This is a genomic window from Agromyces tropicus (genome assembly GCF_039531345.1).
In the GTDB taxonomy this organism is placed as follows: Bacteria; Actinomycetota; Actinomycetes; order Actinomycetales; family Microbacteriaceae; genus Agromyces; species Agromyces tropicus.
Map to the genome: position 1 here is coordinate 57,672 of NZ_BAAAPW010000001.1, position 114,171 is coordinate 171,842.

General features: G+C 72.4%; 113 protein-coding genes (2 of these 113 running past the window's edge). 81 read left to right on the plus strand and 32 right to left on the minus strand.

Features of this window, described 5'->3' with window-relative positions:
• The 4 genes from ABD230_RS00275 to ABD230_RS00290 form a co-directional block, all read left to right on the plus strand.
• Positions 1-303, plus strand: partial view of a mismatch-specific DNA-glycosylase gene (locus ABD230_RS00275; protein ID WP_344368638.1) — the 3' portion only. It extends 276 nt beyond the left edge of the window; 303 of the gene's 579 nt are visible here — the last part of the coding sequence; its start codon lies off the left edge, out of view; its stop codon occupies positions 301-303.
• Between the two features lie 88 nt (positions 304-391).
• Positions 392-1,594: a Fic family protein gene (locus tag ABD230_RS00280; protein ID WP_344368639.1), complete on the plus strand. Its 1,203-nt coding sequence runs from the start codon at positions 392-394 to the stop codon at positions 1,592-1,594.
• Positions 1,595-1,654: 60 nt separating this feature from the next.
• Complete coding sequence (locus ABD230_RS00285) at positions 1,655-1,957, plus strand: hypothetical protein (RefSeq protein ID WP_344368640.1); 303 nt, start codon at positions 1,655-1,657, stop codon at positions 1,955-1,957.
• 193 nt (positions 1,958-2,150) lie between these two features.
• The gene (locus tag ABD230_RS00290; protein WP_344368641.1) at positions 2,151-3,077 is read left to right on the plus strand and encodes an aggregation-promoting factor C-terminal-like domain-containing protein; all 927 of its coding nucleotides are present in this window, start codon (positions 2,151-2,153) and stop codon (positions 3,075-3,077) included.
• 30 nt (positions 3,078-3,107) lie between these two features.
• On the opposite strand, the gene ABD230_RS00295 is transcribed toward ABD230_RS00290, so the two are convergent.
• Positions 3,108-3,626 (minus strand): MarR family winged helix-turn-helix transcriptional regulator, encoded by a 519-nt coding sequence (locus ABD230_RS00295; protein WP_344368643.1) that lies wholly within the window; start codon positions 3,624-3,626, stop codon positions 3,108-3,110.
• Positions 3,627-3,666: 40 nt separating this feature from the next.
• Between ABD230_RS00295 and ABD230_RS00300 the strand changes: the two genes are divergently transcribed.
• From ABD230_RS00300 to ABD230_RS00310, 3 genes are all read left to right on the plus strand, one after another.
• Positions 3,667-4,635: a DMT family transporter gene (locus ABD230_RS00300; protein WP_344368645.1), complete on the plus strand. Its 969-nt coding sequence runs from the start codon at positions 3,667-3,669 to the stop codon at positions 4,633-4,635.
• A 127-nt stretch (positions 4,636-4,762) separates the two neighbouring features.
• Positions 4,763-5,935, plus strand: coding sequence for an AI-2E family transporter (locus ABD230_RS00305; RefSeq protein WP_344368646.1), 1,173 nt, complete (start codon positions 4,763-4,765; stop codon positions 5,933-5,935).
• Between the two features lie 31 nt (positions 5,936-5,966).
• Positions 5,967-7,034, plus strand: coding sequence for a YihY/virulence factor BrkB family protein (locus ABD230_RS00310; protein WP_344368647.1), 1,068 nt, complete (start codon positions 5,967-5,969; stop codon positions 7,032-7,034).
• An 87-nt stretch (positions 7,035-7,121) separates the two neighbouring features.
• Here ABD230_RS00310 and ABD230_RS00315 read toward each other — a convergent pair whose 3' ends face one another.
• Complete coding sequence (locus tag ABD230_RS00315) at positions 7,122-7,316, minus strand: hypothetical protein (RefSeq protein ID WP_344368648.1); 195 nt, start codon at positions 7,314-7,316, stop codon at positions 7,122-7,124.
• 140 nt (positions 7,317-7,456) lie between these two features.
• On the opposite strand from ABD230_RS00315, the gene ABD230_RS00320 reads away from it, so the two are divergent.
• From ABD230_RS00320 to ligD, 3 genes are read left to right on the plus strand one after another with little or no spacing between them, the layout of a single operon-like run.
• Positions 7,457-8,014 (plus strand): nitroreductase family deazaflavin-dependent oxidoreductase, encoded by a 558-nt coding sequence (locus tag ABD230_RS00320; RefSeq protein ID WP_344368649.1) that lies wholly within the window; start codon positions 7,457-7,459, stop codon positions 8,012-8,014.
• Between the two features lie 10 nt (positions 8,015-8,024).
• Complete coding sequence (locus ABD230_RS00325) at positions 8,025-8,303, plus strand: DUF2277 domain-containing protein (protein ID WP_344368650.1); 279 nt, start codon at positions 8,025-8,027, stop codon at positions 8,301-8,303.
• 36 nt (positions 8,304-8,339) lie between these two features.
• Positions 8,340-9,368: a non-homologous end-joining DNA ligase gene (gene ligD, locus ABD230_RS00330; RefSeq protein WP_344368651.1), complete on the plus strand. Its 1,029-nt coding sequence runs from the start codon at positions 8,340-8,342 to the stop codon at positions 9,366-9,368.
• A gap of 4 nt (positions 9,369-9,372) precedes the next feature.
• Here the strand turns inward: ligD and ABD230_RS00335 are convergent, their stop codons facing one another.
• Together ABD230_RS00335 and ABD230_RS00340 are read right to left on the minus strand one after the other, a co-directional pair.
• Positions 9,373-10,017: a GTP pyrophosphokinase gene (locus tag ABD230_RS00335; RefSeq protein ID WP_425546186.1), complete on the minus strand. Its 645-nt coding sequence runs from the start codon at positions 10,015-10,017 to the stop codon at positions 9,373-9,375.
• 219 nt (positions 10,018-10,236) lie between these two features.
• On the minus strand, positions 10,237-10,641 hold the full coding sequence (locus tag ABD230_RS00340) for a YchJ family protein (RefSeq protein ID WP_344368653.1): 405 nt from the start codon (positions 10,639-10,641) through the stop codon (positions 10,237-10,239).
• 171 nt (positions 10,642-10,812) lie between these two features.
• On the opposite strand from ABD230_RS00340, the gene ABD230_RS00345 reads away from it, so the two are divergent.
• Complete coding sequence (locus tag ABD230_RS00345) at positions 10,813-11,661, plus strand: aggregation-promoting factor C-terminal-like domain-containing protein (RefSeq protein WP_344368654.1); 849 nt, start codon at positions 10,813-10,815, stop codon at positions 11,659-11,661.
• 43 nt (positions 11,662-11,704) lie between these two features.
• Here ABD230_RS00345 and ABD230_RS00350 read toward each other — a convergent pair whose 3' ends face one another.
• From ABD230_RS00350 to idi, 10 genes are all read right to left on the minus strand, one after another.
• Positions 11,705-12,169, minus strand: coding sequence for a hypothetical protein (locus ABD230_RS00350; protein ID WP_344368656.1), 465 nt, complete (start codon positions 12,167-12,169; stop codon positions 11,705-11,707).
• Positions 12,170-12,408: 239 nt separating this feature from the next.
• Positions 12,409-12,702 (minus strand): GNAT family N-acetyltransferase, encoded by a 294-nt coding sequence (locus tag ABD230_RS00355; RefSeq protein WP_344368657.1) that lies wholly within the window; start codon positions 12,700-12,702, stop codon positions 12,409-12,411.
• A 36-nt stretch (positions 12,703-12,738) separates the two neighbouring features.
• Positions 12,739-13,110, minus strand: a complete 372-nt coding sequence (locus ABD230_RS00360; protein WP_344368658.1) for an RNA-binding S4 domain-containing protein — start codon at positions 13,108-13,110, stop codon at positions 12,739-12,741.
• 34 nt (positions 13,111-13,144) lie between these two features.
• On the minus strand, positions 13,145-14,047 hold the full coding sequence (locus tag ABD230_RS00365; RefSeq protein ID WP_344368659.1) for a prenyltransferase: 903 nt from the start codon (positions 14,045-14,047) through the stop codon (positions 13,145-13,147).
• On the minus strand, positions 14,044-14,394 hold the full coding sequence (locus ABD230_RS00370) for a lycopene cyclase domain-containing protein (protein WP_344368660.1): 351 nt from the start codon (positions 14,392-14,394) through the stop codon (positions 14,044-14,046). The genes ABD230_RS00365 and ABD230_RS00370 overlap by 4 nt, the downstream gene beginning before the upstream one ends.
• Entirely contained in the window at positions 14,391-14,744 is a 354-nt protein-coding gene (locus tag ABD230_RS00375) for a lycopene cyclase domain-containing protein (protein ID WP_344368661.1), read from the minus strand. Before ABD230_RS00375 ends, ABD230_RS00370 begins: the two co-directional genes overlap by 4 nt.
• Positions 14,741-16,357: a phytoene desaturase family protein gene (crtI, locus tag ABD230_RS00380; protein ID WP_344368662.1), complete on the minus strand. Its 1,617-nt coding sequence runs from the start codon at positions 16,355-16,357 to the stop codon at positions 14,741-14,743. The genes ABD230_RS00375 and crtI overlap by 4 nt, the downstream gene beginning before the upstream one ends.
• Positions 16,354-17,241: a phytoene/squalene synthase family protein gene (locus tag ABD230_RS00385; RefSeq protein WP_344368664.1), complete on the minus strand. Its 888-nt coding sequence runs from the start codon at positions 17,239-17,241 to the stop codon at positions 16,354-16,356. The genes crtI and ABD230_RS00385 overlap by 4 nt, the downstream gene beginning before the upstream one ends.
• Entirely contained in the window at positions 17,238-18,284 is a 1,047-nt protein-coding gene (locus ABD230_RS00390) for a polyprenyl synthetase family protein (protein ID WP_344368666.1), read from the minus strand. Before ABD230_RS00390 ends, ABD230_RS00385 begins: the two co-directional genes overlap by 4 nt.
• Positions 18,277-18,819, minus strand: coding sequence for an isopentenyl-diphosphate Delta-isomerase (idi, locus tag ABD230_RS00395; RefSeq protein ID WP_344368667.1), 543 nt, complete (start codon positions 18,817-18,819; stop codon positions 18,277-18,279). The genes ABD230_RS00390 and idi overlap by 8 nt, the downstream gene beginning before the upstream one ends.
• A 158-nt stretch (positions 18,820-18,977) precedes the next feature.
• On the opposite strand from idi, the gene ABD230_RS00400 reads away from it, so the two are divergent.
• The 5 genes from ABD230_RS00400 (at position 18,978) to ABD230_RS00420 (ending at position 21,944) form a co-directional block, all read left to right on the plus strand.
• A complete protein-coding gene (locus ABD230_RS00400) occupies positions 18,978-19,445 on the plus strand; it encodes an NUDIX domain-containing protein (RefSeq protein WP_344368668.1) in 468 nt (155 codons plus the stop codon).
• A gap of 9 nt (positions 19,446-19,454) precedes the next feature.
• Positions 19,455-20,072, plus strand: coding sequence for a CDP-alcohol phosphatidyltransferase family protein (locus ABD230_RS00405; protein WP_344368669.1), 618 nt, complete (start codon positions 19,455-19,457; stop codon positions 20,070-20,072).
• Positions 20,073-20,089: 17 nt separating this feature from the next.
• Positions 20,090-20,590: an FHA domain-containing protein gene (locus tag ABD230_RS00410; protein ID WP_425546176.1), complete on the plus strand. Its 501-nt coding sequence runs from the start codon at positions 20,090-20,092 to the stop codon at positions 20,588-20,590.
• A complete protein-coding gene (gene ftsR / locus ABD230_RS00415; protein WP_344368670.1) occupies positions 20,587-21,279 on the plus strand; it encodes a transcriptional regulator FtsR in 693 nt (230 codons plus the stop codon). Before ABD230_RS00410 ends, ftsR begins: the two co-directional genes overlap by 4 nt.
• A 110-nt stretch (positions 21,280-21,389) precedes the next feature.
• Entirely contained in the window at positions 21,390-21,944 is a 555-nt protein-coding gene (locus ABD230_RS00420; protein WP_344368671.1) for a MerR family transcriptional regulator, read from the plus strand.
• Positions 21,945-22,031: 87 nt separating this feature from the next.
• On the opposite strand, the gene ABD230_RS00425 is transcribed toward ABD230_RS00420, so the two are convergent.
• Positions 22,032-22,868 (minus strand): ParA family protein, encoded by an 837-nt coding sequence (locus ABD230_RS00425; protein ID WP_344368672.1) that lies wholly within the window; start codon positions 22,866-22,868, stop codon positions 22,032-22,034.
• Positions 22,869-22,945: 77 nt separating this feature from the next.
• Between ABD230_RS00425 and ABD230_RS00430 the strand changes: the two genes are divergently transcribed.
• The 3 genes from ABD230_RS00430 (at position 22,946) to def (ending at position 28,249) form a co-directional block, all read left to right on the plus strand.
• On the plus strand, positions 22,946-26,350 hold the full coding sequence (locus ABD230_RS00430; protein ID WP_344368673.1) for a pyruvate carboxylase: 3,405 nt from the start codon (positions 22,946-22,948) through the stop codon (positions 26,348-26,350).
• A gap of 137 nt (positions 26,351-26,487) precedes the next feature.
• Positions 26,488-27,744: a MinD/ParA family ATP-binding protein gene (locus tag ABD230_RS00435; protein WP_344368675.1), complete on the plus strand. Its 1,257-nt coding sequence runs from the start codon at positions 26,488-26,490 to the stop codon at positions 27,742-27,744.
• Between the two features lie 13 nt (positions 27,745-27,757).
• Entirely contained in the window at positions 27,758-28,249 is a 492-nt protein-coding gene (def, locus tag ABD230_RS00440) for a peptide deformylase (RefSeq protein ID WP_344368676.1), read from the plus strand.
• Positions 28,250-28,330: 81 nt separating this feature from the next.
• On the opposite strand, the gene ABD230_RS00445 is transcribed toward def, so the two are convergent.
• The gene (locus ABD230_RS00445; RefSeq protein WP_344368678.1) at positions 28,331-30,166 is read right to left on the minus strand and encodes an AMP-dependent synthetase/ligase; all 1,836 of its coding nucleotides are present in this window, start codon (positions 30,164-30,166) and stop codon (positions 28,331-28,333) included.
• 147 nt (positions 30,167-30,313) lie between these two features.
• Between ABD230_RS00445 and ABD230_RS00450 the strand changes: the two genes are divergently transcribed.
• The 3 genes from ABD230_RS00450 to ABD230_RS00460 all read left to right on the plus strand — a co-directional run bounded on the left by ABD230_RS00450 (position 30,314) and on the right by ABD230_RS00460 (position 33,477).
• Positions 30,314-31,261, plus strand: coding sequence for an ROK family glucokinase (locus ABD230_RS00450; RefSeq protein ID WP_344368679.1), 948 nt, complete (start codon positions 30,314-30,316; stop codon positions 31,259-31,261).
• A gap of 48 nt (positions 31,262-31,309) precedes the next feature.
• The gene (locus ABD230_RS00455; protein ID WP_344368680.1) at positions 31,310-32,005 is read left to right on the plus strand and encodes a lysophospholipid acyltransferase family protein; all 696 of its coding nucleotides are present in this window, start codon (positions 31,310-31,312) and stop codon (positions 32,003-32,005) included.
• 101 nt (positions 32,006-32,106) lie between these two features.
• Positions 32,107-33,477 (plus strand): class II 3-deoxy-7-phosphoheptulonate synthase, encoded by a 1,371-nt coding sequence (locus ABD230_RS00460; RefSeq protein WP_425546177.1) that lies wholly within the window; start codon positions 32,107-32,109, stop codon positions 33,475-33,477.
• A gap of 128 nt (positions 33,478-33,605) precedes the next feature.
• On the opposite strand, the gene pknB is transcribed toward ABD230_RS00460, so the two are convergent.
• Both pknB and ABD230_RS00470 read right to left on the minus strand, forming a co-directional pair.
• Complete coding sequence (gene pknB / locus ABD230_RS00465) at positions 33,606-35,495, minus strand: Stk1 family PASTA domain-containing Ser/Thr kinase (protein WP_344370087.1); 1,890 nt, start codon at positions 35,493-35,495, stop codon at positions 33,606-33,608.
• A gap of 117 nt (positions 35,496-35,612) precedes the next feature.
• On the minus strand, positions 35,613-36,836 hold the full coding sequence (locus ABD230_RS00470) for a LysM peptidoglycan-binding domain-containing protein (RefSeq protein WP_344368681.1): 1,224 nt from the start codon (positions 36,834-36,836) through the stop codon (positions 35,613-35,615).
• Positions 36,837-36,969: 133 nt separating this feature from the next.
• Here ABD230_RS00470 and ABD230_RS00475 point away from each other — a divergent pair, with 133 nt between their 5' ends.
• A complete protein-coding gene (locus ABD230_RS00475) occupies positions 36,970-37,308 on the plus strand; it encodes an Rv2175c family DNA-binding protein (protein ID WP_344368682.1) in 339 nt (112 codons plus the stop codon).
• Positions 37,309-37,333: 25 nt separating this feature from the next.
• Here the strand turns inward: ABD230_RS00475 and ABD230_RS00480 are convergent, their stop codons facing one another.
• Complete coding sequence (locus ABD230_RS00480) at positions 37,334-38,440, minus strand: polyprenyl synthetase family protein (RefSeq protein WP_344368683.1); 1,107 nt, start codon at positions 38,438-38,440, stop codon at positions 37,334-37,336.
• 76 nt (positions 38,441-38,516) lie between these two features.
• Here ABD230_RS00480 and ABD230_RS00485 point away from each other — a divergent pair, with 76 nt between their 5' ends.
• The 24 genes from ABD230_RS00485 to ABD230_RS00600 all read left to right on the plus strand — a co-directional run bounded on the left by ABD230_RS00485 (position 38,517) and on the right by ABD230_RS00600 (position 65,495).
• Positions 38,517-38,900, plus strand: a complete 384-nt coding sequence (locus tag ABD230_RS00485) for a DUF3040 domain-containing protein (RefSeq protein WP_344368684.1) — start codon at positions 38,517-38,519, stop codon at positions 38,898-38,900.
• A gap of 422 nt (positions 38,901-39,322) precedes the next feature.
• A complete protein-coding gene (gene mraZ / locus ABD230_RS00490) occupies positions 39,323-39,754 on the plus strand; it encodes a division/cell wall cluster transcriptional repressor MraZ (protein ID WP_344370088.1) in 432 nt (143 codons plus the stop codon).
• Positions 39,755-39,861: 107 nt separating this feature from the next.
• Positions 39,862-40,815 carry a 16S rRNA (cytosine(1402)-N(4))-methyltransferase RsmH gene (gene rsmH, locus ABD230_RS00495; protein ID WP_344368686.1) on the plus strand — a complete coding sequence of 318 codons (954 nt, stop codon included), beginning with the start codon at positions 39,862-39,864 and terminating at the stop codon, positions 40,813-40,815.
• Positions 40,812-41,390, plus strand: coding sequence for a cell division protein FtsL (gene ftsL / locus ABD230_RS00500; protein WP_344368688.1), 579 nt, complete (start codon positions 40,812-40,814; stop codon positions 41,388-41,390). Before rsmH ends, ftsL begins: the two co-directional genes overlap by 4 nt.
• A 92-nt stretch (positions 41,391-41,482) precedes the next feature.
• The gene (locus tag ABD230_RS00505; protein ID WP_344368689.1) at positions 41,483-43,252 is read left to right on the plus strand and encodes a peptidoglycan D,D-transpeptidase FtsI family protein; all 1,770 of its coding nucleotides are present in this window, start codon (positions 41,483-41,485) and stop codon (positions 43,250-43,252) included.
• 13 nt (positions 43,253-43,265) lie between these two features.
• The gene (locus ABD230_RS00510; RefSeq protein ID WP_344368690.1) at positions 43,266-44,810 is read left to right on the plus strand and encodes a Mur ligase family protein; all 1,545 of its coding nucleotides are present in this window, start codon (positions 43,266-43,268) and stop codon (positions 44,808-44,810) included.
• Entirely contained in the window at positions 44,807-46,219 is a 1,413-nt protein-coding gene (locus ABD230_RS00515; RefSeq protein ID WP_344370089.1) for a UDP-N-acetylmuramoyl-tripeptide--D-alanyl-D-alanine ligase, read from the plus strand. The genes ABD230_RS00510 and ABD230_RS00515 overlap by 4 nt, the downstream gene beginning before the upstream one ends.
• Entirely contained in the window at positions 46,216-47,310 is a 1,095-nt protein-coding gene (gene mraY / locus ABD230_RS00520) for a phospho-N-acetylmuramoyl-pentapeptide-transferase (protein WP_344368691.1), read from the plus strand. Before ABD230_RS00515 ends, mraY begins: the two co-directional genes overlap by 4 nt.
• Positions 47,295-48,851, plus strand: a complete 1,557-nt coding sequence (gene murD / locus ABD230_RS00525) for a UDP-N-acetylmuramoyl-L-alanine--D-glutamate ligase (RefSeq protein WP_344368693.1) — start codon at positions 47,295-47,297, stop codon at positions 48,849-48,851. The genes mraY and murD overlap by 16 nt, the downstream gene beginning before the upstream one ends.
• Positions 48,808-50,064, plus strand: a complete 1,257-nt coding sequence (gene ftsW / locus ABD230_RS00530) for a putative lipid II flippase FtsW (RefSeq protein ID WP_344368694.1) — start codon at positions 48,808-48,810, stop codon at positions 50,062-50,064. The genes murD and ftsW overlap by 44 nt, the downstream gene beginning before the upstream one ends.
• Positions 50,061-51,161 (plus strand): undecaprenyldiphospho-muramoylpentapeptide beta-N-acetylglucosaminyltransferase, encoded by a 1,101-nt coding sequence (gene murG, locus ABD230_RS00535; RefSeq protein ID WP_344368695.1) that lies wholly within the window; start codon positions 50,061-50,063, stop codon positions 51,159-51,161. Before ftsW ends, murG begins: the two co-directional genes overlap by 4 nt.
• Positions 51,162-51,204: 43 nt before the next feature.
• Positions 51,205-52,611 (plus strand): UDP-N-acetylmuramate--L-alanine ligase, encoded by a 1,407-nt coding sequence (gene murC, locus ABD230_RS00540; RefSeq protein WP_344368696.1) that lies wholly within the window; start codon positions 51,205-51,207, stop codon positions 52,609-52,611.
• A 133-nt stretch (positions 52,612-52,744) separates the two neighbouring features.
• On the plus strand, positions 52,745-53,707 hold the full coding sequence (locus ABD230_RS00545; RefSeq protein WP_344368697.1) for an FtsQ-type POTRA domain-containing protein: 963 nt from the start codon (positions 52,745-52,747) through the stop codon (positions 53,705-53,707).
• A 147-nt stretch (positions 53,708-53,854) separates the two neighbouring features.
• On the plus strand, positions 53,855-55,051 hold the full coding sequence (gene ftsZ, locus ABD230_RS00550) for a cell division protein FtsZ (protein WP_344368699.1): 1,197 nt from the start codon (positions 53,855-53,857) through the stop codon (positions 55,049-55,051).
• A gap of 46 nt (positions 55,052-55,097) precedes the next feature.
• Positions 55,098-55,769, plus strand: coding sequence for a YggS family pyridoxal phosphate-dependent enzyme (locus tag ABD230_RS00555; protein ID WP_344368700.1), 672 nt, complete (start codon positions 55,098-55,100; stop codon positions 55,767-55,769).
• 36 nt (positions 55,770-55,805) lie between these two features.
• Positions 55,806-56,285 carry a cell division protein SepF gene (locus ABD230_RS00560; RefSeq protein WP_344368701.1) on the plus strand — a complete coding sequence of 160 codons (480 nt, stop codon included), beginning with the start codon at positions 55,806-55,808 and terminating at the stop codon, positions 56,283-56,285.
• Positions 56,286-56,295: 10 nt separating this feature from the next.
• Positions 56,296-56,613 (plus strand): YggT family protein, encoded by a 318-nt coding sequence (locus ABD230_RS00565; protein WP_344368702.1) that lies wholly within the window; start codon positions 56,296-56,298, stop codon positions 56,611-56,613.
• Between the two features lie 118 nt (positions 56,614-56,731).
• Positions 56,732-57,403 (plus strand): DivIVA domain-containing protein, encoded by a 672-nt coding sequence (locus ABD230_RS00570; RefSeq protein WP_344368703.1) that lies wholly within the window; start codon positions 56,732-56,734, stop codon positions 57,401-57,403.
• Complete coding sequence (lspA, locus tag ABD230_RS00575; protein ID WP_344368704.1) at positions 57,393-58,001, plus strand: signal peptidase II; 609 nt, start codon at positions 57,393-57,395, stop codon at positions 57,999-58,001. The genes ABD230_RS00570 and lspA overlap by 11 nt, the downstream gene beginning before the upstream one ends.
• Position 58,002: 1 nt before the next feature.
• Positions 58,003-58,923: an RluA family pseudouridine synthase gene (locus ABD230_RS00580; RefSeq protein ID WP_344368705.1), complete on the plus strand. Its 921-nt coding sequence runs from the start codon at positions 58,003-58,005 to the stop codon at positions 58,921-58,923.
• 139 nt (positions 58,924-59,062) lie between these two features.
• Entirely contained in the window at positions 59,063-62,533 is a 3,471-nt protein-coding gene (dnaE, locus tag ABD230_RS00585) for a DNA polymerase III subunit alpha (RefSeq protein ID WP_425546187.1), read from the plus strand.
• Between the two features lie 48 nt (positions 62,534-62,581).
• On the plus strand, positions 62,582-63,895 hold the full coding sequence (gene hisD, locus ABD230_RS00590) for a histidinol dehydrogenase (RefSeq protein WP_344368708.1): 1,314 nt from the start codon (positions 62,582-62,584) through the stop codon (positions 63,893-63,895).
• A gap of 24 nt (positions 63,896-63,919) precedes the next feature.
• A complete protein-coding gene (gene nrdR / locus ABD230_RS00595; RefSeq protein WP_129233566.1) occupies positions 63,920-64,393 on the plus strand; it encodes a transcriptional regulator NrdR in 474 nt (157 codons plus the stop codon).
• Positions 64,394-64,439: 46 nt separating this feature from the next.
• Positions 64,440-65,495 carry a quinone-dependent dihydroorotate dehydrogenase gene (locus ABD230_RS00600; protein ID WP_344368709.1) on the plus strand — a complete coding sequence of 352 codons (1,056 nt, stop codon included), beginning with the start codon at positions 64,440-64,442 and terminating at the stop codon, positions 65,493-65,495.
• Between the two features lie 46 nt (positions 65,496-65,541).
• Here the strand turns inward: ABD230_RS00600 and ABD230_RS00605 are convergent, their stop codons facing one another.
• Complete coding sequence (locus tag ABD230_RS00605; protein ID WP_344368710.1) at positions 65,542-66,600, minus strand: App1 family protein phosphatidate phosphatase; 1,059 nt, start codon at positions 66,598-66,600, stop codon at positions 65,542-65,544.
• A gap of 105 nt (positions 66,601-66,705) precedes the next feature.
• On the opposite strand from ABD230_RS00605, the gene ABD230_RS00610 reads away from it, so the two are divergent.
• The 5 genes from ABD230_RS00610 to ABD230_RS00630 all read left to right on the plus strand — a co-directional run bounded on the left by ABD230_RS00610 (position 66,706) and on the right by ABD230_RS00630 (position 70,658).
• The gene (locus ABD230_RS00610) at positions 66,706-67,365 is read left to right on the plus strand and encodes a TetR/AcrR family transcriptional regulator (protein WP_344368711.1); all 660 of its coding nucleotides are present in this window, start codon (positions 66,706-66,708) and stop codon (positions 67,363-67,365) included.
• A gap of 110 nt (positions 67,366-67,475) precedes the next feature.
• A complete protein-coding gene (locus tag ABD230_RS00615; protein WP_344368713.1) occupies positions 67,476-68,288 on the plus strand; it encodes an ABC transporter ATP-binding protein in 813 nt (270 codons plus the stop codon).
• Positions 68,285-68,977, plus strand: coding sequence for an ABC transporter permease (locus tag ABD230_RS00620; protein WP_344368715.1), 693 nt, complete (start codon positions 68,285-68,287; stop codon positions 68,975-68,977). Before ABD230_RS00615 ends, ABD230_RS00620 begins: the two co-directional genes overlap by 4 nt.
• The gene (locus tag ABD230_RS00625) at positions 68,974-69,693 is read left to right on the plus strand and encodes an ABC transporter permease (protein WP_344368716.1); all 720 of its coding nucleotides are present in this window, start codon (positions 68,974-68,976) and stop codon (positions 69,691-69,693) included. Before ABD230_RS00620 ends, ABD230_RS00625 begins: the two co-directional genes overlap by 4 nt.
• Before the next feature lie 35 nt (positions 69,694-69,728).
• Positions 69,729-70,658 (plus strand): ABC transporter substrate-binding protein, encoded by a 930-nt coding sequence (locus tag ABD230_RS00630; protein WP_344368718.1) that lies wholly within the window; start codon positions 69,729-69,731, stop codon positions 70,656-70,658.
• Here the strand turns inward: ABD230_RS00630 and ABD230_RS00635 are convergent.
• The 3 genes from ABD230_RS00635 to ABD230_RS00645 are packed head-to-tail and all read right to left on the minus strand — an operon-like array spanning position 70,655 to position 72,754.
• A complete protein-coding gene (locus tag ABD230_RS00635; RefSeq protein ID WP_344368720.1) occupies positions 70,655-71,419 on the minus strand; it encodes a DedA family protein in 765 nt (254 codons plus the stop codon). The two genes, ABD230_RS00630 and ABD230_RS00635, sit on opposite strands and share 4 nt — an antisense overlap.
• A gap of 35 nt (positions 71,420-71,454) precedes the next feature.
• A complete protein-coding gene (locus ABD230_RS00640; protein WP_344368722.1) occupies positions 71,455-72,381 on the minus strand; it encodes a M56 family metallopeptidase in 927 nt (308 codons plus the stop codon).
• Between the two features lies 1 nt (position 72,382).
• The gene (locus ABD230_RS00645) at positions 72,383-72,754 is read right to left on the minus strand and encodes a BlaI/MecI/CopY family transcriptional regulator (RefSeq protein ID WP_344368725.1); all 372 of its coding nucleotides are present in this window, start codon (positions 72,752-72,754) and stop codon (positions 72,383-72,385) included.
• 111 nt (positions 72,755-72,865) lie between these two features.
• Here ABD230_RS00645 and ABD230_RS00650 point away from each other — a divergent pair, with 111 nt between their 5' ends.
• From ABD230_RS00650 to holA, 9 genes are all read left to right on the plus strand, one after another.
• Positions 72,866-74,278 (plus strand): cytochrome ubiquinol oxidase subunit I, encoded by a 1,413-nt coding sequence (locus tag ABD230_RS00650; RefSeq protein ID WP_344368726.1) that lies wholly within the window; start codon positions 72,866-72,868, stop codon positions 74,276-74,278.
• Positions 74,279-74,290: 12 nt separating this feature from the next.
• Complete coding sequence (gene cydB, locus ABD230_RS00655) at positions 74,291-75,298, plus strand: cytochrome d ubiquinol oxidase subunit II (protein ID WP_344368727.1); 1,008 nt, start codon at positions 74,291-74,293, stop codon at positions 75,296-75,298.
• Between the two features lies 1 nt (position 75,299).
• The gene (gene cydD / locus ABD230_RS00660; protein ID WP_344368729.1) at positions 75,300-76,997 is read left to right on the plus strand and encodes a thiol reductant ABC exporter subunit CydD; all 1,698 of its coding nucleotides are present in this window, start codon (positions 75,300-75,302) and stop codon (positions 76,995-76,997) included.
• The gene (cydC, locus tag ABD230_RS00665; RefSeq protein ID WP_344368730.1) at positions 76,990-78,762 is read left to right on the plus strand and encodes a thiol reductant ABC exporter subunit CydC; all 1,773 of its coding nucleotides are present in this window, start codon (positions 76,990-76,992) and stop codon (positions 78,760-78,762) included. Before cydD ends, cydC begins: the two co-directional genes overlap by 8 nt.
• A 43-nt stretch (positions 78,763-78,805) precedes the next feature.
• Entirely contained in the window at positions 78,806-80,266 is a 1,461-nt protein-coding gene (gene pabB / locus ABD230_RS00670; RefSeq protein ID WP_344368731.1) for an aminodeoxychorismate synthase component I, read from the plus strand.
• Positions 80,267-80,345: 79 nt separating this feature from the next.
• Entirely contained in the window at positions 80,346-82,919 is a 2,574-nt protein-coding gene (leuS, locus tag ABD230_RS00675) for a leucine--tRNA ligase (RefSeq protein ID WP_344368732.1), read from the plus strand.
• A gap of 131 nt (positions 82,920-83,050) precedes the next feature.
• Entirely contained in the window at positions 83,051-83,734 is a 684-nt protein-coding gene (locus ABD230_RS00680) for a ComEA family DNA-binding protein (protein WP_344368733.1), read from the plus strand.
• The gene (locus ABD230_RS00685) at positions 83,735-86,119 is read left to right on the plus strand and encodes a ComEC/Rec2 family competence protein (protein WP_344368734.1); all 2,385 of its coding nucleotides are present in this window, start codon (positions 83,735-83,737) and stop codon (positions 86,117-86,119) included.
• Positions 86,120-86,147: 28 nt separating this feature from the next.
• The gene (gene holA, locus ABD230_RS00690; protein ID WP_344368735.1) at positions 86,148-87,164 is read left to right on the plus strand and encodes a DNA polymerase III subunit delta; all 1,017 of its coding nucleotides are present in this window, start codon (positions 86,148-86,150) and stop codon (positions 87,162-87,164) included.
• A gap of 149 nt (positions 87,165-87,313) precedes the next feature.
• Here the strand turns inward: holA and rpsT are convergent, their stop codons facing one another.
• From rpsT to ABD230_RS00710, 4 genes are all read right to left on the minus strand, one after another.
• Positions 87,314-87,574: a 30S ribosomal protein S20 gene (rpsT, locus tag ABD230_RS00695; protein ID WP_189086488.1), complete on the minus strand. Its 261-nt coding sequence runs from the start codon at positions 87,572-87,574 to the stop codon at positions 87,314-87,316.
• A gap of 148 nt (positions 87,575-87,722) precedes the next feature.
• Positions 87,723-88,508, minus strand: a complete 786-nt coding sequence (locus ABD230_RS00700) for an alpha/beta fold hydrolase (RefSeq protein WP_344368737.1) — start codon at positions 88,506-88,508, stop codon at positions 87,723-87,725.
• Positions 88,509-88,511: 3 nt separating this feature from the next.
• Complete coding sequence (locus tag ABD230_RS00705; protein WP_344368738.1) at positions 88,512-89,138, minus strand: response regulator; 627 nt, start codon at positions 89,136-89,138, stop codon at positions 88,512-88,514.
• The gene (locus tag ABD230_RS00710; protein ID WP_344368739.1) at positions 89,135-90,361 is read right to left on the minus strand and encodes a sensor histidine kinase; all 1,227 of its coding nucleotides are present in this window, start codon (positions 90,359-90,361) and stop codon (positions 89,135-89,137) included. The genes ABD230_RS00705 and ABD230_RS00710 overlap by 4 nt, the downstream gene beginning before the upstream one ends.
• A gap of 79 nt (positions 90,362-90,440) precedes the next feature.
• Here ABD230_RS00710 and lepA point away from each other — a divergent pair, with 79 nt between their 5' ends.
• From lepA to hemW, 3 genes are read left to right on the plus strand one after another with little or no spacing between them, the layout of a single operon-like run.
• A complete protein-coding gene (lepA, locus tag ABD230_RS00715) occupies positions 90,441-92,297 on the plus strand; it encodes a translation elongation factor 4 (protein ID WP_344368740.1) in 1,857 nt (618 codons plus the stop codon).
• An 8-nt stretch (positions 92,298-92,305) separates the two neighbouring features.
• On the plus strand, positions 92,306-92,956 hold the full coding sequence (locus ABD230_RS00720) for a DUF1990 domain-containing protein (RefSeq protein WP_344368741.1): 651 nt from the start codon (positions 92,306-92,308) through the stop codon (positions 92,954-92,956).
• Complete coding sequence (gene hemW, locus ABD230_RS00725) at positions 92,956-94,182, plus strand: radical SAM family heme chaperone HemW (RefSeq protein WP_344368742.1); 1,227 nt, start codon at positions 92,956-92,958, stop codon at positions 94,180-94,182. The genes ABD230_RS00720 and hemW overlap by 1 nt, the downstream gene beginning before the upstream one ends.
• On the opposite strand, the gene ABD230_RS00730 is transcribed toward hemW, so the two are convergent.
• Positions 94,179-94,619, minus strand: a complete 441-nt coding sequence (locus ABD230_RS00730) for a DUF4870 domain-containing protein (RefSeq protein ID WP_344368744.1) — start codon at positions 94,617-94,619, stop codon at positions 94,179-94,181. The genes hemW and ABD230_RS00730 overlap by 4 nt on opposite strands.
• Positions 94,620-94,731: 112 nt before the next feature.
• The gene (locus ABD230_RS00735; RefSeq protein ID WP_344368745.1) at positions 94,732-95,163 is read right to left on the minus strand and encodes a DUF4870 domain-containing protein; all 432 of its coding nucleotides are present in this window, start codon (positions 95,161-95,163) and stop codon (positions 94,732-94,734) included.
• 207 nt (positions 95,164-95,370) lie between these two features.
• Here ABD230_RS00735 and hrcA point away from each other — a divergent pair, with 207 nt between their 5' ends.
• The 14 genes from hrcA to leuA all read left to right on the plus strand — a co-directional run bounded on the left by hrcA (position 95,371) and on the right by leuA (position 109,180).
• The gene (hrcA, locus tag ABD230_RS00740) at positions 95,371-96,390 is read left to right on the plus strand and encodes a heat-inducible transcriptional repressor HrcA (RefSeq protein ID WP_344368747.1); all 1,020 of its coding nucleotides are present in this window, start codon (positions 95,371-95,373) and stop codon (positions 96,388-96,390) included.
• A 58-nt stretch (positions 96,391-96,448) separates the two neighbouring features.
• Positions 96,449-97,552, plus strand: a complete 1,104-nt coding sequence (gene dnaJ / locus ABD230_RS00745; protein WP_344368749.1) for a molecular chaperone DnaJ — start codon at positions 96,449-96,451, stop codon at positions 97,550-97,552.
• A 13-nt stretch (positions 97,553-97,565) separates the two neighbouring features.
• Positions 97,566-98,300, plus strand: coding sequence for a 16S rRNA (uracil(1498)-N(3))-methyltransferase (locus ABD230_RS00750; protein ID WP_344368751.1), 735 nt, complete (start codon positions 97,566-97,568; stop codon positions 98,298-98,300).
• A gap of 24 nt (positions 98,301-98,324) precedes the next feature.
• The gene (locus tag ABD230_RS00755) at positions 98,325-98,681 is read left to right on the plus strand and encodes a histidine triad nucleotide-binding protein (RefSeq protein WP_344368752.1); all 357 of its coding nucleotides are present in this window, start codon (positions 98,325-98,327) and stop codon (positions 98,679-98,681) included.
• 76 nt (positions 98,682-98,757) lie between these two features.
• Positions 98,758-99,804, plus strand: a complete 1,047-nt coding sequence (locus ABD230_RS00760) for a PhoH family protein (protein ID WP_344370090.1) — start codon at positions 98,758-98,760, stop codon at positions 99,802-99,804.
• Positions 99,801-100,262: an rRNA maturation RNase YbeY gene (ybeY, locus tag ABD230_RS00765; RefSeq protein WP_344368753.1), complete on the plus strand. Its 462-nt coding sequence runs from the start codon at positions 99,801-99,803 to the stop codon at positions 100,260-100,262. The genes ABD230_RS00760 and ybeY overlap by 4 nt, the downstream gene beginning before the upstream one ends.
• Before the next feature lie 2 nt (positions 100,263-100,264).
• Positions 100,265-101,584 carry a hemolysin family protein gene (locus ABD230_RS00770; RefSeq protein ID WP_344368754.1) on the plus strand — a complete coding sequence of 440 codons (1,320 nt, stop codon included), beginning with the start codon at positions 100,265-100,267 and terminating at the stop codon, positions 101,582-101,584.
• A complete protein-coding gene (gene era, locus ABD230_RS00775) occupies positions 101,581-102,474 on the plus strand; it encodes a GTPase Era (protein ID WP_344368756.1) in 894 nt (297 codons plus the stop codon). The genes ABD230_RS00770 and era overlap by 4 nt, the downstream gene beginning before the upstream one ends.
• An 82-nt stretch (positions 102,475-102,556) precedes the next feature.
• A complete protein-coding gene (locus ABD230_RS00780) occupies positions 102,557-103,747 on the plus strand; it encodes a sensor histidine kinase (RefSeq protein WP_344368758.1) in 1,191 nt (396 codons plus the stop codon).
• Positions 103,744-104,412 (plus strand): response regulator, encoded by a 669-nt coding sequence (locus ABD230_RS00785; RefSeq protein WP_344368760.1) that lies wholly within the window; start codon positions 103,744-103,746, stop codon positions 104,410-104,412. Before ABD230_RS00780 ends, ABD230_RS00785 begins: the two co-directional genes overlap by 4 nt.
• A gap of 89 nt (positions 104,413-104,501) precedes the next feature.
• Positions 104,502-105,263: an ABC transporter ATP-binding protein gene (locus ABD230_RS00790; RefSeq protein WP_344368761.1), complete on the plus strand. Its 762-nt coding sequence runs from the start codon at positions 104,502-104,504 to the stop codon at positions 105,261-105,263.
• A complete protein-coding gene (locus tag ABD230_RS00795; protein WP_344368762.1) occupies positions 105,260-106,660 on the plus strand; it encodes an ABC transporter permease in 1,401 nt (466 codons plus the stop codon). Before ABD230_RS00790 ends, ABD230_RS00795 begins: the two co-directional genes overlap by 4 nt.
• Positions 106,661-106,689: 29 nt before the next feature.
• Positions 106,690-107,337 (plus strand): HAD family hydrolase, encoded by a 648-nt coding sequence (locus ABD230_RS00800; RefSeq protein ID WP_344368763.1) that lies wholly within the window; start codon positions 106,690-106,692, stop codon positions 107,335-107,337.
• A gap of 67 nt (positions 107,338-107,404) precedes the next feature.
• Positions 107,405-109,180, plus strand: a complete 1,776-nt coding sequence (gene leuA / locus ABD230_RS00805) for a 2-isopropylmalate synthase (RefSeq protein WP_344368766.1) — start codon at positions 107,405-107,407, stop codon at positions 109,178-109,180.
• Positions 109,181-109,275: 95 nt separating this feature from the next.
• Here leuA and ABD230_RS00810 read toward each other — a convergent pair whose 3' ends face one another.
• Entirely contained in the window at positions 109,276-109,935 is a 660-nt protein-coding gene (locus ABD230_RS00810; RefSeq protein WP_344368768.1) for a trimeric intracellular cation channel family protein, read from the minus strand.
• A 36-nt stretch (positions 109,936-109,971) separates the two neighbouring features.
• Positions 109,972-110,718, minus strand: coding sequence for an SDR family oxidoreductase (locus tag ABD230_RS00815; RefSeq protein WP_344368770.1), 747 nt, complete (start codon positions 110,716-110,718; stop codon positions 109,972-109,974).
• A gap of 69 nt (positions 110,719-110,787) precedes the next feature.
• On the opposite strand from ABD230_RS00815, the gene recO reads away from it, so the two are divergent.
• The gene (gene recO, locus ABD230_RS00820; RefSeq protein WP_344368771.1) at positions 110,788-111,525 is read left to right on the plus strand and encodes a DNA repair protein RecO; all 738 of its coding nucleotides are present in this window, start codon (positions 110,788-110,790) and stop codon (positions 111,523-111,525) included.
• On the plus strand, positions 111,522-112,340 hold the full coding sequence (locus ABD230_RS00825; protein ID WP_344368772.1) for an isoprenyl transferase: 819 nt from the start codon (positions 111,522-111,524) through the stop codon (positions 112,338-112,340). Before recO ends, ABD230_RS00825 begins: the two co-directional genes overlap by 4 nt.
• Before the next feature lie 4 nt (positions 112,341-112,344).
• Here ABD230_RS00825 and ABD230_RS00830 read toward each other — a convergent pair whose 3' ends face one another.
• Positions 112,345-112,923, minus strand: coding sequence for a P-loop NTPase family protein (locus tag ABD230_RS00830; protein WP_344368773.1), 579 nt, complete (start codon positions 112,921-112,923; stop codon positions 112,345-112,347).
• 294 nt (positions 112,924-113,217) lie between these two features.
• Between ABD230_RS00830 and ABD230_RS00835 the strand changes: the two genes are divergently transcribed.
• A protein-coding gene (locus ABD230_RS00835; protein ID WP_344368774.1) for an ATP-dependent nuclease crosses the window boundary here: on the plus strand, positions 113,218-114,171 show its 5' portion. Its footprint extends 849 nt past the window's final position; the window shows 954 of its 1,803 coding nt (coding positions 1-954); the start codon lies at positions 113,218-113,220; its stop codon lies off the right edge, out of view.

A 114,171-nucleotide genomic window follows, 5' to 3' on the forward strand; every position in this document is an offset into this window, starting at 1 on the left:
GCCACGGCCCGCGCGGACGAGCTCGACCGGGTCGAGCTCCGCGAGGGCGCCGAACGGCTCGCGCACGACGTCGCGGGCTGGCATCCACGGGTGGTCGCCATCGTGGGCCTGACCGCGTACCGGCAGGGGTTCGACCGGCCCAAGGCCGTCGCCGGCCGGCAGGAATCCCCGCTCGGCGGCGCCGAGCTGTGGGTGGTGCCCAACCCGAGCGGCCTCAACGCGCACGCGACCGTCGCCGACCTCGCGCGCGCCTATGCGGGCCCCGCTCGCGCGGCCGGCATCGTCGGGCCCGAGGGCCGCTGACCCGCGAACTCGGAATGCGGGCCGAATTATTCCGAGTTATGATGTGAAACCGGAACAAGGGTTCCGGAATTCCGAGTCGGAGGCTCCCATGACGACGGATGCCTGGCCCGCGCACACCACGCGCGTCGTGCCGTGGCGCCAGTCCGGCCGCCACGGCACCCGGGCCGATCGGATGCTCCGCGAGATCACGGTCTCGCTGCCCCCGCTGATCGCCGATCTTCCGTACCGGCCGGAGCCGGAGCTCGCGGGCGCGCTCACTGCCGCCGCACGGGAGGTCATCGCGGTCGATGCCGACCCCCGCGGGCACCTCGGCGCGCTCGGCGGCCTGCTGCTGCGCACCGAGTCGGTGTCGTCGTCGCGGATCGAGCAGGTCGACGCGACCATGGACGACTACGCGCGCGCCGTGGCCGGCATCCGCGCGAACGAGTCGGCCTCGTCCATGGTGGCCGCCACCCGCGCGCTCGGGCAGATGATCGAGCGCGCCGGCGGCACGGGGCGCATCCGCCTCGAGGACCTCCTCGACGCGCATCGCACGCTCATGGCGGACGACCCGGTCGACGCCCGCTACGCGGGGCGGATCCGCGACGTCCAGAACTGGATCAGCGGTTCGGACCACTCGCCGATCGGCGCCGTGCACGTTCCGCCGCCGGCCGAGTCCGTCCCCGCGTACCTCGAGGACCTCCTCGCCTTCAGCAACCGGGACGACCTGGACCCGGTCGCGCAGGCCGCCATCGCCCACGCGCAGTTCGAGTCCGTGCACCCGTTCACGGACGGCAACGGCCGGATCGGCCGGGCGCTCATCAACGCCGTCCTGCGGCGGCGAGGGCTCACGACGCGGACGGTCGTGCCCGTGGCATCCGCCATGCTCGCCGAACGCGACCGCTACTTCGCGCTGGTGAACGGCTACCGCGACGGCGCGGTCGACGCCTTCGTGGCCGACCTGGCGCGGGGGACCCGGATCGCGGCCGCCGCCTCGCGCGAGTCCGCCGACCGGCTGGCGGAACTGCCCGCCTACTGGCGGGAACTGTCGCGTCCGCGTGCCGGGAGCGCCGCCGCGAAGCTGCTGGACGTGCTCGCGGAGCACCCGATCCTCGGCGCCGAGGAGGCGCAGGAGTTGACGGGCGCTCCGCTCTCGAGCGTGTACACCGCACTCGATCGGCTCGAGGCCGACGGGGTCATCCGGCAGGTCACGGCGCGGCAGCGCAACCGCGTCTGGGGCGTCATCGACCTGCTCGGCGAGCTCGACGACCTCGCCGCGCGCATCGGTGCGGCCGTCCGCGCCGGCGGCTGATCCGCACGGCGGAGCGCGTTCTCCCGGACGGGCCGCCGAGGCGTCGGCGCGTACCATGGAGTGCACGCCGGCCGGGGCGCTCTGGAGGGAGCAGCACTGGTCACCTGGCATCCGATCCTCGCCGCCGATGAACCCGAACCGGGCCGGTGGCGACTCGTCGACACGCTCGGGCACGAGTACGGGCGGGTGAGCATCGTGCGCGTCGACGGCGAGGTCCGGTATCGCGCCGAGTTCGAGGGCCGCCTGCTCGGCTGGGGCACGACGCTGCGCGGCGCGTGCGAGCGCGTGCACCACGCATTCGTGCGGTCGCACGGGCCGGGGGAGTGGCAGGGATACCCGGACTTCTCCCACGCCGGATCGTGAGGATCCCTATACACAGACATGAGCATCCGTCAGATGTTCGCATGACTTTCACAGGGAACGGGCACGACTCGTGGAGGAAGGGTGTGCAGACTGGCGACTTCGCCGCGGCGACCCCCCTTTTTGTTCTGTGAAGCACCGAGACGAGCACCGCGACGCGCGAGGACAGCACCCCGCGCGGCCGCCCATGAGATCTATGCGCAACGACACCAGTTCCCCCAAGACCAACCCGACCACCGACGAGACCGTCGACGCCACTCGCGCCCGAGTCCGCCGCGTCCGCCGCAACCGGCGCGCGGCCTGGCTCGGCTCGGGCGCCGTCGTGGCCATCGGCGCGATCGTCGGCTCCGGCTTCGCCCTGCAGTCCGCAGCGGCCGACCAGGAGCTCCGCATCGCCGAGACCACGGCCCTCGCCGAGTCCACCGACCGCGGCATCGACCAGCTGACCGCCGCCGGCGGGCTGCTCGAGGCCCACGCCGTCAAGAAGGCCGAGGACACGCTGAAGGCGGCCGACGACACCATCGCGAAGGCCAAGGGCAAGGCGGATGCCACCGAGCTCGCCTCGTCCGTCGCCTCGCTCGAGGACTACACCTACCTCGCCCCGGAGCGCGTGTTCGAGCTCGCCGACCAGGCCACGAAGCAGGTCGACGACGTCACCGCGAAGGTGAAGGAGTTCGACCGCAAGGCCGCCGAGAAGGCCGCCGCCGAGAAGGCCGCCGCGGAGAAGGCCGCGGCCGAGAAGGCCGCCGCCGAGGCCGCCGCCGCCGAGGAGGCCTCCGCCTCCGCCGCGCCGTCGTACCCGAGCGGCCCGGCCAACCCGAGCGGCGCACAGGCGACCGCGCGCGACCTGATGGCGTCCATGTACGGCTGGGGCTCCGACCAGTTCGGCTGCCTCGTCGACCTCTGGAACAAGGAGTCGGGCTGGAACGTCTACGCCCAGAACCCCTACAGCGGCGCGTACGGCATCCCGCAGGCGCTCCCCGGCGACAAGATGGCGACCGCCGGCGCCGACTGGGCCACCAACGCCGCCACGCAGATCAAGTGGGGCCTCGGCTACATCGCCGGCCGCTACGGCACCCCGTGCGGCGCCTGGTCGCACTCGGTGTCGGTCGGCTGGTACTGATCCCAGCGCTCCGGGCCGGACGGTCCGCGCTCACGCGGTGGCGGGCGGCGTCTCGAACGCCGAGAGCCACCGGGTGAGCACTCGCTCGAGCACCGCCTGCTCGTCGGCGTCGATCGCCGCGAGCAGGCGGTGCTCGTTCGCCATGTGCGCGGTCATGACCTCGTCGATGAGCGAGCGTCCCGACGGGGTCAGCGCGATGACGCGCCCCCGGCCGTCGACGTCGCTCGCGCGACGCGTCACGAGTCCGCGCTCGACGAGCCGGTCCACGCGCTTGGTCACCGCGCCGCTCGTCACCATCGTGGAGGCGGCGAGGTCGCCGGGCGTCCGCTCGAACGGGTCGCCGGCGCGACGCAGCGTGGCGAGCACGTCGAACTCGCCCTCCGAGAGCCCGAATCGCTCGTAGACGGCCACGAGTTCGTCGGTGAGCGCGTTCGCGAGCCGGTGGAGACGGCCGATGACGCCCTGCGGCGTCACGTCGAGGTCGGGTCGCTCGCGGCGCCATTCGCGCATGATGCCGGCGACGCGGTCGTCGGAGCCATCCGTCGTCATGTGCGCCAGTATATCTTCCATGGAAGCTATACTGTCTTCCATGGAAACTACTTGGCGTTGGGTGCTCGTGACGGCGATCGCGCCGATCGCCTGGGGGAGCACGTACTGGGTCACCCGGGAGTTCCTCCCGGCCGATGCGCCGCTGTGGGGCGCCGTCATCCGCGCGCTTCCGGCGGGGCTCCTGCTGTTCGTCCTCCGGAGGCGACGTCCTCACGGGGCGTGGTGGTGGCGCTCCGCCGTCCTCGGCACGCTCAACGTCGGCGTGTTCTTCGCGCTCATCTACCTCGTCGCGCAACTGCTCCCGACGAGTCTCGCGTCGACGATCATGGCGACCTCGCCTGCCGCGATGATGGTGCTCGCCTGGCTGTTCGCCGGTGAGCGGCTCCGGCTCGTTCCGCTCATCGGCGCCGGCCTCGGCATCGGCGGTGTCGCACTCCTGCTCGCGGGCGACGGCGTCGCAGCGGCGCCCCTGGGCATCGCCGCGTCAGTGCTCGCGATGCTGCTGTCCTCGCTCGGGTACATCCTCGCCAAGCGCTGGCGCGACGGCACGGACGTGCTCTCGGTCACCTCGTGGCAGCTGCTCGCCGGCGGCCTGCTCCTGCTGCCCGTCGCCCTCGTGGTGGAGGGGGCGCCGCCGGCAGCTGACGGCGCCGGGATCGTCGCCTTCGCCTACGTGAGCGTGATCGCCACCGCCGTGGCCTTCGCGGCGTGGTTCGCCGGGCTCGCTCGCCTCCCCGCAGGCACGGTCGGGCTGGTCGGGCTGCTCAACCCGGTCGCCGGCGTGCTGCTCGGGGTCCTGCTGGCGGGGGAGCGCCTCGGTCCCTGGCAGTTCGCGGGGCTCGGGATCGTGCTCCTCGGGATCGTCATGGGGCAGCCCTCGGCGCAACGGGCACTCGCCCGTGCGCGCCGGGGCCTCGGGCGCCGCCCCCGGTCCGCCCCGGGTGCGCGCACGCCGGCCGCACGCGTGCACCGGACCGAAGTCCCGACACCGGTCCCCGCCGACTGCTAGCGTGCGCCGCAGATGCCGCGGCCGATGCGCCCGCGGTGGCGGATCGGGGGGGATCATGGCTCGCGGTTGGTGGCGTCGGACGAAGGAATCCCCGGTCGCTGCGGGTGGCGCCGCGACGCCGGCGACGGTGCCCGGCACGGACGACGCGGCAGGGCCGCCACGCGCTGCGGGCGCGCTGCCGCGTGCGAGCATCCTCCTCCTCGGCGTCGCCGGCGCGGTCGTCGTCGCCTTCGGGCTCGCCGCCGCCAGTTCGGTCGTGGCCCCGGCGTTCCTCGCACTCGTGCTCACGATCTGCGTGCACCCGGTGCGGATCGCGCTCATCCGCGGCGGCGTGCCCGTCGGGCTCGCCACGGGCGGCGCCATCGTCGCCGTCTTCGGCCTGCTCGCGGGGTTCGTGGCGACGCTCGTCTTCGCACTCGCGCAGTTCACGACCCTGCTGCCGCAGTACACGCCGGAGATCCAGGCGGCGGCGGCCAACATCGGCGATGCGCTCGAAGGAATCGGCATCGGCGCCACGCAGGCGCAGGCGATCGTCGACGGCCTCGAGCCCTCGCGCGTGATCGAGCTCGTGGCGTCGCTGCTCGGCGGCGTCGCCGGCATCACCTTCTCGCTCGTGGTCATCCTGACCCTGCTCATCCTCATGGCCATGGACGGCACGTACGCGCCGGCGATCCTCTCGCAGCTCCGGCTGCGCCGCGCGGCGCTGGTCGACTCCCTCGTCGTCTACACCCGCAACGTCCGCCGCTACATGGTCGTCACCACCGGGCTCGGGGCCGCTCAGGGCGTGCTGAACTGGCTCGCACTGCTGATCCTGCAGGTGCCCGGCGCACTGCTCTGGGGCGTCCTGTCGTTCATCTGCAGCTTCATCCCGAACATCGGCTACTTCATCGCCATCGTGCCGCCGCTCGTGTTCGGGTTCCTCTCCGGCGGGTGGCCCACCCTGATCGCCGTCCTCGTCGTCTACGGCATCGTGAACGCCGTGGTGCAGTCGATCGTGCAGCCCAAGGTGGTCGGCGGCGCGGTCCGGCTGAGCGAGACGATCACCTTCGTGTCGGTGCTGTTCTGGGCGCTCGTGATCGGCCCGGTCGGGGCGGTGCTGGCCGTGCCGCTCACGCTCCTCGTCCGAGCGGTCCTGCTCGACGCCGATCCGGCCCTCTCGTGGTGGCGGCCGGCGACCGGCGACGTCGAGGAGACGAAGGGCATCGCGGCGGAGTTGTCCGCACAGGCCCGCGCACAGGCGAAGGCCGATCGCGCGGCGCGCCCGGAGCGACGACGGGCGGCGCGCGCGTCAAGGGCGTGATCGTCGTCCCGGTGCTCGTTAGCCTGACCAGATGAGCGAGCACACGGGGGAGACGACCGCCGCCGGCGGGATCCGCGCGCGGATCACGCGCGTGGTGCAGTGGGTGCTCAGCACCAAGCCGGCGCGCGCGTTCCTCCGCTACCAGGAGGAGCACGGGCCGATGCTGGCCGACAGCGTCACCTACCGCACCCTGTTCTCCGTGTTCGCGGGCGCCTTCCTCGGCTTCGCGATCGCGGGCATCTGGCTCGCCGGCAATCCCGGTGCCATCGACGCCATCGTCGCGACCGTGAGCGACGTGATCCCCGGCCTGATCGGCGAGGGCGCCGCGATCGACCCGGCGACCCTCATCCAGCCGATCTCGCTGAGCATCGCCGGTGCCGTCGCACTCGTCGGCCTCGTCGGCGCGGCGATCGGCGCGATCCGGTCGCTGCGGATCGCCGTCCGGCAGCTGGCCGGCGTGCCCGACGACCGGACGTTCTTCCTCCTGCAGTTCCTCCGCGACCTCGCGATCGCGATCGGGTTCGGCCTGCTCCTCGTGGGCGGCTCGATCGTCACCGTGCTCGGCACGGGCGCGCTCGACCAGGTCGTGGCGTGGCTCGGACGCCCGTTCGGCGGCGTGCTGTTCGACACGGGGTCGCGCACGCTGTCGATCGTCGTCGTGTTCGCGATCGACAGCGTCGTGGTCGCCGGGCTCTTCCGGGTGCTGTCGGGAGTGCGACCGGGTGCCCGGTCGCTCTGGTCGGGGGCGCTGATCGGCGGGGCCGGGCTGACGGTCCTGCAGGTGCTCTCCGGGCTGTTCGTCGGCGGGGCGACGAGCAACCCGCTGCTCGCCGGCTTCGGGTCGATCATCGCGCTGCTGATCTGGCTGAACCTCTCGAGCCAGGTCGTGCTCATCGCGAGCGCGTACATCGTCACGGGCGTCGAGGAGGAGCGAGACCGCGTCGCCGAGCGGTACGGGGCGACGTCGATGGCGCTCCGACGGCTCAAGCGCGCGGAGCGACGTGCAGCGGATGCCGCGGCCGAGGTGGCCGCGGCCCGGGACGCCGTCACCGGCGCCGCGGCGGCCGGTGGAGGCGGCTCGAGTCGCTCGGGCGACTGAGGGCGGCGTCGGACCGCTTCCCTCGCCCCCGTCCCCGGACACGCGATCGCCCGCGCCGTGGCGCGGGCGATCGTGCGGCGTCCGGGCTCAGCGCGGGGCCGCGGGATCGTCGGTCTCGACGACCTCGACGACCTCGACCTCCTCGACCACGACGCCGTCGGCCTCCCGTTCGTCGTCCACGGCGACCGCGTCGCCGTCCTTCGGCACCTCGGCGTCGAGGGGGAGCTCCGAGTCCGTGTACTCGCCCTCCAACGGGTCGTTCGGCTGCATGTCTTCCGTCATCTCGCCCTCCGTTCGTCGGCCGCCGCCCGCGGCGCGCGGCGCGACCCACGCTAGGACGCCCGGCGACCAGGCGTGAGGGGATTGACGGCGACCCGACGCGCAGGTAGCCGGGGCCGGGAGCGGTAGGACATGCTGGTCGCGTGCCGACCGTCCTGCAGCTCGTCCGCAACCTCGTCGCGCCCCTGACCCGGACGAGGTTCTTCCGGATCGTCGCTCCGGTCGCGCTCCCGCCGATCGAGGCCGCGCTCGGGGCGGTGAGCGGCGGCCGGCTCCAGCTCGCATCGCTGCTCGTGCCATCGCTCGTGCTGCACACGATCGGCGCGCGGACCGGCGCGCGGCGCGACGTGCACCTCATGTACACGCCGGACCGCCAGGGGCGGGCGATCGTCGCGGGGACGAGCTTCGCGCGTGAGCGGCATCCGGGCTGGACCTACAACCTCGACGCGAACCCGGAGGCGTGGATCACGGTCCGCGACCGCACGCTGCGCGTCAGCGCCGCCCGGGTCCCGGCGGCCGAGCGGGATGCGGCATGGCACCGCATCGAGCGGCAGTGGCCGGGGTACCGCGGCTACGAGCGCGACTCCGGTCGGACCGTCCGGCTCTTCCTGCTGCAGCCGGTCGCGGAGGAGCCGGTGCCATCGGCCGGCGCGCCCCGGCCTGCTCCGACCGCCCTCGACGCCATCGGCGGTCGGGGTTAGGCTGCACCGCATGTGCAGGAACATCCGCACCCTCCACAACTTCGAACCCGCCGCCACGACCGACGAGGTCCGGGCCGCCGCGCTGCAGTACGTGCGCAAGGTGAGCGGGTCCACGCAGCCGTCCCAGGCGAACCGCGAGGCGTTCGACGAGGCGGTCGAGGCGATCGCGCACGTGACGCAGCACCTGCTCGATCACCTCGTGACGAACGCGCCGCCGAAGGACCGCGACGTCGAGGCCGCCAAGGCCCGCGCTCGCGCGGCCAAGCGGTACGCCACCCTGAGCGCCTGACCGGGCCCGTCGGGGGAGCACGGTAGCGTCGGCGCCATGGCCCGCGACGCGACGACGATCGACATCGACGGCCCGGACGGCACGCGCACCGTCCGGATCTCCAGCCCTGACCGCGTGGTGTGGCCGGTGCCCGGCATCACGAAGCTCGAGCTCGCCGAGTACCTCGTGGCGGTCGGTCCCGCCTTCGTCGCCGCGAACGGCGATCGACCGGTGTCGCTCGAGCGGTTCCGCGACGGGATCGGCGGCGAGTCGTTCTTCTCGAAGAACCCCCCGAAGGGCGCACCCGAGTGGGTGCGAGACGTGATGGTCACCTACCCGAGCGGCCGCCGGCATCCGCAGCTGGTCATCGACGAGCCCGCCGGCGCCGTGTGGGCGGCCCAGATGAACACCATCGTCTTCCACCCGTGGGCGTCGCGCGCCGGCGCGCCCGACCTGCCCGACCAGCTGCGCGTCGACCTCGATCCGCAGCCCGGCACCGACTTCGCCGACGCCGTCCCCGCGGCCGTCGCGCTGCGCGAGCTCATGGTCGAGGCCGGCCTCACCGCGTACGTGAAGACGTCCGGCAACCGCGGCATCCACGTGTTCGCGCCGATCGGGCCCGAGCACGAGTTCCTGGACGTGCGGCACGCCGTCATCGCCCTGGGACGAGAGCTGGAGCGGCGGATGCCCGAGCGGGTGACCACGGCGTGGTGGAAGGAGGAACGCGGCGAGCGCGTGTTCGTCGACTTCAACCAGGCGAACCGCGACCGGACGATGGCGGGCGCGTACAGCCCGCGTGCCCTCCCGTCGGCGGCGGTCTCGTGCCCGCTCGAGTGGGACGAGCTCGAGGGCGCCGACCCCGCCGCCTTCACCGTCCGGACCGTGCCGCAGCGGCTCGCCGAGCTCGGCGACCCGTGGGCGCACATGCACGAGGCCTCCGGCCGGATCGACGTGCTGCTCGAGTGGTGGCAGCGCGACCTCGACGACGGCCTCGGCGAGCTGCCGTTCCCGCCGGACTTCCCGAAGATGCCGGGCGAACCCACTCGCGTCCAGCCCAGCCGCGCCCGCAAGCCCGAGGGCGACTGACGCGTCAGACCTCGGTGCGCGCGCCGTCCCTGGCGTGCGGCGGCAGCCCGTGCACCTCGCGGTGCAGCCGCTCCATGCGCGCGTCGAGCTCGGCGGCGGTGCGGGCGGCGTCGGTCAGCTGGTCGAGCAGCTCGTCCGGCACGCGGCGGTCGAACTTGTAGTAGATCTTGTGCTCGAGGCTCGCCCAGAAGTCCATCGCGATCGTCCGGATCTGCACCTCCACGGCCACGGGGTGCGCGCCCGTCGAGAGGAACACGGGCACCTCGACGATCAGGTGCAGGCTCTGGTACCCGTTCGCCTTCGGCTCGGCGATGTAGTCCTTCACGCGGATGACGCGCACGTCCTCCTGCGCCGTGAGCAGGTCGGCGATCCGGTAGGCGTCGGAGACGAAGCTGCAGGTCACGCGGACGCCGGCGATGTCGGTGATCGTCGCGCGGATGGACTCGAAGGTCGGCTCGACGCCCTTGCGGCGCATCTTGTCGATCACGCTGTCGAGGCTCTTCACGCGGCTCGAGATGTGCTCGATCGGGTTGTACGCGTGCGCCTGGCTGAACTCCTCGCGGAGGATGGAGAGCTTGGTGATCACCTCGTCCATGCCGAACTTGTAGCGCTGCATGAACCGCTCGGTCTCGTCGCGCAGTGCGCGCATCTCGTCGAGGGTCCGACCGTCGATGGTGTCGAGGGTTCGCTGCGCCCGGTCGGTCAGCATCGGCGGCGGGGCGAAGCGGGCTGGCGGGGTTCCGTCGAGCGGCGTCACGCACCCCACGCTACGGGTCGAACCTCGGCGTCAGCCGTGCGGCGCCGATGCATCGCCCATGAGCCGGCCATGGCCGCGGCTCGGACGGGCGGCGCGCCGGCTCCGCCGCGCTCAGTCGACGGCGTCGACGTAGCGCCAGCGGTCCTCGCGGAGGAAGCGGCTGGTCTCGCGCTGCACGCCCCGCTCGCCATCGGCGGCGTAGCGGGCCGCGAACTCGACGAGGCCCTCGCGATCCAGCGGGCCGCCGCGCTCCGTGCGCACGATCTCGAGCGACCGCCATCGGATGCTCGGATCGAGGTCGAGCCGGTCGGGCCGGGTCGACGGATGCCACGTCGCCAGCAGGTACGGCGCAGCGCCGACCACGAACGCCGTGTACCGCGAGCGCATGAGCTGCACGGCGGTGGGGGCGGGCGCCCCCGACAGGATCGGGCCGCAGCATTCGGCGAACGTCGAGCCGCTCGTGCACGGGCAGCGGTCGTCCGCCGCGGGCGACGGGAACGGGCGATCGGCGTGCATGACATCCAGTCTCCCGCACCTTGCGGTCATGGTCTGCCCAGCTGAAGCCGAGGATTCGTCCAGAAACACGGTGCAGAGTGGGGGACTCGTGCGCCCGGGCCGTCGGTCCGGGCCCGTCCATGCCCCGCTCGGAGGGCCCCCGACTGATCGAATCCGAGCCCCCCAACGCCTATGCAGCCCACCACTTCGCCCACGTCTGCCCCCACGTCCGACCACGAGACCACCCCGTTCCGCACCGAGGCCGCCTCGCGCCGCCTCGCGAAGCGCGACCGCCGCTCGCGGCGCCGTCGCCTCGTCGCAGCCGGCGCGCTCGTCGCGGTCGGCGCCATCGCCGGCACGGGACTCACCGTGAACTCGTCGCTCGCGGCCCAGCGGGTGGCCGACACCGCCGTCCTCGCCGAGTCGACCGGCCTCGCCAAGGACCAGCTCGGCGCCTACGCCGGCATCGCCGAGGCCAAGGTGCACGCCGAGGCCCAGGACACCCTGACGCTCGCCGAGGACACCCTCTCGGACGTCGAGGGCAAGATCGATGCCGGTGCGCTGGCTTCGTCGGTCGCCTCGCTCGGGGACTACGAGGTGCTCCCAATCGACGAGGTCCGCGATCTCACGTCCTCGACACGGGCCGAGATCCACAAGGCCGAGGACGCCGCGAAGGCGCACGACCGCGAGGTCGCCGAGCGCGAGGCGGCCGAGGCGCTCGCCCGCGCGAACACCCCGGAGGGAGCGAAGGCGACCGCGCGCGACATGGCCGCGTCGCAGTACGGCTGGGGCGAGGGCGAGTTCCAGTGCCTCGTGTCGCTGTGGACCAAGGAGTCCGGCTGGAACTACCAGGCCGAGAACGCGTCGAGCGGCGCGTTCGGTATCGTGCAGGCGCTGCCCGCCGAGAAGCTCGCGACCGCCGGCGCCGATTGGCGGACGAACGCGGCGACGCAGGTCAAGTGGGGCCTCGACTACATCCAGCGCTCGTACGGCTCGCCGTGCGCCGCCTGGGGGCACTCGCAGGCCATGAACTGGTATTGATCCGCCCGGTCACGTGAGCCGTGGGTCCCCCCGGGCCGGCGGCTCACGTCGTCCGCGACCGCCGGTCGACGGCATCGCGACCGGCCAGCAGGAGCCCGACCGCCGCGACGACGCCGAGCGAGAGCACGCCGAGGCTCAGTTCCACGCGCTCGCCGGCGGCGAGGAAGGTCCATGCGATGGCCGCGTACGCCAGCACCACGACCCACCCCGTCGCCCACGCCCAGCGGGTGCCGTGCCGGAACCCCTCCGCGGCCACGAGCAACGCCATGAGTCCGGTGCACGCGAAGCCCGCACCGTACCCGCGCGCGATCAGCGTGATGATGCCGTACGCGGGCATGAGGGCCTCGGGTGTCGTCCCCGCGAACTCCGCGATGTTGTCCAGCGCCGTCCCCGGCAGTATGACCGTCCACATGATGCCGGCCAGGGTGAGCAGCGCGCTCATGACCAGCAGCAGCCCCCAACCGATCCTCGCCGTCCTCGTCCGGGCGTCGCGCGTCTGCGTGCGCATGGTCGACCTCCTCGCGCTCCCGGGCGTGAGCGCCAAGGGAGGAAGGGCCGAGGGCCGCTCACGCATCCTCAGCGGCACCGCCACGGCGCTTGGACGGACGTGATCTCGACGGAGTCCCGCGAACGACCACGCCGTCCGCGCGCGGTGACGATCGACCGGGTCACCGCTCATCTCCGAGGATGTCCCTCCGACCGACCCGCGTCAAGCGCGCCGTCGTGCCGAGCTGCCGCCCCCGCGGATCAGGCCGTCCGCGGGTCCAGCAGACCCCGCCGCGAGGGATGCCGGTCGAACCACTGCTCGACGTACCAGCAGCTGGGCACGATCCGTCGCGTGGACCCGGCCTCCACGTCGTCCACGGCGAAGCGCACGAGTTCGGCCGCGAGGCCGCAGCCGCGGTAGGGCGGATTCGTGAAGGTGCGGACGAACGCGACGGTGTCGCCGAGTTCCCGGTAGTCGAGGACGCTCGCGATCTGGCCGTCGACGCGCAGGGCGTACCGGCGGAGTTCGGGCTCGTGGACCAGTTCCTTCGTCACCCGCCCAAGGCTACGCCGCGACCGGCCGCGCGCGGCTCAGCGGCCGCGCAGTCGGTCGAGGTCGCGCCGCTCGCGTTTCGTCGGGCGGCCCGCACCGCGTTCGCGGACGGGCACGGCGGGCACCGCCTCGCGCGGCGGAGGAGCGGGCGTCCGGTCGTCTGCCGCGGCGGCGGCGAGCTCGGCCGACACCCGCTTCACGATCGGGCGCCGCACGATGAGGATCCGGTCGAACCCGTGGAGGCGCACCCGCACCTCGTCGCCGGGCCGGACCGGCTGCGCGGCCTTCGCACGCTCGCCGTTCACCCGGACGTGACCGGCCCGGCAGGCCGCGGTCGCGGCCGAGCGCGTCTTGCACACCCGGACCGCCCACAGCCACGCATCGACGCGCGCCGAGTCGAGGTCCGCCATCCCATCAGCCTACGGCCCGGTGCGCGGGGTGACGTCAGCGGATGAGCGCCCACCAGATCATGAGCATGGTGACGAGGAACCCGACGACGTAGTTGATGCGGATGAAGTGGCGCCAGCCCCGATTCGACTCGCCCGACGCGGCGTCGCTCACCGAACGGAACGGCCAGGCCGCCCAGAGGTAGGGGATCACGAGCAGTCCCGCGAGCGGTCCGGGCCACTGCGTCGCCAGCATGAGCAGTCCGGCCGTCGCCCAGAGCGCGAGGGCGATCCGCACGGTCACGGCGGCGCCGAACGCGGTCGCGATCGAGGCGATGCCGCCCTCGCGATCGGGGACGACGTCCTGCACCGCGCCGAACGCGTGGCTGGCCATGCCCCAGCAGAAGAACGCGAGGAGCAGGGCGACGAGCGGCCAGGTGAACGTCGCGCCGGCGACGGCCAGGCCGTACACGGCCGGGCTCGTGAAGTGCGTGCTCGAGGTGATCGAGTCGAGCACCGGCCGCTCCTTGAAGCGCAGTCCGGGAACGGAGTACGCGAACACCGCGAACAGGCTCACGGCGAGCACGAGCCACGACCAGGGCTCCTCGGTGCCGCCCAACCAGAGCATGGCGACGACGAGCGGCACCGCCGAGACGATGCCCGCCCACACCACGGTGCGATGCAGGCTCGGATCGAGCAGCGCGCCCTCGGCCCCGCCCTTGCGGGGGTTCCGGAGGTCGGACTCGTAGTCGAACACGTCGTTCACGCCGTACATGAGGAGGTTGTACGGGATCAGGAAGAAGAGGGTGCCGACGACGAGCAGCGCGTCGACGCGCCCGGTCGTGAGCACGTAGGCGGCGGCGAAGGGGAACGCCGTGTTGATCCAGCTCACCGGCCGCGACGAGAGCAGGACCTGCCCGGCGCGATGCGCGAGCCCGTCGCGCGCGTCGTGGGTGCTCACCGCTGCGCCGTCCGGTCGGCTCGGGCGGGATCGGCGGCCCCGGCGCGGCGCCGTGCCGCGAGGGTGAAGACGGCGGGCACCAGGAGGACGCCGGCCAGGGGGTAGAGGAAGTCCTCGACCGGTGCGAGCCCGACGGCCCAGCCGCTCCGCTGCGCATCGTCGTACGCGACGATGCCCGTGCCCACGATGAGCGAGTCGAACACCGCGGTGAGGGTGAGGAGCACCAGCGTCGCGATCGCCGTCGCGACCGCCCGCCGTCGCCGGTCGCCGCGACGCCGCGGCCACGCCACCACGGCCAGGACGATCGCGACCGCGAGGAACGGCAGGCTGATCAGCAGGTAGGTCATCGAGGTCCTTCCCGGTCCGCGCCGCGGCGCGTCGCGCGGGCGGCGAGCAGCCGTTCGGCGCCGAGCACGAGCACGAGCGTGAGGTAGCAGAGGAAGACGAGGAACACGGGCTCCTCGAGCGGCAGCTCGGGTGCGAGCTCGATGCCGGTCACGATCGACGACTCCCCGCGGAAGAAGACGCCGGTGAGGATCCCGGCCGCGTCCCAGAGCAGGAAGAACGCGAGCCCGACGGCGATCGTGAGCGTCGCTGCGAGCGGTGCCCGCCAGAAGACGAGCCGCCAGCGCGCATCGATCAGCGCCATGCAGCCGATCACGACGAGGAGGCCGGCGAGGTAGGCGATGCCGGTCATGCCAGCGTCGGGCTCGGTCCGGCGGACTCGACCTCGCCGACGGACTCGGGCTCGGCGATCGGACCGGGCGACCGGTCGCCGCGCACGCGCTTGAGCACGTTCTCGGCGCTGATCAGGCACATCGGAAGCCCGATGCCGGGCACCGTCGACCCGCCCGCGTAGTAGAGCCCGTCGACGCGACGCGACCGGTTCGTGCCGCGGAGGAACGCGGACTGCCGCACCGTGTGCGCCGGCCCGAGCGCGCCCCCCTGCCAGGAGTTGAGGCCCGCGGCGAAGTCCGCGGGGCCGACCGTGCGCCGCACCACGATCCGGTCGACCAGGTCGGCGTGTCCCGTGACCTCCGCGATGCGACGGATGGCGCGATCCGCGGTCTCCTCGACGAGTCGGTCGCCGGCGCCGTCCTCGCCGCCGCGCCCGATCGCCGGGTCCGCCGGCACCGGCACGAGGAGGAACAGGTTGCTGTCGCCGGCCGGGGCGACCGTGGCATCCGTCGCGCTCGGCATGCACGCGTAGAACGAGGCGGGCACCGGTACGTGCGGATCCGATCCGAAGATCGCCCCGAAGTTGGCGTGCCAGTCGTCGGTGAAGAACAGGGAGTGGTGGGCCAGCTCCGGCAGCTCGCCGCGGATGCCCAGCATCGCCAGCACCGCACCCGGGCCCGACGTGCGCCGGCGCCACCACGACTCCGGATACGTCTGCGCGCCGGGCGGCAGCAGTTCGGTCTCGGTGTGGTGGAGGTCGGCGGCGGACACGACCCGGTGCGCGGGCGCCACCACGGAGCGGCCCGAGGCGTCGAGGAACCGTGCCCCGGCGACGGCCGGGCGCGCGCCGCCCGAGGTCAGCTCGATCGCCTCGACGCGGGCGCCCGTGATGATGTCGACGCCTGCGGCGACCGCGATCGCGGCGATCCGCTCGATCAGCTCGGCGAAGCCGCCCCGCGGATAGAAGACGCCCTGCTCGAGGTCCATGTGGCTCATCAGGTGGTACATGGCGGGCGTGGCGTCGGGGGAGGACGCGAGGAACACGGCCGGGTAGCCGAGCACCTGGCGGAGGCGCGGATCGCGCACGGCGTGCGCTGCGAAGCGCTCCAGCGACGTGCCGAGCAGTCGGGCGAGCCGGCCGGACTGCCGCAGCACCTCGCCGGTGAGCAGGTGCCGAGGGTCGTCGAAGTTCGTGTACAGGAACCTCCGGCGGGCCATGTCGTAGGTGGATGCCGCGGAGTCGAGGTAGCGCTCGAGCGCCGCGCCCGCGCCCGGCTCCATCGACTCGAAGAGCGCGACGTTCTCGGCGCGGGTGCGCAGCACGTCGAAGGGCTCGTCGCGCCCGTCGGCCCAGACCCGGTACCCCGGATCGAGCTGCACGAGGTCCAGCTGCTCCGCCGAGCTCGTGCCGAAGAGCCGGAAGAAGTGGTCGAACACCTCGGGCATGAGGTACCACGACGGGCCGGTGTCGAACCGGAAGCCGCCGCGGGACCAGCTGCCCGCCCGGCCACCGAGCTCGTCGCGCGCTTCGAGCAGCGTCACGCGATGGCCGTCGCGGGCGAGCAGGGCCGCGGTCGCGAGGCCGGCGATGCCGCCGCCGATGACGACGATTCGCTCCGACGTGCCGATCATCGCCGATTCCCTCCGGTCGTGAGCGCCGAGCGCACCGCGATGGCGAGCTTCTCGCCGTCGGGCACGCGGATGCGCGTGGCGATGATCTCCGTCGCCGGGGTCGCGCGGCAGCGCGCCGTGAGGCTCGCGAACAGGCCGTGCGCGGCGGCGACCGCACTGCGGGCGCGGCGTGGCAGCTCCGGAAGGGACTCCCGCGCGATCGACAGGTCGTGGTCGATGTCGTCGAGGATCGCGGTCTTGTCGGCCTCGGTGAACGCGTCCGGGTCGACGCCCGGGAAGTAGTTCCGCCCGAGCGTCCGCCAGTCCACCGCCAGGTCGCGCAGGAAGTTGATCTTCTGGAACGCCGCGCCGAGGTGCACCGCGCCGCGCTCGAGGCGCGTGCGGCGTGCGGCGTCGGCGGGCTCGTCGGCGAGGAACGCCGCGAGGCACATGAGGCCCACGACCTCGGCGGACCCGTGGATGTACGGTCCGATCTCGTCGGCCGCGAACGGCGCCGGGTCGAGGTCGCGACGCATCGACGCGAAGAACGGACGGGTGAGCTCCACGCCGAATCCCGTGTCCCGTGCCACCCGCGCGAACGCGTGCACCACGAGGTTGGCGGAGTATCCGAGCTCCATCGCCCGTTCGGTGTCGGCCTCGAGGGCGTCCAGCACCTCGTGCTGCGCATCGAGGTCGAGCCCGGCCTCCGCGGCGGAGCCGTCGACGACCTCGTCGGCGACGCGCACGAGGGCGTAGATCGACCGGATCCGCCGTCGTGCGGCCGGATCGAGCAGTCGCGCCGCCGCGCCGAAGGAGGTGGAGTAGTGCGAGATGACCGTCGCGGAACTCGCCTCCGCGGCATCCGTGTACCGCTCGAGGAGCGAGGGGTCGTGCCGGCGCGTCATCGGACGCGCTCCGTGGCACGCTGGGCGAACTCGCCGAGCTCCGTGCGCAGCTCGACCGGGAGGTCGGCGGCGTCGAGCTCGTACCTGGCGAGCGTGACGTGCTCGTCGGCGAGGGCGATCGCGGCGTCGAGGGCCCCGCAGGCGCGCAGCTGCTCTCGGAGCTCGGTCGCCGACGCGTCGTCGAGGGCGGGATCGCCGAGCCGCGAGCTGATCGACGGCCACGCGGCCGTGGTCGCCGCGTGCGCGATCAGCGCGGTCCGCTTGCCCTCCCGGAGGTCGGCGGAGGCCGACTTGCCCGTCACGAGCGGGTCGCCGAACACGCCGAGCACGTCGTCGGTGATCTGGAACGCCACGCCCACGAGCCGGCCGAACCGGCACAGCGCGTCGACCGCAGGGCCGGGAGCGCCGGCGAGCACGGCGCCGGCCGCGAGCGGCGCCTCGAACGAGTACACCGCGGTCTTCTGCTCGAGGGTGGCGAGCACGCCGTCGAGCGCAGGCGTCGAGCCGTGGAGCGACCCGACGACGTCGGCCAGTTCGCCGGCCGCCGAGACGAAGACGGCACGGTCGAGGATGTCGAGCAGCGCCTCCCGGCGGGTCCGTCCGATCGGCAGCATCGCCAGCTCGCGATGCGCGCGGCTGAGCGCGAGGTCCCCCGCGAGCACGGCAGCGGTCGCGGCCCACACCTCGCCCGTCTCGGCGTCGCCGCCGTGCGCGACCGCGCGTGCCGCGAACCGGCCGGCGACGTTCGGTGCGCCGCGGCGCACGGTGTCGCGGTCGATCAGGTCGTCGTGGATGAGGAACGCCGTGTGCAGGAGCTCGAACGCGAGCGCCACACGGGTCGCCAGCGGCCGCTCGGTCCCGCCGAACCCGCGGTACGCCGACCAGACGAGGCGCGGTCGGATGCGCTTGCCGCCCGAGCTCTGCAGCTCGATCGACTCCCAGAGCGCCTCGTAGTGAGTGCCGTACGCGCCCGCGCGGTCGCGTGCATCGGCGAAGAAGGTGCGCAGTTCCCCGTCGATCGCCGCGTCGAGCAGCTCAGGCACGGAAGAGCTCCAGTTCGCGGGCCTGCAGCACGAGCCACGGGCTGAACGCCCAGGGCGCGGCCTCGACGGCCGTGGCGAGCGACTTCGGCTCCACCCAGCGGTACTCGGCGACCTCGCGCGGGTTCGGGTCGGGCTCGCCCGACGCCGTCGCCAGGTACACGGGGCACACCTCGTTCTCGACGATGCCGTTCGCGTCGGTCGCCCGGTACCGGAACAGCGGCAGCGCGAGCTCGACGGTGTCGAGGTCGAGCCCCAGCTCGAAGTCCGCGCGCCGCTGCACGGCGTGCAGGAGCGGCTCGGCGGGCTTCGGGTGGCCGCAGAACGAGTTCGTCCAGACGCCCGGCCAGGTCTGCTTGGTCACGGCGCGGCGCGTGATCAGCACCTCGCCGATCGGATTCACGACGTGGCAGGAGAAGGCCAGGTGCAGCGCGGTGTCGGGTCCGTGGGCGGCGCTCTTCGGCGCCCGGCCGATGGGCGTGCCCGACTCGTCCAGCAGCACCACCTCGTCCTCGACGGTCTCGGTCGCGTGGTCCATGATGGCCTCCTCGTCACTCGGGCGATGCGGCGAACCCCGGTTCGTGTGGTCGAAGCTAGCAGCGCGCGCGAGCCGGGGGGAACAACCGAAAGTTGGACGGCGTCGCCGGGCCGGGCGACGGATGCCGCTCCGCGCGCCGCGTGGGGCATGCTGGTGGGGTGACGGGCGAGAGCGGCGACGGCTGGGTCGAGGGTCCGGACGGCGCCCGGTACTGGGGCCGGTTCGGTGCGGCCGGCCTGCTGCTCATCGAGCCCGGCGGGTCGGTGCTCCTGCAGCACCGGGCCGCGTGGAGCCACTTCGGCGGCACCTGGGGCATCCCCGGCGGCGCCCGCCATCGCGGGGAGTCGGCGCTCGACGCGGCCGTCCGGGAGGCGACCGAGGAGACGGGCCTGCCGCACGGGCTCGTCGCCGCGCGGTTCGAGAGCGTGCTCGACCTCGGGTTCTGGTCGTACACCACCGTGGTGGCCGATGCGGTGCGGCGGTTCGAGCCGCGGCTGGCGGATCCCGAGAGCATCGCACTGCGCTGGGCCGCGCTCGATTCGGTGGAGGCGCTGCCGCTGCATCCGCGGTTCGCAGAGGCGTGGCCGGCGTTGCGCGCCCGGCTCGAGGCGGACGGCCCTCGATAGGATCGACTCGTGGGCGGGGAGTCGGGGGTCTCGGATCGGGTCTGGACGCTGCCCAACGTGCTCAGCATGCTGCGGCTGGCGCTCGTACCGGTCTTCCTCGTGCTCGTCGTGCAGGGCGCCTACATCCCGGCGCTGGTCGTGCTCGTCGTGGCGAGCCTCACCGACCTGCTCGACGGGTACCTCGCCCGGCGGCTCGGCCAGGTGACGCGGCTCGGCCAGCTGCTCGACCCCGCCGCGGACCGCCTCTACATCTTCGCCGCGCTGCTCGGCCTCGCCGCGAACGACCTCGTGCCCTGGTGGATCGTCATCGTGATCATCGCTCGCGACGTCTTCCTGCTGGTCCTCGGGGTCGTGCTCGCGAACCACGGCTACGGCCCGCTCCCGGTGCACCAGCTCGGCAAGGCGGCGACGTTCGCGCTGTTCTCCGGCGTTCCGATCATCATGCTCGGACTCGCGTTCCCGGTCGTGCAGCCGGTCAGCGAGCCGTTCGGGTGGGCGGTCACGATCTGGGGCGCCTTCCTCTACTGGTGGGCCGGCGTCATCTACGCGATCGAGACCGCGCGTGTCGTGCGGGAGACGCGGGTGTCGGGCCCACCGGCATCCGATACGCTTGAGCCGGGAGGTTAGCGGTGGCGGATTCCGACATGACCCAGGCCGGTGCGAACGACGAGGGGCGCGAACCGGAGGCCGAGACGTCGGCCCATCGCGTCGACCACGCGAACGACACCACGATGGGCTTCAGCCGCGAGGCCGCGGCGCAGTTGAGCGCGCTCGACGCGGACGTGAGCGCGGCGGAGCAGGAGGCGATCGCGGCGCTGCCGTCGGCGTCCGCGCTGCTCATCGTCCGTCGCGGTCCGAACGTCGGCGCCCGCTTCCTGCTGGACACCGACGTGACGTCGGTCGGCCGGCACCCGGACGCGGACATCTTCCTCGACGACGTCACCGTCTCGCGCAAGCACGCCGAGTTCGTCCGTCACGGCACGGCGTTCGAGGTGCGCGACCTCAACTCGCTGAACGGCACGTACTTCGACGGCGTGCGGATCGAGACCGCGCTGCTGAGCGACGGCGCCGAGGTCCAGATCGGCAAGTACCGACTGACGTTCTACGCATCGCGTCACGACCTCGCCCCGACGGGCACCGGGTGAGCGAGGGCGCCGCGGCGCGGCGTCCGGCTCACGGCCCACCGCTGCTCGGCATCGGCCAGGTCCTGGCGAGGCTCCAACCGGAGTTCCCGGAACTGACCCCGTCGAAGCTGCGCTTCCTCGAGGAGCAGGGGCTCGTGTCGCCTGCGCGCACCGCGGCGGGCTATCGCAAGTTCTCGCCGTCCGACGTCGAGCGGCTCACGGTCGTGCTCTCGATGCAGCGCGACCACTACCTTCCGCTGAAGGTCATCCGGGCGCACCTGGAGGAGGTCGACGCGGGCTGGACCCGCGCGCTGCCCGGCGCGGTCGACGCCGCCGGCTTCCGCGCGACCGCGGCGCGGTTCTCGCGCGACGACCTGATCCGGGAGGCCGGGGCGACGGCGGCCCTCCTCGACGAGGCGATCGCCGCTTCGCTGATCCGGCCGGCCGAGGTGTACGGCCCCGACGCGCGCGACCTGCTCGCGGCGCTCGCAGTGCTGCGGGGGAGCGGCATCGAGCCGCGCCACCTGCGCGGACTCCGCTCCGCGGCGGAGCGTCAGGCGGTCCTGGTCGAGCAGGCGATCGCGCCCGAGCGGCGACCCGACCCGGCCGGGCGTGCGCGGAGCGCGGAACGCGCCCGCGAACTCGGCGACCGGCTGGCGGCCGTCCATGCGGCGGTCCTGCGGCAGGCCCTCGACGGCCCATCGCGCTGACCCGGGCGACACGCCGTGACGTTCGGCCCGATGTCCTCGACTCCGGTCCCCGCCGTGGGTAGCGTGGACCCCGCGCCGCCGAGGCGCGACGAGAGTAGAGGGGCGATCGGATGACCGGGCTCGATCGGAGCGAACGAACACGCTACGACCTCGGACTGCTCTTCACCGACGGCCTCCCCGAGCACGACGACGGCACCGGCTACCGCGGTGCGGTGGCGGCCCGCGCGGCCGGCATCAGCTACCGGCAGCTGGACTACTGGGCCAGGACCGAGCTCGTGGAGCCCACGGTGCGGGGAGCCGCGGGGTCCGGTTCGCAACGGCTCTACGGATTCCGCGACATCCTCGTGCTGAAGCTCGTGAAGCGGCTGCTCGACACCGGGATCTCGCTCCAGCAGATCCGCGTCGCCGTCACGCAGCTGCGCGAGGCGGGCATCGACGACCTCGCCCAGACGACGCTGATGAGCGACGGGGCGAGCGTCTACCTCTGCACCTCCGACGACGAGGTGATCGACCTCGTCAACCGCGGTCAGGGCGTCTTCGGCATCGCCGTCGGCAAGGTCCTCCGCGAGGTCGAGTCCACGCTCGTGGAACTCGACACGCAGCCCGCCGACGCGGTCGACGAGCTGGCGGCCCGCCGCAATCGCGCCGCGCGCAAGATCTCCTGAGGCCGGGGCGCCGCCCCGCGGCATCCATCGCACCCTCGCGCCCGCGGTTCCGGGTCGGATGTGACGTGGTGTGACGCCCTCCGCGACTCAGCGCTGGGGGGCGTCGAGCTCCATCTGGGCGCCGGGAGCCGGGTCGCCGATGCGAGCCGTGCGCAGCACCCGCTCGAGCAGCTGGTCGAAGTGCGCCGACATCTCCTCGGCGCTCTCGCCGGGCCACATGTGCAGGGGCTTCGCCGCACCCTGCGCCTGCTGCAGGGACGTCCGTTCCGGCAGCTGCGGGCTGAGCACGAGCGGGCCGAACATGTCGCGGAGCTCCTTGATGCGGAACTGGTGCTCGAGCGACTGCACGCGGGCGCGGTTCACGATGATGCCGAGCGGCTGCAGTCGCGGTGAGAGGCCGCGGCGGATCTCCTCGATCGCCCGCAGCGCGCGATCGGCCGCGGCGACCGAGAACAGGCCGGGCTCGGTGACCACGGCGACGCGGTCGCTGGCGGCCCACGCCGTGCGGGTGAGCGCGTTCAGCGACGGCGCGCAGTCGATGAGGACCAGCTCGTAGTCGGACTCGACGTTGGCGAGCGCCTCCTCGAGCTTCCAGATGTCGCGGATCGACGGGTGCGGTCCGTCGTAGTTGATGGCCGACGGACTGCCGATCATCACGTCGATGGTGGACTGGGGATTCGTCCGGGCCCATCCGCTCGGGGCGATCGCAGATCGGACGATCTTCTCCTTCGGCGACGCGAGGACGTCGGCGACGTTGAGGTGGCCGGACATCTGGATGTCCATGCCGGTCGAGACGTCCGACTGCGGGTCGAGATCGACCACGAGCGTGCGCACGCCGCGCGCGAAGGCCGCGGACGCCAGTCCGAGGGTGACGGTGGTCTTGCCGACCCCGCCCTTCAGGGAACTGACCGAGAGAACGTGCACGAGCGAATACGTTACCGTTACTCGGAACGCGATACCTAAATGTTCGCTGTGCGGAAACCCCCGTCGGAAAGGCCTGCATGTTCTCGAAGATCCTGGTCGCCAATCGCGGTGAGATCGCCATTCGCGCGTTCCGTGCCGCCGTCGAGCTCGGTGCGAAGACCGTCGCCGTCTTCCCGTACGAGGACCGCAACTCGTTGCACCGGCTCAAGGCCGACGAGGCGTACCAGATCGGCGAGCCGGGGCACCCCGTGCGGGCGTACCTCGACGTGTCGGAGATCATCCGGGTCGCGAAGGAGTCGGGCGCCGACGCCGTGTACCCGGGCTACGGGTTCCTCTCCGAGAACCCGGAGCTCGCACAGGCCGCGGCCGACGCGGGCATCACGTTCATCGGCCCGCCGACCCGAGTGCTCGAGATGGCCGGCAACAAGGTCACCGCGAAGCAGCAGGCCATCTCCGCGGGTGTGCCGGTGCTGAAGTCCACCGAGCCCTCCACCGACGTCGAGGCGCTGCTCGCCCAGGCCGACGAGATCGGCTTCCCGATCTTCGCCAAGGCCGTCGCCGGCGGCGGCGGGCGCGGCATGCGCCGCGTCGACCGCCCCGAGGACCTCCGCCGCGCGCTCGAGGAGGCGATGCGCGAGGCCGACAGCGCGTTCGGCGACCCGACGATGTTCCTCGAGCAGGCCGTGCTCCGCCCGCGCCACATCGAGGTCCAGGTGCTCGCCGACGGCGAGGGCGGCACCGTCCACCTGTTCGAGCGCGACTGCTCGGTGCAGCGCCGGCACCAGAAGGTCGTCGAGATCGCCCCCGCGCCGAACTTGCCGGACGAGGTCCGCGAGTCCCTCTATCGCGACGCGGTCGCGTTCGCGAAGTCGATCGGCTACGTCAACGCGGGCACCGTCGAGTTCCTCCTCGACACCGCCGGGGACCGCGCGGGCCAGCACGTGTTCATCGAGATGAACCCTCGGATCCAGGTGGAGCACACCGTGACCGAGGAGGTCACCGACGTCGACCTCGTCGTCGCCCAGATGCGCATCGCGGCGGGCGAGACCCTCGACGACCTCGGCCTCACCCAGGACCGGATCCACCTCCGCGGCGCGGCGCTGCAGTGCCGCATCACGACCGAGGACCCGACCGCGAACTTCCGCCCCGACACCGGGAAGATCACGACCTACCGCTCGCCGGGCGGCGCCGGGATCCGCCTCGACGGCGGCACGGTGAACCCGGGCGCCCAGATCAGCCCCCACTTCGACTCGATGCTCGCGAAGCTCATCTGCCGCGGCCGCGACTACCACCAGGCCGTGACCCGCGCGAAGCGCGCGCTGGCCGAGTTCCGCATCCGCGGCGTCTCGACCAACATCCCGTTCCTGCAGGCCGTCATGGACGACCCGCACTTCATGACCGGCGACCTCAGCACGTCGTTCATCGACGAGCGGCCCCAGCTCGTCCGCGGCCGGGTCTCGAAGGACCGCGGCACGAAGATCCTCAACTGGCTCGCCGACGTCACGGTGAACCAGCCGAACGGCGCCGCGCCGACGACCGTGAGCCCCGCCGAGAAGCTGCCCGACATCGACGTGTCCGAGCCCGCTCCCGCCGGGTCGCGCCAGCGGCTGCTCGAGCTCGGGCCGACCGGCTTCGCCGCCGCGTTGCGGGCGCAGACCCCGCTCGCGGTGACCGAGACGACCTTCCGCGACGCGCACCAGTCGCTGCTCGCGACCCGCGTGCGCACCAAGGACCTCGTCGCCGTCGCGCCGTACGTCGCGCGGATGACGCCCCAGCTGCTCTCGGTCGAGGCCTGGGGCGGCGCCACGTACGACGTCGCGCTGCGGTTCCTGGGAGAGGACCCGTGGGAGCGTCTCGCGGCGTTGCGCGAGGCCCTGCCGAACATCAACATCCAGATGCTCCTCCGCGGTCGCAACACGGTCGGCTACACGCCGTACCCGACCGAGGTGACCGACGCGTTCGTACAGGAGGCGGCGGCCACGGGCGTCGACATCTTCCGCATCTTCGACGCGCTGAACGACATCTCCCAGATGCGACCGGCGATCGACGCCGTGCTCGCGGCGGGCACGCCGATCGCCGAGGTCGCGCTCTGCTACACCGCCGACCTGCTCGACCCGTCCGAGGACCTCTACACGCTCGACTACTACCTGCGGCTCGCCGACGAGATCGTCTCGGCGGGCGCGCACGTGCTGGCGATCAAGGACATGGCGGGCCTCCTGCGCCCCGCCGCGGCCGAGAAGCTCGTCACGGCGCTCCGCGAGCGCTTCGACCTGCCGGTGCATCTGCACACCCACGACACTGCGGGCGGCCAGCTCGCGACGCTGCTCGCGGCGAGCCGCGCGGGCGTCGACGCGGTCGACGTCGCGAGCGCGCCGATGGCCGGAACCACTAGCCAGCCCTCGGCCTCCGCACTCGTCGCCGCGCTCGCGCACACCGAGCGCGACACCGGCCTCGCGCTCGACGCGGTCTCCGACCTCGAGCCGTACTGGGAGGCCGTGCGCCGCATCTACCGGCCGTTCGAGTCGGGCCTGCCGGGGCCGACCGGGCGCGTCTACCACCACGAGATCCCGGGCGGCCAGCTGTCGAACCTCCGGCAGCAGGCGATCGCCCTCGGCCTCGCGGACGACTTCGAGCTCATCGAGGACATGTACGCGGCCGCGAACGAGATCCTGGGTCGCGTGCCGAAGGTGACCCCGTCGTCGAAGGTGGTGGGCGACCTCGCGCTGCACCTCGCCGCCGTCAAGGCGGACCCGGCCGACTTCGCCGAGAACCCCGACAAGTACGACGTGCCCGACTCGGTGATCGGCTTCATGGCCGGCGAGCTGGGCGACCTGCCCGGCGGGTGGCCCGAGCCCTTCCGAACGAAGGTCCTCGCCGGGCGCGACGTGCGCGTCGGCGTCGCCGAGCTCACGCACGCGCAGCGTCGCGGGCTCGAGGAAGCCGGCCTCGAGCGCCAGGCGCTGCTGAACTCCCTGCTGTTCCCCGCGCCGACCCGGCAGTTCGAGCAGATCCGCGAGCTCTTCGGCGACCTCTCCGTGATCGACACCCCCGACTACCTCTACGGCCTGCGTCCGGGCGCCGAGCACGTCGTCGAGATCGACAAGGGCGTCCGGCTCTACGCCGGCCTCGAGGCGATCGGCGAGGCCGACGAGAAGGGCATGCGCACCGTGATGACGGTGCTCAACGGCCAACTGCGACCGGTGTTCGTCCGAGACCGCAGCATCACCGTCGAGACGCGCGCGGCCGAGAAGGCGGATGCCTCGCAGCCCGGCCACGTCGCGGCGCCGTTCTCCGGCGTGGTGACGCTGCAGGTCGAGCCGGGCGCCGAGATCGAGGTCGGCCAGGCGGTCGCGTCGATCGAGGCCATGAAGATGGAGGCCGCGATCACGTCGCCCGTCGCGGGCGTCGTCGAGCGCGTCGCGATCCCGAAGACCCAGCAGGTGGAGGCGGGTGATCTGCTCCTGGTCGTACGCCCGGGTTAGACTCGGGACTGTTCCGCACTGAGGAGGGGGAATCGGTGGCAGGACACGACGAGGATCCGGAAGGCACCACCCGTCGAGGCGGCGCGCGGGGCGGCGACCGTTCCCGCGCCGGCGCGCATGCGGCGGATGACGTCGACGTGCACGTCGACCTCCCGCCCGCCGCGCCGCGCACCATGCCGGACGACGAGGTGGCCGTCGCGATCGATGACGTCGCGGTCGACCCGGGCGACCTGGGCGCGATGACGACGGGCACGACGTCGGTCGACGTGGTACCCGCGCTCGCGGGCGGTGCGTACCGGGGTGCGGCCGCGCGGCGCGATGCGTCGCCGTACGGCGCGCTGCTGGCCGCCGACGGCGCGCGCCTGCGGCGGGAGCGGGTCACGACCGACACCGGGGCGCACGTCGCGATCGTCGAGGACCAGGAGGGCGCGATGCTGCCCGCCGAGGTGCCGGAGACGGCCGAATCGCTCACCGCCGACCGGCTCATCGACGTCAATCGCACGACGCGTCCGGCACCGCAGGGCGGCATGAACCGGTTCGTCTACGAGGCGACGTTCCACCTCGTCAACCTCGGCGACTCCGCGAAGGTGCGTGCGCACAAGGCGATGAGCGAGCGCATCCGGCGCCGGTTCGAGGGAGGCTCGCGGTTCGTCCCGGTGCTCACGCGCAAGGGGGGCGTGGGCAAGACGACGATCACGACGCTGCTGGGCATGGCGCTGGCCGACGCCCGCGACGATCGCGTCATCGCGATCGACGCGAACCCCGACCGGGGCACGCTCGCGGAGCGCGTCGATCGCCAGACCCGCGAGACCGTCCGCGATGTCGTCGCGAAGGCGTCGTCGATCGGCGGCTACACCGACTTCTCGCGCTTCGTCTCGCGCGATGAGACCCGGCTCGACATCCTCGCCTCGGACACCGATCCGACCCTGTCCGAGGCGTTCGACGACAACGACTACAACGTGGTCGCCGGCCTCGCCGCGCGGTACTACTCGATCGTCCTCACCGACTGCGGCACCGGCATCGTGCACTCGGTGATGCGCGCCACGCTGCAGCGCGCGGACTCTATCGTCGTGGTCTCCGGCGGCAGCGTCGACGAGGCGCGCCTGGCGAGCGAGACGCTGACGTGGCTCGAGGCCAACGGCTACGCCGAGCTCGTGAGAAACGCGGTGGTCGCGATCAACCTGGCCACGCAGGGCACCCATCTCGTCAAGGTCGACGAGATCGAGGCCCACTTCCAGTCTCGCGTGCGCGAGATCGTGCGGATCCCGTACGACCCGCAGCTCGCGGCGGGCTCGGTGGTGCACTGGAGCGACCTTCGCCCCGTGACGCAGCACTCGGCCCGCGAACTCGCCGCCCTCGTGGTGGAAGGCCTGCCCGCCGAACGCGGGCACTGATCTCGGAGCACCATTGCCGGAACGTCCCATTCGCCTGTTCGGCGATCCTGTCCTGAAGACCGTCTCGAACCCCGTCGACCACGTCGACGACCGCGTCCGATCCCTCGTGGAAGACCTCGTCGACAGCGTGCGCCTTCCCGGTCGCGCCGGCGTCGCGGCACCTCAGATCGGCGTGAACCTGCGGGTGTTCAGCTACAACATCGAGGGCGAGGTGGGCTACATCATCAACCCCGTCCTGGTCGAGGTGTCCGGCGACCCCGAGCTCGTCGACGAGGGATGCCTCTCCGTCCCCGGGCTCTGGCACAAGACGCCGCGGCATCCGTTCGCGCGGGTCCGCGGCATCGACCTCGAGGGCGATGAGATCGAGCTCTCGGGCGAGGGGCTCATGGCCCAGGCCCTGCAGCACGAGACCGACCACCTCGACGGCGTGCTGTACCTCGACCGGCTCGAGAAGGACGAGCGGCGCGCGGCCATGCGCGCCGTGCGCGAGTCCGACTGGTTCTGACCGGCGCCGCCGCCGGACGAGCGGTGGAACGGCGACGGCCCCGCGGGACTCCCGCGGGGCCGTCGCCGTTTCTCGTGAACGTCAGCTGATGATCGAGTGGCCCTCGGTCGCGGGCGCGCCCGAGTACAGCCCCTCGATGTCGCCGGAGAAGTCGTCGAGGATCACGTTGCGCTTGATGCTCATCTTCGGCGTCAGGTGGCCGCTCGCCTCGGTGAACTCGATCGGGAGGATCACGAACTTGCGGATCGACTCGGCCCGCGAGACGTGCTCGTTCGCGGCGTCGATCGCCCGCTGGACCTCGGCGCGCACGGCGGTGTTCGCGCAGGCCTCCTCGAGGCTCATGCCGGCGTCCTCGCCGTGGTTGTTGAGCCACACCGGGAGCATCTCGGGGTCGAGCGTCACGAGTGCGGAGATGAAGGGCTTCTGGTCGCCCACGACCACCACCTGGCCGACGAGCGGGTTGGCGCGGATCGGGTCCTCCAGCGCGGCGGGGGCGACGTTCTTGCCGCCGGCCGTGACGATGATCTCCTTCTTGCGTCCCGTGATGGTCAGGAAGCCGTCGGCGTCGAACTCGCCGATGTCGCCCGTCTTGAACCACTCGCCGTCGAACGCCGCGGCGGTGGCCTCCGGGTTCTTCCAGTACTCCTTGAAGACGTCGACGCCCTTGACCTGGATCTCGCCGTCGTCCGCGAGGCGGACGGAGACGCCCGGGAGCGCCGGTCCCACGGTGCCGATCTTGGAGCGGTGGGCGAGGTTCACCGTCGCCGGCGCCGTCGTCTCGGTGAGGCCGTAGCCCTCGAGGATGGTGATGCCGAGGGCGTGGTAGAAGTGGCCGAGGCGGGCGCCGAGCGGCGCGGAACCGGAGACCGCGTACTTCACGTTGCCGCCCATCGCCGCACGGAGCTTCGAGAAGACGAGGCGGTCGAACAGCGCGAACTTCAGGCGCAGCCCGAGCGGGACCTTGCCGCCGGACTCGAGGGCGGTGGAGTACGCCACCGCGGTCTCGGCGGCGGCGTGGAAGATCTTGCCCTTGCCGCCGGCCTCGGCCTTCTGCTCCGAGACGTTGTAGACCTTCTCGAACACGCGGGGGACCGCGAGGAGGAAGGTCGGCTTGAAGCTCGCGAGCGACGGCAGCAGCTGCTTGGTGTCGGGCTGGTGCCCGACGCGGACGCCGGCGTGGACGCACAGCACCGAGATGAACCGGGCGAACACGTGCGCCGTGGTGATGAACAGCAGCGTGGACGCGCCGTTCGGGTCGAGCACGACCTCCTCGAGCGCGACCGCGGCGTTGCGGGAGAGCTCGACGAAGTTGGAGTGCGTGAGCACGCAGCCCTTGGGCTTGCCGGTGGACCCGGAGGTGTAGATCAGGGTGGCGATGTCGGAGCCGACCGCGAGGTTGCGGCGGCGCTCGATCTCGTCGTCCGTGACGTCGCCGCCGGAGGCCATCAGCTTGTCGAGGTCGCCGAGGTCGATCTGCCAGACGTCGCGGATCGCGGGAAGGTCGGGGTGGACCTCGTCGAAGCGGGCGAAGTGGTCGGCCGTCTCGAGGATGACCGCGATCGCGCCGGAGTCGCCGAGGTTCCAGCGCACCTGCGCGGGCGAGCTGGTCTCGTAGACCGGCACCAGGATGGCGCCCGCGAACCAGGCGGCGAAGTCGATGAGCGTCCACTCGTAGCGGGTCTTGCTCATCAGGCCGATCTTGTCGCCCGGTTGGATGCCGGCGGCGACGAGGCCCTTCGCGAGCCGGACCACCTGGTCGTGGAACTCGCGGGTGGTCACCGGGCTCCAACCGCCGTCGCCGGTCGGCAGGGAGAACAGCACCGAGTCCGGCGTCGCCTTCACGCGGTCGACGAGCAGGTCGGTGGTGTTGGCGTCGGGGTCGGCGGGGACCAGGGGCGCGGTGGTGAATTCGATCACGGTAGCTCCTTCGGCACCGGGAGGGACGCGACGGGGTTCGGGGCCCGAGGCGACCACGGCTGTGGGGTTGACTACACTCTAGTCGGTGCCGCCCGAGCCTGCCCCCGGCGGTCCGCATCCCCCTGCTTCCCGGCGAAAGGCTTCGACGTGCACGCGATCGGCATCGACATCGGCGGCACCAAGATCGCCGGCGCGGTGGTCGACGAGCTCGGCGGCATCGTCCGCTCGGCACGCGTCCCGACGCCGACCGACACGACCGCGCTCGAGGACGCCGTCGTCGCGATGATCGGCGAGCTCGCCGGCGGCGAGCGTCCGGAGGCCGTCGGGGTGGCGGCGGCCGGCTTCATCGACGCCGCGCAGTCCACGGTCTACTACGCCCCGAACATCGACTGGCGCAACGAGCCCTTCCGCGAGAAGCTCGAGGCCCGCGTCGGCGGCACGGTCGTCGTCGAGAACGACGCGAACGCGGCGGGCTGGGCCGAGTTCCGGTTCGGTGCGGGGCGGATGGTCAGCGACATGGTCATGCTCACGATCGGCACCGGCGTCGGCGGTGCGATCGTCGCGAACGACCGGCTCTTCCGCGGCGGCTTCGGCGCGGGCGCGGAGCTCGGGCACATCCGGATCGTGCCGGGCGGGGTCGCCTGCGGCTGCGGCCAGCACGGATGCCTCGAGCAGTACGGGTCGGGTCGCGCGCTGCTGCGCATGGCGAACGAGATCGCCGACGCGGGCGGCATCGGCCAGAACCTCGCCCGGGCGCGCGAGGAGCACGGCGCGCTCGACGGCACCATCGTCGGCGGGCTCATCGCGACCGAGGATCCGGGCGCCGTCGCCGCGCTGCGGCAGCTCGGCCGCTGGCTCGGCGAGGCCTCAGCGAGCCTGTCCGCGGTGCTGGACCCCCAGCGGTTCGTCTTCGGCGGCGGTGTCGCCGTCGCCGGCGAGCTGCTCCTCGCCCCGATCCGCGAGGCGTACGTCGAGCACCTGCCCGCCCGCGGCTACCACCCCGAGCCCGACTTCGTCATCGCGGAGCTCGTGAACGACGCCGGCGTCGTCGGCGCCGCCGACCTCGCCCGCGTATGGGTCGAGGAGCACGCCTGACGCGACCGCGTTAGGCTTGGCGGCGGCTGGACGAGACGGAGGACCGACGTGTTCTACTGGATCATGAAGCACATCGTGGTGGGGCCGCTGCTCCTCTCGATCTTCCGTCCGTGGGTCGTCGGCCTCGAACGGGTCCCCAAGGAGGGGCCGGTCATCCTCGCCTCGAACCACCTCTCGTTCATCGACTCGATCTTCCTGCCGCTCGTCGTCGACCGGCCCGTGGTGTTCCTCGCCAAGAGCGAGTACTTCACGGGCAAGGGGCTCAAGGGCTGGGCCACGCGGATGTTCTTCCAGGCGGCGGGCCAGCTCCCCATCGACCGGTCCGGCGGCAAGGCGTCCGAGGCGTCGCTCAACACCGGCCTCCGCGTGCTCGGCGAGGGGCGGATCCTCGGCATCTACCCCGAGGGCACGCGCAGCCCCGACGGCAAGCTGTACCGAGGCCGCACGGGCGTCGCCCGCATGGTGCTCGAGGCCGGCGTGCCCGTCGTCCCGGTCGCGATGATCGGCACCGCGGAGATCATGCCGATCGGCACGCGCCTGCCGAAGGTCCGCCGGGTGGGGATCGTCTTCGGCGAACCGCTCGACTTCTCGCGGTTCGAGGGCATGGAGGGGGACCGGTTCGTCCTCCGGTCGGTCACCGACGAGCTCGTCTACGACCTGCGCGCGCTGAGCGCGCAGGAGTACGTCGACGTCTACGCGAGCACGGTCCGCGAACAGCGCGCGGCGCAGGCGACGCAGGGGTAACGCGCGCCGGCGCCACGGTAGGCTGGACGCCACGGCGTCGCGACGTGCGGCGCCTGCTCCGTTCCGCGCCCCGTGCGCCCTCACCCCCTCAGGACACTCCAGTGGTACAGCTCGTCGAGCCGGTCGTCAATGCAGATCCCTCCGTGATTGCCGGCCTCGACTATTGGCGCACGCTCCCGATCAAGCAGCAACCGCAGTGGCCCGACGCCGAGGCGGCCCACGCGGCCTCCGCCGAGCTCGCGACGCTCCCGCCCCTGGTCTTCGCGGGCGAGGTCGACATGCTGCGCGACCGGCTCGCAGCCGCCTCGCGCGGCGAGGCGTTCCTGTTGCAGGGCGGCGACTGCGCCGAGACCTTCGCGGGCGCCACGGCGGACCAGATCCGCAACCGCGTCAAGACCGTGCTGCAGATGGCCGTGGTCCTCACGTACGGCGCCTCGACGCCGGTCGTGAAGATGGGCCGCATGGCCGGGCAGTTCGCCAAGCCGCGCTCGAAGGACACCGAGACCCGCGGCGACGTCACGCTGCCCGCATACCGCGGCGACATCGTCAACGGCTACGACTTCACGCCCGAGTCCCGGCAGGCCGACCCGTCGCGCCTGCTGCAGGGCTACCACATGGCGGCATCCACGCTGAACCTGATCCGGGCGTTCACGCAGGGCGGGTTCGCCGACCTGCGCCAGGTGCACGCCTGGAACCAGGGGTTCGCGAAGAACCCGGCCAACGTGCGCTACGAGAAGCTGGCGCGCGAGATCGATCGTGCCGTGAAGTTCATGGACGCCTGCGGCGCCGACTTCGACGAGCTGCGGCGCACCGAGTTCTACACGGGCCACGAGGGCCTGCTCATGGACTACGAGCGGCCGATGACCCGCATCGACTCGCGGACGGGCACGCCCTACAACACGTCGGCGCACTTCATCTGGATCGGCGAGCGGACCCGCGAGCTCGACGGTGCGCACGTCGACTTCCTCGCGCGCGTGCGCAACCCGATCGGCGTCAAGCTCGGTCCGACGACGACGCCCGAGGTCATGATGGAGCTCGTCGAGAAGCTCGACCCGAACCGCGAGCCGGGCCGGCTCACCTTCATCACGCGAATGGGCGCCGGGAAGATCCGCGACGCGCTGCCGCCGCTCCTCGAGGCGATCAAGCGGAGTGACGCCAACCCGCTGTGGGTCACCGACCCGATGCACGGCAACGGCATCACGACGCCCACCGGCTACAAGACCCGTCGCTTCGACGACGTGGTCGACGAGGTCAAGGGCTTCTTCGAGGCGCACCGCGCCGCGGGGACCTACCCGGGCGGCATCCACGTCGAGCTCACCGGCGACGACGTGACCGAGTGCCTCGGCGGCTCGGAGCACATCGACGAGGACACGCTGGCGACGCGCTACGAGTCGCTGTGCGACCCGCGCCTGAACCACATGCAGTCGCTGGAGCTCGCGTTCCTCGTGGCCGAGGAGCTCGCCGCGCGCTGACGCGTCCGACGGGCGGCCCGGGGCATCGACGGATGCCGCGGCCGCCCGTCGTCGTCTGCGGCGAGCCGGACCGACCGCCGCGACGCGCCGGCGACCCCGGCGCGCCTCCCGTGCCGGGGGCGCCGCGACTACGGCTGGAAGTTGACGGTCACCTCGGTGCCGCGGACCACTGACTCGCCGGCCGCCGGATCCTGCACCGACGCGACGACCGCGCCCTCGAGGAAGGAGGGCACGTTCGACGCGACCACGAAGCCGGCCTCCTCGAGCTGGGCCCTGGCCTCGGCGATGGTCTGGCCGGTGATGACGTTCGGGACCTCGACGAGGTCCGGGCCCTTCGAGACCGTGAGGCGGACCGTGTCGCCCGGCTTCATCGGATCGCTCAGCCAGTCCGCCGTGATGACGACGTCGACGGGGACCTCGTTCGAGAACTGCCCGTCCGCGAACTCGACCTTCAGGCCCGCGTCCTCGAGCCGCGACTGCGCCTCGCCCACGGCGAGCCCCTCGACCGGCGGGACCCGGCCCGCCGAGACCACGAGGGTGAGCGCGCCGCGCTCCGGGTACTCGTCGCCGACGGGCGCACCGTCGGCGTCCAGCACCGCGATGACGAGGCCCTGTTCGACGTCGGCGGAGAACTGCCCCGCGCTGTCGTCGGCCACGGTGAAGTCGTCCAGCGCCGCGCGCGCGTCGGCCTCGGGCTGCCCGACCACGTCGGGCACGGCGAGGATCTGGGGACCGGTCGACACGAACATCTGCACGGTCGACCCGCGTCGCGCGAGGTCGCCGGCCGCGGGGTCGGTGCCCGAGACCTGCCCGGCCGGCACGACGGGGTCGTGGCGCTCGACCGGCTCGACGCGGAAGCCCGCCTCCTCGAGTTCGAGCGTGGCGTTCTGCGGCAGCATCTCTGCCGTCTCGGGAACGGTCGCGAGCGCGCCGGGGCCGGCGCCGAAGTACCAGCCGGTGCCGCCCGCGAGACCCGCCAGCAGGAGGACGAGCGCCAGCAGCCAGTACCCGCGGTTGCGGCGCCGGTTCGCGGCATCCGTGAGCGCGTCCGCGTCGTCGCCCTCGCCGTCGTCCGTGAGCGTCCCGGCCAGCCCCGGTCCGCCGGGGGAGAGGACCCGCGTCTCGGCCGTGGGCACGTCGCCGGCGCCGCCGACGAGCACGAGCGTGTCGTGGGAGGCGGTGCGCACGGCGCCGCCCGGACGCAGGCCCGGCTCGATCTCGCGCAGCCGGTCCAGCATGATCCGCGCGTCGGCGGGACGCTCGTCCGGGTCCCGGGCCGTGGCCCAGAGCACGAGCTCGTCGAGCTCGGCGGGAACCGAAGGCATCCGCGTGCTCGGCGCCGGGACCGACTCGTTCGCGTGCTGGTAGGCGATCTGCATCGGCGCCTCGCCCACGTACGGCTGCTCTCCGGTGAGCATCTCGTAGGCCATGATGCCGAGCGCGTAGATGTCGCTGCGGGCGTCGGCGACGCCGCGCGTGACGAGCTCGGGGGAGAGGTACGCGATGGTGCCGAGCAGGGCCTGGCCCGTGGCCGTGTTCGCGCTCGCGGCGCGCGCGAGCCCGAAGTCGCCGAGCTTGATGCGCCCGTCGTCGGCGAGCAGCACGTTCTCGGGCTTCAGGTCGCGGTGGACGATGCCCGCCTTGTGCGCCGCGGCGAGCCCCGACAGCACGGCGTCGAGGATGTCGACGGTCTGCTCGGGCGTGAGCCGCTTGTAGTCCTTGAGGAGGTCGCGCAGCGTGATGCCCGGCAGGTACTCCATTACGAGGTACGCCATGTCGGCGTCCTGGCCCTGGTCGAAGACGTTCACGACGTTCGGGTGCGCGAGTCGCGCGGCCGAACGGGCCTCCTGCACGAAGCGCGTCTTGAAGGTGTTGTCGTCGGCCAGGTGGCCGTGCATGATCTTGATCGCGACCCGGCGCTCGAGGCGGAGGTCGGTCGCGAGGTAGACCGTGGCCATGCCGCCGCGCGCGATGCGCGAGCGCACCTGATACCGGCCGTCGACGAGACGGCCGATCATCGGGTCGGCGGGCGGCGCGGTGGTCACCGTAGAAGTGTACGAAGCGACGTATGCCGTTCGGTGAACAAACGCCGAGGGCGGTGCGATCGTGACGGCATCGTGAGGATGCCCTCCGGGTCAGCCGAGCTGGTCCAGCCAGACGCGTGCCGAGGCCTCCCACTTGGCGTAGTGGAGGGGGTGCGCACTGCGCTGCACGGCCTGCGCCGCCTCGGTCAGGGAGAGGTCGATCCAGCCGGAGACGTCGAGCAGCCCGGGCGTCCGGCCCTCGTTCGGCGACGTCGGGCCGCCGTAGAAGGCGGTGGCGGCGCGGACCGGGTCGAGGACCTGCTCGGGTGTGCCCCAACCCTGGCTCGGACGCTGCTGGAAGAGCCCGAGCGAGTCCCGGTCTCCGTGCCGGACGTTGCGCAGGCCCGACTCCTGCGCGGCCGCGGCGAGGGCGACGACGATGCCCTCGTCGGGCACGCCGATGGAGCGACCCACGTCCACGATGACCTGCGCGTTCGCGCGCATCTCCTCGTCGAGCCGCACCTCGAGCGCGGCGACGCTCGCGGCCTCGACGACGGGCGCGCGCACGACGATCCGCTGTCCGGGCACGATGATGCTCTCGCGGGTCAGGTCGTTGAGTTCGAGCAGGCGGTCGAGTCCGACGCCGTACCGATCGCCGATCCCGATGAGCGTGTCGCCCGCGACGACCTCGTGGGACTCGCCGGGATCGCCCGCGCCCGCCTGCGCGCGGCCCGCGGGTCCGCCGGACGCGCCGGCGCCGCCAGGGATGGTGATCGACTGTCCGGGGAAGATCAGGCTCGTTCGGCTGAGCCCGTTCGCGCTGAGGACGACGTCGACGCCGAGGCCGTACTCAGCGGCGATCGCGCTCACGGTGTCGCCGGGTGCGACGATGTGGCGCGCGATGCCGGCGTCCGGCTCGGGCACGACGGACGGCGAGCCGCCCGGCAGGGCGAGCCGCTGACCGGGGAAGATCAGGCTCGACCAGCTCAAGCCGTTCTCGGCCAGCACCTCGGCGGTGGCCAGCCCGAACCGTTCGGCGATCGCACTCACCGTGTCGCCCTCGCGGACCACGACCTCGAGCGGGATCGCGGAGGCCGGGGCGGACGCCTGGGCGACGGCAGGGCCTCCGCGGACGGCCTTCGGCTTCGGCAGGCGCTTGACGGTCTGCGGTGCGGCGTCGGCCGGCTGCGCGATGCCCAGCGTGACGGCGACCGCACCTGCGATGGCGACGGGGACGGTGAGCAGGCGACGCAGCCGGATGCGACGACCGGGCTGCGGTGCCTCGCCCCCGGACGTCCCTTCCCCCGCGGGCGCCGGGCCCTGGTGCTGCGTCATGTTCCCCCTCCGCGTGATGCGGATGCCGTCACGGTCTCACGTGCGTGAAGGCGAGTCAAACTCATCGCCGCGCGTCGCGCGGCACGCCCTCCGGCGCTATCGGGGCGCCGCCGCGACGTGGCACTCTGGAGTGGTGACCGACGCCGAGCAGACCGAGTGGCTGACCATCCCAGAACTCGTCGAGCGCCTGGACCAGAGCCCGGGCCGCATCCGCCGACTGATCTCCGAGCGCTACCTCCTCGCCGCCCGTGTCGACGGCGTGCTCAAGGTGCCGGCCGAGTTCCTCCGCGACGACGCGCCGCTGCCCGAGCTGCACGGCACGGCCGTGGTGCTCTCGGACGCCGGCTTCTCCGACGACGAGACGCTCGAGTGGCTCCTCGCGGAGGAGGACAGCCTGGGCACGACGCCCATCGCGGCGCTCCGCGCCGGCCGCAAGGCGGAGGTCCGGCGGGTCGCCCAGGCGCTCGCCTGACCACCCCGGCGTCCCGGGCCGGCGTTCAGCGCTCGCGACGCGTGACGGCGCGCGCGAGGTCGGCGAGGTCCCGCGCGGCCTCGCGGTCGAGGTCCCGCGACTCGAGCGCGGCCAGCGCGCGGTCGGTCTCGGCCTCGATGACGGCCTCCACCTCGTCGACGGCCCCGCACTCGCGGATCGTGCGCTGCAGCACCCGCACCTGGTCCGCGTCCAGGCCCGGGTCGCCGAGGAGTTCGTCGAGGAGCCGACGCTGGCCGGACGACAGTCGCGCCCGCGCGATGGCGACCAGCACGGTGCGCTTGCCCTCGCGGAGGTCGTCGCCCGCCGGCTTGCCGGTGACGGCGGGGTCGCCGTAGACCCCGAGCAGGTCGTCGCGCAGCTGGAAGGCGATCCCGAGCGGCAGCCCGAACTCGCGCAGCGCCTCGACCTGGCGGCCGGAGCCGCCGGCGATCGCGGCGCCGATCGCGAGCGGCGACTCGATGCTGTACTTCGCCGACTTGTAGACGACGACGCGCTCGGCGCGGGCGCGCTGGTCCTCCTCGGGCCGGGTCAGCCATGCGCGCTCCTCGAGGATGTCGAGGTACTGGCCCATCGTGACCTCGGTGCGCATGCGGTTGAACTCGAGTCGGGTCGCCCGGGACGCTCCGCGATCGCGCAGCCCGGCGAGGCCCTCGTCGAGCAGTTCGTCGCTCCAGCCGAGCAGGAGGTCGCCGAGGAGGATCGCGGTGGCCCGTCCGTACTCCTCGGCACTGCCGGTCCAGCCGCCCTCCACGTGGCGTCCCTCGAACACGCGATGGGCGGACGGCGCGCCGCGCCGGGTGTCGGAGTTGTCGATCAGGTCGTCGTGGACGAGTGCGGCGGCGTGGAACACCTCGAGTGCCGCGGATGCCGAGACGACGGCGTAGCGCTCGGCGCCGGCGTCCGGGGCCTCGCGTCGCGATCCGCGGACCGCATCGAAGCCGAGGCTGCAGAAGCGCGCACGGAAGCGCTTGCCGCCGCTGAGAAACGCCTTCGAAAACCCGGCCAGCGGGTCAAGGTCGTCGCTGATGGAGCGGAGAATGGAGGCACGGTCGGCGAGGAACTCCTCGAGGCGTTCGTTCACCGCATCGGCGAGTCGGGGAGCAGGGACCACCTGCCTAGCCTAGCGACGGCGCAGAGGACTAGAATGGCCTCACGAAGCGTCGGTCCCGAGAATTGAGGGGAATGAGATGCCGCTTTCGGAGCAGGAGCAACGCCTTCTCGAGGAGATGGAGCGGAACCTCTACAAGAACGACGCCGACTTCGTCGCGACGGTCGGAGGCGGCGGCCGTGGTCGCCCCAACTACCGGGCCATCGTGCTCGGGGTCCTCCTCGCCGTGGCGGGTGCCGGCGCACTCATCGGCGGCGTCGCGTCGCAGCTGCTGATCGTGGGCGTGCTGGGCTTCGCGCTGATGTTCGTGGGGGTCCTCGTCGCGATCACGCCGTCCAAGCGCCGGCGAGCCGCGTCCGGCGGTTCGGTGCGAGGCGGAGCGGCCAAGCCCGCCAAGGCCCAGACCGGGTTCATGGACCGCCTCAACGAGCGCTGGGACCGTCGCCAGGAGGGCCGCGACTGAGCGCCGCCGACTGAGACGAAACGACCGACGGGCCGATCATCGATCGGCCCGTTCCTCGTGTCCGGATGCGGATGAGCCGGCCCGCTCGGCTCGGATGACCGGCGTCCCGGTCCACGGCCCCCCACCTCGATCCCCGAGCCCCCTCCACTTCGCACCACCCCGCCTCCCGCGAAGCTCCGTTCCGCTCCGCGGAGCGGTCGCCGAGCGGCCCGCAGCCGGGCCGGGAGCGATCCCGCGCGCGTCGGGAGGCGCGTTCGCGCCCACCGGGCATCCACTTCCCTCCACCTTCGAGAAGCCTGAGAATCCGGGCCCGCACTGAGTCCCGACGCACCGGAACACGGCAATGTCGTTGTCGGGTGGAGGGGAGTGGAGTAAAGTGGGGCCCGCACCTGGGTTCCTGGCCGGAGGATGGGGGTGACGTGATGTTCCTCGGAAGCTACGAACCGAAGCTCGATGAGAAGGGTCGCGTCATTCTTCCGGCCAAATTCCGGGAGGAGTTGTCGAACGGCCTCGTGCTCACGCGTGGTCAGGAGCGCTGCATCTACGTGTTCAGCGCGCGGGAGTTCGAGACCATGAGCGAGAAGATCCGCCAAGCCCCCGTCACGAGCAAGCAGGCGCGCGACTACATGCGCGTCTTCCTCTCCGGGGCCTCTGCGGAGACCCCCGACAAGCAGCATCGGGTCACCATCCCCGCCAACCTCCGCACGTACGCGGGGCTCGACCGGGACCTCACGGTCATCGGCGCGGGAAACCGGGTGGAGATCTGGGATGCGACGGCGTGGCAGACGTACCTCGCCGAGCAGGAGGCGGCCTTCGCGGAGACGGCGGAGGAGGTGATTCCCGGACTCCTCTGAGTCCCCTGGCCCCGACTCCCAGCCGTGCGAGCCTGCTGCACTTCCCCGCAGCAGGACGAACGGATGGGGATCGGGACCCGGAGGGCACGGAGGGAGAGAGGGAGACCATGGACATCGAACGGATCCACACGCCGGTGATGCTCGAGCGGACGCTCGAACTGCTCGCCCCGGCGCTCGAGCGCGAGGGTGCGGTCTACGTCGACGCGACGCTCGGCATGGGCGGGCACGCCCGCGCCGTGCTCGAGCGCTTCCCGGGCGCGACCGCGATCGGGCTCGACCGCGACACCGACGCCATCCGCATCGCCCGGGAACGGCTCGCGCCGTTCGGCGACCGCGCGAGGTTCGTCCACACCGTGTACGACGGCATCGAGGCCGCCGTCCGCGGCGAGGGGGTTCGCGAGGTCGACGCCGTGCTCTTCGACCTCGGCGTCTCGTCGCTGCAGCTGGACCGCGCGGAGCGCGGCTTCGCGTACGCGAAGGACGCCCCGCTCGACATGCGCATGGACCCGACGCGCGGACGCACCGCCGCCGACGTGATCGCGGAGTACTCGGAGGAGGACCTCCGCCGGATCTTCCGCGACTACGGCGAGGAGAAGCTCGCCGCGCGGTACGCGAGGGCGATCGTGCGGGCGCGCGCCGAGGAGCCGATCACCCGGTCGGGCCGCCTCGTCGACGTGCTGCAGGCGGCGACGCCCGCGGCCGTGCAGCGTGCGGGACACCCCGCGAAGCGCGTGTTCCAGGCGCTCCGGATCGAGGTCAACGAGGAGCTGTCGGTGCTCGAGCAGGCGCTGCCGGCCGCGCTCGACCTCCTCGCCGTCGGCGGCCGCATCGTCGTGCTGTCGTACCAGTCGCTCGAGGACCGGCTCGTGAAGCGGGTCCTCGCCGCGGCATCCACCTCCACCGCACCCCCCGGGCTGCCGATGGAGCTCCCGGAGCACCGCCCGCAGTTCAAGCTCCTCGTCCGGGGTGCCGAACTCGCGAGCGAGTCCGAGCAGGCGGAGAACCCGCGTGCCAAGCCGGTGCGACTGCGCGCCGCAGAACGAGTGAGGAGGCCGTCGTGAGCGCACTGCCGGCCCAGACCCGACCCGCCAGGCGGTCGGCCCCCGCGCCCGCGCGGCGGCTCCGCCCGGCGCCCGAGCCGGGCGCGCGTCGCGCGCGACCGCGGCTCGCGTACGCCGTGGTCGCCCTCGCCTCCATCGGGGCGATCGCCGTCGTGCAGCTGCTGCTGTCGATCGCGATGACGCAGGGTGCGTACGAACTCGATGCGGAGCTGCAGAAGCAGGCGCAGCTCCAGCGCGAGCAGCAGAAGCTCTCCGACGACCTCGACCGGCTCGAGTCGCCGCAGTTCCTCGCGGCGAACGCCGAGGCGCTCGGCATGGTCCCGAACTCCGACCCCGTCTACCTGCGCCTCTCCGACGGCGCCGTCCTCGGCGACCCGACGGCCGCGGCCGGCGGTGCGGCGTCCTCGGCGGCGCTCGTGCCGAATGCGCTGATCGACGGCGTGCCGCTCGTCACCGAGCAGCCGCAGGCGGAGACTGCGAAGGGCGAGGGGGGCAAGCCGGACTCGCCGGCGGATGGGACGCCGGCCGCGCCGCCCGCGCTGACCGACGGGCTGCCGACCCCCGCGACGCACTGACGGTCCCACCGGATCACGACCCACCACACACCCGGACCGCCGGAGCACGAGACGGAGCGAACCAGCCGATGAACCGCGTGAGCCGCCACCCGATGCGACGAATCGTCGCCGCGGGCCTGGCCCTCGTCCTCATGGTCGGCTGGTTCGTCGTCCGCCTCGTCGACATCCAGGTGGTGCGCGCGGCCGAGCTCAACGAGGCGTCGAAGGACGTCCGCAGCGAGACCGACGTGATCTACGGCGAGCGGGGCGCGATCCTCGACGCGAACGGCACCGTGCTCGCCGAGAGCGTGATGCGCTACAACATCACGCTGTCGCCCAAGCAGGCCATGGCGACCGAGTCGTTCGAGCGCGAGGCGGCCGACGGCGGCACGGTCGACGTCGCACGGGACGAGGCCCTCGCCGAGCTCGGGGAGGTCATCGGCCGGACTGGGGCCGAACTGCGCACCCAGATCGACGGCGAGCTCGCCGACGACCCGAAGGCCGACTTCGCGTACATCGCCAAGCGGGTCGACACCGATGTCTACGAGCGCGTGAAGGCGCTCGGCATCCCGTTCGTCTACTCCGAGGAGGTGCCGAGCCGTCGCTACCCGAACGGGGCGGTGGCGGGCAACCTGATCGGGTTCGTCACCGAGGAGGGCGAGCCCGGCGCGGGACTCGAGTACTCGGAGGACGCGTGCCTGGCGAGCGAGGACGGCGAGATGACCTGGCTGCACAGCCTCAAGGACTGGGTCGCGATCCCCGGCTCGGAGGTCGTGAACACGACGGCCCACGACGGCGGCGACCTGCAGCTCACCATCGACTCCGACCTGCAGTACTTCGTGCAGCGCGTCGCGGCCGCACGGGTCGCCGAGACCGGCGCCGACTGGGCGACCGTGACCGTCATGGAGGCGAAGACGGGCAGGCTGCTCGCCGTCGCCGACGTGCCCACCGTCGACCCGAACTCGCCGAGCTCGGTCGACGCCGACGATCGCGGGTCGCGGGCGTTCACCGCGCCGTTCGAGCCGGGTTCGACCTTCAAGGCGCTGACGTCGGCATCCGTCATCGACGCGGGGGAGGGCTCGCCGACGAGCGGCGTCACCGCCGACTTCCGCTACCTGCCGCCGAACGGCGCGAACATCAACGACAGCCACTACCACGGCCCGGAGAACTACACGATGACGGGCATGCTCATCGATTCCTCGAACACCGCGATGTCGATGTTCGGCGAGCGGGTGAGCGACGAGCGGCGCTACCAGGACATGGTCGACTTCGGGCTCGGCAGCCCGTCCGAGGTCGGGTTCGCGGGGGAGTCCGGGGGCGACCTGCACGGCGGTCCCGACGAGTGGGACAACCAGACCAAGTACGCGACCATGTTCGGCCAGGGCCTGACCACGACGGCGATCCAGATCGCCAGCGTCTACCAGACGCTCGCGAACGGCGGCGTGCGGATGCCGGTGACGCTCGTGGAGGGATGCCGCCAGCCGGACGGCACGCTCACCGAGGCGGCGTCCGACGAGGGGCGTCGCGTCGTCTCCGAGAAGGCCGCCGACGAGACGAGCGAGATGCTGGAGCAGGTGTACCTGCACGGCTGGCTGGCCGACCAGTGGAACATCCCGGGCTACCGCGTCGCCGCCAAGACCGGCACGGCGCAGGTGCCGGACGGCAACGGCGGCTACCAGGCGGGCTACCTGGTCTCGGTCTCGGGCTTCGCCCCGGCCGACGACCCCGAGTTCGTCGTTTCGGTGAGCATCATGAACCCCGTTAAGATGAACTCGTCCGCCGCATCGGCTCCTGTCTTCCAGCAGGTGATGAGTCAGGTGCTGAAGAAGTATCGGACGGTTCCATCCGGCGCCCAGGCGCCCGAGCTGCCAGCCACCTGGTGAGAAAGTTGGGTTCGTGACCGGATCGCCTCCCACGGCACTCCGGCCGCAGCACCCGAGCCCTCGATCGCTCCGCGGCCTCGCCGATGCGTTCGGGTTCGAGGTGCGCGGCGGGATCGACGACCTCGACGTGACCGGCGTCGCGATCGCCTCGGGCGCGGTCCACGGAGGCGACCTCTACGTCGGCGTGCCGGGGCGCAACGCGCACGGCGCCGACTACGCCGCCCAGGCGGCCGCGAACGGCGCGGTGGCCCTGCTGACGGATGCCGCCGGCGCCGAGCGCGCCGCGGACGCCGGGCTTCCCGTCCTCGTGACGCCGGACGCGCGCGCCGCCCTCGGCGAGGTCGCGGCGTGGATCCATCGCACCGCCGAGAACCCGGCGACCCTGTTCGGCGTGACCGGCACGAACGGCAAGACGAGCGTCGTCTACCTCCTCTACGGGATCCTCCGCCAGCTCGGCGTCATCGCCGGCCTGACCTCGACGGCCGAGCGCCGCATCGGCGACGAGGCCGTCACGAGCTCGCTGACGACGCCGGAGGCGAGCGAGCTGCACGCCCTGCTCGCCCGCATGCGAGAGGTCGACGTGCGCGCGGTCGGCATCGAGGTCTCGGCGCAGGCGCTCAGCCGCCATCGCGTCGACGGCATCGTGTTCGACGTCGTCGGCTTCACCAACCTGTCGCACGACCACCTCGACGACTACGCGTCGATGCTCGAGTACTTCGACGCCAAGCGGGAGCTCTTCACTCCCGAGCGGGCGCGTCGCGGCGTCGTCACGGTGGACTCGGCGTGGGGCGACCGGCTCGTCGCGGAGTCCCGGATCCCGGTGTCCACGCTCGCGACCGTCGACGGGGTCGACGCGGACTGGCACCTGCACGTGCTCGAGGAGGCGCCCACGCACACCGCGTTCCGCCTCGACGGGCCCGAGGGCCGCTCGCTCGAGACCCGCGTGCCGCTCATCGGCCGCTACAACGCCGCGAACGCCGCGCTCGCGATCGTGATGCTCGTCGAGGCCGGGCACGACCTCGACCTCATCGCCGCCGCGGTCGCCGAGGACGGCATCGAGGCCTACATCCCGGGACGCACCGAGCGCGTCTCGGGCGAGCGCGGCCCGGTCGTCTACATCGACTACGGCCACACGCCGGACGCGTTCGCGCAGGCGCTGGACGCGATCCGCCGTACGACCGGCGGCCGCGTGGTGATGGTCTTCGGCGCCGACGGGGACCGCGACACGACCAAGCGCGCCGAGATGGGCGCCATCGCCGCCCGTGGGGCGGACGCGCTCGTCATCACCGACTTCCACCCGCGCTGGGAGGACCCCGCGGCGATCCGCGCCGCCCTCATCGCGGGTGCCCGTGCCGCCGTGCCGGACCGCGAGATCCACGAGATCGCCGACCAGCGAGCCGCGTTCCGCGCGGCGCTCGCGCTCGTCGGCGAGGGCGACGCGGTGCTCTACGCCGGTCCGGGACACGAGGACTACCAGGAGGTCGCGGGCGTGAAGCATCCGTACTCGGCCCGGGACGACGCCCGGCTGGCACTGCAGGAAGCGGGGTGGCTCGAGTGATCGCGCTGACCATGTCCGAGATCGCGGCGGCGACCGGCGGCAGATTCGAGGCCGGCGGCTCCGACGCCGGCCCCGAGACGGTCGTGACCGGCGCGGTGACGACCGACTCGCGCGAGGTCGAGCGCGGCGGCGTGTTCGTCGCCAAGCGCGGCGAGTTCGACGACGGCCATCGGTTCGCCCCCGGCGCCGCCGAGCGCGGCGCGGCGCTGCTCGTCGTCGAGCACCCGCTCGACCTGCCGGTCGCGCAGGTCGTGGTCGAGGACTCCGTCGACGCCCTGGGCGCGCTGGCGACGGAAGTCGTGCGGCGGGTGCGGGAACTCGGCCGCCTGCGGATCGTGGGCGTGACGGGGTCGAACGGCAAGACGACCACGAAGAACCTGCTCCGCACCGTCCTCGAGCAGGTCGGCCCCACGGTGGCCGCGCGCAAGAGCTACAACAACGAGGTCGGGGCGCCGACCACGATGCTCGAGCTGACCGAGGACACCGAGTTCCTCGTCGCCGAGATGGGGGCGTCCGGCGTCGGCGAGATCTCGCGCCTGATCCGGATGGCCCGGCCGGACGTCGGCATCGTGCTGAAGGTCGGGCTGGCCCACGCGGGCGAGTTCGGCGGCATCGAGAAGACCGTGCTGGCGAAGTCCGAGATGGTCACCGACCTCCTCCCGACGGATGTCGCGGTGCTGAACGTCGACGACCCGCGCGTGGCCCCGATGTCGGAGCGCACCGCGGCGCGCGTCGTGCGGTTCGGGCTCGGCGAGCGGGCCGATGTGCGCGCGACGGACATCGTCGTGCACGCGCGCGGCACGGAGTTCACGGTGACGGTGCCCGGCGGCGAGTCGGCGCGGGTCCGCTTCTCGGTGCTCGGCGAGCACCACGTCATGAACGCCCTGGCGGCGACCGCCGCCGCGCTGGAGCTCGGCGTGCCGCTCGCGACGATCGTCGCCGGCCTCGAGCAGGTGACCCTCGCCGAGCAGTGGCGGATGGAGGTCATGGGCGGACGGGACGACATCACGGTCATCAACGACGCCTACAACGCGAGCCCCGACTCCATGGCGGCTGCGCTGAAGACGCTCGCCCAGGTCAAGCGGGAGGGCGCCCGCACGATCGCGGTGCTCGGCGAGATGAGCGAGCTCGGCGAGTTCTCGGGCGACGAGCACGACCGGATCGGGCTGCTCGCGGTCCGCCTCGGCATCTCGCAGCTCGTGGTGGTCGGCGAGGGCGCGCGACGCCTGCACATCAGCGCGATCAACGAGGGGTCGTGGGACGGCGAGTCCGCCTACGTCGAGTCCGCGGACGAGGCGTTCGACCTCGTGACCGGGATGGCCCGTCCGGGGGACACCGTGCTCGTGAAATCGTCGAACTCGGCGGGCCTCCGCCACCTCGGCGACCGACTGGGAGAATGGTTCGCGTGAGAGCACTTCTGACCGCCGGAGCCCTGTCGCTCTCGTTCACCCTGTTCCTGACACCCCTGTTCATCCGGCTCTTCACGCGCCTCGGGTGGGGTCAGTTCATCCGAGACGACGGTCCGAAGACGCACCACGTCAAGCGCGGCACGCCCACGATGGGCGGCATCATCTTCATCCTCGGCACGCTGTTCGGCTACTTCGTGGCGATCTTCCTGGTGGGGGACGGCCCGACCGCGTCCGGGCTCCTCGTGCTGTTCATGATGGTCGGCCTGGGCCTCGTCGGCTTCGTCGACGACTTCCTGAAGACGCGGAAGAAGCAGAGCCTCGGCCTCGGCGGCTGGGCGAAGATCGCGGGCCAGACCGTCGTGGCCGCAGTGTTCGCACTGCTCGCGCTGCAGTTCCCGAACGAGCAGGGCGCGACGCCCGCGACCACCAAGATCTCGTTCATCCGGGACCTCCCGCTGGACTTCATGGTGTTCGGCACCGTGGTCGGGATCATCGTCTACATCGTCTGGATCGTGTTCATCACGGCGGCCGCGTCCAACGGCGTGAACGTCACGGACGGCCTCGACGGCCTCGCGTCGGGCGCCTCGATCCTCGCGATCGGGTCGTTCATCATCATCGGCTTCTGGCAGTTCAACCAGTCCTGCTTCGGCGAGAACCTGAACCCGAGCGACGCGTATCGCTGCTACGACGTCCGCGACCCGCTCGACCTGGCCATCGTGGCCACGGCCATCGTGGGCGCCGTCGTCGGCTTCCTCTGGTGGAACACGAACCCCGCGCACATCTACATGGGCGACACGGGATCTCTCGCGCTCGGCGGCGCGCTCGCGGCGCTCGCGATCACGAGCCAGACGGAGCTCCTGCTGCTCCTCGTCGGCGGCCTGTTCGTCATCGAGACGGGCTCGGTCATCGTGCAGCGGGCGTACTTCAAGGTCACGGGCGGCAAGCGGATCTTCCTGATGAGCCCGATCCACCACCACTTCGAGCTCAAGGGCTGGGCCGAGGTCACGATCGTGGTCCGGTTCTGGATCATCGCGGGCCTGTTCGTCGCGGCCGGCGTGGGCTGGTTCTACTTCGAATGGCTGCAGAGTTGACGGATGCCAGGGCCGGGGCGGCACGCCTCGACGGCCTGACCAGCTGGCACGCCGAGGGCTGGCGCGACCTCCGGGTCGCCGTCCTCGGACTCGGGGTCACGGGTTTCGCCGTGGCCGACACCCTCGCGGAGCTCGGCTCGCGGGTCACCGTCTACGCCGCGACGCCCGATGACGAACGCGCCCGCATCCTGGACGTGATCGGCGTCGGGTTCGTCGTCGACCAGCTCGACGTCGTGCCCGACGAGCTCACGGCATCCGTCCCCGACCTCGTGGTCGTCTCGCCCGGGTTCCGGCCCGATCACCCGCTGCTGACGTGGGCGGCGGAGCAGGGCGTGCCGGTCTGGGGCGACATCGAACTGGCCTGGCGCGTGCGCGACAAGGTGACGCCGTCGGAGTGGATGCTCGTGACCGGCACGAACGGCAAGACGACGACGGTCCAGCTGGCGGCGACGCTCATCGCCGCGAACGGGGTGCGGGTGGCACCGTGCGGCAACATCGGCGTCCCTGTGCTCGACGCGGTGCGCGACCCGCTCGGCTTCGACGTGCTCGTGGTCGAGCTGTCGAGCTTCCAGCTGCACCACCTGCCGACCGCGGGGCCGGGCGCCGTGCACCCGGTCGCGAGCGTCTGCCTCAACCTCGCCGACGACCACCTCGACTGGCACGGCTCGCCGGAGGCGTACCGCGGTGCGAAGGCGAAGGTCTATGCCAACACGAAGGTCGCGTGCGTGTACAACCGCGCGGACGAGGCCACCATGGCCATGGTCGAGGACGCCGAGGTGGAGGAGGGCGCCCGAGCGATCGGGTTCGGCCTCGACACCCCGGGGCCGAGCGACTTCGGCGTGGTCGACGGGATCCTCTGCGACCGCGCCTTCCTCGAGGAACGGCGGACCGCGGCGCTCGAGCTGACCACGCTCGAGGAGCTCGAGCCGCGGGGACTCGCCGTCCCGCACGTGGTCGCGAACATCCTCGCCGCATCGGCGCTCGCGCGATCGATCGACGTGCCCGTCGGCGTGATCCACGACGCGCTCGCGAGCTTCCGGCTCGACGCGCACCGGATCGAGACCGTGGCCGTCGACGGCGGCATCCGCTGGATCGACGACTCGAAGGCGACCAACCCGCACGCCGCCGAGGCGTCCCTGCGCGCCTTCAGCCCCGTCGTCTGGATCGTGGGGGGCCTGCTGAAGGGCGTGGACGCCGACGAGCTCGTTCGGCGCCACGCCCCGCGACTGCGGGCGGCGGTGGTCATCGGCGCCGATCGCGCGGCGCTGGTCGAGGCGTTCCGCCGACACGCGCCCGGACTGCCCCTGTTCGAGGTCGAGGCGGATGACACTGAGAGCGTGATGCCCGACGCGGTCGCCCTCGCGGCCTCGGTCGCGGAGGACGGCGACACCGTCCTGCTCGCGCCCGCGGCGGCATCCATGGACCAGTTCGCGGACTACGCCGACCGCGGCCGGCGCTTCCACGATGCCGTCCGCGCCCGGCTCGGAGGGGAGGGGCATGACCAGCCCGCCTCGGACGACCAAGCCGGCGAAGAAGGCTGAGCGCTCCGGGCTCGCGGCCCGGATCCGGCTCGGCGCGTTCCGACCCGAGTCGAAGGACTACTTCCTGCTGCTCGGCACCGTGCTCTTCCTGGTGATCCTCGGCCTGGTCATGGTGCTCTCGTCGTCGCAGGTCGAGTCGGCGCTCGCGAACGACGGCGACTTCACCTCGCGCGCGGCCCAGCAGGCGACGTACGCGCTCATCGGCGTGCCCGTCATGCTGCTCGCCGGGCGGATGCCGGAGGCGTTCTGGAAGCGCATCGCGTGGCTGGCGCTCGGCGTCGCGTGCGTGCTGCAGCTGCTCGTCGTCGCGACCCCGCTCGGCGTCGAGGTCGGCGGCAACACGAACTGGCTGAATCTCGGACCGGTGCAGTTCCAGCCGTCGGAGCTCATCAAGGTCTCGCTCGTGCTGTGGCTCGGCCTCATCGTGACGAAGAAGCAGGATCACCTCGGAGACTTCGGGCAGGGCCTCATGCCGATCCTGCTCGTCGGCGGCGGGGCGATCGGGCTGGTGCTGCTGGGCGGCGACCTCGGGACCGTCATGGTCATGGCCGCCATGCTGCTCGGCACGCTGTTCCTCATCGGCGTTCCGCTGCGGCTGCTGGCGGTGCCGGTGCTGTTCGGCGCGGCCGCCTTCACGCTCGTGGCGGTCTCCAGCGAGAGCCGCATGCGGCGCATCACGGCGTTCCTCGAGGAGGACTGCACGCGCTACAACCTCGGCGACTGCTGGCAGATCCAGCACGGCACGTTCGCGATGGCCAACGGCGGCATCTTCGGCGTGGGCCTCGGCAACTCCGCGGCGAAGTGGTCCTGGCTGCCGGCCGCGGACAACGACTTCATCTTCGCGATCATCGGCGAGGAGCTCGGGCTGATCGGCGCGGTCGTCGTGATCGGCCTGTTCGTCGTGCTCGCGATCGCCCTCTCGCGGATCATGCGCTCGGCGGCGACGCCGTTCGGACGCACGGTCTCGGCGGCCGTGCTCGTCTGGGTCGTCGGGCAGGCATGTGTCAATATCGGTGTCGTGCTCGGCGTCTTCCCCGTCCTCGGTGTCCCGCTGCCGCTCGTGTCGGCCGGTGGCACCGCCCTGCTCACGACCCTCTTCGCGCTCGGCGTGGTGCTCTCGGTGGCGCGCGACCCCGCCGTGCCGGCGCGCGCATCGGCGAAGTCCGGTGCACGCCGCGCGCCGCGCTCCTCGAAGGCGGCGCGCACCCGATGACGACGTACCTCCTCGCCGGCGGTGGCACCGCCGGCCACGTGAACCCGCTGCTCGCCGTCGCCGACCGGATCCGCGAGCGCGACCCGGAGTCCGAGGTGCTGGTGCTCGGCACGGCCGAGGGCCTCGAGTCCCGACTCGTGCCGGCGCGCGGGTACGAGCTGCTGACGATCGAGAAGGTCCCGTTCCCGCGGCGGCCCAACGGCGCGGCGCTCCGGTTCCCGTCGCGGTTCCGGCGCTCGATCGCCGACGTCCGGGAGATGATCGCGGATCGCGGCGTCGACGTCGTCGTGGGGTTCGGCGGGTACGTGTCCACGCCCGCCTACCTCGCCGCACGCCGCTCGGGCGTGCCGGTCGCGATCCACGAGGCGAACGCCCGCCCCGGCCTCGCCAACCGACTCGGCGCGCGCTTCGCCGAGCGGGTGGGCGTCGCGTTCGAGGGCACGCCGCTCCCGCACGCGGAGTTCGTCGGCATGCCGTTGCGACACGAGATCGAGACGCTCGACCGGGCCGCGCGCCGTGCCGAGGCCGCCGAGCTGTTCGGCCTCGACCCGGACCGACCCGTGCTCCTCGCGACCGGCGGCTCCCTGGGCGCGCGCCGGATCAACCGGACCATGGTGGCGAGCGCGGAGGCGCTCACGTCGACCGGCTGGCAGGTGCTCCACGTCACCGGCGCGAAGTCCGACGTGGACGACCCGGGCGTCGCCGACTACCGCATGGTCGAGTACGCCGACCGGATGGACCTGGCCCTCGCGATCGCCGACGCCGCGATCTCGCGCGCGGGGGCCGCGACGGTGAGCGAGCTCGCCGCGCTCGGCATCCCCGCGATCTACATCCCCTACCCCGTCGGAAACGGCGAGCAGCGGTTCAACGCCGCCGGCGTCGTCGAGGCGGGCGGCGGCATCCTGGTCGACGACGCCGACTTCCTGCCGGAGTGGGTCGCCCGCGAGGTCGTGCCGCTGCTGGCGGACCGCGATCGGCTGGACGGGATGGCCCGGGCCGCGGTCTCCGCCGGCGCCCGCGACGGAACCGACCGCATGCTCGCGCTCGTCGACGGCGCGCTGCACGGCGGAGGCCGTGCGGGCGCCGAGGGCGCGTAACGTTGAACCGACCGATCCACTCCCGAGGAAGCACCGCGACACCGTGACGATCAAGCCCGACCTCTCCACCGCGATCCCCGCCGACCTCGGCGCCGTGCACTTCGTCGGCATCGGCGGCTCCGGCATGAGCGGCATCGCACGGCTCGCGCTGGGCGCGGGCCACCGCGTCACCGGCTCGGACGTCCGCGATTCCGCGAACGTGCAGGCCCTGCGCGACCTCGGCGCGACGATCGCGATCGGGCACGCGGCCGAGCACCTCCCCGACGACGTCGACACGGTCGTCGTCACCGGAGCCCTCTGGCAGGACAATCCGGAGTACCAGCTCGCGCTCGAGCGCGGCGTGCCCGTGCTCCACCGGTCGCAGGCGCTCGCCTCGGTGATCGCCGGCCAGCGCCTCGTCTCGGTCGCCGGCGCGCACGGCAAGACCACGTCGACGGGCATGATCATCACCGGCCTGCTCGCGCTCGGCGCGGACCCCAGCTTCGTCAACGGCGGCGTGATCGAGGAGCTCGGCGTGAGCTCGGCCTCGGGGGAGGGCGAGCTGTTCGTGGTCGAGGCCGACGAGTCGGACGGCTCGTTCCTGCTCTACGACACGTCGGTCGCGCTGATCACCAACGTCGACCCCGACCACCTCGACCACTACGGCTCGCTCGAGGCCTTCGAGCAGGCCTTCGTCGACTTCGCCGACCGCGCGGACGAGTTCGTCGTGATCTCGTCGGACGACCCGGGCGCCACCCGCGTGCGGGAGCGGCTGTCGCACGAGCGCGTGCTCACGTTCGGCGAGGCGGCGGACGCCACGGTGCGCGTGCACTCGATCGTCACCGAGGGCCCGGTGTCGTTCGCGATCGACCACGAGGGCGCGACCTACGAGGCGACCCTCCGGATCCCGGGGCGCCACAACGCGATCAACGCCGCCGGCGCCTTCGCGGTGCTCGTCGGCCTCGGGTTCGACCCCGCCGCGTCGCTCGAGGGCATCGCCCGGTTCGCGGGGACCGGTCGCCGCTTCGAGCTGCACGGCGTGGTCGACGGCGTCAGCGTGTACGACGACTACGCGCACCACCCGACCGAGGTGGCGGCGGCGCTGTCGGCGGCGCGGACGGTGGTCGGCGACGGCCGCATCATCGCCGTGCACCAGCCGCACCTGTACAGCCGCACGCGACTGTTCGCGAAGGAGTTCGCGGAGGTGCTGGAGCAGTACGCGGACGAGACCGTGGTGCTCGACGTGTACGGCGCCCGCGAGGACCCGGAGCCCGGCGTGACCGGCGCGCTCGTGAGCGAGCGGTTCGCGCACCCCGAGCACGTCGCGTTCATCGCGGACTGGCAGGACGCGGCCGACCACACCGCGCGCATCTCGCGGGAGGGCGACTTCGTCATCACGCTCGGCTGCGGCGACGTGTACCGGATCGTGCCGCAGATCCTCGGATCGCTCGAACGCGAGCGGGACGCCTGATCGGGGCTCGGTGAAGCGGCCGCAGGGATTCGACCGGGCCCGGCCCGCGCGTCCGCCCGCCGGAGCCGCGTCGACGACGTCGGCGCCCCCGCGCCGTCAGGGTGCGCGTCGCGGTTCGGACTCGGACCGCGACGTGACGGAGCCCATCGCGCTGCCGACCACGGCGACGGCCGATCGATCGACGACGCGACGCAGTGCGACGGGGACGCGCGATCGGGACGGAGGCGCCGGCGCGAGCACTCCGACCACCCGTGACGCGCCGTCGGGCGACGGTGCGTCGGACCCCCGGGGCACCGCGACCGTGACGGAGGCCGAGGGATCGACGGCATCGGACCGGGCGACGCGCCGGCGGCAGGGCGCCGCGGAGCGTGCCAGGCGTCGGTACGAGCGGCGGGAGGTCCGCCGGTTCACCAAGCGGAGCCGGTTGCGTCGCGCGACGTGGATCGCCGTGCTCGCGTCCGTGGTGGGACTCGCCGTCGCCGCCGTCGCGGTCGCGTACTCGCCGCTCATGGCGCTGCGCGAGGTGCGCGTCGAGGGCGCGTCGCGCATCGCCGCGGCCGACGTGCGCGCGGCCTTCGACGACCGGATGGGCACGCCGCTCCCGCTGATCGCACCGGACGAGGTCCAGGAGGCGCTCTCGGCGTTCCCGCTCATCGAGACCTACTCGATCGAGACGGTGCCGCCGGGCACGCTCGTCGTCCGGCTGGTCGAGCGCACGCCCGTCGGCGTGCTCGACGCGTCGGGCGGCCTGGTCTCGGTCGATGCGGCGGGCGTCGTGGTCGATCGGCTCGACGAGCGACCCGACGGCCTGCCCCTGATCGAGGTCGAGGGCGGGATCGACGCCCCCGCGTTCCGCGCCGTCGGCCGGGTCCTGCGCAGCCTGCCCCAGGAGCTCCGCCAGGGGATCGCCTCGGTCGCCGCGGCCTCCGCCGACGACGTCCGGTTCGAGCTCGAGACGGGCGCGAGCGTCGTCTGGGGCAACGCGGACGAGTCCTCGCTCAAGGCGGCGGTGCTGCAGGACCTCATGGCGGCGGCGCCGCCCGACGTGGTGGACCGCTACGACGTCTCGGCGCCGCTGAACCCCGTCACGGAGTGAGCGGCGCGGTCGGATCGCGACACGCCGCGATCGCCGGGGCGGGTGTCTGCCGGCGCCCCCTACCTTCGATTCAGGAAATGCATACTCGGCAAAACTTTAACCTTCCAGTAGAGGTCTAGGGTTCAGAGTTCGCAGAGAGGGCCGGACATGTCGACAAACCAGAACTACCTCGCCGTCATCAAGGTCGTCGGCATCGGCGGCGGTGGTGTCAACGCCGTCAACCGCATGATCGAACTCGGACTGAGGGGCGTCGAGTTCATCGCCATCAACACGGACGCCCAGGCGCTGCTGATGTCCGATGCCGACGTGAAGCTCGACGTCGGCCGCGACCTCACGCGCGGGCTCGGTGCCGGTGCCGACCCCGAGGTCGGACGACGTGCCGCCGAGGACCACGCCGAGGAGATCGAGGAGGCGCTGGCCGGCGCCGACATGGTCTTCGTGACCGCCGGCGAGGGCGGCGGCACCGGTACGGGCGGTGCCCCGGTGGTCGCGCGCATCGCGAAGTCGATCGGCGCGCTCACCATCGGCGTCGTCACGAAGCCGTTCAGCTTCGAGGGCAAGCGGCGCCAGACGCAGGCGGAGCAGGGCGTCGCGCGACTCAAGGAGGAGGTCGACACCCTCATCGTGGTGCCGAACGACCGGCTCCTCGAGATCAGCGACCGGGGCATCTCGATGCTCGAGGCGTTCGCCACCGCCGACCAGGTGCTCCTCGCCGGTGTCCAGGGCATCACCGACCTCATCACGACGCCCGGCCTGATCAACCTCGACTTCGCGGACGTCAAGTCGGTCATGCAGGGCGCGGGATCCGCGCTCATGGGCATCGGGTCGTCGAGGGGGGCGGATCGCGCCATCAAGGCCGCCGAGCTCGCGGTGGCGAGCCCGTTGCTGGAGGCCTCGATCGACGGAGCGCACGGCGTGCTGCTCTCGATCCAGGGCGGCTCGAACCTCGGCATCTTCGAGATCAACGACGCGGCCAGGCTCGTGCAGGAGGCCGTGCACCCCGAGGCGAACATCATCTTCGGCGCGGTGATCGACGACACGCTCGGCGACGAGGTGCGTGTCACGGTGATCGCGGCGGGCTTCGACGGCGGCGAGCCGCAGGCGAGGACCGTCGAGGCGCGCCAGCCGAGCGCGGTCCCGGCCGCGGTCGGTGCGGCCGCCGGCGGCGGTGCGGGCGTCGCGGCGGAGTCGAGCGAGTCGATCACCGAGATCGACATCGAGGAGCTCGTCGAGACCGCCAACTGGGGCGAGGCGAGTACGACCGCCGACCAGATCGTCTCCGATCCCGCGTTCGCCGGCGGCGACGACGCGGACGACCTCGACATCCCCGACTTCCTCAAGTGACCGCGAGCGCTCCCGGGTGCCTCCCGCCGAGGGCGGGAGGCACCCGGTGAACGGCCTCTCCGAGCGATTCGACGCCGTGCGCGCGAGCATCGCGGACGCCGCGCGAGAGGCGGGGCGCGCTCCCGACGACCTCACGACCGTCGTGGTGACGAAGTTCCAGCCGGAGTCGTTGATCCGCGAGCTCGCCGCGCTCGGCGTGACCGACGTGGGCGAGAACCGGCACCAGGAGGCGCAGGCCAAGGCGCGGGCGCTCGCCGACCTCGGGCTGACCTGGCACTTCGTCGGGCAGCTCCAGAGCAAGAAGGCGCGACAGGCGCGCGCGTACGCCTCGGTCATCCACTCGATCGACCGCGACTCGCTGGTGGACGCGCTGCGCTCCGAGGAGGCGACCGTGGACGGCTTCATCCAGGTGAACCTCACGGACGACCCCGGGCGCGGCGGCGTCGCCGCGGACGCGCTGCTCCCGTTCGCGGAGCGCGTACTCGCGACGCCGGGCATCCGATTGCTCGGGCTCATGGCCGTCGCGCCGCTCGACGAGCCCGCGCGGCCGGCGTTCGCCCGCGTGCGGCTGCTCTCGGAGCGGCTGCAGGGCGTCGCTCCGGAGGCGGTCGCGATGTCCATGGGGATGTCGCACGACTATCGCGACGCGATCCTGGAGGGTGCGACACACCTTCGCATCGGCACGGCAATCACGGGGAAGCGTCCGACCGGAGGCTAGCCTCGGAATCACGGAACCACTCTGACGGAGGCAGCGATGTCGAACCCGCTGAAGAAGACCATGGTCTACCTGGGACTCGCCGACGAGGAGCTCGAGCCCGAGACCCCGCCGGCCGCCGCGACGCCGGCCCCGGTCGTGCACGCGGCGCCGACGCCCGCCCCCAAGGGCGGCGCTGCCGTCACCCCGCTCCGAAAGCACCACGTGCAACCGACGACACCCCCGCAGGCGGACATGAACGAGATCCTCACGGTGCACCCGCGCCAGTACCGAGACGCCCAGGTGATCGCCGAGTCGTTCCGCGAGGGCGTGCCGGTGATCATCAACCTGTCCCAGATGTCGGACGCCGATGCGCGCCGGCTGATCGACTTCGCCAGCGGCCTGTCGCAGGGCCTCTACGGCAAGATCGAACGCGTCACGAGCAAGGTGTTCCTGCTCTCGCCGTCGCACGTGGTGGTCTCCGGGGAGGCCGGCGAGAGCGAGGGCGACGTGGACGCCTCGTTCTTCTCGCACGCGTAGACTCGCGGACGTGAGCGCACTCGCCGTCGTCTGGAACCTCGTCTACACGCTCCTCCTCATCTACTTCTTCGTGATGTGGGCGCGGTTCGTCCTCGACCTGGTGCGGACGTTCAACCGATCGTGGCGACCGCGGGGTTTCGTGCTGGTGCTCGTCGAGGCCGTGTACACCGTGACGGATCCGCTGGTCCGGTTCTTCCGCCGGTTGATCCCGCCGATCCGGCTCGGGCAGGTCGCGCTCGACCTCGGTTGGAGCGTGGCGATGCTCGTGGTGATCATCGCCATGACCGTCGTCTCGTGGCTCGCGGCGGGGGCCGCCGCGTCGGCCTGACGCGAGTTGCGCGCGGGGCGCGCCGTGCGACGGACCTCACTGCGACCGTGAGGTTCTCTTTGCTACCGTTAGCAGAACGTGATCGAACCGTTCGACAGATTCAGAGGGATGGGAAGCCATGGCGCTAACTCCGGAAGATGTGGTCAACAAGCGCTTTCAGGCGACGAAGTTCCGCGAGGGCTACGACCAGGACGAGGTCGATGACTTCCTCGACGAGGTGGTCGTCGAACTGCGTCGACTGAACCAGGAGAACGAGGAGCTGCGCCAGCGACTGGCCGCGGCCGAGTCCCGCGCCGCCGACGGTGCCGGAGCCCCGGCTGCGCCGGCTCCCGCGCAGACGTACGCCGAGCCGGCGCCCGCCGCGCCGACCGTGGCCGTGCCGACCCAGACGGCCGCGCCGCAGTCCGAGATCGACGAGCAGACCAGCACCACGAACCTGCTGCAGCTCGCGCGCCGCCTGCACGAGGAGCACGTGCGCGAGGGCGTCGAGAAGCGCGACGCGTTGATCGCCGAGGGCCACGCGACCGCCGCGCGCATCGTCGCCGAGGCCGAGGCCAAGCAGCGTGCGCAGATGGGCATCCTCGACCAGGAGCGCGTCGCGCTCGAGAAGCGCGTCGACGAGCTCCGCGTCTTCGAGCGGGACTACCGCGCGAAGCTCAAGAGCTACATCGAGGGCCAGCTGCGCGAGCTCGACACCGCCCAGCCGGTCCAGGTCGGCGGTGCCGGCTTCCCCGCGCAGGGCGTGAGCGGCGAGCAGCCCGCACCGACCTTCCAGGGCTTTGGAGGCTGAGCGCCGGGCCAGGTTCGGCGTCACCGCACTGCTGATCCTGGTCGGCGTCGCGATCACGGTCTACGGCATCGACCAGGTCAGCAAGCACTTCGTCGTCACCACGCTCGCCGAGGGCGAGACCGTCCCCGTCCTCGGCGGCGTGCTGCAGTGGCAGTTCGTCCGGAATCCCGGCGCCGCGTTCTCCATCGCGAGCGGCATGACCTGGGTCTTCACGATCCTCGCGGCCGGGGTGATCACGTTCATCATCTGGTTCGCCCGCCGCATCCGCTCCATCGCCTGGGCCCTCGTGTTCGGCCTGCTGCTCGGCGGCGTGCTCGGGAACCTCACCGATCGGCTGCTCCGCGAGCCCGGCTTCGGCATCGGGCACGTGATCGACTTCATCTCGACGCCGTGGATGCTGCCGGCGATCTACAACGTCGCGGACATCGCGATCGTCTCGAGCATGATCCTCTTCATGATCCTGACGATCCGGGGGATCGGCCTCGACGGCTCCCGGCCCGTGAAGCCCGGCGAGGGCGACACCGGCTCCGCCGAGGCGGAGACGCCGGGCCGCGACGCCCGCGGCGGCGCTCCGGCCGAGCTCGCTCGCGAGTCCTGAGATGGAGCACCGCTCGCTGCCCGTCCCCGACGGGCTCGACGGCGTCCGCGTCGACGCGGGCCTGGCGAAGCTGCTCGGGTTCTCCCGCACGCAGGCGGCCGAGATCGCGGCATCCGGCGGCGCCAGCCTCGACGGGCGCGCCGTCGACAAGTCCGACAAGCTCCGCGCCGGCGGCTGGCTCGAGGTGACCTGGGCGCCGCCGCGCACGCTCGAGGTCGAGCCGATCCCCGTGCCCGACCTCGGCATCGTGCACGACGACGACGAGATCGTGGTCGTGGACAAGCCGGCCGGCGTCGCCGCGCACCCGTCGCTCGGCTGGGAGGGCCCGACCGTGGTCGGGGCGCTCGCGGCGGCCGGCTACCGCATCTCGACCTCCGGCGCGCCGGAGCGCCAGGGCGTCGTGCACCGGCTCGACGCCGGCACGAGCGGCCTCATGGTCGTCGCGAAGTCCGAGTACGCGTACACGATGCTGAAGCGCGCCTTCCACGACCGCGAGGTCGAGAAGGTCTACCACGCGGTCGTGCAGGGGCATCCGGACCCGCTCGCGGGCACGATCGACGCCCCGGTCGGGCGGCATCCGCGGTCCGAGTGGAGGTTCGCCGTGACGGTCGACGGCAAGCACGCCGTGACCCACTACGAGACCATCGAGGCGTTCCCGTACGCGTCGCTGCTCGAGATCCACCTCGAGACCGGGCGGACCCATCAGATCCGCGTGCACATGTCGGCGCAGCGGCATCCGTGCGCGGGCGACACGATGTACGGCGCCGACCCGACGCTGAGCGCCCGGCTGGGCCTCACCCGCCAGTGGCTGCACGCGAAGCAGCTCTCGTTCGTGCACCCGGGCACGGGGGAGTGGTCGACCTACGAGTCGGACTACCCGGCCGACCTGCAGCACGCGCTCGACGTGCTCTCCGGCGACTGAAACGCCTGCCTCGAGCGGCCACCGTGCCGGTGGTCGCCAATAGACTGCAAGCACCCCGCACCCGCTCGCAGCACCACCGAAGAGGAGCCCTGTGGCCGCCGACTCCTTCGTCCACCTGCACGTCCATTCCGAGTACTCGATGCTCGACGGGGCGGCCCGGGTCGGCGAGCTGATGAAGGCCGCCGCGGCGGAGGGCATGCCCGCCGTGGCGATGACCGACCACGGCAACGTCTTCGGCGCGTTCGACTTCTGGAAGCAGGCGACGGATGCCGGGGTGAAGCCCATCATCGGCACCGAGGCGTACCTCACGCCGGGCACCCATCGCAGCGACAAGACGCGCGTGCGGTGGGGCAACGGCGGCGGCGACGACGTGTCGGGCTCGGGGGCCTACACGCACATGACGCTGCTCTCCGAGACCACGGAGGGCATGCACAACCTGTTCCGGCTCTCGAGCCGCGCCTCGATCGAGGGGTACTACTTCAAGCCGCGCATGGACCGCGAGCTGCTGCAGACGTACTCGAAGGGACTGATCGCCACGACCGGGTGCCCGTCGGGCGAGGTCCAGACGCGACTGCGGCTCGGGCAGTACGACGAGGCCGTCCAGGCGGCCGCCGAGTTCCGCGACATCTTCGGCAAGGAGAACTTCTTCGCCGAGGTGATGGACCACGGGCTCGGCATCGAGAAGCGCATCATGGACGACCTGCTCCGGCTCGCGAAGGAGCTCGGCCTGCCGCTCGTCGCCACGAACGACCTGCACTACACGCACGCGCACGACGCCAAGAGCCACGCCGCGCTGCTCTGCGTGCAGTCGGGCTCGACGCTGGACGACCCCAACCGGTTCAAGTTCGACGCCGACGAGTTCTACCTGAAGTCGGCCGCCGAGATGCGACACGTGTTCCGCGACCACCCCGAGGCGTGCGACAACACGCTGCTCATCGCCGAGCGCTGCGACGTGCAGTTCAACACGAGCGCGAACTACATGCCGCGCTTCCCGGTGCCCGAGGGCGAGGACGAGCAGAGCTGGTTCGTCAAGGAGGTCGAGACGGGGCTGCACGAGCGCTACCCCGGCGGGATCCCCGATGAGGTCCGACGTCAGGCGGACTACGAGGTCGGCGTCATCAGCCAGATGGGCTTCCCGGGCTACTTCCTCGTCGTCGCCGACTTCATCAACTGGTCCAAGCGCAACGGCATCCGCGTGGGCCCGGGCCGCGGCTCGGGCGCCGGCTCGATGGCGGCGTACGCCATGCGGATCACCGACCTCGACCCGCTGCAGCACGGCCTCATCTTCGAGCGGTTCCTGAACCCCGACCGCGTCTCGATGCCCGACTTCGACGTGGACTTCGACGAGCGTCGTCGCGGCGAGGTCATCAAGTACGTGACCGAGAAGTACGGCGACGAGCGCGTCGCGCAGATTGTCACCTACGGCACGATCAAGGCGAAGCAGGCCCTCAAGGACTCCAGCCGCGTGCTCGGCTTCCCGTTCGGGATGGGTGAGAAGCTCACCAAGGCCATGCCGCCCGCCGTCATGGGCAAGGACATCCCGCTCTCGGGCATCCTCGACACGGACCACCCGCGCTACAAGGAGGCCGGCGACATCCGCGCCCTCATCGAGACGGACGCCGAGGCGAAGACCGTCTTCGACACGGCGCTCGGGCTCGAGAACCTCAAGCGCCAGTGGGGTGTGCACGCCGCAGGCGTCATCATGTCGAGCGAGCCGCTGATCGACATCATCCCGATCATGAAGCGGGAGCAGGACGGCCAGATCGTCACGCAGTTCGACTACCCCGCATGCGAGTCGCTCGGGCTCATCAAGATGGACTTCCTGGGGCTGCGCAACCTCACCATCATCGACGACGCGCTCGACAACATCGAGGCGAACCGCGGCCACCGCCCAGTCCTCGAGGACCTCCCGCTCGACGACGTCGAGGCCTACCGGCTGCTCTCCCGCGGCGACACGCTCGGTGTCTTCCAGCTCGACGGCGGGCCGATGCGGTCGCTGCTCCGGCAGATGAAGCCCGACAACTTCGAGGACATCTCGGCCGTCATCGCCCTGTACCGGCCGGGTCCGATGGGCGCGAACTCGCACATCAACTACGCGCTGCGCAAGAACGGCCTGCAGCCGATCACGCCGATCCACCCCGAGCTCGAGGAGCCGCTGCGCGACATCCTCGACACCAGCTACGGCCTGATCATCTACCAGGAGCAGGTCATGGCCATCGCGCAGAAGGTCGCCGGCTTCAGTCTCGGCCAGGCCGACATCCTCCGCCGTGCGATGGGCAAGAAGAAGAAGTCCGAGCTGGACAAGCAGTTCGAGGGCTTCTCCGGCGGCATGAAGGCGAACGGCTACTCCGAGGCGGCGGTGAAGACGCTCTGGGACATCCTGCTGCCGTTCTCCGACTACGCGTTCAACAAAGCGCACTCCGCGGCCTACGGGGTGCTCAGCTACTGGACCGCGTACCTCAAGGCCCACTACCCGGCCGAGTACATGGCGGCCCTGCTCACGAGCGTCGGCGACGCGCGCGACAAGCTCGCGCTCTACCTCAACGAGTGCCGCCGCATGGGCATCAAGGTGCTCCCGCCCGACGTGAACGAGTCGACGAAGTACTTCGCCGCCGTCGGCGACGACATCCGCTTCGGACTGGGCGCCGTGCGCAACGTCGGCTTCAACGTCGTCGACGGCGTCCGAGCTGCGCGCGAGGCCAAGGGGCGCTTCGAGTCGTTCCACGACTTCCTCAAGAAGGTGCCCAGCCAGGCCGCCAACAAGCGGACGGTCGAGTCGCTCGTGAAGGCGGGCGCCTTCGACTCGCTCGGCCACACGCGCCGCGCCCTCGTCGAGATCCACGAGGGCGCCGTCGAGGCCGCCGTGAAGGAGAAGCGCGCGGAGGAGAACGGCGACGTCGGGTTCGACTTCGACAGCCTGTTCGAGGAGCACGAGAAGGAGGCCGCCCCCTCGCCCGTGCCCGATCGCCCGGAGTGGGCCAAGCGCGACAAGCTGGCGTTCGAGCGCGAGATGCTCGGGCTCTACGTCTCGGACCACCCCCTCGCCGGCCTCGAGGCGACCCTGGCCAAGCACGCGTCGACGACGATCACCGACCTGATGAGCTCGGACGGCACGCAGGACGGCGACGTCGCGACGATCGCCGGGCTGGTCACGAGCGTCCAGCACCGCGTGGCCCGCCAGTCCGGCAACCAGTACGGCATGATCCAGGTCGAGGACTTCTCGGGCGAGATCACCGTGATGTTCATGGGCAAGGCGTACCAGGAGTTCGCACCGGCGCTGAAGGGCGACTCGATCGTCGTGGTCCGCGGTCGCGTGAGCCTGCGCGACGACGGCATGAACCTGCACGCCTACAGCGTCTTCGAGCCCGAGGTGGGGCAGGGCGACGAGGGCGGCCCGGTGGTCATCTCGCTGCCCGACGTCCGGGCGACGACCGACACGATCACCGCGCTCGGCGACGTGCTCATCCGGCACCGCGGCGACACCGAGGTCCGGTTGAAACTGACGAAGGGGCGGACGGCACGCGTCTTCGAGCTGCCGTACCCGGTGACCGTGAGCGCCGACTTCTACGGCGAGCTGAAGAGCCTGCTCGGACCGAACTGCCTCGCGTGACGTCACGTCGAGCGATCGCCGAGGTGCGATCGCTAGGCTGAGCGGGCCATGCTACGCACGATCGACCTCCGCGGCACCCGTCCGACCCCGTCCGAGCTGCTCGCTCTCGTCCCGCGCGCCGCGACGGACGTCGCCGCCGCGCTCGAGCCGGCGCGCGCCCTCATCGACGACGTGCGCGCGCGCGGCGAGGCGGCCCTCCTCGACCAGGCCGAGCGGTTCGACCGGGTGCGCCCGGGCGCCGTCCGCGTCCGGTACGACGAGCTCGCGGCCGCACGCGACGCGCTGCGCCCCGACGTGCGCCGCGCGGTCGAGTCGACGATCGAGCGCGTCCGCGCCGCCAGCGCCGCGCAGGTGCCGGCGCCCGAGCGCACGGTGCTCGCGTCGGGGGCCGTCGTCGAGCAGCGTTGGCAGCCCGTCGGCCGAGTGGGCCTGTACGTGCCCGGCGGCAAGGCCGTCTACCCGTCCAGCGTCGTCATGAACGTCGTCCCGGCCCAGGTCGCCGGCGTCCGCTCCATCGCGCTCGCATCGCCCGCCCAGGCGGCGCACGACGGGCGCATCCACCCGACGATCGCGGGCGTCGCCGCCCTCCTCGGCATCGACGAGGTGTACGCGATGGGCGGCGCGGGCGCCGTCGGCGCCTTCGCATACGGCGTGCCCGACCTCGGGCTCGAACCCGTGCAGCGCGTGACGGGCCCCGGCAACGTGTTCGTCGCGGCCGCCAAGCGCGTCGTGCAGGGCGTGACCGGCATCGACGCCGAGGCCGGGCCGACCGACATCCTGGTGATCGCCGACGACGCGGCCGACGCCGACTTCGTCGCCTCCGACCTCGTGAGCCAGGCCGAGCACGACGAGCTGGCCGCGGCCGTGCTGGTGACCGACTCGGCCGAGTACGCCGAGCGGGTGCTCGAGCGGCTCGCCGTGCGGGCGACGGAGACCCGGCACGCGACGAGGATCCGGGCCGCGCTCGAGGGCGCGCAGTCCGCGGTCGTGCTCGTCGACGACCTCGAGCAGGCGGCGGACTTCGCGAACGCGTTCGGCGCCGAGCACCTCGAGATCCAGGTCCGCGACGCGGACGCCGTCCTCGCACGCATCGAGAACGCCGGGGCGATCTTCGTCGGCCCCTACTCGCCCGTGAGCCTCGGCGACTACGCCGCCGGGTCGAACCATGTGCTCCCGACCGGCGGCCAGTCCAGGTACGCGGCCGGCCTGTCGGCGGCGACGTTCCTGCGGCCCCAACAGGTGGTCCGGTACGACGAGGCCGCACTGCGCGAGGTCGCGCCCGTGATCGCGACGCTGTCGGAGGAGGAGGACCTCCCGGCCCACGGCGAGGCCGTGACCGCGCGCTTCGGCGAGCACCGCTGACCGCGGCGCTACGCTGGGAGCACCATGTACTGCCCCTTCTGCCGTCACCCCGATTCGCGTGTCATCGACTCCCGCACGAGCGACGACGGACTCTCCATCCGGCGCCGCCGCCAGTGCCCGGAGTGCGGCCGCCGCTTCTCGACGACCGAGACCGCGAGCCTCGCGGTGATCAAGCGCTCGGGCGTGATCGAGCCGTTCAGCCGCGAGAAGGTCGTGCTCGGCGTCAAGAAGGCCTGCCAGGGCCGCCCGGTCACGGACTCCGACCTCGCCGTGCTCGCGCAGAAGGTCGAGGAGACGATCCGGTCGACGGGCGCCTCGCAGATCGAGGCGAACGACATCGGCCTCGCGATCCTGCCGCCGCTCCGCGAGCTCGACGAGGTCGCGTACCTGCGCTTCGCCAGCGTGTACCAGGCGTTCGAATCGCTCGACGACTTCGAGTCGGCGATCGAGGCGCTGCGCGAGGAGCACGGCCGGCTTCCCGCGCGACCGGCCGAGTGACGCCCGTCCGGCACGTCGCCGCCGCTCCGGTAGCCTGATCCCCGGCATGTATCGTCTCCTCTTCTCCCTCGTCTTCGCGCGCATGGATCCCGAGCGCGCGCACCACCTGGCGTTCCGCGTCATCCGCGCCCTGCCGGTGCTCGGCCTGGGTCCGCTCGCCGAGCGCCTCACCGGTCCCGCGCCCGAGCTCGGCGTCGAGGCGCTCGGCCTGCGCTTCCCATCGCCGTTCGGCGTCGCTGCGGGCTTCGACAAGGACGCGCTCGCGGTCGTCGGCCTCGGGCGCCTCGGGTTCGGCCACGTCGAGGTGGGCACGATCACCGCGCTGCCGCAACCCGGCAACGATCGGCCGCGACTGTTCCGCCTCGTCGCGGACCGTGCGCTCGTCAACCGCATGGGCTTCAACAACGGTGGGGCGGATGCCGCGGCCGGCCGCCTCTCGCGCCTGTCGCGACGTCGGCACCGACCCGTCCTGGGCGTCAACATCGGCAAGAGCCGGGTCACGCCGGTCGAGCGCGCCACCGCGGACTACGTCCGCAGCGCCAAGGTGCTCGCCCCGTACGCCGACTACCTGGTCGTGAACGTGAGCTCGCCGAACACGCCGGGCCTCCGCGGACTGCAGGAGCTCGACGCCCTCGCGCCGCTGCTCGAGGCGGTGCGCGCCGCCGCCGGCTCGACGCCGCTGCTCGTCAAGATCGCCCCGGACCTCGACGATTCCGAGGTCGTGCGCATCTGCGAGCTCGTCGTGCGGCTCGGGCTCGACGGCATCATCGCGACGAACACGACGATCTCACGGGCCGGCCTCACGACCCCCGCCGCGCAGGTCGACGCCATCGGCGCCGGCGGACTGTCGGGTGCCCCGCTGGCGGCGCGATCGCAGGAGGTGCTGCGCCTCATCCGGGAGCACGTGCCCGCGGGGCTCTGCGTCGTGTCGGTCGGCGGTGTCGAGACCGCCGAGGACGTGCAGGAGCGGCTCGATGCGGGCGCGACGCTCGTGCAGGGCTACTCGGCCTTCATCTACCGGGGGCCGCTCTGGGCGCGCGAGGTCAATCGCGGGCTCGAGCGCATCCGCCGCGCGCGTCGCGCCGCGGCATCCGTCGCCTGACCGCGCTCGACCGCCGCAGGCCGCGCCGGGCTCCGGGTCGTGCTCGTCAGAGCATGCCGATGTCGGCGAGCCGGTCGGCGAGGGTCGCGCCGTCGCTCGCCGAGACCCACGGGACGTCGGCGCCGTGCTCGTCGGCTTTCGTGCGGCCGCCCGCGAGCACCGCCTCACCGGGGGAGAGCTCGCGGATCGCGATCGCGGCGACGCGGTCCGGGTGCTCGCGCGCGAACTCCGCGTAGAGCTCCTCGTCGTGCTGGCCGTCGTCGCCGATGAGCAGCCAGCGCACGTGCGGGAACTCCTCCGCGAGCCGTCGCAGGTTCTCGCTCTTGTGCGCCTTCCCGCTGCGGAACCAGCGGTCGTGCGTGGGGCCCCAGTCGGTGAGCAGCAGCGGTCCCGCGGGGTAGAGGTTGCGCGAGAGGAACCGCGTCAGGGTGGGGGCGACGTTCCACGCGCCCGTCGAGAGGTAGATGACCGGCGAGCCGGGGTGCTGGCGCGCGAGCCGCTCGTAGAGGACGGCCATGCCCGGGGTGGGGCTGCGCGCGTGCTCGTCGAGCACGAACGTGTTCCACGCCGCGACGAACGGTCGGGGGAGTGCCGTCACCATGACGGTGTCGTCGACGTCGGAGACGATGCCGAAGTCGACGCCGGGTCCGACGACCCAGATGGGCGCCTCGACGGGCTCGGACCCGTGCGTGCGCAGCACGGCGCGGTTCCAGCCGGGCTCGAGGCGCACGGGCACCCTGGTGTCGACGACGCCGCCGCGGTCGGCGGGGACCTCGATCCGTTCGCCGCCGACCTCGATCGTGACCGGGATGTCGCCGACCGGCACGCTCGTGAAGCTGCGCCAGCCGCGGATGCCCTCGTTGCGCCGCCGCCGACGCCGCGGCGACGTCTCGTCGTCGCGCACCGGCTTCGACAGGAGCACGCGGCAGAACACGCGCACCCATTCGGTCGATCCGTAGCCGGTGTAGGGCACGACCGTCGGCACGTGGCCGCGACCCCGCGCCCAGCGCTCGCGCACCTCGTGGATCCAGTCCTCCACGCGCGCAGCGCGGTGCCGGGCCGGCCGTTGCCGGGCTCCGGCCGGGACGGGGGAACTCACCGGCATCCACTCATCCTTGCATGCACTCCCGCGGGGATGCGAAACCCGGCCCGCGGGGGAGGGCCTTTCCGCGGACGCCGGGTAGAGTGGTCCGGCGAACAAGGAGGACCCGTGCCGAACATCGACCTGATCCTGGGGTCCGATCACGGGCGGACGCGCTCGGTGCGAACCGAGCCCACGCAGCGACGCAGCACCCAGCGGCTCGACGCGCTGCTGGATGCGGCCGCCGCGATCGTCGACGAACTCGGATTCGAGCGACTGACCACCCAGATGGTCGCCGAGCGCGCCGGCGCGTCGATCGGCACGGTCTACCGGTACTTCCCGGACCGCGTCGCCGTGCTGTACGCGCTGCGCGAGCGCAGCGTCCGCCGGTACCGCGAGCGTCTCGCCGAGGCGCTCGACTCGGCCGAGCTGGCGGCCTGGTGGGACGTGGTCGACTGCGCCCTCGACGTGTGCGCCGACCTGTACCGCACGGAGCCCGGCTTCACCGTGATCCACGCCGCGCCGCGCGAGGCGTCCGAGCTCGACGGCGAGCCCGAGATCGCCCACCGCATCGCCAAGGTCTTCGCGCAGGACTTCGGCATCGTCGAGGACGCGGAGGTGCGCCATCGACTCGGCGTCGCCCTCGAGCTGGGCGCGGCGCTCATCCACCGCGCCTTCGAGCGCGACGCGGCGGGCGACGAGCGGTACCTGGCCGAGTCCCGCCGCGTGGTGCGCGACTACCTCGACCAGGAGCTCAGCGCGCGCATCGCCGCCTCGCCCGCGGCCTGATCCGGTTTCGCGGGCGGCGAACCTCCGAGCGCCATCCGTTGCCCAGCCACCCTCGAGGTGTTTGGCTTGATCCGATGCGCCGGTCGGCGCACGGCACCGACGGAGGCAGCATGATCGAGTTCCGCGGCGTCACCAAGCAGTTCCCCGACGGCACGGTCGCCGTGCGTGACGTCGACATCGTGATCCCCCCACGGAAGACCACGGTGCTCGTCGGCTCGTCGGGGTCCGGCAAGACGACGCTCCTGCGCATGATCAACCGGATGGTCGACCCCAGCAGCGGCCAGGTGCTCATCGACGGCACCGACGTCGCCACGGTCGATCCCGTCAAGCTCCGGCGCGGCATCGGCTACGTCATGCAGAACTCGGGTCTGCTGCCGCACCGGAAGGTCATCGACAACGTCGCGACCGTTCCGCTGCTGCGGGGAGAGTCGCGCCGTGAGGCGCACGCGCACGCGCTCGAGCTCCTCGACACCGTCGGGCTCGACCGCTCCCTGGCCGACCGGTACCCGGGCCAGCTCTCGGGCGGCCAGCAGCAGCGCGTCGGCGTCGCGCGCGGGCTCGCGGTCGACCCGAACATCCTGCTCATGGACGAGCCGTTCGGCGCGGTCGACCCGATCGTGCGGTCGGAGCTCCAGCAGGAGCTGCTCCGCCTGCAGGGGGAGCTCGGCAAGACGGTCGTGTTCGTGACGCACGACATCGAGGAGGCGTTCCTCCTCGGCGACCAGGTCGTGATCCTGCGCACGGGGGGCGAGATCGTCCAGCGGGGCGCGCCCTCCGAGATCCTCGCCGCCCCGGCCGACGAGTTCGTCGCCGGCTTCATCGGCGCCGACAAGGGTCGGCGCACGCTGCGGCTCACCGAGGTGGACGGCCGGCGGATCGTCGTCGACTCCGAGGGCCGCCCCGCCGGGGTGCTCGCCCAGTGAACTGGCTCTGGAACAACCTCGACGAGGTGGGCGAGCTGACGCTCGTCCACCTGGCATTGTCGGTGCCCACCATCATCATGAGCTTCGTGATCTCCGTGCCGATCGGCTGGGCCGCGTGGCGGTTCCGGTGGTCGCGAGGAGTGGTGCTCGGGCTCGCCGGCATCCTGTACGCCATTCCGTCGCTGCCGCTGTTCATCGCGCTGCCCGGGATCATCGGCACGTCGCTCCGCGCGCCGATCAACGTGGTGATCGTGCTCACGCTCTACGGCATCGCGCTCATGGTGCGCACGGCCGCCGACGGCTTCGGCGACGTCGATCCCGACGTGCGCCTCTCGGCGACGGCGGTCGGCTACTCCGGCTTCCGCCGCTTCTGGAGCGTCGAGCTGCCGCTCGCGGGACCGACGCTCCTCGCCGGCCTGCGCGTGGTCATCGTGAGCACGGTCAGCCTCGTCACCGTCAGCGCCGTGCTCGGCATCCAGAGCCTCGGCTCGCTGTTCACCGACGGGTTCCAGCGCAACATCCCGGTCGAGATCGCCACCGGCATCGTCGTGACCGTCGCGCTCGCGCTGGTCCTCGACCTCGTTGCGGTGCTGCTCGGGCGCCTGCTCATGCCGTGGACCGAGGTCGACGCCCGGAGCCGCCGGGCGGCACGGCGACAGGCGCGCGATCCCGAGGGGGCGGTCGCATGAGCCTCTTCGCCGAGGCCTTCGCCTGGATCCTCGACCCCGCCAACTGGGTCGGCCCGGACGGGATCGCCGCCAACCTGTGGTTCCACCTCGTCTTCAGCCTCTCGGTCGTCGCCGCGGCCGCGGTCGTCGCGCTGCCGATCGGCGCGGTCATCGGCCACACCGGTCGCGGCCGCGAGACCGCCGTGGTCGTCTCGGGCGGCCTGCGGGCCCTGCCGACCCTCGGCCTCCTGGTGCTCGTGGCACTCGCGCTCGGCGTCGGGATCCTCGCGCCCTTCCTCGCCCTCATGGTGCTCGCCATCCCGCCGGTCCTCGCAGGGGCGTACGCGGGCGTCGGCGCCGTCGACCGCCGCACGGTCGACGCCGCCCGCGGCATGGGCATGACCGAGGCGCAGATCATCGCCAAGGTCGAACTGCCGCTGGCGCTGCCGACGATCATGGGCGGCATCCGCTCCGCGGTCCTGCAGGTCGTCGCGACGGCGACGCTCGCCGCGTACGTCGGCGGCCCGGGGCTCGGCACGTACCTGTTCCTCGGCCTGCAGACGCGCGACTACCCCCTCACGCTGGCCGCGTCGATCCTCGTGATCGCACTCGCGCTCGTGCTCGACGGCGTGTTCGCTGGCCTCCAACGACTCGTGGTGCCCGCCGGCGTCGTCGCCGCGCGCGACACCGACCGACTCCGCTCCCGGCCGTCCCGGTCGGGAGCGGCCGCGGGGTGACCTCCTCGGTCACCCGTCTATGAAGGGAATGCATCATGAGGTCCGTGACTGGAAAAGGCCGGCTCGTCGCACTGGCGGCGGTCGCGGTCGGGGCGACAGTGGCCCTGGCAGGGTGTGCGTCGGGGGATCCCCTCGACGACGAACCCTCGAGCGGTGATGGCGGCGGCGAGACCATCGTCATCGGCTCGCAGGAGTACTACTCCAACGAGATCATCGCCGAGATCTACGCGCAGGCGCTCGAGGCCAACGGGTACACCGTGCAGCGCGACTTCAACATCGGCCAGCGGGAGGTGTACCTGCCCGAGCTCGAGGCCGGGAACATCGACCTCTTCCCGGAGTACACCGGCAACCTGCTGCAGTACTACGTGCCCGACACGACCGCGAAGACGAGCGATGACGTGTACGCCGAGCTCGAGGGCGCACTGCCCGACGGGCTGCGCGTGCTCGACCAGTCGTCCGCGACCGACCAGGACTCCTACAACGTCACGCGCGAGTTCTCCGACGAGAACGGCGTGACGAGCCTGGCCGACCTGAAGGACGTGTCGACGCCGATCACGCTCGGCGGCAACGCCGAGCTCGAGACGCGTCCGTACGGGCCCGAAGGCCTGCAGGACGTCTACGGCGTCGAGGTCGGGTTCACCGCGATCCAGGACTCCGGCGGCGCGCTCACGCTGAAGGCGCTCACGGACGGCCAGGTGCAGATGGTGAACATCTACAGCGCCGACCCCAACATCGCCACGAACGACCTCGTCACGCTCGAGGACCCCGAGGGCCTGTTCCTCGCCTCGAACGTCGTGCCGATCGCGAGCGAGAAGGTCACCGACGAGGTCGCCGCGATCATCAACGAGGTCAGTGCGGCCATGACCGCGGAGGACCTGGTCCAGCTGAACTCCGAGAGCGTCAACGACCAGCGCTCCGCCGACGACATCGCGGCGGACTGGCTGTCGGAGCAGGGGCTGGCCTAGCCCTCGCCAGGACGCTCGGAGGGGTCGGTCGCCGCGGCGGCCGGCCCCTCCGGCGTCTCCGCCCGCCCGCCGTCGCCCGGCGCGATGTGCGGCGGGACCTGCGGGTGGGCGGATGACGAGGCGTCATCCGACATGTGCCGTGCCTCGAAGCGCAGGAGGACCTTCTTGCCGATCCAGGCGAGCACGAGGAAGAGGACGATCACGCCGACGAAGAGGTACCCGGCCCCGTGCAGGTGCTCGCTCAGCTCGCGGTATCCGCCGGCGGCGGCCGACCCGACGCCGACGTAGGCGAACGACCAGATCACGCAGGCCGGGGCGGTCCACGCGAGGAAGCGACGGTACGACATGTCGCTCATGCCGACCGTGAGGGGCACCAGCGAGTGCAGCACGGGAAGGAAGCGGGAGATGAACACCGCCGGCCCGCCTCGCCGGGCGAGGTAGCGCTGCGCCCGATGCCAGTTGTGCTCGCCGATCCGCCGTCCGAGCCGCGAGGCCTGGATCTTCGGGCCGAACCACCGGCCGAGCGCGAACCCGATGCTCTCGCCGATCAGCGCCCCGACGATGACGGCGATCGCCAGTGCGATGAACTCGACCGGACCCTCGACGCCGGTCGCCGCGACGATCACGATCGTGTCGCCGGGGACGACGAGGCCGACGAGGACCGAGGTCTCCAGCAGGATGCCGAGGCCCGCGAGCAGCGTTCGGACGACGGGGTCGACGTTGCCCACCGTCTCGAGGATGCCGTCGAGCAGCTCGTTCACGACTCGAGCCTACGGGCTGGCGCCTCCGTGGCGGCTCAGAACGTGATGGCCGCCAGCACGCACGCGGGCACCACGACGATGCCCGCCGCGAGCAGCCATGCGGCCGTGCGCGAGCGGGCGTCGAGCTGTGTGGCGTCGGGGTCGAGCCGGGCGAGCCGACGTTCGAGCATGCCCTCGTCGGGCGCCACCCCGCCCGCGTCGGCGTACGCGCCGGGCTCGCCGGCGGTGCCGACGCGGAGCAGGGCCGTGCGCAGGGGCTGCACGCCGACCCGCCGCCGCGGCGCGTCGTCGGCGAGCATCTCCGTCAGGACGGCGACCGAGCGCTCGGCGCGGTTCGCGATCGGGAACCACGGCAGGGCGGCATGCCACGCCCGGAAGGCGAGCAGCACCAGGTGGTGCAGCTGCTCGAGGTGGGCGCGCTCGTGTCCGATGACGGCTCGGAGCTCGTCGTCGTCGAGCAGGTCGACGAGCCCTTCGGTGATGACGGTGACCGTGCGCAGGCCGGGGACGCAGTAGGCGACGGGGACCGGGTGGGCGAGGACGCGGGCGCCCGAGCCCTCCATCTCCGGGCTCGCGAGGAGGTCGATCAACCGGTGCTGGCGGCGGCGGGCGCGCTCCGCGCGCACGGCGGTGGTCGCGAGGTTGAGTGCGAGGTGCACCGCGAGCCCGACGGCGAGCGTCAGCGACGCGAGGTGCACGACCCCGAAGTGGCCGGGGATCGGCCCGCCCGCGAAGACCGGGAGCAGCGCCTCCGCGGCGCCCTCGAGCGATCGGGCGGGCGCCGCGCCGAACGCGAGCAGCGCGCCGATCATCGACAGCGCGCCGCCGAGCGCGATGCCCTGCCAGAGCACCAGGGCTGTGGCGGGGGAGCGGGCCGGCCACTCGGCGCGCGACAGCGCGACCGGGATCGGCCAGGCGAGCGCGAGCGCGAGCGCACCGAGCAGGAGGGCGGCGGCGATCACGTCAGCGGCGGACGAGGTCGTCGAGGAGTCGTCGCAGCGTGTTCGCCTCGCCGGCGCTCACGGTGCCGACGAAGCGTGCGAGCGCGGCGTCGCGGTCGGAGGAGGAGGCGAGGACCTCGTGCATCAGCTCGGCGGTGTGGTCGGCGCGCGAGAGCAGCGCGGCGTAGCGGTGCGGCCGGGTGTCGCGGCTGCGACCCACGAAGCCCTTGCGCTCGAGACGCGAGAGGACGGTGAGCACGGTCGTGGTCGCGGGTGCCTTGCCGGGCACCGCGTTCGCCGCGAGCCGGTCGCGCACCTCGTTCGCGGTGAGCGCCGCATCGCTCATCCAGAGCTGCTCCATGATCGAGCGCTCCAGCTCGCCGAGGCCTGCCATACGTCGAGGATAGCGCGCAAGAGCCCAATGGTTCTACGCTGTGTAGAAAATGTGCTCTAGGGTGTGGAACACCGCCTCGACACGAAGGTCCTTCCCACGAAAGGGGTCCCGGTGAACGACCTCCTCGATCCGCTGCTGCTCGCGCGGTGGCAGTTCGGACTCACCACGGTCTACCACTTCCTGTTCGTCCCGATCACGATCGGCCTCGCGACCTCCGCGGCGATCTTCCAGACCGCCTGGGTGCGGACGGGGAAGGTCGAGTACCTGCGGATCACGCGGTTCTTCGGCACGATCTTCCTGATCAACTTCGCGATGGGCGTCGTCACCGGCATCGTGCAGGAGTTCCAGTTCGGCATGAACTGGTCGGAGTACTCGCGGTTCGTGGGCGACGTGTTCGGCGCACCGCTCGCGCTCGAGGGCCTGCTCGCGTTCTTCCTCGAGGCGACGTTCATCGGCCTGTGGATCTTCGGGTGGAACCGGCTGCCGCAGAAGCTGCACCTCGCGACCATCTGGGCGACGGCGATCGGCACCATCCTCTCGGCGTACTTCATCATCGCGGCGAACGCGTTCATGCAGAACCCGGTCGGGTACGAGATGAACGCCGAGCGCGGACGCGCGGAGCTCACCGACATCTGGGCGCTGCTGACGAACCAGGTCGCCCTGGCCGCCTTCCCGCACACGATCGCCGCATCGTTCATGGTCAGCTCGGGCCTCATCATCAGCGCCGCGGCGTGGCACCTCGCACGCAACCAGCACCTGGACACCATGCGGCCGGCGCTCAAGTTCGGGCTGTGGGGCATGCTCGTCGCCGGGGCGCTGACGACGTTCTTCGGCGACCAGCTCAGCCTCGCGATGGTCGCCACGCAGCCGATGAAGATGGCCGCGGCCGAGGCCACCTACGACACCGTCTGCGGTGCGGACGCCTCCTTCTCGCTGTTCACGCTCGGCACGCCCGACGGCTCCACCGAGCTCTTCTCCATCCGCGTGCCGTACCTGCTGTCGCTGCTGTCGACGCACTCGTTCGACGGCTGCGTCGAGGGCATCAACGACCTGCAGGCCCAGTACACCGAGCTGTACGGCCCCGGCGACTACGCCCCGATCATCTGGGTCACCTACTGGGCGTTCCGCTGGATGATCGGCCTCGGCGTGCTGCACGTGCTCATCGCGGTCGTCGGCCTCTGGCTCACCCGCAAGGGGCGCATGCCGAAGCAGCGCTGGGTCTGGGCCATCGCCGTCTGGAGCTTCCCGCTGTCGCTGGCCGCGATGATCGTCGGCTGGATCTTCACCGAGATGGGCCGTCAGCCGTGGATCGTCTTCAGCCTGCTGCCGACGGAGTCCGCCGTGTCGCCCAACGTGACCGGGCTCGACGTGCTCATCTCGCTCGTCGCCTTCACGCTCATCTACGGCATCCTCGCGGTCGTCGAGGTCGGGCTCATCATCCGCGCCGTCCGGAAGGGGCCACCCGAGATCGCGCCGCCCGACCCGGAGACGGGCGAGCTCGAGCACACCGCAACGGTCTACTAGGAGGACACGGACATGGATCTCGCAGTGCTCTGGTTCTGGATCGTCGCCTTCCTGTTCGTCGGCTACTTCGTGCTCGACGGATTCGACTTCGGCGTCGGGATGTCGCTGCCCTTCCTGGGCCGCGACGACACCGACCGCCGCGTGCTCATCAACACCATCGGCCCCGTGTGGGACCTCAACGAGACGTGGGTCATCGTCGCGGGGGCGGCCCTGTTCGCCGCGTTCCCCGAGTGGTACGCGACCCTCTTCTCGGGGTTCTACCTCGCGCTGCTGCTCATCCTGCTCGCGCTCATCGCCCGCGGCGTCTCGTTCGAGTACCGCCACCAGCGGCCGGAGGCGGAATGGAAGCGGCGCTTCGACTGGATGATCACCATCGGGTCGGCGGTGCCTGCGCTGCTCTGGGGCGTCGCGTTCGCGAACATCGTGCAGGGCGTGCCGCTCGACGCGGACCACAACTACACCGGCACCCTCTTCGACCTGCTGAACCCGTACGCCCTGCTCGGCGGGCTGACGACCCTGCTGCTGTTCTTCACGCACGGCGCGGTCTTCGTCGCGCTCAAGACGGACGGCGACATCCGTCGCCGGGCGCGCCGCCTCGCGGCCCGCGCCGGGCTCCTGACGATCGTCGTCGCCGCGTCGTTCCTCGTCTGGACGGGCTTCGCGCACGGCACCGCGTGGTTCTGGGGCCTCGCCGCGGTCGCGGCGCTCGCGCTCATCGGCGCATGGCTCGCGAACGGCCGGGGTTCCGAGCGCGTGGCGTTCACGCTCATGGCGGTCACGATCGGCGCGGCGGTGTTCGCCCTGTTCTCGGCGCTGTTCCCGGACGTGATGCCCGCGTCGAACGACCCGGCCAACAGCCTGACGATCGCGAACGCCTCGAGCACGCCCTACACGCTCACGGTGATGACCTGGACGGCGGTCATCTTCATGCCGCTGATCCTGCTCTACCAGGGTTGGACGTACTGGATCTTCCGCAAGCGGATCACCCGGCAGACGATCGATCCCGCCGCCGTTCACTGACGTGCGGCCACTCGATCCGCGCCTGCTCCGGCGCTCCCGCGCCGCTCGCGGCTTCGTCGCCGCGGGCGGCGCGCTCGCCCTGCTGCAGGCGGGCGCGACCGTCGCGTTCGCGTGGGCGCTCGCCACCCTCGTCGTCGGCCTGGTCGAGGGCGGCGTGCCGGGCGGCACCGGGCCGGCGACCGCCGTGCTGCTCGGTGCCGCGACCGTCCGCGCGCTCTCCGGCTGGCTCTGGGAGTCGTTGGGCTCCGCGGGCGCGATGCGCGTGAAATCGGAGCTCCGCGAGGCGCTCCTGACGGCACTCGAGGAACCGGAGGCGCGCCGCGGCATCACCACCGCCCGCGCGGCCACGCTCCTCGGTCCCGGGCTCGACGCGCTCGACGAGTACTTCGGGCGGTACCTGCCGCAGCTCGTGCTCACGGCGATCGCGACGCCCGTGCTCGTCGTCGCGGCGTGGTCGGCCGACTGGGTGTCGGGCCTCATCCTCGTCATCGTGCTGCCCCTCATCCCGGTCTTCATGGCACTGATCGGGATGGCGACCGAGGTCGTGCAGCGACGCCAGTGGGATCGCCTGCACTCGCTCTCGCGCGGCTTCCTCGAGGTGCTGGGCGGCCTCTCGACGCTCATGGTCTTCGGCCGCGCCGAGCGGCAGTCGCAGCGCATCCGCACCATGACCGACCGCTACCGCTCCAGCACGATGCGGGTGCTCCGGGTCACGTTCCTCTCCGGCTTCACGCTCGAACTCGCGGGCAGCCTCTCGGTCGCGCTCGTCGCGGTCTCGATCGGGCTGCGACTCGTCTCGGGCGACATGTCGTTCGCCCCCGGGCTCTTCGTGCTCATCCTCGCGCCCGACGTGTTCCTGCCCGTGCGAAACGTGGGGGCCGCGTTCCACGCCGCGACGGCCGGGCTCGAGGCGTCGCGCGACGCGCTGGACCTCCTCGACGCCGGCGGGGCGACGCCGGTGTCGCGCGCCGCGCCTGCGGCCGTCGCGGTGCCGGTGCGCGATGCCCCCTCGCGGACGCCCGACGAGGTCGCCGGGTCGGGTCGCGCGGCAGACGAGCCGGCCGGTGCGGTCGACGGCCTCCGCGCACGCGACCTCGTCGTGCTCCGGGACGGCCGGCCCGTCGTCGGACCGCTCGACCTCGACGTCGCCCGCGGCCGACTCGTCGCGCTGACCGGGCCGAGCGGGTCCGGCAAGTCCTCGCTGCTGGCCGCGATGCTCGGGTTCGCGGCCACGCGCGGCGAGCTCGCGCTGGACGGCACGGCGCTCGACGCGACCACGCGATCCCGGCTCGCGTGGGCCGGCCAGGTTCCGCAGCTGCTCGAGGGCACCGTGGCGGAGAACGTGCGGCTCGGAGCCCCGGACGCCGATCCGGCGCTGCTCGATCGGGCCCTCGCCGCGGCCGGAGTCGACGTCGCGCCGGAGCTGCGCCTCGGTGCGTCCGGCACGGGGCTGTCGGGCGGCCAGGCGCAGCGCGTCGCGGTCGCGCGGGCCGTGCACCGCGCCCTCGCGACCGACGCTCCCGTGCTCCTGCTCGACGAGCCGACGTCGGCGCTCGACGCGGACCGCGAACACGCGATGGCAGCGGCCCTGCTCGACCTCGCCCGGTCGGGGCGGATCGTCGTCGTGGCCACGCACCGCGGTGCGCTCGCGGATGCCGCGGACCGCGTGATCGCGATCCCGGAGGTGGCGCATGCCTGATCGTGCGCGCTCCGTGCTCCGCCAGGCGGTCCCGCCGGCCCGTCGGCTGCTGCCGTCGGTGCTCCTCGGGGTCCTCGCCGGCGGCTCGAGCGTCGCCCTCCTGGCCGCGAGCTCGTGGCTGATCGCTCGAGCCGCAGAGCAGCCGCCGATCCTCTACCTCTCGCTCGGGGTCGTCGGCGTGCGGGCGTTCGCGATCGGCCGCGCCGTCTTCCGCTACCTCGAGCGCCTCGCCGGGCACGATGCGGCGTTCCGGCAGCTCGCGGAGATCCGAGTGGGGGTCTTCGAGCGGATGCTGCCCCTCGCGCCGGACGGTCTCGCCGCGTCGCGGCGCGGCGACCTGCTCGCGCGCTTCGTCGGCGACGTCGACGACCTCCAGAACGTGTCCCTGCGGATCGTGCAGCCCGTCGCCAGCGCCGCCGTCGTGCTCGCGGCCGCGCTCGCGTGGCTGGCGTGGCTCGCGCCCGGCCCCGCCCTCGCGGTCGCGGCGACCCTCGTCGTCGGGATCGCCGTCGCCGTCCTGGCGCAGGCGGTGCTCGCTGCACGTGCGGACGCACGCCTCGCGCCGCTGCGCGGCGAACTGCAGGCGGCGATCGTCGAGCACGTGCAGGCCCTCGACGTGCTCGTCGCGTTCGGCGCCGCCGACGCGGGGCGCGAACGGATCCGGCGGCTCGGCGCCCGGCTCGAACGGGCGACGCGGACCCGCGCCTCCGCGGTGGGTCTGGCGGCGGCGGCGATGAGCGCGGTCGGCGCGTTCGCGGCGGCCGCGAGCCTCGGGGCGGCGCAGCCGCTCCTCGCGGGCGGCCGCATCGACGGCCCGACGTTCGCCGTGCTCTGCCTCGTTCCGCTCGCGATCGCCGAGGTGTCGGCCGCGATCCCCGTCGCCGTGGGCTCGCTGCGGGTCGTGCGCGCCGGTGCGCGGCGGGTCGCCGAGGCGGTGCCCGCGGTCGTCCCGCCGGAGCTCCCAGACCAGCACGGCTCGAACGGGTCGACCGGGTCGACGGCGCCGACCGCGGCGACCGACGGCGCGCCGTCGACGAGGCTCCCCGCGGCGGTGCCGCCGCCGTCGGCCCGACCGGCCGTGCCGTCGCTCCGGCTCCGCGGGGTGAGCGCGCGGTGGCCCGACGTGGCCGCCGAGCAGCCGCCGGGCGGCGGGATCGGGCCGCCGGAGGCGGCATCCGCTCCGCCCCTCGACAGGCTGGACCTCGACCTCGTGCCGGGGGAGCGCGTGCTCGTCACCGGGCCGTCGGGCGCCGGCAAGACCACGCTCGCGCACGTGCTCGTGCGGTTCCTCGAGTACGACGGCTCGTACCGGATCGACGAGGTCGAGGCCCACGACCTCGACCCGCGGGACGTGCGCCGGTCGGTCGGGCTCGTCGAGCAGCGGCCGTGGCTGTTCGACGAGGACGTGCGGCAGAACCTCGTCTTCGCCCGTGACACCGCGACCGACGCCGAGCTCCTCGCCGTGCTCGAGCGCGTCGGGCTCGCCGAGTGGGTCGCCGAGCGCGGCGGCCTCGCGGCTCCGGTCGGCGAACGCGGGTCCCTCGTCTCCGGCGGACAGGCGCAGCGGATCGCGCTCGCGCGCGCGATGCTCGCGGACTTCCCGGTGCTGGTGCTCGACGAACCGACCGCGAGCGTGGATCCGGAGCGGGCCGACGCGCTGCTGACCGACCTGCTGTCCGCGGCGGCGGGCGACCGGACGATCGTGCTCATCTCGCACACGGGCGCACCGCCCGGACTCGTCGACCGGGAGGTCCGCCTCGGCTGAGACCCCGGAGCGAGCGCGGTGCGCCGGGCCCTAGGCTGAGGGGATGCCCCGTCGCATCCGCAGCATGGTGCTGCCCGAATGGCGAGCGCCGGAGGCGGTGTTCCTCGCCGTCGGCGCGGACGCGCAGCGGGTGGCCTGGCTCGACGGCGGCGACGACGCGACGACCGGCCGGAGCGTGATCGCGGTCGCCGCGGCGGGCGCCGCCACGGTCCTCGCCGACGGCGGCGCCGACCCGGACGCCGTCTACGCGCAACTCGCCGCCGGGCTCGGGACGGACGGCGCCGTCGCCGAGGGCGGGCGCGCGGCCGTCGGGTGGCACGGCTGGTTCGGCTACGAGTTCGGCGCGCGCACGCTCCAGGTGCCGGCCGCCGCCGACGCGACGCCCGAGGCGGCCTTCTTCCTCGCCGACCGCGTGATCGTGTTCGAGCATGCGACGCGGCGACTCCGGCTCGAGTGGATCGAGGACGACGCCCGCGACCCCGCCGAACTCGCCGCGTGGGCGGCGCGCACCGCCGACGCGATCGCCACGACGGAGGCGGCGCCCGCATCCGACACGCGCGCGCCGGTCTCGGCGCGCCCTGCGAGCGCGGCCGCGACCCGGTGGCGCCACGACCCCGACGCGTACCGGCGCATGATCGCCGAGTGCCATGCGGCGATCACCCGCGGCGACGCGTACCAGCTGTGCCTCACCAACCGCGTCGACATCGACGTGCGCCCCGACCCGGTGACGACCTACCTCGCGCTCCGGGCCTCGAGCCCGAGCCACCACGGCGGCTTCGTCCGCATCGACGACGTGGCCCTCCTCAGCGCGTCGCCGGAGCAGTTCCTCCTCGTCGAGCCCGACGGCACGGTGTCGACCAAGCCCATGAAGGGCACGCGGCCGCGGGGCGAGGACGCCACGACGGATGCCGCGCTGCGCGCCGAGCTCCACGCGAGCGAGAAGGAGCGCGCCGAGAACCTCATGATCGTCGACCTCATGCGCAACGACCTCGGCCGCATCGCCGAGCTCGGCTCCGTCCGGGTGCCGCACCTGCTCGAGGTCGAGGAGTACCCGCACGTGCACCAGCTCGTGTCCACCGTGACCGCGCGACTGCGGCATCCGCTCACCGCCCTCGACGCCGTGCGATCGGCGTTCCCGGCCGGCTCGATGACCGGCGCACCGAAGCTCTCGGCCATGACGATCCTGCACCGGCTCGAGCGCGGTCCGCGCGGCGTGTACTCTGGCGCGTTCGGATGCCTCGGGGTCGACGGCACCGCCGACCTCGCCATGGTCATCCGCTCGATCGTGCTCACCCCCGAGGGCGCGTCGATCGGGACCGGCGGCGGCATCACCGCGCTCTCCGACTCCGACGAGGAGGTCGAGGAGACCCGGGTGAAGGCGAGGGCGCTGATCTCGGTGCTCGGCGGCGAGGCGCCGCCCGTCCGGACGGCCCGCGGGGGCGGGACCGACGGGGGCGCTGCGCCCGGCGCGAACGGCGGACCCACGCCTCCGGGCATTGAGTAGGCTTGGTCCCCGGGCGCCCGTCGTGCGCGCCCACCTCCCGGGCATCCCCCTACCCCCGCGCATCACGATTGAGAGTCACGTGGCACACGAGCAGGACCCCACCCAGGCCGAGGCAGGCACCTACGACTTCGCCGCCATCCAGGCGAAGTGGCTTCCGGTGTGGGATGAGCTCGAGCCGTTCCGCGCGGCCCAGCCGGGGGACACGCGCCCGCGCAAGTACATCCTCGACATGTTCCCGTACCCGTCGGGCGACCTGCACATGGGCCACGCCGAGGCGTTCGGCTTCGGCGACGCGGCGGCCCGCTACTGGCGCCACCAGGGCTTCGACGTGCTCCACCCGATCGGCTGGGACTCCTTCGGGCTGCCCGCCGAGAACGCGGCCATCAAGCGCGGCGCCGACCCGAAGGCGTGGACCTACGCGAACATCGAGCAGCAGAAGCGCTCGTTCAAGCAGTACGCCCCGTCGTTCGACTGGACGCGTGAGCTGCACACGAGCGACCCCGAGTACTACAAGTGGAACCAGTGGCTGTTCCTGAAGCTGTACGAGCAGGGCATCGCCTACCGCAAGGACGGCCAGGTCAACTGGTGCCCCGTCGACCAGACCGTGCTGGCGAACGAGCAGGTCGTCGACGGCCACTGCGAGCGCTGCGGCGCCGTGGTCACCAAGAAGGCCCTGACGCAGTGGTACTTCCGGGTGACGGACTACGCCGACCGGCTGCTCGACGACCTCAACCAGCTCGAGGGCAAGTGGCCGGGCAAGGTCCTCACGATGCAGCGCAACTGGATCGGTCGCTCGTCGGGCGCCGACGTCGACTTCGCCATCGAGGGCCGCGACGAGCCGATCACGGTGTTCACGACGCGTCCCGACACCCTCTACGGCGCGACCTTCATGGTCGTCGCGCCCGACTCGGCCCTCGCCGAGGAGCTGGCGGCCGGAGCCTCCGACGAGGTGCGCGCCCGCTTCGACGAGTACCTCGGCTCCGTCCGCGCCGAGAGCGACATCGATCGCCTCTCGACCGACCGGCCGAAGACCGGCGTCTTCCTCGAGCGCTACGCGGTCAACCCGATCAACGGCGAGCGCCTCCCGATCTGGGCGGCCGACTACGTGCTGGCCGACTACGGCCACGGTGCGATCATGGCGGTGCCCGCGCACGACCAGCGCGACCTCGACTTCGCGCGCGCCTTCGAGCTGCCGGTGCGCGTGGTGGTCGACACCAACGCCCCGGTCACGGGCGTGATCCCGGTCATCCCGGTCGACGAGCACGGCGTGCCGCTGCCCATGGACGACCTGCTCGAGCTCGACCCCGCCGGCACCGGTGTCGCGCTGGCCGGCGAGGGCCGACTGACGAACTCCGGTCCGCTGAACGGGCTGAGCAAGACGAACGCGATCCGGCGCGCCATCGAGATCCTCGAGGAGCGCGGCGTCGGTCGCGCCGCGAAGAACTACCGACTGCGCGACTGGCTCATCTCGCGCCAGCGCTACTGGGGCACGCCCATCCCGATCATCCACTGCGAGCACTGCGGCGAGGTGCCGGTGCCGGAGTCCGACCTGCCGGTGCGGCTGCCGGATGCCGCGGGCCTCGACCTGTCGCCGAAGGGCGCGAGCCCGCTCGGCGCGGCCGAGGAGTGGTCGCGCGTGACGTGCCCGGACTGCGGCCGCGCGGCGCGCCGCGACTCGGACACGATGGACACGTTCGTCGACAGCTCGTGGTACTACCTGCGCTACCTGAACCCGAACGACGACGCGCGCGCGTTCGACCCGGCCGAGGCCGAGAAGTGGATGCCGGTCGACCAGTACGTCGGCGGCGTCGAGCACGCGATCCTGCACCTGCTGTACTCGCGGTTCGTGACGAAGGTGCTCTTCGACCTCGGCTACCTCGGCTTCACGGAGCCGTTCACGTCACTGCTCAACCAGGGCATGGTCATCATGGACGGCACCAAGATGTCGAAGTCCAAGGGCAACCTGGTCGAGTTCGCCTCCGAGCTGTCGGCGCACGGCGCCGACGCGCTGCGGGTGACGCTGGCGTTCGCCGGTCCGCCCGAGGACGACATCGACTGGGCGGACGTCTCGCCGGTGGGCGCCGCGAAGTTCCTGGCGCGCGCATGGCGCATCTCGGGCGAGGTCACCTCGAGCCCCGACATCGAGTGGAAGTCCGGCGACCCGGCGCTGCGCCGAATGACGCACCGCCTGCTCGCGGACGCGCCGGGCCTCGCGGAGGCGTTCAAGTTCAACGTCATCGTCGCGCGCCTCATGGAGCTCGTGAACGCGACGCGCAAGGCGATCGACTCCGGCCGCGGTGCCGGTGACGCCGCCGTGCGCGAGGCGGCCGAGGTGACCGCGATGATGCTCGACCTGTTCGCGCCGTACACGGCGGAGGACATGTGGGAGCGGCTGGGCTACGAGCCCACGGTGGCGAACGTGGTGTGGCGCAAGCCCGACCCGGCGCTGCTCATCGAGGAGTCGGTGACGGCCATCGTGCAGGTCGACGGCAAGGTCCGAGACCGGCTCGAGGTGTCGCCGAAGATCGGCCCCGACGAGCTCGAGGCGATGGCGCGGGCGTCGGCCGCGGTCGCGCGATCGGTCGGCGACCGCGAGATCGCGAACGTGATCGTGCGCGCGCCGAAGCTCGTCAACATCGCCACGCGTCGCTAGCGCGGGCGAGGCGCGCTGCCCGCTCGTCCCCGCCCGCCGGGCCGTCCTCCACAGCGGTGGCGCCGCGGACGGCGCGTGCGGACGGGGCCTCCATGCGTCCGACGGCCTGCGGCGCGGCCTAGCGTCGCGGCGTGACCGATGTCCCGACCGCCGACCCGCCGGCCCAGCTCGCGGGGTCGCGTGCGCGGCCGCGCACCCGCATCGCGGTCGGCGCCGCGGTCGCGGCGTTCGTGATCGCCGTGGCGGCGTCGGCCATCGCGGGCATGGCCGGCGCGGGTGGCGGGCACGCGGTGCTCCGGCCGGAACCCTCGAGCGGGGCGATCGGTGCGACCGGCGCGCCCCCGGACGGCGCGCCCGTGGCCGCGGTCGACGCGGCGGCTCCGCCGACCGTGCTCGTCCACGTGCTCGGGGCGGTCGCCCGCCCGGGCATCGTCGAGCTCGCCGCGGGCGCGCGCGTGGTCGACGCCGTCGCCGCGGCCGGCGGGCTGACCGACGACGCGGATCCGGCCGGGGTGAACCTCGCGCGCACGCTCGCCGACGGCGAGCAGCTCGTCGTGCCGCGCGAGGGCGAGGCGCCCCCTCCTGCCGCGGCGGGTGCCGGTGGCGGCTCGTCCGCGGCCGGTGGCCGCGTGAGCCTGAATCGCGCCGGCATCGCAGATCTCGACACGTTGCCGCGCATCGGTCCGGCGCTCGCGCAGCGCATCGTCGACTGGCGGGAGGCGAACGGCCCGTTCACCGACGTCTCGCAGCTGCTCGAGGTCGCGGGGATCGGCGATGCCGTCTACGCCGGACTCGTCGACCTCGTGAGCCTCTGAGTGCGCGGACACGACCTGCGGCTCGTCGCGCCCGCCTGCGCCGCCTGGGCCGCCGCGCTGGCCACCACCGGTTCGCTGGAGAGCGGGATTCCGTCGTGGACGGTGCCCGCCGCGTGCTGGGTGCTGGCGGTCGCCGTGCTGGCGATGCTCCGGGCGGGCCTCAGGGCGGGCCGGGGCCGGCCCGCGGTCGGGGCGGCGGGAGTGCTCGCCGCCCTGCTCGTCGCGGCCTCCGCGGCGGCGCTCGTCGCGAGTTCGGCGTGGATCGCGCTCGAGCACCGGCATCCGCCCGCCGCGGACGCCGCCGCCGAGGCGAGGGACGTGGTCCGGGCCACCGTGCGGCTCGACGCGGCGCCGCGCGCGGCCCGAGCCGCGCCGTGGTCGACGGAGGGTCGCGTGCGGGCGGCCGGGACGATCCTCGCCCTCGACGTGGACGACGGTGCGCGCCCGCTCCCGGGCGTCCCGGTGCGGGTCGACCTGTCGATGCCGGTCGACGACCGCGCGCCGGGGTTCGCGGCGACCGTCGTCGTCGAGGGCCGCCTCGCGGCGCTGCCCGGATCGTCGCGCGCGGCGTACCGGCTCGACGCCGATCGGGTGCTCGACGTGGGTCCGGCGCCGTCGCTCATCGCCTGGACCCATCCGCTGCGAGCGGGGCTGGCCCAGGCGTCGCTCGAGCTCGGCGGCGACGGCGGGGCGCTCGTGCCGGGCCTCGCGATCGGCGACACGTCCCGGGTGACCGACGACCTCCGCAGCGCGATGACGACCGCGTCGCTCACGCACCTGACGGCGGTCTCCGGAGCCAACTGCGCGATCGTGACCGCCGCCGCGTTCTGGGCCGCCGGCCTCGCCGGGCTCCCGCGCCTCGTCCGCGTGCTCGCCGCGGTCGCGGCGCTCGGGGGGTTCGCGATGCTCGTGACCCCCGAGGCGAGCGTCGTCCGCGCGTCGGCGATGGCCGTCGTGGTCCTCGTCGCGTGCGCGACCGCGCGGGCCGCGGGGGGCGTGCCGGCCCTGGCCGTCGCCGTCGTCGTGCTGCTCGCGATCGACCCGTGGTACTCCCGGGACGCGGGCTTCGCGCTCTCGGCCTGCGCGACCGCCGGACTCGTCCTGTGGGCCGGTCCGCTCGCCACGGCGCTGGGGCGACGGATGCCGCGGCCGCTCGCCGTGGTCGTCGCGATCCCGCTCGCGGCGCAGCTCGCGTGCCAGCCCGTGCTCGTGCTGCTCGAACCGGTCATCCCCGTGTACGGCGTGCCGGCGAACCTGCTCGCCGCACCCGCGGCGCCGCTCGCGACCGTCGCCGGCCTGGTGGGATGCCTGCTGCTGCCCGTGCTGCCGTCGGTCGGCGTCGCCGCGCTCCAGGTGGCATGGGTCCCCGCGTCGTGGATCGCGCTCCTCGCGCGCGGCGTGGAACGGCTGCCCGTGACGGGACTGCCCTGGCCGCCCGACCTGCCGGGCGCGCTGCTCGCCGCGGGCGTCGTCGGCGGTGCCATGGTGCCGGTGCTCCTGCCGTCGTCGACCGGATCGCGCGCGCGGCGCGCGTTGCGCGGGATCGCGGTCGGGCTGTCGTGCATCTGCACGGCCGTGCCCCTCGGCGCGGCCGCGGGCCCCGCCGCCGTCGCCGCGCTCGACCGTCCGACCGGGTGGGACCTGTGGCAGTGCGACGTCGAACAGGGCGACGCGGTCCTCGTGCGCAGCGCCGCCGCGGTGCTGCTCGTCGACGCCGGCCCGGACCCGGCGGCGCTCGGGGAATGCCTCGATGCGGCGCGCGTCGACCGGATCGACCTGCTCGTGCTCACGCACTGGGACGCCGACCACGTCGGCGGCACGCCGGCACTCGCCGGACGCGTCGGCACGGTGCTGCACGGGCCGCCGGACGGCGGACGGTCCGAGCGAGCCCTCGATCCGCTGGTCGCCGGGGGAGCGGAGGCGATCGAGGTCGTGGCGGGCCGGAGCGGTGCCCTGGGCGATGCACGGTGGCGCATCGTCTGGCCGCGGGACGGCGCCGCACCGGGAAACGACGCGAGCGTCGTCGTCGACCTCCACGCTCCGGGATACCGTGCCGTGTTCCTCGGCGACCTCGGCCGCACCGCGCAGGACGCGTTGCGTCGATCCGCCGGGCTCGGTCGGGTCGACGTCGTCAAGGTCGCCCACCACGGGAGCGCGGACCAGAGCCCCGAGCTCTATCGCGAACTGTCGGCTCCGGTCGGCCTGGTCGGGGTCGGCGCGGACAACGGGTACGGGCACCCGACCGACACCGCGCTCGAGCTCCTGCGCGCGGCGGGCACCGTTCCCGTGCGCAGCGACCTCGCCGGCTCGTCGGCGGTCGGGTTCGACGCCGACGGCATCGCACTGTGGACCGAGCGCGCCTCGGGTGTCGCGGGGGCTCCGTAGACTGGACCGGCACGACGGGAGGAATGGCGTGGCGGCACGATCGGGCGCGAGCAGGTCCGGGGCGAAGATCCCACAGCTGGCGTGGAGCGACGTCCGGCCCGCACCGGTCGTCCTCGTCTCAGGCGGCGAGGACGTGCTCGCGGAGCGTGCGCAGACGATGCTCCGCGAGACCCTGCGCGCCGATGACCCGTCGCTCGAAGTGACCGACCTCGAGGCCGACGGGTACGCGCGCGGCACCCTGCTCACCATCGCGAGCCCCTCCCTGTTCGGGGAGCCGCGACTCATCCGCGTCTCCGGCGTCGAGAAGGCCAGCGACGAGTTCCTGCTCGACGCGCTCGAGTACCTCACCGCTCCCGCGGAGGGCACGACGGTCGTGCTCCGGCATCGCGGCGGCAACCGCGGCAAGAAGCTGCTCGACGCGGTCCGCGGAGGCGGGGGCGGCGGCATCGAGGTCGTCTGCGCCGAGCTGAAGCGCGACGCCGACAAGCAGGACTTCGCCGCCGCCGAGTTCCGCCTCGCGGGCCGTCGCATCGCCCCGGCCGCGCTGCGCGCCCTGGTCGGCGCGTTCAGCGACGACCTCGGCGAGCTCGCCGCGGCGTGCCGCCAGCTCATCGCCGACGCCGAGGGCGACATCGACGAGGCGACCGTGCGGAAGTACTACGGGGGCCGCGTCGAGACGACCGCGTTCGAGGTCGCCGACTTGGCGATCGCCGGACGGCACGGCGACGCGCTCATCGCGCTCCGTCACGCGCTGGACTCGGGCGCCGACCCGGTGCCCATCGTCGCCGCGTTCGCGATGAAGATCCGCACCATGGCCAAGGTCGCCGGTGCCAGGGGCGCCTCCGCCGCGTCGCTGGGCCTCGCCCCCTGGCAGGTCGACCGGGCACGACGCGACCTCGCCGGGTGGACCGACGAAGGGCTCGGCGCCGCGATCCAGGCGCTCGCGGCCGCCGACGCCGCGGTCAAGGGCGCCGAGCGCGATCCGGTCTTCGCCCTCGAGCGCGTCGTCGGCGTCATCGCCGCGCGCGGTCGCGCACTGGCCTGATCCCGGGCCGCCGCACCCCGCGAATGCATCGTCCGCGCGGCGGCGTGCACGATCCGCTCGCACGAGCACGCCCCGCGGCGACGGGCGCGCCCCGCAACGACGAGGGCCCCGCACCGAACGGTGCGGGGCCCTCGAACGAGACGTCGGGCTCAGAGCGCGGCGGCCTGCTTCGCGATCGCCGACTTGCGGTTCGCGGCCTGGTTCTTGTGGATCACGCCCTTGCTCACGGCCTTGTCGAGCTTGCGGTTCGCGACGCGGACCGCGGCGGTCGCCTTGTCCTTGTCGCCGCCGGCGATGGCCTCGCGCGCGGCGCGGACGACGGTCTTCAGCTCGCTCTTGACGGCCTTGTTGCGCTCCTCGGCCTTGCGGTTGGTGCGGATGCGCTTGATCTGCGACTTGATGTTTGCCACGTGGTTCGTCTTTCGTGTGTTCTGCGGGTACCGGAGTTGCCGCAATCGGTAGAGGGGCCGTCGCGGCGCATCGTGCGGGGTGGGACCCACACGCAAGCCAACAGGCAACGATACCAGCAACGCCTGGGCGGCACCAATGCGCGGGCGGTCAGCGTGTCGACGGCGCTCCTGCCGTCGGCGTCCGGCCGACGGAGTCCGACGACGGGCGTCGTGCCGCTCGGCGCTCGAGCTCCGCGACCGCGTCGAGCACCGTCCCGGCGAACTCGTCCGGACGCACCAGGCTCACGAGGTGCGTCGCGCCGCGGACGTGGGCCAGTCGCGCGTCGTGCGCGGCGCGCAGCAGCCGTCGCTCCTCGAGGCGGAAGTGGTCCAGGCTCCCGTTCACGAACCAGATGGGCACGCTCGCCGCCGCAGCCGAGGCGACCGGGTCGAGCTCGCCGACTGCGTCGAGCGTCGGCACCATCGCATCCAGCGCGACGCCCCCGGCCACGACGTCCTGCACGGCGGCGGGGGAGAGGAAGGCCCGTGCGGTCGCGTCGTTGAGCCATCGCCCCCGATCGGGCAGGCGCGCGATCGCCGCGGCGAGTCCGCGATAGCCCTGCAGCGGCAGGCCACGCGGCCGGGTCCCGCACGACGCCGCCACGAGTCCCTCGAGGCCGGACGGATGCCGTGCGGCGAACTCGAGCCCCAGGTACCCGCCGAGGCTCAGCCCCACGAGCAGGCGCGGCACGCCGCGCTCCTGGTCGCCGAGGGCCGCGCCGATCGCGGTCATGGCCGCATCGACCGTGAACGCCTCGCCGATCCGCGCGCCGTGCCCGGGAAGGTCGATCGGCCGCACGTCGAGGTCGTGCCGCGAGAGTCTCACGACCTGGCCGCGCCACATCGTCGCGGACGTGCGGATGCCGTGGACGAGGACGACGCGGGCCCGCGGCATCCGTCAGCCCGCCCGGATGGCGCCGAGCTCGCGCGCCCGGGCGACGGCGGCCGTCCGCGATCCGACGCCGAGCTTGGTGAAGATGTGCACGAGGTGCGACTTCACGGTCGCCTCGCTGAGGAAGAGCGCCTGGCCGATCTCGCGGTTGGTGCGACCGGCGGCGACGAGGTTCAGCACCTCGGCCTCCCGCACGGTCAGCCGCTGGTCGGCCGCGCGCTGCGATTCGTCGAGCCGGGAGGCGACGGTGGGAGCGAGCGCCGACTCGCCGGCCGCGGCGGCGCGGATGGCGGCGACGAGCTCGACGGGCGGCGCGTCCTTCAGGAGGTAGCCGCTTGCACCCGCCTCGATGGCGCCGAGGATGTCGGCGTCGGTGTCGTAGTTCGTGAGCACGAGCACCCGCGGCGCGCCCGGCACCGAACGGATGCGGCGCGTCGCCTCGACGCCCTGCAGGGCGCCCGGGAACTGGAGGTCCATGAGCACCAGGTCGAGGCCCGGCTGCGCGGCCAGGCGCACGGCCTCCTCGGCGCTCGCGGCCTCGCCGACGACGTGGAGGTCGTCCTCGGCCTCGAGGAGGGCGCGCATGCCGGCGCGCACGACGGGGTGGTCGTCGCTGAGGAGGAGCCGGATCATGCGGCGACCACCGGGATGCGGATGGACACCGCGGTCCCGCCGCCGTGCGTGGACTCGACGTCGGCGGTGCCGCCGAGGGTCTCGGCGCGCTTGCGGATCGCGCGGAGGCCGAAGGACTCGGCACCGTCGTCGAGCTCGGCGAGCACGGCAGGGTCGAAGCCGACGCCGTCGTCGACGACGTCGAGCGCGACCTCGTCGCCGAGGTAGCTGAGCGTCAGCTCGGCGCGGCTCGCCTCGGCGTGCTTGACGACGTTCGAGAGCGACCCCTGCGCGATGCGGAGCAGGGTGGCCTCGATCGACATGGGCAGCGGGACGGGCTCGCCGCTCAGGGAGAACGCGATGCGCGTGCGCGTGCCCGCCTGCCGGGCCTGCTCGTTCGTCGCGTCCGCGAGGCGGCGCAGCGCGGCGGGCAGGGTCTGCTCGTCGAGCGCGGGCGGGGTCAGCTCCCTGATGAAGCGGCGCGTCTCCTGCAGGTTCTGCGCCGCCGTCTCACGGGCGAGGCGCAGCTTCTCGCGCGTGCCGGAGTCGTCGACGTCGCGCTCGGCCGCGTGCAACAGCATCTGGATGCTCGACAGGCCCTGCGCCACGGTGTCGTGGATCTCGCGCGCGATGCGCTCGCGCTCCGCCAGGGTGCCGGCCTCTCGGCTCGCCGATGCGAGCTCCTCACGGGTCGCGAGCAGGTCGAGGATGAGCGACTGCCGCTCGCGGGACTCGACCGCCATGGCCCGGTAGCCGAGCCCGATGATGACCGCGACGCCCGCTGAGATGAACGGACCGAGGACGGCCCCGGCCTCGAACCCGAGGTGCGACGTGGAACTCCACACGCTGAGCAGGAACGTGACGCCGACGAGCGGCACCGCCCAGCGCGCCGGGAGCACGTGCAGCTCGAGGAAGAACAGCGGGAACGCGAGGAACGCGGCATCCGCCGTGAGCGCCCCCAGGCCGAGCCAGAGCCCGAGCAGCATCACCAGCCATCCGGCCCGCATCCACGGGGTGACGACCTGGTGCGCCGTGACGACGCCGACGAGGTAGGTGCCGATGAACGCGATCGAGAGGATCGTGATCGGCACGAGGTCCGCGCCGCCGGCGACCACCGCGCGCGCCACGACGAACAGCACGAGGCCGACGACGAGCACGTGGAGTCCGACCCGGAGCGAGACGAAGACGGGTCGCAGCGCCGACGGCTGGACCCGCGAGGCGAGCGGGGCATCGAGCACGGTCATGGTGCGATTCAGCGTAGTCCGGGGCCTCCGGGCCGGCATCCGTCGAAAGTGCGATCGCGCGCATGGGAGAATCGTCGGGATGTCTCCGAGAGCCGCCACCCCACCGGTGCCCGCCGCCACCGATCCCGCGCTGATCCGCAACTTCTGCATCATCGCGCACATCGACCACGGCAAGTCGACGCTCGCCGACCGCATGCTCCAGATCACCGGCGTCGTCGCCGACCGCGACATGCGCGCCCAGTACCTGGACCGCATGGACATCGAGCGCGAGCGCGGCATCACCATCAAGAGCCAGGCCGTGCGGATGCCGTGGGAGCTCGGCGGCACGGGCTACGCCCTGAACATGATCGACACCCCCGGGCATGTCGACTTCAGCTACGAGGTCTCCCGGTCGCTCGCGGCCTGCGAGGGCGCGATCCTGCTGGTCGACGCCGCGCAGGGCATCGAGGCGCAGACGCTCGCGAACCTCTACCTCGCGCTCGAGAACGACCTCGAGATCATCCCGGTGCTGAACAAGATCGACCTGCCGGCCGCCGAGCCCGAGAAGTACGCCCGGGAGCTCGCCGACCTCATCGGCGGGTCGCCCGACGACGTGCTGCGCGTGTCCGGCAAGACCGGCATGGGCGTCGAGGACCTGCTCGACCGCGTCGTGGAGCGCATCCCCGCGCCCACCGGCGACGCCGACGCGCCCGCGCGCGCGATGATCTTCGACTCCGTGTACGACAGCTACCGCGGCGTGGTCACCTACGTCCGCATGGTCGACGGCAAGCTGAACCCTCGCGAGCGCATCCAGATGATGTCGACGCGCGCGACGCACGAGATCCTCGAGATCGGCGTGAGCGCGCCCGAGCCGACGCCGACGAAGGGCCTCGGCGTCGGCGAGGTGGGCTACCTCATCACCGGCGTGAAGGACGTGCGGCAGTCCAAGGTCGGCGACACGGTCACGAGCCAGGCGAAGCCCGCGGCCGAGCCGCTCGCGGGCTACACCGAGCCGCTGCCCATGGTCTTCTCCGGCATCTACCCGGTCGACGGCAGCGACTACCCGGAGCTCCGCGAGGCGCTCGACAAGCTCAAGCTGTCGGACGCCGCGCTCGCCTACGAGCCCGAGACCTCCGTGGCGCTCGGCTTCGGCTTCCGCTGCGGATTCCTCGGCCTGCTCCACCTCGAGATCGTGACCGAGCGGCTGCGCCGCGAGTTCGGGCTCGACATCATCGCGACCGCGCCGTCGGTGCCGTACGAGGTCACCACCGAGGACCGGAAGTCCGTCACGGTCACCAACCCGAGCGAGTTCCCCACCGGCGGCAAGATCGCCGAGGTGCGCGAGCCGATCGTGAAGGCCGCGATCCTCGCGCCGAAGGACTACGTCGGCACGATCATGGAGCTCTGCCAGTCGCGTCGCGGCACGCTGCTCGGCATGGAGTACCTCGGCGAGGACCGCGTCGAGATCCGCTACACCATCCCGCTCGGCGAGATCGTCTTCGACTTCTTCGACAACCTGAAGTCGAAGACGGCCGGCTACGCATCGCTCGACTACGAGCCCGCGGGCGAGCAGGCCTCCGACCTCGTCAAGGTCGACATCCTGCTCCAGGGCGAGCAGGTCGACGCCTTCAGCGCGATCGTGCACCGCGACAAGGCGTACGCGTACGGCACCATGATGGCCGGTCGCCTGCGCGAGCTCATCCCCCGGCAGCAGTTCGAGGTGCCCATCCAGGCCGCGATCGGCGCCCGCATCATCGCGCGCGAGAACATCCGCGCGATGCGCAAGGACGTGCTCGCCAAGTGCTACGGCGGTGACATCACCCGCAAGCGCAAGCTCCTCGAGAAGCAGAAGGAGGGCAAGAAGCGCATGAAGATGGTGGGCAGGGTCGAGGTGCCGCAGGAGGCGTTCATCGCCGCCCTGTCGGGCGAGACCGAGAAGAAGGACGCGAAGAAGTAGGGGGATCCGTGAGCCGTCGCAGCACCTTCACCGACCAGTCCGTCACGTACGGCGCGATCGGGGCGACGCTCGACCCCGACCTGCTGCGCTACCCGCCGGCCGGATTCACGCCGGGCGAGGACTCGGTGCGGTTGGGGTCGGGCCGCGAGCGGTTCGACCTCTCGGCGGAGGCGCTCATGACCTGGGGCATCCAGGAGGGCTCCGGGTTCACCGTCGTCGACGCCGCGCCGGGGACGGGCGCGCAGTACACGGGCATCGCGTACGACGGCTCCGGCGCCCCGCTCGCCGAGCAGCCCGCGGCGCGCACCGAGCAGCGCTTCGGGCCGGACGGCACGCCGTACGTCAGCGCGGGCATGACGGCGACCCTCCGGCGACGCGGCCGGTTGCGCCACCGCTCGATCCCAGTGCTGGTCGTGTACGTCGTCGACGAGCCGAACCGCGTCGGCTTCGCGATCGGGACCGCGGGCAGGGCGCCGGAGAACGGCGAGGAGTCGTTCATCCTCGAGCACCGCGACGACGACTCGGTGTGGCTGACGATCCGCTCGGCGTACGAGCCGAACGGCGGCCTGCGCCGCGCGTTCGCGCCGCTGCTGCGCCGTCGCCGCCGCGAGCTGACCACGCGGGAGCTGCGGGCGCTGCACCCCGCGTTCCCGTCCTGATGGCCGGTCCGCTCCCGATCGCCGATCCCGCGCCGGCCGACGGCCTGCTGCCGACGAGCGCGACGACGGATGCCGCGTCCCGCGCGTTCGGCGTCTACGTGCACGTGCCGTTCTGCCGGGTCCGCTGCGGGTACTGCGACTTCAACACCTACACGGCCGGGGAGCTGCGCGGGGTGTCGCAGGCCGGGTACGCCGACCAGGCGGTCGGCGAGATCCGGTTCGCGCGCCGCGTCCTCGCGGGCTCGGGCGCGCCGGACCGCCGCGCGGCCACCGTGTTCCTCGGCGGCGGCACGCCGACGCTGCTGCCCGCGGACGACCTCGCGCGCATGCTCGACGCGATCCGCGACGAGTTCGGGCTCGCCGACGGCGCCGAGGTCACGACGGAGGCGAACCCGGATTCGGTCGACGCGGACGACCTGCGACGGCTGGCCGACGCCGGCTTCACGCGGGTCTCGTTCGGCATGCAGTCGGCCGTGCCGCACGTGCTCGCCACGCTCGACCGCACGCACGACCCGGCGCGCGTCCCGCTGGTGGTGCGCTGGGCGCGCGAGGCGGGGCTCGATGTCAGCCTCGACCTGATCTACGGCACGCCGGGCGAGACGCTCGCCGACTGGCGCACCAGCCTGGAGGCCGTGCTCGCCGAGCGACCGGACCACGTGAGCGCGTACTCGCTCATCGTCGAGGACGGCACGAAGCTCGCCCGCCGGATCCGGCGCGGCGAGCTCGCGATGCCCGACGACGACCTCGCCGCCGACATGTATGAGCTCGCCGATGACCTGCTCGAGGGCGCCGGCTACGCCTGGTACGAGGTGTCGAACTGGGCGAGCGATGCCATCCACCGCTCGCGCCACAACCTCGGCTACTGGAGGGGCGACGACTGGTGGGGCGTCGGACCGGGCGCGCACAGCCACGTCGGCGGCGTGCGGTGGTGGAACGCGAAGCATCCCGCGGCGTACGCCGACCGGCTGGCGGCCGGTTCGTCGCCCGCGGTGGGACGGGAGACCCTCGACGGGCGGACCCGGGAGACCGAGCGCGTGCTGCTGCTGACGCGGATCCGCGACGGCGTCGAGGTGTCGAGCCTGCACGCCGGCGGTCGGCACGCCGTGGCCGGGCTCATCGCGGAGGGACTCGTGGATGCGCGAACCGCCCTCGGCGGGCGGCTCACGCTCACCCGCCGAGGGCGGTTGCTGGCCGACGCCGTGGTGCGGCGCCTGCTCGAGGACTAGCTGACGAACTTGATGGCCATCGGGTACGTGTAGTACTCGCCCTGGTTCGCCTTGATGGCCGCGATGATGCAGAAGACGATGTTCACGACCCAGACGGCCGGGTAGAGGATGAACCCGATCACGACGAACATGAGCAGGAAGCTCACGACGTAGGCGATGAGCACGGTCAGCTGGAAGTTCAGCGCCGTCGCGGTGTGCGCCCGGATGAACGGTCCGCGGTCCTTCAGGACGAGGTAGCCGATGAGCGCCGGCAGGAAGTTGAACAGCGCGCCGCCGACGTGGATGAGCGTCGCCCAGAGCTTCTCGTCGGCCGGGCTGAGCGGCTGGCTCTGCTGGTACCCGCCACCGGGCGGCGGGGGCGTCGGGCCCCCGGGCGGGGGCGGCGGCGGGCCGCCGGCGGGCGGCGTGGGCGGCTGGGGAGGTGGTGCGTCGGACATGATGCTGGCTCCTCGTGGTCGTGCCCGGAACAGGGGACGTGTCCTCATGCTGGCATAGGACGACGCGCCGGTCGAGGGTGGCTCGACCGGCGCGTCGGAGGTGCGCGAACGCCTACTTGATCAGGCGGATGGCGAAGGGGTAGCGGTAGTGGTTGCCGTCCTTGGCCTGCATGAAGCCGAGCACCGAGAACACGATCACGGCGATCCAGAGGGCGAGCGGCAGGAGCCATCCGATGTAGCCCCAGATGCCGAACGTCACGACGGTGAGGATGGCGTTGACGATCCAGATCGCGATGTAGGCGAAGATCGCGGTGATCTGGAAGTTCAGCGCCTCCTTGGCCTCGGTGTTCGTGAAGGCGCCGCGGTCCTTGAACACGAGCCAGATGATCAGGGACGGCAGGAAGCCGATGATGCCGCCGAGGTGGGCGAACGAGGCCCACTGCACGTCCTGCTCGTGGGAGAGCGGGGCCGCGGGGGCCGGCTGCGGGGCCGACGGCTGCGGGGCGGCGTTCGGATCCTGGGGCGGGAGGTCGGAGTCGGACATGTCGGGTGCCTTTCACGGAGGGGTGAGCGCGCCGTGCGGGCGGGGACGCGGGCGGTCGGCGTGCGGGACGGTGGACACGCTATCGGCGCGGCGGACCCGCCCACAACGGTGCCCGCCCTGATTCTCGCGATAGGATTAGCAGTCACGTGGGCTGAGTGCCAAGCACCCGGCCCGCGCCAGGTCGCACGGTCGAGGGAAGCGAGGGTCATGGTCTCCGAACGCAGTCTCGCCGTCCTCCGGGCCATCGTCCAGGACTACGTCGCGTCCCGGGAGCCGGTCGGCTCCAAGACGATCGTCGATCGGCACCACTTCGGCGTCTCCGCGGCGACCATCCGCAACGACATGGCCCTGCTCGAGGAGGAGGAGCTCATCGCGGCCCCGCACACCTCGTCGGGTCGCATCCCCACCGACAAGGGGTACCGGGTGTTCGTCGACCAGCTCGCCGACATCCGCCCGCTCTCGGCCGCGCAGCGGCATGCGATCGAGACCTTCCTCGGCGAGTCGAACGACCTCGACGAGCTGCTCGGCCGCACGGTCCGCCTCGTCTCGCAACTCACGCGCCAGCTCGCGGTCGTGCAGTACCCGAGCTTCGCGCGCGCCCGCGTGCGGCACGTCGAGCTCGTCTCGCTCGCGCCGACGAGGGTGCTGTGCATCCTCATCTCCGACAGCGGGCAGGTCGAGCAGCGGCTCGCCGAGCTCGACCAGGACGTCGACGAGGGCACGCTCGCCCGGCTCCGCAACCGCCTCAACGAGGTCGCCGCCGGCCTGACGATGGAGGATGCCGCGATCGCGCTCTCCGCCGAGACCGAGCACGCCGACCGGGCCCACGCGGCCGTGCTCCACACGCTCGCCGCGACGCTCGCCGACCAGGCCAAGATCACCCGCAGCGACCGCTTGGTCGTCGCCGGCGCCGCGAACCTGGTCCGCACCGAACAGGACTTCGCCGGGAACATCCTCGGCGTGATGGAGGCCATCGAGGAGCAGGTGGTCATCCTCCGGCTCTTCGGCGAGATGGCCGCCGACGACGGCATCGCCGTCCGCATCGGCCGCGAGAACGCCGCCTTCGGGCTCGGCGAGACCTCGGTCGTGTCGAGCTCGTTCGCCGTCCCCGGTCGCGACGTGTCGCGGCTCGGCGTGGTCGGCCCGACCCGCATGGACTACTCGCAGAGCATGGCGGCGGTTCGCGCCGTCGCCCGATACCTCTCCCGCACGCTCGGCGAGAGCTGAACTCGGCGGAGCCGCCCTCGCGGCATCCGTCATCGCGATCGAAAGGAACCCGCCTCACGTGGCCGACCACTACGAGGTCCTCGGCGTCGCCCGCGACGCCTCCCCGGACGACATCAAGAAGGCCTACCGCCGCCTCGCGCGGGAGCTGCACCCCGACGTGAACCCGGGCGCCGAGGCGTCCGAGCGGTTCAAGCAGGTGACGCACGCGTACGACGTGCTCTCCGACCCCAAGCAGCGCCAGCAGTACGACCTGGGCGGCCAAGGCGGCTTCGGCGGCGGCGCCGCCGGGTTCGGCGGCTTCGGCGACATCTTCGAGACGTTCTTCGGTGCCGGGCAGGCGAGCCGCGGGCCGCGGTCCCGCCGCGAGCGCGGCCAGGACGCCCTGATCCGCCTCGAGGTGGGCCTCGACGAGGTCATCTTCGGCACGCACCGCGACCTCGAGGTCGACACGGCCGTCATGTGCGAGACCTGCCACGGCTCGTGCTGCAAGCCGGGCACCGCTCCGGTCACGTGCGACATCTGCGGCGGCACGGGGCACATCCAGCGCTCCGTGCGCTCGCTGCTCGGCAACGTCATGACCTCGAGCCCGTGCGGATCGTGCCGCGGCTACGGCACGATCATCGCGACGCCGTGCGTCACGTGCCAGGGCCAGGGCCGCGTCCGTGCGCGCCGGACGGTGCCCGTCGACGTCCCCGCCGGGGTCGACACCGGCGTCCGCCTGCAGATGCCGGGCTCGGGCGAGGCCGGCCCCGCCGGCGGCCCGAACGGCGACCTCTACCTCGAGATCAAGGTGAAGACGCACGACGTCTTCAGCCGCGACGGCGACGACCTGCTGTGCACACTCGAGGTGCAGATGACGGATGCCGTGCTCGGCACGGAGACGACCGTCGCCGCGCTCGACGGCGACGTCGAGCTCGAGCTGCGTGCCGGCGTGCAGTCGGGCGACGTGCTCACGATCAAGGACCGTGGTGTCACCCACCTGCGCGGCAGCGGCCGGGGCGACCTGAAGGTCGCGGTGCACGTGCTCACGCCCACCAAGCTCACCCACAAGGAGCGCGAACTCGTCGAGCAGCTGGCGAAGCAGCGCAAGCCCAAGCCGCCCGAGCTCGGCCACTTCCAGCAGGGCCTGTTCGCGCGCCTGCGCGACCGGTTCCTCGGCTGACGTCACGCGACCGATGAGCCATCGCTACCTCGACGAGTCGCTGGACCTCGACGACGTGCGCCCCGGCGCACGGGTCGAGGTGACCGGAGACGAGGCGCGCCACGCGGTCGCCGTGTCCCGGCTGCGCGTCGGCGAGCGCGTGTCGATCGGCGACGGGCGGGGTCGCGTGGTGGAGGGCGCCGTGACGGCGGCCGAGCCGCGGCGGCTCGAGGTCGAGGTCGACGACGTCCGGGACGAGCCGGAACCGGCGCAGCGGCTCACGCTGGTGCAGGCCCTCGCGAAGGGCGATCGCGACGAGCTCGCCGTCCAGGCCGCCACCGAGCTCGGCGTGGACCGGATCGTGCCGTGGTCCGCGACGCGCTCGGTGTCGCGCTGGGAGGGCCCGAAGGCCGAGAAGGGTCGCGTGCGGTGGGCGACCATCGTCCGCGAAGCGGTGAAGCAGTCGCTCCGATCGCGGATCCCCGCGGTCGAGCCGGTGGCCGCGACGCGCGAGCTCCCCGTCCGGCTGGCGGGCGAGCGCATGCTGCTGCTCGTGCCGGGTGCCGCGACCCCGCTCGCCGGCATCCGTCCGGACGGGCGCGACCTCGCGCTGGTCGTCGGCCCCGAGGGCGGGATGGACCCCGCCGAGATCGAGCGGCTGGTCGAGGCGGGAGCCGAGCCGGTCCGCCTCGGCGAGTCGGTGCTCCGCACCTCGACCGCGGGCCCCGCCGCCATCGCGGTCCTCTCGGTCGCGCTCGGGCGGTGGTGAGGCATCCGTCGCTACGATGGTGGGATGAGCGGAACGGCGGAACCCACGATCTTCGAGCGCATCGCCGCCGGTGAGATCCCGGCGAAGATGGTCGCCGAGACCGATCGCGTGATCGCGTTCCACGACATCTCGCCGCAGGCGCCAGTGCACGTGATCGTGACCCCGCGCGTCGGGCGTCACCGCGACGTGGTCGAGCTCGCCGCCGACGACCCCGAGCTGCTCGCCGAGCTGGTCTCGGTGGCCAAGGACATCGCCGACGAGCTCGCCGACGGGCAGTTCCGGCTCGTCTTCAACACCGGCCCCGCTGCGGGCCAGACCGTGTTCCACGTGCACGCCCACGTCCTCGGGGGCGGCCTCAGGGAGGGATCGCTTGGCGGCTGACGACGCGGGAGACCTCCCGCTCACCGGATCCGAGTCCCGCGCCGACGAGGAGCGCCTCCGGATCGACGGCATCGCCATGGTGCGGCTCCTCGGGCCGCAGGACCGCCTGCTCACGACGATCGAACGCGAGTTCCCCGGCGTCGACGTGCACGTGCGCGGCAACGAGATCGCGATCCGCGGCGACGCCGAGGATCGCATCCGCGTCCGCCGGCTGGTGGAGGAGCTCCTCGAGCTCGTCCGCGGCGGCGGCGACCCGACACCCATCGAAGTGAGGAGCTCGGCCCGCATGCTCGACGCCGACCCGAATGCCCGACCCTCCGAGCAGCTCGGACAGGTCATCCTCTCCGCGCGCGGCAAGTCGATCCGCCCCAAGACCGAGGGGCAGCGCGCCTACGTCGACGCCATCGACGAGCACACCATCGTGTTCGGCATCGGCCCGGCGGGCACCGGCAAGACGTACCTCGCGATGGCGAAGGCCGTCCAGGCGCTGCAGCGCAAGGAGGTCAACCGAATCATCCTGACCCGGCCGGCGGTCGAGGCGGGGGAGCGGCTCGGCTTCCTGCCGGGCACGCTGACGGAGAAGATCGACCCGTACCTGCGCCCGCTCTACGACGCGCTGAACGAGATGATGGACCCCGAGGTCGTGCCGAAGCTCCTCGCGACGGGCACCGTCGAGGTCGCGCCGCTCGCGTACATGCGCGGCCGCACGCTCAACGACTCGTTCGTCGTGCTCGACGAGGCGCAGAACACGACGCCCGAGCAGATGAAGATGTTCCTCACCCGTCTCGGGTTCGGCTCGAAGATGGTCGTCACGGGCGACATCACGCAGATCGACCTCCCGGGCGGCGCGAGCGGACTGCGACTGGTCACCCGCATCCTCGACGGCGTCGAGGACATCCACTTCGCCCGTCTCACGAGCGACGACGTCGTCCGCCACTCGCTCGTCGGCCGCATCGTCGACGCGTACACCGAGTACGACCAGCGCACCCAGGCGCAGCGCTACGAGCGCGAGCAGGCCCGCGAGTTCGCCAACCGCGCCGAGCGGCGCGGCGCCGCCGGCGGCGGCGACCGTCGCGGTGCGGCGGGGCCACGCGACCACCTCCCGAGGAAGAGGCTCCCGTGAGCATCGAGATCAACAACGAGTCGTCCGTCGAGGTCGACGAGGCGGCGCTGCAGCGCCTCGCCGTGTACGCGCTCGACGCGATGCACGTGCACGCGGACGCGGAGCTCGCGATCGTCCTGATCGACGAGGGCGCCATGGAGCAGCTGCACGTCCAGTGGATGGACGAGCCCGGCCCGACCGACGTGCTCAGCTTCCCGATGGACGAGCTCCGGCCCGGCACCGAGGAGGACCCGGCCCCGCCCGGGCTGCTCGGCGACGTGGTGCTCTGCCCGCAGGTGGCCGAGACCCAGGCCGCCGCCGCCGGCCACGCGCTGCTCGACGAACTGCTGCTGCTCACCACGCACGGGATCCTGCACCTGCTCGGCTTCGACCACGCCGAACCGGACGAGGAGAAGGAGATGTTCGGCATCCAGCGCGACATCCTCGTGGGCTTCTCGATGCAGGAGCGACGCCGCTGACCATGCTGCCCTGGCTCTTCCTGGGGGCGGCCTTCGTCCTCGTCGCGTTCGGCGGCCTGATGGCCGCCGTCGACTCCGCCATCGGCGTGACCTCGCGGGCCGACCTGGTCGAGCTCGCCGTCGGCGCCCGGTCCGGGCGCTCCCTGCGCGCGATCGCCGAGGACGCGGGTGCGCACGTCAACGCCGTCAACTTCATGCGCATCCTCGCGGAGACGACCGCCGCGGTGCTGGTGACCCTCGCGTTCACCTTCTTCCTCGACGACGTGTGGCTCGTGCTGCTCGTCTCGGCGCTGATCATGACGGCGGTCTCGTTCGTGCTCGTCGGCGCGAGCCCGCGCAGCGTCGGCCGCGCGCACGCGGCGACCGTGCTCCGGCTCTCGGCGCCGCTCGTGCGCTTCGTCCGGGTGCTGCTCGGGCCGCTCGCCAACGCGCTGGTGTCGCTCGGCAACCGGGTGACGCCCGGGCGCATCCGCTTCGCCGGCGTGTCGAGCGAGGAGCAGCTGCTCAGCATCGTCGACGAGGCGACCGAGCTCGAGGTGCTCGAGCAGGCCGACCGCGAGCTGATCCACTCGGTCTTCCAGTTCAGCGACACGCTCGTGCGCGAGGTCATGGTGCCCCGCACCGACATGGTGACCATCGAGACCTCGGCGCACCTGCCGCAGGCGATGGCGCTCTTCCTCAAGGAGGGCTACTCGCGCATCCCCGTCATCGACCGCGAGGCCGACGACATCGCCGGCGTGCTCTACCTGCGCGACCTCGCGCGGCTCGGATTCGAGCGCCCGCTCGACGCCGCGACGCTCACGGTGGCGGACCTCGCGAGGCCGGCCTCGTTCGTGCCGGAGTCGATGCGCGCCGACGCGCTGCTGCGGCAGATGCAGCTCGAGTCGAACCACCTCGCGATGGTCGTCGACGAGTACGGCGGCATCGCGGGACTGGTGACCCTGGAGGACCTGATCGAGGAGCTCGTCGGCGACATCTCCGACGAGTACGACCGCGAGGCGGCCCAGGTCGAGGAGCTCGGCGACGGTCGGTACCGCGTCAACGCCCGCCTGCCCGTGGACGAGCTCGGCGAGCTGTTCGGGCTCGACCTCGACGACGAGGACGTCGACACCGTCGGCGGCCTCCTCGCGAAGGAGCTCGGCCGGCTGCCGGTGCCGCGCGACCGCGCGAGCGTGAGCGGACTGCTGCTCGAGGCCGAGCGCACCGAGGGACGCCGCAAGCGCATCGCGACGATCCTCGTGGAGGCCGACCAGGCCCTGATCGACGTTCGCGCGGCGTTCGCCGGCGACGACACCGCGACCGACGAGGGGACGCGCCCATGACCGAGTACCGAGCCGGATTCGTCTCCTTCGTGGGGCGCCCGAACGTGGGCAAGTCCACGCTCACGAACGCCCTCGTAGGCGAGAAGGTCGCCATCACGAGCTCGAAGCCGCAGACGACGCGTCGCGCGATCCGGGGCATCGTCCACCGCGACCACGGCCAGCTCATCGTCGTCGACACCCCCGGCCTGCACCGGCCGCGGACCCTGCTCGGCGAGCGCCTGAACTCGCTCGTGCAGACGACGCTCGGCGACGTCGACGTGATCGGCTTCTGCGTGCCCGCGAACGAGGCGATCGGTCCGGGCGACCGGTTCATCAACGAGCAGCTCGACCACTACCCCCGCGCCCGCAAGGTCGCGATCGTGACGAAGACGGATGCCGCGGGCAGGGCACGCGTCGCGGAGCAGCTGCTCGCGGTCTCGCAGCTGCGCGACTGGGACGCGGTCATCCCGGTGTCGGCGCCGCGGGGCGAGCAGCTCGACGTGCTCGTCGACGAGCTGCTGAAGCTCATGCCCGAGTCGGAGCATCCGCTCTACCCGGCCGAGACGACGACCGACGAGGAGACCACCGAGCGCATCGCCGAGTTCGTGCGCGAAGCGGCGCTCGAGGGCGTCTCCGACGAGCTCCCGCACTCGATCGCCGTGACCGTGGACGACATGATCGAGCGCGAGGACAAGGACCTCCTCGAGGTCTACGCGAACCTGTGGGTCGAGCGCGACAGCCAGAAGGGCATCATCATCGGCAAGGGCGGCTCGCGCCTGCGCGAGGTCGGCGAACGCGCCCGCGCCCAGATCGAGGCGCTCCTCGGCCGCAGGGTCTACCTCGCGCTGCACGTGAAGGTCGCCAAGGACTGGCAGCGCGACCCGAAGCAGTTGGGGCGCCTCGGATTCTGAGGCCGCGTCGGCGCGTCAGCCGATGGGATGACTTCGCCGCCCGGGCCGCGGACGCGCGGGTCCGAGGGCGTACCGTGGGTCGGTGACCACCTCGAGCGCGCGCACGACCCTCGTCGTCGACGGCATCGGCGCCGCACTGTTCCTCGCGCTGTGCTCGCTCTACGCGTTCGTCGGCGGCTGGCAGGACGTCGTCGTGGTCGTGCTGTTCTCCGCGGCGCTCGCCCTCCGGCGCGTCGCGACGGGAGCCTCGCTCGCGGTCGCGTGGCTCGCGGCGTGCACGCAGATGCTGCTGCTGCGCGACCTGCAGCCGGCCGACGTCGCCGTGTTCCTGGTGGTGTACGCCACCTCGGCGCACGGCACCCGCCCGGTGCGCTGGTGGGGCCTCGGATCGGCGGGCGCCGGTGCGGTGCTCGCGGCGCTGTACCTCGCCGTGGTGCAGCCGGTCGCCGACGGCATCCCGCTCGCCGGGGTCGACGTGCTCGGGCGCATCACGCTCGGCGTCATCCTGTTCGGCGCGGCCCTCGCGGGACTGGTGCTCGCGTGGACGGTCGGGCTCCTCGTCCGCACGGTGCGCGGCGCGCGCGAGCAGCAGCGTCGAGCGGAACTGGACCGCCGCGAGCGGGAGCACGCCGAGTACCGGTACGTCGTGGAGCAGGAGCGTTCCCGGATCGCACGCGACATGCACGACGTGGTCGCGCACTCCCTCGCGGTCGTCATCGCGCAGGCGGACGGCGCCAGGTTCGCGGCGCGGACCCGTCCGGAGGCGGCATCCGAGGCCCTCGCGACGATCTCGGGTGTCGCGCGCGACGCGCTCGGCGACGTCCGCCTGCTGCTCGGCGAGCTCCGCCATCGCGAAGGGGCGGCGCCGCAGCCCGTGCTCGACGACCTCGACGCCCTGGTCGCGCAGGTGCGCGGCGCCGGGCTCGACGTGCGTCGCACCGAACGCGGCGAGCGCGTGCCGCTGGGCGCCGGGCACCAGATCGCGGTGTACCGGATCGTGCAGGAGGGGCTCACGAACGCGCTCCGGCACGGCGACGTCGCCGCGCCGGTCTCGCTGGACCTCGACTGGGACCCGGCGGGCGTGACCGTCGCGATCCGGAACGCGCTCGGCGCCGGCGACGGCCGGGACCCGGCCGAGGGGCCGCCCGCACCCCGGCACGGGATCCCCGGCATGCGGGAGCGCGCCGAGCTCGCCGGCGGCACGTTCGCTGCCGAGTCCGCCGACGGTTCGTTCGCCGTCGTGGCCCGCATCCCGGCGCAGGTGGGCGCATGAGCCCGATCCGCGTGGCACTCGTCGACGACCAGGCGCTGTTCCGCGCCGGCATCCGCATGCTCGTCGAATCGCAGGACGACCTGGCGTTCGCGGGCGACGCCGAGGACGGGCGCGCGGCGGTCGCACTCGCGGCCCGCAGCCGCCCGGACGTGGTCCTCATGGACGTGCGGATGCCGCAGCTCGACGGCATCGCCGCGACCGAGCGGATCCTCGCCGACGCCGAGCGGGAGGGCCGGGAGCCGCCGCGGATCCTCGTGCTCACCACCTTCGACCTGGACGAGCATGCGGCACGTGCCATCCGCGCCGGTGCCAGCGGCTTCGTGCTGAAGGACGCCGACCCGGAGTTCCTCCTCGCGGCCATCCGCACGGTGCATCGAGGGAACGCCGTCATCGCCGCGAACGCGACGCGCGAGCTCATCGCGCACGGCGGGCGGGGGAACGGTCGCCGCGCGGCCCCGCCGTCGTGGCAGGACCTGACCGCGCGAGAACGCGAGATCTTCGCCCTGGCGGCGAAGGGGCTCTCGAACGCGGAGATCGCCGCGTCGGAGTTCCTCAGCGAGGCGACCGTGAAGACGCACCTGAGTCGGGTGCTGGCCAAGCTCGGCCTGCGCGACCGGGTGCAGCTCGTCGTCTTCGCGTACGAGCACGACCTGTCCGGCGACTGACGCGTTCGGCGGCGGGTCATCCGAGCGGATGACGCCGGCGCGACGCGCGACGGACGCGATCGGCCCGGTGCCTCCGTAGCGTCGGCGGCATGGAGATCCAACCCTCAGACCTCGGGCTCGTCGCCCGCGTCGCCGGCCTCGGGCGCCGCTACGGATCGGGCGCCGGCGCCGTCACCGCCCTCGAGAACGTCTCACTCGGCCTCCGCCGCGGGGAGTTCACCGCGATCATGGGGCCGTCGGGCTCGGGCAAGTCGACGCTCATGCACATCATGGCGGGCCTCGACGCGCCGACCTCGGGTCGAGTCTGGCTCGGCGACACCGACATCACCGCGCTGCCCGACAGCGCCCTCACGGTGCTGCGTCGTCGTCGCGTCGGATTCGTGTTCCAGGCGTTCAACCTCGTGCCGACGCTCGACGTGCAGGGCAACATCCTGTTGCCCTTCGAGCTCGACGGCCGGCGCCCGAGCGGCCAGGAGCGCAGCCTGGTCGACGGCCTCGTCGACCGGCTCGGGCTGGCCGGCCGCCTGCGCCACCGGCCGCACGAACTGTCGGGCGGCCAGCAGCAGCGCGTCGCGATCGCCCGTGCCCTCGCGACGCGGCCCGACCTCGTGTTCGCGGACGAGCCCACGGGCAACCTCGACTCGCGGACCGGGCGCGAGGTGCTCGCCATCCTCGCCGACGCCGGCCGCGAGCAGGGGCAGTCGATCGCGATGGTGACCCACGACCCGATCGCGGCGAGCCACGCCGACCGCATCCTGTTCCTCGCCGACGGCCGCATCGTCCGCGACGCGCAGCGCACGGACGCGGAGGAGATCGCGTCGTACATGCTCTCGATGGAGCGCGCGGCGTGACCGGCCGACTGCGCCGCGAGCACGGGCCGGTGCTGCTCGTCGCCGTCCTCGCGTCGGCGTTCGGCGTCGCGCTGCTGCAGGTCACGGGGTACCTCGCGTCGGCGATCCGCGCCGACGACGTGACGGGCTCCAGCGGGACGGCCGCGCTCATGCTGTCGATCGTGGCCTGGGTGTTCATCGTGATCGCCGTCTACGTCAGCGGCGTCGTGACCGCGAACACCGTCGCGACGGTCGTCGCGGGGCGCACGCGGCACATCGCCCTGCTGCGCCTCCTGGGCGGCAGCGCCCGCGCCCAGCGCGGCGTGATCGCGCGCGAGGGACTCGGGGTCGGCGCGCTCGGCGCCGCGCTGGGCCTCGTCGTCGGCACGGGCGGCGCGGTGCTGCTCTCGGAGTGGGGCATCGCGACCGACGTGCTGCCGCGCGTCGACCACGCCTGGGCGGATCTCGTGGTGCTCGCGCCGGCCGTCGTCGCCGTGCTGACGACGTGGCTCGCCGCCTGGGCGGGGTCGCGGCGGGTGCTCGCCGTGCGACCCGTCGAGGCGCTCGGCGGTTCGGGGGAGCGGTCGACCGAGGAGCTCGGGCGGCATCGGGGTCGCACCGTGATCTCGCTCGTGCTCGTCGCGGCCGGGACGCTGCTGCTCGTCGGCGGGGTCCTCCTGGGGCTCGCGTCGCCGCTCGGCGTCCTCGTCGGCCTCGCGGGCGGCGTCATCTCCTTCACCGGGATCGTGCTGGGCGCCCACCTCGTGATGCCGCCCGTGCTGCGGATCGTCGGGCGGGCGCTCGGCACGTCGCCGCCGGCGCGCCTGGCCGCGGAGAACGCCGTGCGGCATCCGGAGCGAAGCTCGCGCATGACGATCGGGCTCGTGATCGGCGTCACGCTGGTCACCACCTTCGCGGTCGCCATGGAGTCCTACCGCGACCTGCTCCTGGCGGCGACCGACGACCGGCCCGACCTCCGCGCCGGCATCGAGCAGCTGGTGTCGGCGACCGTGGCGGTCTTCGGCATCCTCATCGGCTTCAGCGCGCTCATCGCGGCGGTCGGGCTCGTCAACACGCTCTCGCTGAGCGTGCTGCAGCGCACGCGCGAGCTCGGGCTCCTCCGCGCGCTCGGCTTCGAGCGACGCCAGCTGCGCGGGATGGTGATCGCCGAGGCCGCCGCGCTGACCGCGGCGGCGACGGCCACCGGGCTCGTGCTCGGCGTCGGCTACGGCTGGGCGGGTGCGCAGTCGATGCTGGGCAGCGTGCAGGGCGAGCCGCTCGTGATCCCGCCCTCGATCCCGTGGGGCGTCGTCGCGGCGCTGGTGGGCGGCGCGGCCGTGCTCACGGTCGTCGCGTCGCTCGCGCCCGCCCGTCGGGCCACCCGCGTCTCGCCGGTCACGGCCCTGGCCGTCGAGTGAGCGCGCCGGCGCGCGAGCGCGGATGACGAGTGGCGGGTGCCGGCGCTGGGGGGCGGCACCCGCCATCCGTCGTCCGGTGTGCGAGCATGCTCGGCATGAGCCTGCGCCCCGACGTCGACGTGTTCGTGGTGTTCGACTGCGATGGCGTGCTGGTCGACTCGGAGCGGCTCGTGCAGCGGGCGGAGATGCAGCTGATCGCCGAGCTGGGCTGGCCGATCACGATCGAGGAGGTCCGCAGCGAGCACCTCGGCCGTTCCACGGCCGCCGTGATGGCGAACATCGAGCGACGGATCGGCAGGAGCGTCCCGGCCGACTTCGTCCGACGTCGGGACGAGATGCTGACCGAGTCGTTCACCACGGAGCTGCAGATCGTGCCGGGCGTGCCGGAGGCGCTCGATGCACTGGATGCCGCGGGATATCGGTCCTGCATCGCGTCGTCCGGCTCGCACGACCGGATGCGGCTCACGCTCGGACGGGTCGGATTGCGGGAGCGGTTCGAGGGGCGGACGTCACGATCGAGCACATGGACTCGCTCGTCGAGGCGCTCGACCGACTCGGGACCCGCTGATCGGGGACCACTGCATCCGCGTCATGGTTGCGCACGCCTGCGCACGCGGTGTTACCCTGAGTCCGTGCTTCACGGCCTGCTTCTCCTTAGCTGCCGCAGCGAGTCCTAGTCCAAGGCCTCCCTCGCTGCGGAGTTCGTCGTCGGCTGAAACCCCCGAATCGCGAGAAGAGCACCCAATGCAGAACCAACAGAAGCCGTCGCCGATGCCCGTGCATCGCTACCGCCCGTTCCACGAGCAGATCCGCGTCGAGCTGCCGGACCGCACGTGGCCGTCCGAGCGCATCGAGAGGGCGCCGCGCTGGTGCGCCGTCGACCTGCGCGACGGCAACCAGGCGCTCATCGACCCGATGAGCCCCGAGCGCAAGCGCATCATGTTCGACCTCCTCGTCCGGATGGGCTACAAGGAGATCGAGGTCGGCTTCCCGTCGGCCAGCCAGACCGACTTCGACTTCGTGCGCAGCCTCATCGAGGAGGGTGCGATCCCCGACGACGTCACCATCCAGGTGCTGACCCAGGCGCGCGACCACCTGATCGAGCGCACCTACGAGTCGATCCGCGGTGCGAAGCAGGCGATCGTGCACCTCTACAACTCGACGAGCGTGCTGCAGCGCGAGGTCGTGTTCCGCACCGACCGGCAGGGCATCATCGACATCGCCCTGCACGGCGCCCGCAAGTGCCGCGAGATGGAGGCGACGGTCCCCGAGACCGCCGTCTACTACGAGTACTCGCCCGAGAGCTACACCGGCACCGAGCTCGAGTTCGCCGTCGACGTCTGCAACCAGGTGCTCGACGTGTTCGAGCCCACGGCCGAGCGCAACGTCATCATCAACCTGCCCGCGACCGTCGAGATGGCCACGCCGAACGTCTACGCCGACTCGATCGAGTGGATGAGCCGCCACCTGCACCACCGCGAGCACGTCATCCTGTCGCTGCACCCGCACAACGACCGCGGCACCGCGATCGCCGCCGCCGAGCTCGGCTACATGGCGGGCGCCGACCGCATCGAGGGCTGCCTCTTCGGCAACGGCGAGCGCACCGGCAACGTCGACCTCGTCGCGCTGGCCATGAACCTGTTCACGCAGGGGATCGACCCGCAGGTCGACCTCTCCGACATGGACGAGATCAAGCGCACCGCCGAGTACTGCAACCAGCTCGCCGTGCACGAGCGCAGCCCCTGGGCCGGCGACCTCGTCTACACCGCGTTCTCGGGCTCGCACCAGGACGCGATCAAGAAGGGCTTCGAGGCCATGGAGGCGCGGGCCGACGAGCGCGGGATGTCGGTCGACGACCTCGCGTGGGCGGTGCCGTACCTGCCGGTCGACCCGAAGGACATCGGCCGCAACTACGAGGCCGTCATCCGCGTCAACTCGCAATCGGGCAAGGGCGGCGTCGCCTACCTGCTGAAGACGGACCACGCGCTCGACCTGCCGCGACGCCTGCAGATCGAGTTCTCCGGCGTCGTGCAGGCGAAGACGGATGCCGAGGGCGGCGAGGTCACGAGCGAGGAGATCTGGGCGATCTTCACCGACGAGTACCTGCCCGCGCCGCAGGACCGCCCCGACGACAAGTGGGGTCGGTTCGAGCTGCTGTCGATGCGGACCGAGAGCGACCTGACGGGCGACGTGCGCGTGCGCGTCGGACTGCGCGACGGCGTCGAGCGCGTCGACGCCGACGGGTCGGGCAACGGACCGGTCGCCGCGTTCCTGTCGGTGCTGTCGGCCGAGGGCGTCGACGTGCGCGTCCTCGACTACAGCGAGCACGCGATGTCCTCCGGCGGCGACGCGATCGCGGCCGCCTACGTGGAGTGCCAGGTCGAGGGGCGCACGCTGTGGGGCGTCGGCATCGACGCCGACATCTCGACCGCGTCGCTGAAGGCCGTCGTCTCGGCGGTCAACCGCGCGCTGCGTGGTGCGAACGTGCGCGAGGAGTCCGCGGAGCCCGCGCTCGCCTGATCATCCGTGCGCGGGCGGGCGCGGCATCCGCCGTCGTCCGCCCGCGACGGCGGCGCCCGCGCGGCGCCGCCACGCACGGCCGGGGTCCGGTGGGATCAGGCGCGGCGCCACACGCGCCAGCTGCCGATCGCGCGCTGCTCGGGAAGGCTCCACCCGAACCGCACCGCCAGCAACCGGATGACGGTCGTCACCAGCACGCACGCGATCGCCGCGACCAGGATGTTCGCGCCGAGCAGGTGCATCATGACCAGCAGCGTCGTCCCGACGCCGGCGGCGACCGCGTAGAGCGAGCCGACGTGCATGAGCGCGATCGGCAGGTTCAGGGTCACGTCGCGCAGGATCGACCCGCCGACCGCGGAGACCACGCCGACGAAGATCGCGGGGACCTCGGGCACGCCGAAGGCGAGCGCCTTCGTCGTCCCGATCGCGGCGAACAGCCCGATCGTCACCGCGTCGAGGGCGATGATCAGCGAATTCAGCCGGTCGAACAGCCGGATGAGGAGCATGCCGAGCAGCGCCGCGGCGGTGGCGACGACGAGGTACCAGTTGCTGCGCATCGCCGCCGGGAGCTGGTTGAGCAGGATGTCGCGCAGGAGACCGCCGCCGAGCCCGACGATGATCCCGATGAGCGCGACACCGAGCAGGTCGATCCGGTGCTCCTTGATGCGCGAGGCGAACATCGCGCCCTGGAGGGCGCCGATGCCGACCGCCGCGAGGTCGGCCCAGAGGGGGATCGTGAAGGGCGCGACCGTCATGCACCGGTTGTACCACGCGCGGTCGCGCGGGCCGGCTCAGCGCGCGCGGGCGAGGTAGTCCTCGAAGGTCACCGTGCCGTAGGGGTCGCCCGGCACCAGGTTCGCGCCGGAGGCGAACGCCGCGAAGCGCGTGCCCGGCAGTCGGAACGGCAGGGTCGGGCGCCGCGAGCCGCGCGCCCGCAGCCATGCGCGCGCGAGGTCGCGCGCCGTGCGGACCTCCGGACCGCCGATGTCGGGCGCGATGCCGAGCACCTCGTCGTCGAGCAGCTCGATGAGCCGGGTGGCGACGTCGGTCACCGAGATCGGCTGGAACGAGAACGCGGGTGCGAGCACGACGGGGGAGTAGCGCTGCACGCGGAAGAGCGTCTCGACGAAGTTGTGGAACTGCGTCGATCGCAGGATCGTCCAGCGCAGCCGCGACTCGGCGATGAGCCGCTCCGAGGCGCGCTTGCCGCCGTAGTAGGCCAGCGGGATGCGGTCGATGCCGACGATCGACGAGTACAGGATTCGCGGCCGTCCGCCCTGCTCCGCCGCGGCGACCAGCTTGCGCGTCATCTCGGTGTCGTCGCGGCTCGTCGTCGCGAGGTGCAGGATCGCGCGGACGCCCTCGACGGCGGCGTCGACGCCCTCGCCCGTCTCGAGGTCGCCCCTGACCGTGTGCGGCGCACCCGACCGGCTGAGCACTCGCACGGCGTCACCGCGGGCGGACAGGCGGCGGACGACCTCGCTCCCGAGCGAGCCGGTGCCGCCGGTGACGAGGACGGGTGCGGACGACGTGGTCACCCGACCATTGTGCCGCGCCCGACGGCGGGGCCGGGACCGGGTGGGGGCGGGCGGTGGGAGAATCGAGGGGTGCCCGTGTACCGAGATGACGCCGTCGTGCTGCGCACGCACAAGCTGGGCGAGGCCGACCGCATCGTGACGCTGCTCACGCGCCGGCACGGCAAGGTGCGCGCCGTCGCGCGCGGCGTGCGACGCACTGCGTCGAAGTTCGGCTCGCGGCTCGAGCCGTTCATGGTCGCCGACCTGCAGTTGTACGAGGGCCGCACCCTCGACGTGATCACGCAGGCAGAGTCGATCGGCGCCTACGGCGCGGAGATCAGCCAGGACTATGCGGCGTACACGGCCGCGAACGCGATGGTCGAGGCCGCCGACCGGCTGACCGAGGCCGAGGGCTCGCTGCAGCAGTACCTGCTGCTCGTGGGGGCGCTGCGCTCCCTCTCGCGTCGCGAGCACGGGCCCGACCTGACGCTCGACTCGTACCTGCTGCGCGCGCTCGCGATCGCGGGCTGGGCGCCGAGCTTCGAGGACTGCTCGCGCTGCGGCGCGTCCGGTCCGCACACCGCGGTGGTCGTGCAGCTCGGCGGCGTCGTGTGCGCGGACTGCGCGCCGCCCGGCTCCCCGCGCATCGCGCCGACGACGGTCGACCTGCTCGGCGCGCTGCTCTCCGGCGACTGGGGGGTCGCCGAAGCCGCGTCCGACCGCGACCGCGCCCAGGCGAGCGGTATCGTCGCGGCGTACGCCCAGTGGCACCTCGAGCGCGGCCTGCGCTCGCTGACCCACGTCTCCCGAGGAACGGCCCCAGAGTGACCCCGAAGCCCTACACCCACAAGGACGCGGTGCCCTACCGCCCGCTCGACTGGACGGGCGTGCATCCGCCCGAGTTCGCCAAGGGCGCGGTGCCGAACCACGTCGCGATCGTCATGGACGGTAACGGCCGATGGGCGAACCGCCAGGGACTGACCCGCATCGAGGGCCACAAAGCGGGTGAGGAGGTGCTCCTCGACGTCGTCGCGGGTGCCGTCCAGGCGGGCGTGAAGCACCTCTCGGTCTACGCCTTCTCAACGGAGAACTGGAAGCGGTCGCCCGACGAGGTGCGGTTCCTCATGGGCTACAACCGCGACGTGCTGCACCGCCGCCGCGACCAGCTCAACGAGTGGAACGTCCGCATCCGGTGGGCCGGCCGCCGGCCGCGTCTCTGGAAGTCGGTGGTCGACGAACTGCAGTACGCCGAGCGCCTCACCGCCGGCAACACGGGCCTGCAGTTCACGATGTGCGTGAACTACGGCGGGCGCAACGAGATCGTCGACGCGGTGCGCTCCATCGCCGACGACGTCGCCGCCGGTCGCCTCCGGCCGTCCGCGGTGTCCGAGAAGCTCATCGCGAAGCGCCTGTACGTGCCCGACATGCCGGACGTCGACCTCTTCGTGCGCAGCTCGGGCGAGCAGCGCACCTCGAACTTCCTGCTCTGGCAGTCGGCGTACGCCGAGATGGTCTTCCTCGACACGCTCTGGCCCGACTTCAGCCGGACCGACCTCTGGCACGCCATCGAGCTGTACGCCTCGCGCAACCGCCGCTTCGGCGGTGCGATCGACGCGCCGGGCGCGGCGAGCGCGGGCGCGTAGGCGGTCAGCGAGGCGAGCCGGCGGACGCGGCGTCGGCGAGCGGGCCCCGGAGCCAGGCCTGCACCTCGCGTGCCGAGCGCAGGCGGACGACCGTCAGGTCGGGGCGCTCCGCCGCGAGCGCGAGCACGCGCGGACCCGTCGCACCACGCGTTCGCCACGCCCATCGCAGGATGTGGTCGCGGTCGGTCAGCACGGTGCGCAACGCCGCTTCACGGTTGCCGTTCCACAGCTCGAGGCCGCGGGCGCGACGGTGCACCGTGCGCGCCACGACGCGTCGCATGACGAGCGCGTGCGGCAGGTCCAGCCACACCGCGAGGTCGGCGCGAGCGCCGAGCACCGGACGCCCCGTGTCGTACTGCCACTCCGCAGCCCATGCGTCGCGCGCGGCCAGCCCGGCGATGTCTGCGTCGAACTCGGGCCGCGGTACCCAGCCGGGGCCGTGGTAGAGCGCGTCGACCTCCACGTACGGAATCGCCAGCGCAGCGCCGATCGCCGCGGCGAGCGTCGACTTGCCGCTCCCACTCGTGCCCGCGACGATCACGCGCGCGGGGCGCATCGGGAGTGGATCGCGGGCACCGAGCATCCCGTGATGCTAGCGCGTGCCCCGCGTCCGGCGGGTCTCGATCTCGATCGATACCGGTCCGGGAATACGACGGCTCCGGCATCCGTTCGCATACGTCGTGACGTCCCCCATCAAGATCGACATCTGGTCCGACATCGCGTGCCCGTGGTGACGCACCCATGTGCTACATCGGAACGTAGCAGGCCCTGAAACGTGCAATAGTCCGCGCTCCCTGACGTCTCCCATCGACGCCGGTGCCCCCGCGCAACGAATGTCATCCGGACCTAAGTCGGCGGCGGATGAGAGGCTGGGCGCATGACCCGAGACTGGCGTGAGCGATTCGAAGCCGCTTATCCCAACACCACGGACTTTCTAGGCGGAGATGCCGATGCCTTCGATTTCTCGATTGGCGCCATCAACCTCGTTGGTGGCCAGAGCATTCGACTCCAGCAGTCCGGTGTCACCGCGATCGTCGGAGCAAACAACGTCGGCAAATCGACGATCCTCCGCGAGCTGATTGAAAGGCTTGATCATCGTCCGGGCTTTGCTGAGCTGCCAAAGATCGCAGTCCAATCCCTTGAGCTGAACCGTCGTGGCGATACCAAGGACCTTATCGCCTGGCTGGGGAGCAACGCGAGCCTGGTCTCGAAGGGCTCCTCGATGGGTTTCCAGCGATCTCAGACTGGCATCGAAACGCCTCAGTCGCTGGCGAAGGGATGGCGGCCGACATCGGAGGGGCTTGGCCCGCTCCGTCCGTTTCTGGCGTTCTATGGTGACGCCCAGGGCCGGTTCTCAATCGGAGGGGCTGCAGAGATGCGGGAGTCCGCAGGAGACCCGCCGCTGCATCCGGTGCATCATCTCCAAGATTCGCGAGTTCTCATGGAGGAAGTCAGCGCCGTATCCCAGCAGATCTTTGGCCCGAAGCTGACTCTCGACAATCTTGGGAAAACGATTCGACTTCGCGTAGGCGAGGTCGCGATGGAAGCGCCACGGATCGACAACATTCCACCTGAGTATCGGCAGGCGATGGCTGCACTTCGCCCGTTGGATGAACAGGGTGACGGCATGCGGAGCCTCATGGGTCAGTTGCTTCCTGTGGTCAGCGCTGCATATCGGGTGATTGTGATCGATGAACCGGAGGCGTTTCTGCATCCTCCGCAGGCGCATGCACTCGGCGTTGAACTCGGTCGTATCGCGGTGCAGAGCGACATTCAAATCCTCGTCGCCACTCACGATCGCAGCCTGTTGACAGGCCTCCTCGACTCTGGT

Coding starts and splice junctions, on each gene's coding strand:
- ABD230_RS00280 (WP_344368639.1), top strand. CDS start 392: ATGACGACGGATGCCTGGCCCGCGCACACCACGCGCGTCGTGCCGTGG.
- ABD230_RS00290 (WP_344368641.1), top strand. CDS start 2,151: ATGCGCAACGACACCAGTTCCCCCAAGACCAACCCGACCACCGACGAG.
- ABD230_RS00295 (WP_344368643.1), bottom strand. CDS start 3,626: ATGACGACGGATGGCTCCGACGACCGCGTCGCCGGCATCATGCGCGAA.
- ABD230_RS00300 (WP_344368645.1), top strand. CDS start 3,667: ATGGAAACTACTTGGCGTTGGGTGCTCGTGACGGCGATCGCGCCGATC.
- ABD230_RS00310 (WP_344368647.1), top strand. CDS start 5,967: ATGAGCGAGCACACGGGGGAGACGACCGCCGCCGGCGGGATCCGCGCG.
- ABD230_RS00315 (WP_344368648.1), bottom strand. CDS start 7,316: ATGACGGAAGACATGCAGCCGAACGACCCGTTGGAGGGCGAGTACACG.
- ABD230_RS00325 (WP_344368650.1), top strand. CDS start 8,025: ATGTGCAGGAACATCCGCACCCTCCACAACTTCGAACCCGCCGCCACG.
- ligD (WP_344368651.1), top strand. CDS start 8,340: ATGGCCCGCGACGCGACGACGATCGACATCGACGGCCCGGACGGCACG.
- ABD230_RS00335 (WP_425546186.1), bottom strand. CDS start 10,017: ATGCGCGCACTGCGCGACGAGACCGAGCGGTTCATGCAGCGCTACAAG.
- ABD230_RS00340 (WP_344368653.1), bottom strand. CDS start 10,641: ATGCACGCCGATCGCCCGTTCCCGTCGCCCGCGGCGGACGACCGCTGC.
- ABD230_RS00345 (WP_344368654.1), top strand. CDS start 10,813: ATGCAGCCCACCACTTCGCCCACGTCTGCCCCCACGTCCGACCACGAG.
- ABD230_RS00350 (WP_344368656.1), bottom strand. CDS start 12,169: ATGCGCACGCAGACGCGCGACGCCCGGACGAGGACGGCGAGGATCGGT.
- ABD230_RS00360 (WP_344368658.1), bottom strand. CDS start 13,110: ATGGCGGACCTCGACTCGGCGCGCGTCGATGCGTGGCTGTGGGCGGTC.
- ABD230_RS00370 (WP_344368660.1), bottom strand. CDS start 14,394: ATGACCTACCTGCTGATCAGCCTGCCGTTCCTCGCGGTCGCGATCGTC.
- ABD230_RS00375 (WP_344368661.1), bottom strand. CDS start 14,744: ATGACCGGCATCGCCTACCTCGCCGGCCTCCTCGTCGTGATCGGCTGC.
- crtI (WP_344368662.1), bottom strand. CDS start 16,357: ATGATCGGCACGTCGGAGCGAATCGTCGTCATCGGCGGCGGCATCGCC.
- ABD230_RS00385 (WP_344368664.1), bottom strand. CDS start 17,241: ATGACGCGCCGGCACGACCCCTCGCTCCTCGAGCGGTACACGGATGCC.
- idi (WP_344368667.1), bottom strand. CDS start 18,819: ATGGACCACGCGACCGAGACCGTCGAGGACGAGGTGGTGCTGCTGGAC.
- ABD230_RS00410 (WP_425546176.1), top strand. CDS start 20,090: ATGACCCAGGCCGGTGCGAACGACGAGGGGCGCGAACCGGAGGCCGAG.
- ABD230_RS00420 (WP_344368671.1), top strand. CDS start 21,390: ATGACCGGGCTCGATCGGAGCGAACGAACACGCTACGACCTCGGACTG.
- ABD230_RS00430 (WP_344368673.1), top strand. CDS start 22,946: ATGTTCTCGAAGATCCTGGTCGCCAATCGCGGTGAGATCGCCATTCGC.
- pknB (WP_344370087.1), bottom strand. CDS start 35,495: ATGATCGGCCGTCTCGTCGACGGCCGGTATCAGGTGCGCTCGCGCATC.
- ABD230_RS00470 (WP_344368681.1), bottom strand. CDS start 36,836: ATGACGCAGCACCAGGGCCCGGCGCCCGCGGGGGAAGGGACGTCCGGG.
- ABD230_RS00485 (WP_344368684.1), top strand. CDS start 38,517: ATGCCGCTTTCGGAGCAGGAGCAACGCCTTCTCGAGGAGATGGAGCGG.
- mraZ (WP_344370088.1), top strand. CDS start 39,323: ATGTTCCTCGGAAGCTACGAACCGAAGCTCGATGAGAAGGGTCGCGTC.
- rsmH (WP_344368686.1), top strand. CDS start 39,862: ATGGACATCGAACGGATCCACACGCCGGTGATGCTCGAGCGGACGCTC.
- ABD230_RS00505 (WP_344368689.1), top strand. CDS start 41,483: ATGCGACGAATCGTCGCCGCGGGCCTGGCCCTCGTCCTCATGGTCGGC.
- murD (WP_344368693.1), top strand. CDS start 47,295: ATGGCTGCAGAGTTGACGGATGCCAGGGCCGGGGCGGCACGCCTCGAC.
- ftsW (WP_344368694.1), top strand. CDS start 48,808: ATGACCAGCCCGCCTCGGACGACCAAGCCGGCGAAGAAGGCTGAGCGC.
- murG (WP_344368695.1), top strand. CDS start 50,061: ATGACGACGTACCTCCTCGCCGGCGGTGGCACCGCCGGCCACGTGAAC.
- ftsZ (WP_344368699.1), top strand. CDS start 53,855: ATGTCGACAAACCAGAACTACCTCGCCGTCATCAAGGTCGTCGGCATC.
- ABD230_RS00560 (WP_344368701.1), top strand. CDS start 55,806: ATGTCGAACCCGCTGAAGAAGACCATGGTCTACCTGGGACTCGCCGAC.
- ABD230_RS00570 (WP_344368703.1), top strand. CDS start 56,732: ATGGCGCTAACTCCGGAAGATGTGGTCAACAAGCGCTTTCAGGCGACG.
- ABD230_RS00580 (WP_344368705.1), top strand. CDS start 58,003: ATGGAGCACCGCTCGCTGCCCGTCCCCGACGGGCTCGACGGCGTCCGC.
- dnaE (WP_425546187.1), top strand. CDS start 59,063: ATGCTCGACGGGGCGGCCCGGGTCGGCGAGCTGATGAAGGCCGCCGCG.
- hisD (WP_344368708.1), top strand. CDS start 62,582: ATGCTACGCACGATCGACCTCCGCGGCACCCGTCCGACCCCGTCCGAG.
- nrdR (WP_129233566.1), top strand. CDS start 63,920: ATGTACTGCCCCTTCTGCCGTCACCCCGATTCGCGTGTCATCGACTCC.
- ABD230_RS00600 (WP_344368709.1), top strand. CDS start 64,440: ATGTATCGTCTCCTCTTCTCCCTCGTCTTCGCGCGCATGGATCCCGAG.
- ABD230_RS00605 (WP_344368710.1), bottom strand. CDS start 66,600: ATGCCGGTGAGTTCCCCCGTCCCGGCCGGAGCCCGGCAACGGCCGGCC.
- ABD230_RS00615 (WP_344368713.1), top strand. CDS start 67,476: ATGATCGAGTTCCGCGGCGTCACCAAGCAGTTCCCCGACGGCACGGTC.
- ABD230_RS00625 (WP_344368716.1), top strand. CDS start 68,974: ATGAGCCTCTTCGCCGAGGCCTTCGCCTGGATCCTCGACCCCGCCAAC.
- ABD230_RS00630 (WP_344368718.1), top strand. CDS start 69,729: ATGAGGTCCGTGACTGGAAAAGGCCGGCTCGTCGCACTGGCGGCGGTC.
- ABD230_RS00645 (WP_344368725.1), bottom strand. CDS start 72,754: ATGGCAGGCCTCGGCGAGCTGGAGCGCTCGATCATGGAGCAGCTCTGG.
- cydB (WP_344368727.1), top strand. CDS start 74,291: ATGGATCTCGCAGTGCTCTGGTTCTGGATCGTCGCCTTCCTGTTCGTC.
- cydC (WP_344368730.1), top strand. CDS start 76,990: ATGCCTGATCGTGCGCGCTCCGTGCTCCGCCAGGCGGTCCCGCCGGCC.
- pabB (WP_344368731.1), top strand. CDS start 78,806: ATGCCCCGTCGCATCCGCAGCATGGTGCTGCCCGAATGGCGAGCGCCG.
- ABD230_RS00700 (WP_344368737.1), bottom strand. CDS start 88,508: ATGCCGCGGGCCCGCGTCGTCCTCGTCCACGGCATCCGCACGTCCGCG.
- ABD230_RS00705 (WP_344368738.1), bottom strand. CDS start 89,138: ATGATCCGGCTCCTCCTCAGCGACGACCACCCCGTCGTGCGCGCCGGC.
- ABD230_RS00710 (WP_344368739.1), bottom strand. CDS start 90,361: ATGACCGTGCTCGATGCCCCGCTCGCCTCGCGGGTCCAGCCGTCGGCG.
- lepA (WP_344368740.1), top strand. CDS start 90,441: ATGTCTCCGAGAGCCGCCACCCCACCGGTGCCCGCCGCCACCGATCCC.
- hemW (WP_344368742.1), top strand. CDS start 92,956: ATGGCCGGTCCGCTCCCGATCGCCGATCCCGCGCCGGCCGACGGCCTG.
- ABD230_RS00730 (WP_344368744.1), bottom strand. CDS start 94,619: ATGTCCGACGCACCACCTCCCCAGCCGCCCACGCCGCCCGCCGGCGGC.
- ABD230_RS00735 (WP_344368745.1), bottom strand. CDS start 95,163: ATGTCCGACTCCGACCTCCCGCCCCAGGATCCGAACGCCGCCCCGCAG.
- hrcA (WP_344368747.1), top strand. CDS start 95,371: ATGGTCTCCGAACGCAGTCTCGCCGTCCTCCGGGCCATCGTCCAGGAC.
- ABD230_RS00750 (WP_344368751.1), top strand. CDS start 97,566: ATGAGCCATCGCTACCTCGACGAGTCGCTGGACCTCGACGACGTGCGC.
- ABD230_RS00755 (WP_344368752.1), top strand. CDS start 98,325: ATGAGCGGAACGGCGGAACCCACGATCTTCGAGCGCATCGCCGCCGGT.
- ABD230_RS00760 (WP_344370090.1), top strand. CDS start 98,758: ATGGTGCGGCTCCTCGGGCCGCAGGACCGCCTGCTCACGACGATCGAA.
- ABD230_RS00770 (WP_344368754.1), top strand. CDS start 100,265: ATGCTGCCCTGGCTCTTCCTGGGGGCGGCCTTCGTCCTCGTCGCGTTC.
- era (WP_344368756.1), top strand. CDS start 101,581: ATGACCGAGTACCGAGCCGGATTCGTCTCCTTCGTGGGGCGCCCGAAC.
- ABD230_RS00785 (WP_344368760.1), top strand. CDS start 103,744: ATGAGCCCGATCCGCGTGGCACTCGTCGACGACCAGGCGCTGTTCCGC.
- ABD230_RS00790 (WP_344368761.1), top strand. CDS start 104,502: ATGGAGATCCAACCCTCAGACCTCGGGCTCGTCGCCCGCGTCGCCGGC.
- leuA (WP_344368766.1), top strand. CDS start 107,405: ATGCAGAACCAACAGAAGCCGTCGCCGATGCCCGTGCATCGCTACCGC.
- ABD230_RS00810 (WP_344368768.1), bottom strand. CDS start 109,935: ATGACGGTCGCGCCCTTCACGATCCCCCTCTGGGCCGACCTCGCGGCG.
- ABD230_RS00830 (WP_344368773.1), bottom strand. CDS start 112,923: ATGCTCGGTGCCCGCGATCCACTCCCGATGCGCCCCGCGCGCGTGATC.